The following is a 100,631-nucleotide window of genomic DNA, read 5'->3' on the forward strand; positions in this document are numbered from 1 at the left end:
TAGTTTTAGTTTTAGTTTTAAGAGTATGGTAGATACATAACGCATGAAAATACAAAGGGTAAAAAATCCTGTGGACAAAACATCAATACAAAGTCGGTGTTAAAGTGGTTATTGCTGAATTAGCTAGCCGCTTTGCAGCGGCTATTTGTAAAGTCGTTTACGACTCAAGTCATCCTGCTTATAAAGAGGATTTAAATCCAACCATCAAAATAACACTACTTTTCATCTGGCATTGTTAAATCAAGATCATCAAGAGACGGGACATCTTCCTTCTCGCCTCCCTCTTGCTCTAGTCGCAGCTTAGTCGCAGCTAATGCTTTATTAAGCGCTTGTTTTTTTCTCCAAATGATTAAGCCTAGAATACCAATGACTAATAAAGAGCCATTAACGACAAGGATCCAGAAGATAGCTTCTTCCTTAGCTGCAGCTTCTTCATTTGCAGCTTGTATCGCTGCTCGTCTAGCGAGCTCTTCAGCTGAAGGTGGCGGTGCTGGCGGTTCGATGAGATTAAAAAACTGCTCGGGTAAATCGAGCACTATTTCTCGTCCTTCGACTGTTGTAGATACCGCAGTGCCTTTAATTCGGTAACTACCAAAGTCAGTCACTTGAGGGATCGAAATCAATGTTTCAGTACTCGTCACTTCATTAAAGCTTAGCGGTAATTTAAGCCCTGCGGGACCAACAATATCAAAGTGAAAATGCGTTTGTTCCAGTTTTAATGCTTCTTCATTTACCAGCGCTTGAATCTGCCAAATACCATTGAGCTTATCTTCTGGCTCTATAATTTCGACTTCAATTGGCTTTTCAGACAAATAGAACGGATAACTGACTTCTCGCTGAAAGATATTATTACGAGCTTCTACTGTTAAAGTGTAATTACCCCAAGGCTGATTTAAATTCTTTTTACCAGTGAACACACCATCATCAGGTGCTTCATCTAATCCTTCGCCATTGTCTTTATACGAACCGACAATGATTGTGCCCGTTGTAAAGTTGGCGTCGGTGTTTTTATGATGGCTTGCAAATTTTGTGGTCCACTCCACCATAAAATCTAAGCCAGGTAATCTAACCGTTAACCCGTCACCTAATAATCGTGCAGTGACTTTTAGACGTTCACCTTGATATAACGGCTGCGGAATGGGTTCAACTTCGATTTCCAGTTCTGAAACTTTCTGAATACTTGAGCCTTCAGCAAGGCTACCCAACAATTGCCAAGGGCCAGGCATAGGCTTAGTGATTTTAATCATATCGCCAGTTAAGCCATCAACCCACTTAACTGATTCAGGGTGACGGTCTGAATACCATTTTGAGCCGTCAGGTAAAATGACAATTACAGGCGCAGTGCCGTATTCTCGCTGTACTAACAAGGTTAACTCATCAACCATATGATCAATTCGAAAACGGTTTTTGAGTTCACTCGCTTGAGTGTATGGAACAGCAAAAGCCGATTGAGGAATCAAATTCCCAATCAGCAAAATGAACAATAAACAATACGGCTTTAATGCGGTCATCGGCTACGCTTCACCTCTCCAGAGGCACTTTCCTGACTTTTGAACTAAATCAAGACGTTGATCATGTGATACTAGTTCATCGGCCGTTGCAGAGATCACTTTAAGATTAAACTCATTTTGATCGATAAGCTGAATCCCACCCGCCTCTTGACCAGCTTTTTCATTGGACAAATTAAACTTAATTTGTCCACCCGTCATGATTAAATAAACATCTGCGAGGATTTCAGCATCGAGTAATGCACCGTGATAGGTTCTTCTTGAGTTATCAATGCCATAACGCTTACATAAGGCATCCAAGTTGTTCTTTTGACCAGGATGTAAATGCTTAGCAACGGTTAATGAATCGAGAATGCCACAGATGTCGGCAGTTTTCGGTCCGTTAGGCTGCAAGTTAGCAAATTCATGATCCATAAAGCTGATATCGAAGGGAGCGTTGTGTGCAACAATTTCAGCTCCATCAATAAAGTCGATAAACTCTTGAGCAATTTGATGAAAACGCGGCTCTTTGGCAACCCTTTCGTCAGTGATGCCATGAACTTCAATTGCTTCAGGGTCAATTGCTTGACCTGGGTTGATGTATTGGTGATATGTACGGCCCGTGAGTTTTCTATCTATGACTTCTACACAACCAATTTCAATAATGCGATGTCCAATATATACAGGGCCACCAGCTTGGTTCATACCTGTTGTTTCGGTATCTAAAATAACCTGACGGCTTGCGCTAGAAATAATATTCATAGGTAACTCATTAATAAATGTTTAGGTATAATTGCCAAAAATAAGGTCAAACGTATGGTAACAATTCAATGTCAGAACTAAAACTTATCAAAATCTATACTGACGGCTCATGTTTAGGAAACCCAGGTCCTGGCGGATACGGTATTGTAATGAAATATAAGCGCCAAACCAAAGAAATGTCTGACGGATTTAAGCTTACCACCAATAATAGAATGGAGCTGCTCGCGCCAATCATCGCATTAGAAGCCTTGTATGAGCCCTGCCAAGTCATATTAACCAGTGATAGCCAATATATGCGACAGGGTATCACGCAATGGATCCTCGGTTGGAAAAAAAAGGGCTGGATTACCTCAACGAAGACCCCAGTAAAAAATGTCGATTTATGGAAACGTTTAGATAAGGTCAGCCAAATCCATCAAATGGATTGGCGTTGGGTTAAAGGTCATGCTGGCCATGCAGAAAACGAACGTTGTGATGATTTAGCTCGATGGGCTGCTGAAGCAAAGCCCGAGCAAGAAGATGTCAATTATAATTCAGACTAACCAAATTATTGGTTAGTCTGTTTAGAATGACCCGTTCGCCCCGCTGTTGATGCTTGGGCCCATTGCGGCGCTCGAGCTTTTTTCTTTTCTCGTATAGGTGTTAATGGCGAGTCCATTTTACGTGCAACGATTAAATAGACGCTGCCGATTCCTGGTAGCCATCGCTCTAAGCGGTTTTGCCACCAACTACCTTGATTGATATCGCCTATTAAAGGGTGATAAATAAACCGTTCATCTTGAAGTATTTGATAACCGAGCAATCCTAACCAATCTTTGACTCGAGCAGGCATAAAAAATTGCCCAGACCAAGGAATTTGAGTTTGGTACTTAGGTAACAATTTACCCGCAAACGCCGTGCTTACCGGGTTTAGGCCACAAATGAAAATATAACCACCACAAATCATTACCCTATCGACTTCACGTAGTAGTCGATAAGGATCTTGTTCAAACTCAATTAAGAAACTCATTAAAACCGCATCCATTGAGCCACTTTGTAAAGGTAAGTGATGTGGATCAGCAATAATCGAAGCACCTTCTTCCTCATGAATAGAAAAATGGCGAGAGATATTACAATTTAAGCTGGAGATTTGATGACTTAAAGGACCTAATTTTAATAAATGGTAGCCGAATATTCTTGGCCACCAACTTGCTAAGCGCTGTTCTACAGCCAATTGTATTTCATCACCACAGGGTAATTGATGCCACTGTTGCGGTTTGTGATGAATCGACATAAACGCCCAGCCCCTTATAAAATACATATCGATAATTGAGTATAACGATTTATAACCCAAAGTCGTCAAGGGATAACAAAATATTTATTGTTTTGAGATCAATAAGTAAAATTAATGACATTCTTTATTCTAGTGGCAATAACGTCGCCTTTACTTCTTGTTAAATGACAGTGTTTAATCAAAGTCAAAATATAGAGTGCACTGTTTATTGAGAGAATGTATTAATCCAACAAGGCTCATCATACTGTTGATCAACATTTGGCGAGCTTCCAATAATCCGTTACTCTGTATCGACATATTTTACTAAGGTTAAATCATGCTTTCTGTTAACGCTATTCCCGCATTTAATGATAACTATATCTGGTTAATTCATCAGCAAGGAACCAATAAAGCTTACGTTGTCGATCCTGGATGTAGTCAAAGTGTGTTAGACCATATCAATGACACAGACCTTGAATTAGTCGGTATTCTAATCACACATCACCATGCAGATCATACTGGCGGTATCGCAGGTTTACAGCAAGCATACAACCAACAACTGAGCGTATATGGTCCTCAAAAAGAAAACATCGCAGGATTAACTCATCCTATTGAATGCGAACAAGCCCTAACGTTACCTTTTATCAATTCGTCAGTGCAGGTACTTATGGTACCAGGACATACACTCGGCCATATCGCCTATTGCATTGATGATGCTCTATTTTGCGGAGATACCTTATTTAGTGGCGGCTGTGGTCGATTATTTGAAGGAACACCTGAGCAAATGGCAGCATCATTGGCAAAATTGACCAAACTAAATGGCAACACAAAAGTGTACTGTGCACATGAATACACCCAAGCTAACATCACTTTTGCGGTCGCGGTAGAGCCTAATAACACAGCTTTATTGCAATACGAGCAAAAAGTTGCAGCAGCAAGACAGCACAATATTTCAACAATCCCGTCTACCATTGCAACAGAATTAGCAATTAATCCATTTTTACGAAGTAGTAGTTCAGAAATTAAACAATCTATTTCAAAGCAGTTTAATCAACAAAATTTGACTGAACTACAAACATTTACTCTTCTCAGAGAATGGAAGAATCACTTTTAGTTTAGGGTTGATATCCCACGCAGGTTAACTTAACAAAGACAATTAGCGCATTTTGCTCTACAATGCCGCTTCAATTTTGACCAATACTTTAGGCTGACGTACTAAACATGTCAGTTTTGCAAGACTTAGGAATTTCGTTTTTGATGCATAAATCTTTATATTTTATCGTTGGTGGTGTGGCCTTTTTAAGTGGCTGTCAAACACTAACAACACCTAAGCCGGCTAAAGAGCCTATTACCATTCAAAAGCCAGTAGAGCCTGAAGAAACGGTCGTTAAAGTTGAAAAGCCCGTCGAGATCACAGATGTATGGCAACGCATTAGCCTACAGATGAAAATGCCGATTGATGACCAAAAGCTCGTCAATCAATATCGTGACTGGTATTTGGCGAACCCAAGGCATTTGGAAATCGTTTCACAGCGGGCTGAGCCATACTTACATTACATCGTAGAAGAGCTTGAAAAGCGTGACATGCCAATTGAAATTGCGCTATTGCCCATCGTTGAAAGTTCATTTGACCCATCTGCTTATTCAGCAAGTGCAGCTTCGGGGCTTTGGCAGCTCACGACCCCAATATCGAATCATTTTGGGGTAAAAAGTGATTGGTGGTACGACGGACGCAGAGATGTACCCGCGGCGACAACTGCTGCGTTAGATTTTCTAGAATATCTTTACGACAGAACTGGCGAAAACTGGTTGTATGCCATAGCAGCGTATAACACTGGTGAAGGCAGAGTAAATAATGCCGTTCGCAGAAATAAAGCCGCAGGTAAAAGCACTGAATTTTGGGCATTATCATTACCTCGAGAAACCCGACGTTACGTCCCGCAGCTCATCGCTTTATCCGATGTCATCAAAAATGCCGATAAATACGGCATTACCTTAACACCTATCGCTAATGAGCCTCATATCGCCGTTGTCGATACCCAAAGCCAAATTGATTTAAAACTGGCTGCTGATTTAGCGGACATGAACATAAACCAACTTAAAGCACTTAACCCAGGTCTTGATCGCTGGGCCACGTCACCAGAAGGGCCGCACACTCTAGTGCTGCCTTATGACAAAAGAGATGTATTTGAGCAAAAATTGGCGCAACTTGACCCAAAAGACAAGCTCAATTGGCATCGTTATAAGATTCAATCAGGTGATACTGTCAGTCATATCGCCAAACGCTTCGATACGTCAGCATCATTTATTCGCTCAAGTAACAATCTTAAAAACAACAATATTCGAGCTGGCAGATATTTAATTATCCCAGTGCCACCTGAAGGCGCTGACTTAACAACAGATCAGTTATTAGCGCAAAATCAATTAACACCTAAGAATATCACTTATACAGTGAAGTCTGGCGATTCACTGTGGGTTATCGCAAAGCGTTACAATGTCTCGGTCGATGATTTAATTCGCTGGAACCGTCTGCCTAAAAATGGCGCGTTAAGCATTGGAAAAGAACTGACAATTGGTAGCCGTGCATCAACAAATGCAACTGAGCGAACAGTTAACTACAAAGTTCGCTCAGGTGATTCACTTGCCCGTATTGCCAATAAATTTAACGTATCTGTAGATGACTTAATCAAGTGGAATAAGTTACATAACACCAAATATATTCAGCCTGGACAAATGTTACGTTTAATTGTTGATGTATCAAAAGTGAACGCTTAATTGAGTTTCGCTATTCATTACTGATTACAAAAGTGCTGGTTCGTTAAGCTTAAATCGGTTACTTAAACCAAAAATGATTGGTTTTATTTACCTAATTAAATCCCACCAATAAAAATGGCAAGTGATAATATCACTTGCCATTTTTTTACGCTGATTAGTGCTAATGGAAACGAAATGCTAGTTAACAACCAAAGGTGTTGAACCTGCATTTATCACTGGCATTGCACTTTCTTCAGCTTTACCAGCAAACTTGACACTGAATCGATATCCCGGTCCTGACACTTTTGCCATCACAGCAGCAGGTACACTAAAACGAGTTTCGATTGTTTGTGCTGGTGCTAACGTAACAGTACGCAATGCTTGGGTATACATCATATCCTGAGAAGAAGACCAAATTTGTTGACCTTTAGGATCATAAAGTCCTAAATCAGCGGTCATCCCTGAATTAAACATCAAGCTAACAGGATAACTCTGACTGTTAGTTGCCGTATGTTTTACCGACATTGCTTTAGTAGAGTCTGTATAGGTTTCAGCTTCTAAAAAGCCGACTAATAAGGTTTCTGCCATTGTTGATACTCCAGCACCAAGCGAAATTGATTTTGCTTTTACGACACTTTTAGTCTCTTTCGCAGTATCGACATCCGTGTTTTGTGCAGTGACATCTGTACTTGTTGTACTACAACCCACTAACAGTAAACTTAAGCAACCTATAAAACGTTTCATTAAAACCCTCCTAATTTTTTGAACAAGCTATCTTTAAGCTTATCGGTTTCACCTTTTATTTTGGCATCAAATAACGCACTCGTGTCGATACCAAATTTAGGGTCTTGCATGCTACCTGTAATCGTTAACGGAATATCAACGCCCGCTAATGCATCTTTCTCGCCACCCTGTCCTGCTAAAGAACCCACTAAAGACGTAGTTAATTTATAATCTACTGTTTGTGAGTCTATATTGGCATTACCATTACCGCTTAAACGTATAAGTGGTGATGACATCGCTAAATCAGGGTTGGTCAGTACTGCACTATTTAAGTCAAAGCTGCCTGTCAGACTTGTAAAATCTGTTTTTAACTCTTCAGTATTTTTCGCAGAAAGATCACCTTTGAGCTTATCTTGCGCACTGCGGATCATTTGCGGAATATTAACCCCATAAAGTGAACCATCAGCGATTTCAAAATCCCCTTTCGCTAATAGGTTTTTCTTTATATTGTCAGGGATTAAACTTTTACCAGAGCCTTTAACTTTGAAGTTTGCTGCACCTGAAATTAAATCCACATCAGCAGCGTCTTTTAGTAGCGGTCTGAATTGTACGCCAGTCAATGATTCTTCAAAGTGATAACTTGCGACTTTTTGGCGTGCATCAAGTTTTGCCGTTGCTTGAATACTACCTTCATATAGGTTTGCAGAAAATTCACTCAAATTGGCGATACCATCTTTAACTGTGGCATTCATTTTCCAATTTTGAGTTAGTAAATTAGCAACTTTAATTGACTTAATAGTGACGCCCATAGTCACATCAATGGTTTTCAATGCGGATAAGTCAGGCTCTGTTGCAGGTGCCGTGCTCGCCACCTTTTCTGTTTCTGCTGGAGTTTGTTCATCAGAAGCGGGCATTAACTTATCCACATCGATGTCACCAAAGTCCATTTGCATGTTTATTTTCGGGATTTTTGCACCATAGTTGACACTTAGCTTACCTGTAGCATCAATTTCCATTGCAGATAATTTGCTAATAATGACTTCTACGTTTTGTGAATCAAGTGCAACGGCTATATCTGTCACTAATTGCGTGGATAATTGATTATTAGGAATGCCCTTACCGCTGACATCAGTATTAATCGTGAAGCCGTTAATGACTAATTTAGCCAAGTCTTTACTGACATTTAGCTTGCCTTCACCATTACTGTTAACCGTCATATCAGGAAGCTGTGCTGAAAAGTCATATGCAAAGTCAGCGTCATTACCCAATGAAAACTCACCCAATGTTAAGCTATTAAGCTTGAAGACTTGATTCGTATCTGTCGTTTCATCAATCAGATTAATAGTGGTATTGGTAATTGATACTCCGCCAATTTGTAAACTTTGTAGTTCAACACTTGTTTTAGCTGCTGAATCAGTCGTTTTGTCTTCTGTCACAGCTGCCGAACTGTCACCACTCAAACCATCGATACTCGTGGTACCGTCCTTTTGAGTTATCATATTGACCGTTAAGCCATCTAATGAAAGCATCGCGATTTCAACTTCTTGGCTTAATAGCGGCATTAATTCTACGTTGGCAACAGCTTCATTCACTTCAACAAAGTTGTTCGCAGAAAAATTTTCTGGATTAGACAATGATATCCCACCCAATTTTATGCCAATCGATGGGAATACACTCCAGCTCAAATCATCCTTAATGACAAATGTACGTCCAGTTTGATTTTCAACCGCCTCAACAATTTGCGGTTTAAAACTATTCAAATCAAAAAATACCGTTAAGTACACTGCGAGTATTAATATTACCCCAGCCACGATACCTAACAGCCATTTAAGTGCCTTCATGTTTGCTTCCTTGTCAGTAAATTGGTTCTCAATTTAGCGTTACTATCTTGTTATGTAACAGTTTAGCTCAAAACCGTTAAATCTAAAGGTTTTTCAGCAATGGCAATACCATTGATATCAGCATAGATCATCATCTTTGGTTTAATATCGACACCAGCAATATTGATGGCAACATCAATTAAACCGACATCTTTTTTCTCAGTTTTAATTGGGTTTGTCGCAAGTGCCTGCACACCAATATCTATGGTTGCGATAGTACCTGCATCTCTAATTGCGCCATAAATGATTATCCCTTCCCATTCATTATTAAATGCAGACTCCGCAATCATATCGCCCAATAAGGCCCGTCGACAGACGCCACCACCATCAACCACCAGCACTTTACCTTTTCCCGGTGTGGCTAATACTGACTTAACTTTAGAGTTATCTTCAAAACATTTAACGGTGACCACTTCGCCATAAAAAATAGTTTTACCACCATAAGAGTTCCAATTCGATTGAACTAAAGTCAGTTTATTTTCGTAATGGTCAAATAAGTCGGGTAATAAATCTAACATCTCACACTCCATGTACTAAAATGAATAGGTTACCTCATAATATAAACGTCCATAGCTATTGAAACAATTCATTAATCTGAATAAACTGTCGCCTATACTTTACTTGTTCATGGATGAAAACATTGCAGTATTTGAATTTCTCATTTATTGCGAAATACCAATTAACTTTTAAGTAGTTTTCAATATGACTGATATCAATTTACAAAATGTAATAAATGCGTTCGATGAATTAGATTTTGAAAATAGAACAACTAAAAATCTTGAGAATGCACGTAATAGAATGCAAATGAAGACGTATTTATCTTCTTTGGATTACAGTTTACGACGCTTAAAAATCTTAGAAGAAGTGGTTTCTGAAATTGTCGAAGAAAAACAAACTGAATTGGTAAAGCAAGAACATATTCAAACCTACAAAGCAAAAATCATCCAGTTATCAAGAGAGTATAAAATCTCGTATCAAGACGTTATCAACATAATGAATAAGTTGAAACACCAGTAATGACTGGGCCTACTAATGTATTGGCTTAACACCGATTCATCTTCCTCGATAATTACCCTTTGCTAACTACTATCGGCCATCGTTGATTTATATGTGCTGTATTATATATGCAGCATTAAATCTCCACTCCAGTCTAGCACTCATTTCTAAGCCCATAAGCGGTCTATCAGATAGCTTATGTTATTTTTAATGTGTTTAACGCAAATATCAATTCGTCAGCTATGTAAATTAACCATAAACAGTTAACAAAAATGAAATAAATTTGCATTTACAAGTTCGAATAAAAAAACCTTGTTGAATATTTCCAACAAGGCTTTATTAGTTTATAAATGCGAGGTGTTCATCAATAAGACTATTTATGGTTTACACTTTAAACTGCCCTACTATGTTTTCAAGCTCATTTGAGCCTTTTGCTATATTGTCACTACTATCCAGTAATTTCTCGTTATGATTTTTATTCTCTACCGACATATCATTAATGCGGGTAATATTCATATTTAATTCTGAAATCACTGCACTTTGCTCTTCTGTTGCACCTGCTATTTGAATATTCATTTGAGAAATATCCCCAATCGCTGACTTAATTGAATGAAGTGCTTGTTCTACTTTTTGCGTTTCACCAACGGTTTCATCTGATTGTGTTAAAGCCCGTTCTACTGAATGGTTTACATCTTCAATAGCTTCTCTAATAGCGTCAATAATGCCATTGATTTCACGGGTTGAATCTTGCGTTCTACTAGCAAGCGTTCTAACCTCATCGGCAACTACAGCAAAGCCTCGACCCGCTTCACCTGCACGAGCGGCTTCAATAGCAGCATTCAATGCCAATAGATTGGTTTGCTCAGCAATACCAACAATAACATCTAATATTTGCCCAATCTGGCTGGAGCTAACTTTTAGACCTTTTGCAACAGATTCGGTTTGTTGTAGCTCAGAAGACAAATCACCAATTTTTGACATTGCCTTATCTACAATCATGGCAGTATTGTCGGCTTCAGTGTCGGCAATATTTGCACTCTGTGCAGCAGCTTGTGCATTTGACGCAACTTCTGCGGCTGTCATCGACATTTCATTTATCGCAGTAGCAACATTTTCGGTTTCCATTTGAACATTACTCGACACTTGATTTGCATCAGATGATATAGATGCAAGCTGTTGAGCAAGAGCTTGGCTTTGAGTGACATTTCCCGCAACTGAAGATACTAGATTTTGGATCTTGTCTGTAAAAATATTAAAATTATGGGCAATTTGGTTAAGTTCATCTTGACCATCTTCGGCTAACCTCAGTGTCAAATCCCCTTCACCTTTAGCAATATTCTCAAAAGCTGAAATAGTCTGTTGCATCGGCTTTGAAATACTTTTAGTGATAACAAACAAAATAATCAGGATCGGTAACCAAACCAATAAGAGTAAAAATAAATATTGCATCAAAAATTCATTTTTTTGCGTTTGGATATCGTCGATATAAATCCCCGTACCAACGACCCATCCCCATGGAGTAAAACGTTCTACAACACTCATTTTAGGGCTAGGAGTATCTTGATTGGGTTTATTCCACATGTAGTTAACCGTGGCATTTTTGGCATTATGAGTACGTTCAATCATTAATTGAAATAACGGCACATTATCAGGGTCACGCATTGATAACACATTTGTATTGATGAGCTTTTTCGCAAATGCGTGTTGTACCATGACCCCACTGGTATCAACGGTAAAAAAATATTCATTACCAGAATAACGTAAATTATCTAAGGCATTAATAGCAGCAAGTTTCGCTTCAGCCTCCGACATATCACCTTGCTCAGAAGCCAAATAAAACTGATTGATGACAGAGCTTGCGACCTCAATAATACCAGTAAGTTTGGCCTGCTTTTCTTGCACCAATACATTTTCGATACGGTTAAAAGCGAACAAAAACATGAGCACAGTTGCAAAAGCTGCAACCATAATCATGGCCATCAAGCGGTTAGAAATACTCGTTTTACGAAAAAAATGATCTATAGCATTCATTGTCGTTCACCGTATTATTAGAATAAATATCGAGACAAACTAGACTATGTTTAAAGCTAATGAATAAGTAATGAATTGATTGTTATTTCCCCAAACAATCATCATTCAAATTTAGCTTATAAACATACCTTATTCCTTATAATCGACCGATTAAAGAAATTATTTAGCAAAGCACATGAATAAAAATCAATCAATAAACTCAGCAACTATGGGTAAGCCGCAAATGATTCGTGGTGAATAGAATAATTAAATATAGAATAGTGAGAGGTGTTCGCCATGTAATAACGCTTGTCGAAAAGGTGTTCATCAAAAAAATAATAGCAAGCATTAAGCAAAAGTTAACTAAGGTCATCACTAGATGACGTGCATATAAGATATGTATTACTGCGTTATCAATTTAATCTGATTTTTACCGTTCTGTTTTGCAAGATATAAGGCTTTATCACCATGAGAAATCAACTCGTTCAAATCCCAACGTTGTTTTACATCTATTGACGCCCCAATAGAAATCGTGACCCTGAGGTTGGTATTCGGCCAATACAATTTGGGAACATCATCTAAGATTTTCTCTGCAATCTGACATAACTGTTGCTCATTGAAGCACTGAAAAACAGATAAAAACTCTTCTCCTCCGTATCGTACATTCATTCCAGTATACCGACCGCAATGTTGACGTATAATTTGCGCTACTCCATAAATCACATTGTCGCCGACTTGGTGGCCATAGGTATCATTAATTGATTTGAAGTTATCAATATCTATCATTAACACGCTTAATGGTTTATTAGTGTGTTGTGCGCTTTGTTCAATTTGCGGACCATTTTTAGTTAAATACAAACGGTTTTTAAGCTCGGTTAATGGATCCGTAACTGTTTGCAACGCTAATTTTTTCTGACTTGCTCTAAGCCGTAACTGTTGCCTTCTAATTTGGCTAAACTGCTGGAAGCTTTTACGAGTTTCAGAATCTCGGCGTAAGCTAGCCACTAAACTAATTAGGAACACAGCAAAAAAGATAGATATTCTATCGAGCTCTTCACCATAATCTTGTCCAATTCTATCTGGTGCGATTATCAGTAAATAACTCAACAACATCAGTGATAAACCAAATAGGCTCAGCTTAAATGGCATTCGAGATAATGCCCCGATGTAAACCATGACTAACACGCCACCTGATTGATAATCAAAATTACCTTGGGTCATCGCCAATTTTCCGATAGTAATAATCGACATGTATACCGTTAACACTAAAAACAGCTCGGCGAGCTCTAAATACTTGGATGCATAACGCCGCAAGGTAATTAACACCACTATGCAAAGTATCGATAAGAAGACTCTGCTGAGTGTCGCAACCCAAGCATGCTCAGTTAAGTGCTGGTAATCTAAAAGGCCAAATAAAAGATAAATAGGAATGACAGATAACAAAAATCCGGAATACGGCAACATGACTTGATGGACGTGATAATGCTTAAAACGCAATAACGAAAAACCGGTTAGTTTTTGATGAAAAGGCCGTAAAATAAAGTCGAACATAGACTACCCATTTTTCCTAAATTTTGCTTAAAAGCAGCAAAAACAGGTAAAACATTATTAATATTATGTCTTTATATATAGCAAAGTTTTCAAATACTAGCTACGAAATCATCCTCCATATGATTGAATAAATATGTCATAAATTTACCACACCACTCAATAATGTGAATAACACAAATTCTATCGCCATGTTATTCACATTAAGTCAGAAAGTATGTATGTCCATTCCTATTGATGGCGTTCTTTGTAGTCAAAGTAACTAAACTCTGCAACTGTGTTTTGCCCAGTTAAATCTTGAGCACATAAACCAACAAATGCACCAGTAAAACTGGAACCTTCTCCTTTGCCTGCTTCATCAGAAATTAAACTGTAATCTAAAGACGCAATGTGAAACCAGTCAGATCCATTTAATGAGTATTCAAATTTAAGTGTTTCATAGTGCACATCTGCTCGTAGATAAACCGATGATTGTAACAAGGGAATACGCTGTTCAAATATTGGAAATACAAGATCTAAACTTTGCTCACCTTCACAGCTCATAATATCTAGGTTTAGCCCAATTTTTTCATCATAAGATAAATATAAATAATGAAATTTATGAGCGTTGTAATAACAAATTAATCCTGCGGTTTGCTGAAAGTGGTTAGATTCAAACATGATTTTGGTTTGAGCAACAAATGAAAAATGACGCTGCCTTGTCGCAACCAACGCTTGCTCAAATGTGCTACCTAATGAATGCATTCCTGTCAGCAATAAGCTACCTGGTTTACGGGTTGTGCTTACAAAGTTTTCAGAGGTTGGACTTCTAAGCCATTGAAATTGATCCGCGATAAATCTATCTGTGAATTCATCTCTAAACGAGAAATCTCGCTGCGGTTTAGCTGTTAATCCAATTGGATTTAATTGTGCCTGCGATGAGTTAGTCGCTAACCTAAACCAACCATCATCAGTATAATGAACAGATTCTATTGCTGTTTCTCTGCCCATAGGACTGCGACGCTGTGATGTAGGTTGTTCAATGTCAAGTGGTCTAGAAGTCAGATGAGCTAAATACCATTCCCCTTCTTTACTTTCTACTAAGCTACCATGACCATTACGTTGCAATTTGTGCTGTAAATGAGGAACCGTTGCTACAATAGGACCTTGAGGATCAACGTCATAAGGGCCATCGATATGTTTTGAACGGGCCATAGTACAAACATGTTCGTACCCAGTCCCCCCCTCAGCAGTTAATAAATAATAGTAACCATTTTTTTTATATAAATGAGGCCCTTCAGTTAACCCGAACTCTGTACCCGTAAAAATAATTTTCGACTCGCCAATTAATCTTTCTGTTTTATCGCAATATTGTTGTAAAGCGATACCACCGAAGAAACTTCTATCTGGCCGATAATCCCAAACCATATTCAATAGCCACTTTTTCCCATCGTCATCGTGAAATAAAGATGGATCAAAGCCACTACTATTGAGATAAACCGGACGAGTCCACTCTCCATCGATTGTTTCACAGGTAGTTAAATAATTAGGTGAATCTTTAAAGTTGCCATCAAATCGTTTGACGTTGGTATAAATAAGATAGAACTTACCATTATTGTGTGTAAGACATGGTGCCCATATACCACATGAGTCTGGGACACCAGTCATATCTAATAAATCAGCTCGATTTAACGGTCGATGGACTAAGGTCCAATTAACCAAATCTGTTGAATGATAGATTTGTACCCCTGGATACCACTCAAATGTTGATACAGCGATATAGTAATCATCATTCACACGTACAATACTTGGATCTGGATTAAACCCTGGCAGTATGGGATTAATATCGGGTAAATTCATAGCTCACCTTTTCAGTTTGATAAGTTAAATGCCTTCACACTCTTTTAATCGCCAATATAAAACAACTGGATGTTAACAGTATGATACAACATGCATATGTTAACGATAACATATTACCAAATCAGCTTAGTGTCAATTTGACAAATAAAAGCATTAAAAATGATGAAGCGCGACAATAGACGAGGTGACACAAAAAAGCAGCAAATGATTGCTGCTAATAAAAATTCACTTGGTGTGGTGTGATCAGGCGTTAGGAATGAGCTATGACTTAACCCGGCTCGTTGAAGCACGCTGTTTTAATTCAAAATCAAGCACGTGGCGTAAGTCAGACAATTTATCACTCAAGCCTTGATCAAACTTTCCTGTCGTCAACATTGCTATTGCAGCTTCTGCCATGGCTTCAATTGGTTGCTTAACCGTTGTAATGTTGGGCCAAATCGTCGTCGCTATTGGCGTATCATCATAACCTACGACACTAAGTTGCTGAGGGACTTGTATCCCTAAAGAATTTGCCACAGAGATAACCGCTGCCGCCATATCATCATTACTTGCGAAAATAGCTGTTGGCATATTATTACAAGTTAACAACGCCTTAGCCGCGCTTAATCCAGATTTATAACTGAACAAACCTTGCTCAATGTATTCTGGCGGTATAGTTAACTTATTTGAACGCATTGCATCTAAGAAGCCTTGATAACGTAATCGACTTGCTCCTACATCTGGATGGCCAATAATAAACGCTATATCTCTATGCCCTTGTTCTATCAATAGATTAGTCATTTCAAAAGCGGCTTGATAATCATCCATACAAACAAATGGGGATTGAGTCAGCTCGACATCAGGTGAAACACGAATGTAAGGTACGTTCAATGCTTTAAGCTCATTTAGAATTTCAATATTATTGCAAAATGGCGGCAATAAAATGACGCCATCGACACGGGTTTCTTCAACGAGATCACGAGTAATAGTCAGTTTTTCTACCTGAGTCCCTTCACATTCATCAACGACTAAATGATAACCACGCTGCCGACAGCTTTTTAACGCTGACATCATAAACTGACTGACATAACCACCTTGGCTAGGGTTTTCGTACAGTAATCCAATGAAGTAAGATTTTGCACTGGCTAAGCGACGAGCCGAAATATTTGGTCTGTAATGTAATTTATTGGCCGCCTCTTTAACTTTTAAACGCGTTTTATCACTGACCTTTTCATCATTGTTCAACACTCGAGAAACTGTCATTTTTGATACACCAGCTAATTCAGCAACATCCTGAATCGTGGATTTTGTTTTAGAATTACTCTTACTTATTGGACTCATTACAGACTCGCCAGCAGCTTAAAAATGTTACGAAATTCAAATGTAACAATACGAAGGAAAAAATAACAGGATTACTCAACAAATAACCCAGTTTGAACTTATTAAAATTATCTGTTTATGCTTTATTAAGACAAAACATACCAATATAAAACGAATAGAAACATAGCAATAAGTAACATTAATCTTATAAAGTGCCAAACAAGAATAATTATGATACCGATAACTTACAAAAACGATTAATCATTGCTTGCGTCTTAAGCACTATGTTATTAAAAACGCTTAAGCATCCATATATCACAGCCACCATGAATAGTTCCTGTAAGAGGCTTATCTAAATGTGTAAATCCCATAGATTCATATAAAGAAATAGCAGCTTTCATTGATGCTAAGGTATCTAAATAGCACTGCTCGTATCCTTGAGATTGCGCAAAATCCAAACACACTTTAGTAAGTTTTCTACCAATGCCAAAGCCTCTTGATTCTGGTAACAGGAACAATTTTCGTAATTCACAAGTTTGCTCACTGTCATTAAACTTTGCTATTCCACCGCATCCCACGATTTGGCCATTTAATGTGGCTACATAATATTGGCTTTTATTTTCTAAAGAATAATATCGGCTCATTTGACTTACTTCAGGATCTGAAGGACCAAACCCCTCCCCAATTGCACCAAATTCTGTACCTACTTTTGCAATAATATCTGCAACGGTCTGATCTTGATTTGGTGCGATCGGTTTGATTTCAATATTCATTTTTACTCCACTCCAAATTAACTAGCACTTTGTCAAACTCAAAAGGTATCTTAGAGTCAAAAAACTATTGGTTTATTTGGGATTTGATCCATTCCATCCGTGCTTGAAATGCTAATGAAATTTGCTCAGTCACTATATTAGATGAGAGTTTACCAGCCAAAATATCGTTTGCAGCAGCTTCTATTTCAAAATTAAAACCGATACTTTTACGTTTATCATTAAACTCTGAGATTAACTCATCTCCCTGATATAAAAAGCACTGACTTGCTCGCCAAAAGCCTGGAATAGCAATATAACCTTTGTCACCAATGATGTAAGCCCAATTCTGTAATTTGCATCTAAAAGATGTAGCTAAGGTGGCCGTTACATTTTCATATTCAAATATGAAAGCTGCATCATTTTCGATTCCATTAGGTGCCAGATGTGAGGTAACAAATCCTGATATTGGCGTTTCATTAATGAAAAGTTGAGTAATGGCAATAGGATATACTCCCATATCATATACACAGCCACCAGCAAGCTCTTTGGCATACTCTCTTGAGTTAGGTTCATAAGCCTGCGGATAACCAAAATCAGCTTTAATGTGCATTAAATTGCCAATATGTCCTTCTTTAACCCATTCCTTTGCTTGCTGAATCGCTGGTAAAAAATACGTCCACATTCCTTCTAACAAATAAACTTTTTTTTGCTTTGCTAATTGATAAAGTACCTTTGCTTCTTCAGTAGAAATGGTAATTGGCTTTTCACACAGTACGGCCTTTCCTGCCAGAATTGCAGCCTTTGCTTGCTCGAAATGAAAATTGTGTGGGGTCGCAATATAAATAGCATCGACATTTTCATCATTGAATAAACTGTCATAATCTCCGTAAGATTGACAAATATCATATTGCGTCTTAAAAGCTTCAGCTCTTTTAGAGTCACGTGCTGCAATGGCATATAATCTGCTATTGTCGACATATGACATATCTGCAGCAAATTGATGAGCAATCCTACCTGCCCCAATAATTCCCCAGCTAACTTGCTTCATTTCTAATCCTTGTTTGTTCATTATTTATCCCACTCTGATTGTTCTGAGTCGCATGGATAAAATATAATCAATAATCTTCCGTAACTTTTTAAACCAAAATAATAGTCCAAGCTTATCCATTTAATGAAAGGCATGAGCAAGATTAACTTTTATCATTATCTATTTTTATACTATTGGCGATTAACGGTCACGACAATAAAAATGCCGTTAATTAGTATTAACGGCGGTTTATCAATACGACAACCAAAGTTATCGCAACTCTTATTTAGCAAGCATTGCATTGATAAGAGCCAATAAAAAGTAATCAATATTCACAAGCGACCTTCTTGTAGAATGAGATTACGTGAAAAAGCATGAACATTAAAAAATCATGCGATTAACATAATTTTCTAATAACTCTTGCTGACCACTCTGTGGTTTAGGGTCAAGCTGCTTAGCTTGGGCGAATTCACTTAAGCCTGCTAAATCTAGCTTGCCATTTAAAATGTTTTGACCTAGTTCACCATCCCAACCTGCATAGCGTTGCGCAACCTTTTTCTCTAAGGTTGCATCTGTAAACATGTCAGCCGCTTTAAGCAATGCCACAGCAATCGTATCCATACCACCAATATGGCCGTGGAATAGATCATTTGGATCGATACTTTGACGGCGGATTTTGGTATCAAAGTTAAAGCCGCCTGACTTAAAGCCACCACCTTTCAAAATTTCATGCATGATTAATGTCATTTCTTCGACACTATTTGGGAACTGATCCGTATCCCAACCCAGTTGAGGATCACCACGGTTAGCGTCGATAGAGCCAAACACATCAAGTGCAAAGGCATTAGCAATTTCATGATGGAATGAATGCCCTGCAAGCGTTGCGTGGTTCGCTTCGATGTTCACTTGGAACTCTTTTTCTAAACCGTACTGAGATAAGAAACCATGTACCGTCGCAGTATCGTAATCATACTGATGCTTAGTCGGCTCTTGTGGTTTTGGCTCGATTAATAGAGCACCTTTAAATCCAATTTTATGTTTATGTTCAACTACCATGGTAAGGAATCGAGCAAACTGTTCGCGCTCACGCTTTAAATCGGTATTTAATAGCGTTTCGTAACCTTCACGCCCGCCCCATAAAACGTAGTTCTCACCGCCTAGGCGTTGTGTTGCATTCATTGCAGTACAAACTTGGGTTGCGCCATAAGCGAACACTTCAGGGTCTGGATTCGTCGCGCCACCTGACATATAACGCTTATTACTGAATAAGTTTGCAGTACCCCATAGTAACTTCATGCCGGTTTCTTCTTGATTCTGTGCAAGCACATCCGTCATTTCAGCAAAGTTATTTAGATATTCACGAATGTTGGCACCTTCTGGAGAAACATCTACATCGTGAAAACAGTAATAAGGCACGCCAAGCTTTTGGAAAAACTCAAACGCGACATCGGCTTTTTGTTTTGCCATTACTAAAGGTTCGCCAGATTCTAACCAAGGACGGTCAAATGTATTAGCACCAAAAATATCAAAACCATTCCAACAAAAGTTATGCCAGTAACATGCTGCAAAACGCAGATGTTCTTTCATTGTTTTACCTAATACGACTTTATTTTCATCGTAATAACGAAACGCCAAAGGATTAGTTGATTCTGGGCCTTCATATTTTATTTTGCTGACGCCACTAAAGAATTCACTCATAGTTCTCTCCAAACAGTAAGGTAAATACGCATGTAAAAAGTCACTACTTTTTCAATACGCTTATTATTAATCATTAAAATAATGAATTTAGGTTTTGATAAATTTGGCTGAATTTTTCACGACGCTCTTTGTGATGGTTAAATTCGGCTTGATTGGGTTCATATGACTCAACTAATGTTGGTACAGGACAAATATCTTCAATATTGGCATTGGGTGTTACCGCGAGTTGCGCAAGTCTAGCAGCGCCAAGCGCGGGACCAACATCGCCGCCTTGTCGATAAACGAGATTTTGGCCAAGAATATTTGCCAATAATTTGCGCCAATATTCACTTTTAGCACCACCACCTATCAAGGACACTTCATCAGGCTTTACGCCCGATGCATGCAATGCATCGCAGCTATCAGCAAATGCATAGCCCACTCCTTCTAACACGGCTTTAGTCATGTCAGCTCGTTCAGTTGAATGAGTAAGCCCAAAGAAAACACCTTTAGCGTGTGGATTATTGTGTGGCGTGCGTTCGCCACTTAAATAAGGTAAGAAAATAAGATCTGATTGGTTATCTGATTGTTGTTGTGCTAATTCATTTAATAACTCAGGTACACTGACATTACCGACTAAATTTGCTAACCAACTCAAACAAGAAGCAGCACTCAATACAACAGACATTAAATGCCATGTACCAGGAAGCGCATGACAGAAGCTATGAACGGCACTATCTGGGTTAGATTTGTAACCGTCAGTCACCGCAAAATAAACACCGGAAGTCCCAAGAGACAACATAGCTTGACCAGGCTTAATGATGCCTACACCTACCGCACCAGCAGCATTATCACCGCCACCGGCAACGACTGGCACTTGTTTAATACCCCAGCGTTTGGCTAATTCTGGTTTAATGTAACCAGTGATTTCAGACCCTTCATAAAGAGTTGGCATGTGGTCACGAGAAAGGCCTGTAGCAGCCAGTAAATTGTCATCCCAATCTCGCTTCGCCACATCAGTCCATACAGTGCCTGTTGCATCGGATAAATCAGATGCAAATTCACCAGTTAGAAGGTAACGAACATAATCTTTTGGTAATAATACTTTTGCGACCTTATCGAAAATCGCAGGCTCGTTCTCTTTAACCCACAATAACTTTGGCGCAGTAAAACCTGGCATAATCATGTTACCGGTAAGCTGACGAGCATTAGGCACTGATTCCTCAATACTAGAGCACTGCATTGCACTTCGACCATCATTCCATAACATTGCAGGACGAAGTACGTCACCATGATTATCAAGTAATGTTGCGCCATGCATTTGGCCTGAAAGTCCAATTGCTTTTAAATCTGCGAGTTGACCATTAGCAGCAAGTTTGTCCATTGCTGTCATCGCTGCCTGACCCCAAGACTCAGCAGATTGTTCTGACCATAATGGTTGTGGACGAGAAACGGTGAGCGACACACTCGCTGTATCTACAACAGTGCCGCCTTCAGTTACCAATACTAGCTTTATACAAGATGTTCCTAAATCAATCCCTAAGTACACAGTCTCTTCCTCGAACAGTTCTTAATTAAGGCTCATTGGAGAACAATACTTCGCCAAATGAAAGTAACATAAACATTACATTAAAATGTTACCGCTCACAATTAAAAAGTTACTTTTTCAAATAATTTTTGCAATAGGTCATAAAAACAATGACTTGAAGAACATCCAACATTGATAAGCAGTCATTAAAAACTGAAACGTAGCAAAAGACATGAAATATGAGATTGTAGATCAGCTAGAAATATCAAAAATAATATCAATTCGTCATCCTTGACATATCTCCCCCTGTTTATTCATTTTTAGATTTAAGAACAAATAACTAAAGCTAAACACTGCATAATGGCTAGGTTTAGTTAAGTGTATTTTAAACAGAGAGCTATGCTTTGCATCAAATATGTAAATGGTTCTTTATTCGGGTTTAGATAATAAGAGTGTTTAACAGCATTCAAGGTTAATAGAATTATTTTAAAGGTCAGCGTTAACTGTTAATGAAAGCTTTAGTGAAAGGAAGAGGGAAAGGGATACGCGTAGTAATAATATTAGCGCCGAAATTTACTGTAAGTTTTTAATGATGACAACATATCAGTCAGCTCAAGAGCTACTCACGATTTAACAAGCTTTCAATTAAAAAATAATTCATAAACAAAATAACTATTCGCTATGAGAAATATATCATGAGCTAAAAACCATATTATGAGTAACACTGTCTATAACTATCAACCTCATTAACTGGCAGCCTCATTAACTAACAATGCAAACGAAAACGCATCGAAGTTATAGCTTAACAATTAACTTAACGAACAATTTATCAGCAATATACAGTGACTAATTATCAGGTGATACTGAGCTTTTATTAATCAATATGTCTAGAATTGCAACAGAAACCAAGATTGTGGGATAGGAAATAAAAGCTTAAATAAAGTAGGAGATATCGAAAAATGGAACAAAGAATATGAATTTATAAGTAAAATATAGCTAGCTAAAAAGAAATTAATCTATAGCATCTAGATTTTCAGACATGTAATGCATTCATTGAGAGATAAACTTGAATTAACTACCCTACTCTATAGCAGTTACGCAGCAACAACCTGTGCAATCTTCTTCAGCGGGTTTAATCGATTATGCATCACTTTAATCGTTTCAAATTGCTGTAAAACTTTAGTTTCGGTTAATGGGCACTCTTTAGATAGCACCATAACTAAAGCGGCTTGCAAACTATTTTCTACCACTAATACCAGTACGTTATTACCACTAGCATTTAACAGAAACAGTTTACCAACTTCGCAATAAACACATTCTTGGCTTATTTCAAAAAACCATGATTTCGGCATTTGTGGTTTAAGCAAAAAATGTGAGGCGGTAGCATTTAATGCAGTTTGAACAATCGCCGCATCAGACATATTGACAATTTTAGGTAAGGTTTCAAGCATGTGAATATAGAATTTAGCGTGCTCGACACTAAACTCTGATGTTATTAACGCATCAGGGATGAGAGATTTACTTTTATATGGAGTTAAGAACTCCATATCAGGACCCAATGAAATACTTAATTGCTTATAGCATTCATTAAATTCCCACTGCCAGTCCTTATTTGGCATTAATAACATTTTTAGTACCTAATTATAAGAATACAGTCTGATAATAGATTATATTTCCAACAATATCAAAAGTTATTTCAAATAATTGATATAGAGATCAAAAAGTTATAACGATCGAAAGATCAAAAACGCGATCGCTATAACTCACTAAGATCTATTATTTAGATCTTAGTATGGTTTTTAAGCTATTAAGATCTTATTTCGCTTTATAAGCATTAACAATATCATTAATTAAACCAGGCCCTTGATAAATAAAGCCTGTATATATTTGAACCAATTGCGATCCTGCATCGAATTTAGCTAATGCATCTTCTGCACTATTAATTCCACCGACGCCAATAATTGGGATCTCACCGTTCAAAAATTCAGCTAATTGTTTGATCACTTTAGTTGAAAGATCAGTTAATGGCTTACCGCTTAACCCACCCATCTCATTTGCATTATCTAAACCAACGACTGCATCACGAGTTAATGTGGTGTTTGTGGCAATAGCACCATCAAATTTACTCTTTAATAAAGACTGAGCAATTTTTTCAATCTCTTCTGTTGTTAAATCTGGCGCAATTTTAAGCGCAATTGGAACATACTTATTATGTTTTTCAGCTAATTCCGCTTGCTTTGCTTTTAATGAACTTAATAAGTCATCTAAAAGCTCACCATATTGTAAAGTACGCAAACCTGGTGTGTTTGGTGAAGAAATATTTACTGCAATATAATCTGAATGCTGATAAACCTTCTCCATACAAATTAGGTAATCATTTTTACCTTCATCAACTGGGGTATCTTTATTTTTACCGATATTAACACCAACAATAATGTCAGTTTTCTTAGCCATTAAATTTCTAACTAAGTTATCAACACCTTTATTGTTAAAACCCATTCGATTGATAATCGCTTTAGCAGGTTTAAGTCTAAATAAACGTGGTTGTTCGTTACCAGGTTGAGGACGTGGTGTTACGGTCCCTACTTCAACGTGACCGAAGCCCATTGCATGAAATGCATCAATTGATTCGCCATCTTTGTCTAAGCCCGCAGCAAGCCCTACAGGGTTATTAAATGTAATTCCCATGCATGTGACTGGAGCAGCACTTACATTTTGACTATAAAATAGGTTTAAAGGGTTGTTTCCAGTGTTTTTTAAACTTCCAATAGCGATGTTATGCGCTACTTCTGGATCCATTTGAAACATTACTTTTTGTGCAACTTTGTAAAAAAACATGCTTTCTCCTAAACCTAAAAAAAGCCCCGGCTATTTGCCAGGGCTTGTTCACTTATTATAAATAATTATCTTGGGCCTTCGCAATGAAGGATCAATAAATTAAGTTCACGTAACGCCACCGAGAATTTTGCGAAATCATGGCTTTGAGACACTTTAAAGTCCGCTAGTAGATGGAACCAGCGTTCCAATAGCTTCTCATTATTATCAATCCACTGCTGAATGATTGTGTCTGCATTGCACGTATCAGTACATGCTCTAAGTACTGTAGAGCTCAATGCTCGTTGCTGCCAATCAAGCTCTTCTCTAAAGGCTGCACGTGCTAAAGCTTGCCAATGATTCGATACTGGTTGATTGCTGATTTGTTCTAGGAACCAATGCAATTCAACTTTCGCACCCAATCTGAAGTAAGTTTCAGCCACTAATTGAACAGTCTTTCCTTCGAGTTCAGCAATCTGAGCAATATCTAACGCTGAGAATAATGTACTCATTTTAGCAACAACTTGCGCTAATGACTCAGGTACACCTTGTTCTGTTAATGATTTTATTTCACTTGAAATTGCAATCACTTCTGCAGCAATCATATATTGATCAACATTGGCTTTTAACTCTTCAAATACTGGTTTGAAGAATGCCACTGTTTGCTCAATGTTCTCACCTTTATTGCGGTGACGAATAAACCAACGACAGGCTCTACGCATATTACGACGTAGTTGATGTAGCATCTCACTTTGCACATCAGCCGATACGACGCCATTGAGCTCAGTGATTGACTGAGTTAACTCTGCTAGACCAAAAACTTCGCGGGCCATAGTATAGCAAATAGCAGCCTCTGCGACTGTGGCACCTGTCTCATCTTGCATGCGTTGAACGAAATTAAAGCCCATGTCATTAACCAATTCATTGGCTAGTGACGTTGCGATAATTTCACCACGCAGTGGATGTGCAATCATTTTGTCAGCATATTTAGCTTGTAATTGCTGCGGGAAATAATCCGTAAGTAACTTACTTAAGAAAGTATCTTCGGTAATTTCTTCAGTCACTAACTGCTCTTTCAGCACCATTTTACCGTAAGCCACCAATACTGATAACTCAGGTCTAGTCAGTGGGCGATTATTAGCTAAACGCTCGGCAAGCTCATCATCAGTCGGTAAGAATTCAAGCGCTCTATCTAATTTGCCATCTTTTTCAAGATATTGGATATAGCGTATGTGCTCTTTTAACTGAGAAATGCCATGGGCTTGAGTGACTGAAATAGTACGAGTTTGGTCGTTACAATCTTGAAGTACAATTTCACCAACTTCATCGGTCATGTCTTCAAGTAAACGGTTACGTTGCTTAACAGTCAGTTCGCCGTCAGCAACCAATGTATTAAGTAAAATCTTAATGTTAACTTCGTTATCTGAGCAGTCTACGCCGCCAACGTTATCAACAAAGTCGGTATTGACTCGGCCGCCATTGGCTGCAAATTCAATACGGCCTAATTGTGTCGCACCTAAATTACCGCCTTCACCAATGATTTTAGCTTTCAGTTCATTACCATTTACTCGAATAGCATCATTAGCACGATCACCAACTTCAGCATGTGTTTCTGAAGTTGCTTTAACGTAAGTTCCGATACCACCATTCCAAATTAAATCGACACGCATTTTCAGTAATGCTTGCATCAATTGATTTGGCGTCATGGTGTCTAAATCAGTTTCAAGCATCGCTTTAATTTCTTTAGTCAGCTTCAATGATTTAGCTGAACGTTGGAAAATAGCACTGCCCTTAGACATTAACTTAGTGTTGTAATCTTCCCAGCTTGAACGTGGTAAGTTAAATAAGCGTTCACGCTCAAGATAACTTTTCTCCACATCCGGATTTGGGTCAACGAAGATATGCATATGGTTAAATGCAGCCACTAATTTAGTGTGACGCGATAACAGCATACCGTTACCAAATACGTCGCCCGCCATGTCGCCAACCGCTAAGCAGGTAAAGTCTGTGGTTTGACAGTCAATGCCTTCTTCACGGAAGTGACGTTTAACCGACTCCCATGCCCCTTTTGCAGTAATGCCCATTTTTTTATGGTCATAACCATTACTACCACCCGATGCAAAGGCATCACCAAGCCAGAAATCGTATTCGATAGCAATTTCATTAGCAATGTCAGAGAAAGTCGCTGTGCCTTTATCTGCTGCAACAACAAGGTAAGCATCATCTTCATCGTGACGAACAACATCTTTTGGTGGCACGACATTACCTTCGATAATGTTATCGCTTATATCGAGTAAGCCACGAATAAATAGACGGTAACATGCTTGGCCTTCATTAAAGAACGCTTCACGTCCCCCATCAGTAGGGAGTTGTTTACAAACAAAACCACCTTTAGCACCCACTGGCACAATGACGGTGTTTTTAACTTGTTGCGCTTTTACAAGGCCGAGTACTTCGGTACGGAAATCTTCTCGTCTATCAGACCAACGTAATCCACCACGTGCGACTTTACCTCCACGTAAATGAACACCTTCAACACGCGGCGAATACACAAAGATTTCAAACTTTGGTAATGGGCGTGGCATCTCTGGGATATCTTCTGGCGAAAACTTAAACGAGATATAAGGCTTATTGATACCTGTTTCTAAAGTTTGATAGAAGTTAGTACGCAATGTGGCATTAATTAAATCTAAATAACGACGAATAATACGGTCGTCATCCAAACTTGAAACATCTTCAAGACGTAAATCAACTTGCTCTAGGAACTTGCTCAAGGTACGAGTTTTGAGCTTAGGGTTGAATTTACGAATAAACATTTTAACCAACAAATCAGCAATTTGTGGGTAACGATTAAATGTTTCTTCAATGTAAGACTGACTGAAAGTCGCATCAATTTGGCGCATATATTTTGCATATGCACGTAAAATAGACACTTCGCGACCGGTTAAGCTAGTCGCTAAAATCATGCGGTTAAATCCATCGTCTTCCAGCTCTTTATCCCAAACTTGAGATAATGCATTTTGGAAGCGATCTTGACTGTCCGCTAAATTATCGACTGCAGCACCTTGAACTGTCATTAAGAAATCTAAAATCCAGTATGTATGGCCATCAGCTGTTTTCACTTCATATGGGCGCTCGTTAATCACACGCAAACCGAAGTTTTCAAGCATAGGTAACACATCAGAAAGATGAATTGGCTCATCTTTATGGAAAAGTTTTAACCTAACTTTATTGTCATTTAATGCCGTTTCTTGAGGCTGATAGAACAACATTCCTAACTTATGTTCATCATTTAATGCTTCAAGGTGTTGAATATCAACCACAGCTGAACTTGGTAGAACATCTTCTTTATAGCTTGGTGAAAATGCATTTAAGTAACGCTTGGTTAATCCAGTACCAGACTGTTCACCTAAGGCATTATTTAAAGAACTGTGTAATTTATCTTCCCAAGAGCGAGCAGCTTCAATTAGGTTTTTCTCAATAGCTGCCACATCGACATCCATATTATTATTATCAACTTTGATGATGTAATGCGTACGCGCTAAAGTTGATTCAGAAAAGTAAGTAGTAAATTCAACATCTTCACTACTGTTAAAATGCTGAGCTAAAATACGTTGTGTATCTTGACGTAACTTAGTGTTGTAGCGGTCTTTTGATACATACACTAAACAAGATAAGAAACGACCAAAGCCATCTTTACGGACAAATAATTTTAATTTGTCCCGATCTTGCATTTCTAGAACACCACGAGCTATATCAGCGAGTTGATTTTCTTTAGCTTGTATTAGCTCATCACGTGGTAAGTTCTCAAGGATATTCATCAAGGCTTTATAGTCATGGGAGCGAGGCGCTAAACCTGATTGCTCCATAACACGCTCAACTTTACCCGCAAGCAAAGGTATTTCGCGAGGGCTACGGTTGTATAAGTTAGATGCATATAAACCTAAGAAGCGATCTTCACCAATCACATTTCCGGCTTTATCAAAGCGTTTAATCCCAACATAATCGACATATGCAGGCCGGTGAACACGACTTTTAGTCGAGCTTTTCGTTAATACGAGTAGGCTAGAATCTAATGCTTCTTTACGGGCAGATGCTGAGAACGTTGACAGTAATAAGCCACGGTCACTATGTTGATTGCTTGAACGTCCCATCAAACCAAGGCTTGATTCTAAATCTGGAACAAGCTCAACATCACCTTCTACTCGCTTAAGCTCATAATAACGATAACCTAGCAGTGTGAAATGATGATTATTCAAGTAGGTCAAAAAGTTAGTCGCTTCTTCCATTTCGGCTTTTTCACCAGGAAATGGCTGCTTAGGTAACTTTTTAATGGTTTCTGATAACTTGTCAGACATCTGTTGCCAATCATCAACAGATGACACGACATCGGCAAAAACTGACTCAAGTTCTTTACCAATGGCTTTAATATCTTTTTCACTGCTTTGACGGTCAATTTCAATTAAAAATACCGCAACATTTTCAGTTGCTTCTGGCGCATCTTTAATAAATGACACTTCTTTAACCAATTCCTCATCACGTTGTAAAGCAAGTGGTGTATGTAACACCATATGCGCCGTAATGCCCATGCGGTTTAATGCCATAGTCACTGAATCAACCAAAAATGGCATATCAGGTTGAATAATTTCAATAATACTATGGGTAGACTGCCAGCCATGTTTTGACTGACTTGGGTTAAACACACGGATGTGGCTGTTGGTTTCAGCAGATTTATTGAGGGCATTCCAAAGGCTTAATACTGCACCATAAAGGTCGCTGTCATTACGAGCATTTAAGTCGTCTTTAGACATATGTGCATATATACAATTGGCAAATTGCTCAACTTGTTTAGCTTGAGAATTAGGGATTTTTTTATGAATTAAATTGACTACATTTTCTAGTAGTACTGAAGGCATTGCATCTTTAAAGGCCATGTTGCAGTTTCCTTAAGCGTTTATGGCAGCGCTTTTATCATTATATTGGATGCTTCGGCTTGTTGATTCAGTTTTAGAACTGAGATCTGGAGCAAAGTTTATTACTAATTTAATGCTATTTCGAGCACTATTTTAGTGGTAGATCCTCTAAAATCCTTGTTAACACAGCAATTATAGTCACTATTTGAACAATCAAGCGTTTAGATAGAGTAAGTATGCAAAAAAAAAGAGGAGCTAAGCTCCTCTTTATAATTCTAAACCGTTTACCTACTTGGGTTTGCGCCAAAATACTGCTGATAATGCAGGTAAAATAATTATCGCCCCCAACATATTCACTAAAAACATGAAAGTTAACAAAATACCCATGTCCATTTGGAACTTAAGTGCCGAGAAGAACCAAGTACTTACACCGATGGCTAATGTTAAGCCAGTAAAGATAACCGCACTACCTCGTTCAACAAGTGCTTCGAAGTACGCTTGTTGAACTGCCATTCCTTGGGTTAATTTGCCGGACATGGTCGATAAAATATAAATACCGTAATCAACACCAATCCCGACGCCTAACGCAATAACAGGTAACGTACTCACTGCAAGACCAATATCTAACCAAGTCATTAATGCTTGAGCTAAAGTCGACACGACATACAAAGGCACGATGACTGCTATGGTGGCTTTAATTGAACGGAAACTTATCAAACAAAGAACAAATACAGCGCCATACACATAAATCATCATAGGCAATTGCGCTTCACTGACAGCTTCATTAGTGGCAGCCATTACTCCTACAGGTCCTGATGCCAGTTTAAATTGCAAGGTATCAGTGTTTAGTTGTGCTGCAACTTGTTTAACTTTTGCTGTAACAACTTCAATCGTTTCTGCTTTATGATCTTTTAAGAAAAGAAACACTGGCATGACCGAACAGTTACCATTAAGCAAACCAGATGTAGTAGGCACCCGCCCTACAGCTTGAACCAAACTTGCTGTAGTACGTGGAAGCACTTGCCATTTAGGATTACCTTCATTAAAGCCAGCATTCACCTGCTTAGACACCGACGCAAGACTTGCTGTTGACTCAACACCTGGCGTATTACCTACCATCCATTCAAATTGGTCTATCTCATTAAGAATCGAATGATAAGTACACGCTTCAGGTGTCGCCTCAACAATTACCGTCATGTAATCGGTAGTAATTGAGTAATTATCGGTAATATGAAAAGTATCTTGGTTATAACGCGAATCAAGGTGCAATGCTGGCGCTCCGCCTTGTAAGTCACCAATTTTCATATTGCTAGCTTGCTGAAAACCAAAGGCATAAAGCAGTGCCGTACAGACTAATACTACACTGGCATATTTTGGCGTTGCAAAACGTGATAACGACTTCCACAAACCTTCAATTTTTGCTTTTTTAACTGGGTCTTCTTTTTCTGGCTTTATCGTGGTGTATGAAATAACCAGAGGCAATAAAATGAGATTGGTTAAAATAATAACCGCAACACCTAACGATGCTGAAATAGCTAGCTCACGGATAATGCCGATATCAATAGCTAATAAGGTCAAAAAGCCCACAGTGTCAGACAGTAATGCGACGCCACCTGGAACTAATAAACTACGAAAAGCTGACGCTGAAGCGGCTTTTGTATTTTGACCATCAATAACACGACGTCTAACAGCATTAATCATTTGTACGCCATGACTTACACCAATAGCAAATACCAAGAAAGGTACAAGAATTGACATAGGGTCAAGACCGAAACCCACTACCGTTAATAATCCCAATTGCCAGCAAACCGCAACCAAGCTACAAATCAAAGGCAATAAAGTTAAAATTAATGACTTAGAAAAAAGGTAAACCATGACGGCAGTGATTAAAATCGCAATCAAGAAGAAAAGTAAAACGCCTTTTGCACCTTCAGCTACATCACCTGCCATTTTAGCAAAACCAATAATATGAATTTTTATCGTATCAGTTTCATATTTACCCCGAAGTTCTTCTTCAAGTTGCTTAGCAAATTGAATGGTATTCAATGGTTTGGTGGTAATATCTTTTTCTGCGCCTTCAGACTCTGCCATTTCTTCGTCAGTTTTGGCCACAAAATCCATTAACTGAGCCGTTAACATGGCTGATGAGTAGTCATTTGATACTAAACGTCCAACAATCCCTGCCTTTTCAACGTTATCGCGGACTACATTTAAGCCGTATTCATCATTACGAAAGTCTGCTGGAATGACGGGGCCGCCAGCAAAACCGTCTTCAACGACTTCAGTAAAGCGAGTTGATGGCGAATAAAGTGATTTAACTTGAGAACGTTCAACTCCAGGAATGAAAAATAATTGATCGTGAACGTTTTTAAGTGTTTCGAAGTATTCAGGGTTAAAAATATTGCCACTGGTATCTTCAACAGACACCATAATCCTATTCGCCCCACCAAAATCTTTTTGATGTTTGGTATACGTTTTCATGTACTCATGATTCAGCGGAATATTTTTGCTGAACGCCGCATCCATTTTTAATTGGCTAGCTTGGTAACCCAAAAAAATTGTAATGAGTATGAATGACAAAATCACCCACATACGGTTTCTGAAAAGATGGGTTTCAAATCCATTGACCAGTTTTTCTAACATCTTATCGGCCCTATTATTGTTGTTTTATTTTTATGTTTATCTAACGTAAATCAAATATCAGTCTAAAATGAATTTCAATGTCAAAGCCTAGAACTTATCTTGAATAACTCGATTAAACTTAGCCTAAATTATCTATTTAAGCTGAAATAACCCTTTAGAACCTGCAAACCAAAGTTCGCCTTTAGCGTCACTTTCAATTGCTACAATGTTTTCGCCTTGTCTTCGAGTGACAATGTTAGCGGCATCGTTAGAATCAAGCTCAATCACCACCCCAGCGTTACCCACTAAATAGACTAAGTTATCTTTAATATAGGCATTATTAATGGATGACTTAACAGGCAGTGCGATTTCATTCCACTGAGTAAATTGTTTATCAGTTTTAAACACGTGACCACGAAGCCCCATGACATAAATAGCATCGTTTGTTTCAATAGCATTAAACATAGACCCCTCATAATAAAAATCTTTGGTCTCAAATGTTTGGCCATTATTATTTGAAGTTGCTACTAACCCAAGTTCACCAACCATGAGCAGTTGAGTATCACTTAATTGAATAACACGGTTAAAATGCGGTAATAATGCAGCTCTCTCTGATAAATACAATGCTTCATCTTCTGCTTTTAAATCTGCTAAATAGGAAACATCTTCCGGAAATAGTAGCTCTTCATGAAACTCTTCCTGCCATTGCTTACCACCATCGGTTGTGCGATAAAACAAACCATAAGCACCCACTGCGATGCCTTCATTTTCATTGAAGAATAAAATATCAAGTAATGGCTTTTCTACTTCGATAGACTGAAACTGTACTTGCCAAGTCAACCCGCCATCTTCGGTGTGAATAATGGTGGCATCATGGCCAACTGCCCATCCCTTTTTATCATCAAGGAAAAACACTTTAGTTAATTGTGAGATGACTGGCGTAGCAACTTGTTGCCATTGATTATCTTGCTTAACAAGCACATGCCCTCTTTCTCCCACGGCAACAAGGCTGTTACCTGCTTTGGCTAAATCAAGAACAAGAGAAGATTGCGCTAAAGGTTGGATCTGAACAGAAAGTGGATCGAATTGAGCATGGACTGGCGCTTGAGCTAAAAAACAACTGGCACTAAAAGCGACAACATTGCGAAGTGTGCGGAACGACATACAAACTTCCTTAGAAATTGTAGGGGCGCATTGCGCCCCTATTTGGTCTTAACGAATACCTGCACGGCGAAGCGCATCAGGCGTGAAGTTAGCTTCAGAAAGGTTTGCATCAAAATCGTACATGCGCCCTTCGTTGTCTAACCCCATCGCTAAGTAACGACGAGATTGTAAATCATGGAAGATTTCTAACGTGCTCCAATGGGTCGGAACTTCATAGTAGTTAATCGAGTGCGCAGTACCTACACGGTATAACTCATCACGGTTATCGTACATATCCGTTAGTGAAACCTGCCAAGAATCTTCATCGATGTAGAAAACACGTGTTTTATAGATATGGCGCATACCATCTTTAAGGGTTGCTTTAACTTCCCATACACGGTGTTTTTCCCAGCGAGCAAACTCTGGATTAATATGGCCAGGTGTTAAGATTTGATCGTATTCAAGTGCGTCAGAGTGAAGCTTGTAATCATTATATGGGATATAAAGCTCTTTCTTGCCGACTAATTCCCAGTTATAGCGCACTGGAGAACCGTTAAACATATCAAAGTCATCAGTGGTTCTTAAACCATCTGAAACAGTACCTGGAGTATCAAAGGCAACGTTTGGTGCTTTACGTACACGACGTTGTCCTGTGTTATAGGTCCAAGCCTGACGTGGAAGCGCTTCTTGATCCATCGTTTCTTTTACAAGTAGTGCCGTACCCGCTAGACGCGCAGGTTGACGTACAACTTGCTTGAAGAAGAACAAGGTGTTCGACTCTTTTAATTGATCTAACGTCACTTCTGGACGGCTATAACTGAAACGAATTTCTTCAGCAGTTTCAATCAATGTGTACGAACCACTTGCTGTTGGAGCCGCTTGGCTACGTGCAGTTTTAATATCGACACCACGATAGCGAAGAATATGGTTCCAAATGACCTCTAACCCGTTATTTGGAATTGGAAACGGTACACTGATCGACGCACCACTTACACCATTACCATTTGCTACAAGTTCAGCATTTAATGCATTAGCCTTAGTTGCATCATAAACATACTGAGGCAGCGAGGCTGTACGGCGAGTCTCGTAAACATTCATTTTGTATGTATCTGGATACAGTTCAAAAAGCTTGTTTTGGCCCGGCGTTAAAAATTCAGCATATTGCGCTTTATTTGCATTAGTAATGGTGAATAAAATTTTATCTGAAGGAAAAGGATCTGGATGATGCATTCCTTTTTCATATCCAGCAACTGGAGAAGTAATGCCGTTATCCCAAGCAGGGATAGAACCATCAGCATTACCTGCTTTAACAGCACCCACTGGAGTAAGCTCATTACCCAATTTCGCTGCTTCAGCTTCAGATACTTTCGCCATCGCTGCAGGAGCGCTAAACGCCATGATTACTGCAGCCGATAATATCGTCAGTTTCTTCATTATTATTGTCCTTCTAGATAGAATACTTGACGTTAAACGAGACATAATCTCGGTCAGTCATTGCATTAGTTGTTCCTACACCACCAAAGAAGCTGTTGTAAGAAATATCAGCGCCCCAACGACTGCGGTAATCAAAGTTAACACCGACAGCGACAGACTTACGACCTTCAGTAAATAAGAACATTGGATCTGGTGTAATACCGTCAACATCATGTGAGAAAATCACACGTGGTGACATATTTACACCTGCGAAGATATTATTGTAGTCGGCTTTAGCCACTAAGCGATAACCCCAAGCAAAATCAGTTGGGAATGGATTGGTTTCAGGACCATCATGCAGAGCTTCGATAATACCCGGCATATCAGGATTACCACCAGAACGAGCGGTACCAGGACCATTTAGGCGAAGCTCATCAAAGCCAGGCATGTCATGGATCCACACACCACCAATTTCAGCAAGCATCGTCAGGTTATCCGTACCTAATGTCGGTCCGAATAAATGAGTAAATGTTGCTTGAGCTTGAGTTGTATCAGATAAAATGAAGCCATCAATTGACTCACCAGGTTTAACACCTTCAATTTGTGAGATACCATCTAAGTCAGGACGAAGACCCGCTTCAGCCAATTGTTGAGGCATACCAGCAAACAATAACTCTACGTCATCAATTTGTAATGGCTCATCAACACGGTGAGCAATTTCACCCGCAACCGAAGTATCACCCACTAAAGTGTTAAAGCTGAAACCATAAAGTTGAATATCTTCAGGATAAACAATTTGCGCTTTAGTGAAGGTTTCCATACTTAACAGCAATTCACGGTCAATTTCACCGCCACTTGCAGCTAAACGTCCATAATCACGAGCAACCGCTTCAGAAGTAAAATTAGAAGCAGTACCACTAATTAAAGGACGACGGCTATGGTAATTCATGTAATACAGACCAAATTCAGTTTCACCTAAACTTGGCGCGTAATAACCTAACTTGATACCATATTGACCATCATCACTTGGCTTGGCTTCATCTTGTACTAATGCAACCTTAGTCGCATATGGCACCATATAAGCGGCATAAGCTGGGTCGAAGTTAGCAGCAGCTGCAGCGCCGTATAAAGCAGAATACTCAGACATTAAAAATTCCATATTAATGTCTGGGTTAGCATTAAAACCTAATTGAGCATTTTGGGCATAACCACCAAAACCGGCAAAATCATTGGTTGCGAAGTTAGAACCAGGTGTAGGTACCCAAATTGGCTCCCAGTCATATTGGTAATAAGCTTCAACCGATAAATTATCTGTAATACCCAAAGAAGCCCACACCATACCTTGTGGACGGAACGCTTCTTTAAGCTCTGCACCTGGTGCATTCAAAATGTTTAAATCCACAGCATTAATAACACCAATGCCATGAGGAATTAGGGTACTTTCGCCCCAAGAAACCACTTGGTTACCAACACGAACAGATAATGGGTTTTGGCCATCATTAAAGTCCCAGTTAGCGTAAACAAAGGCATCTAATAAGCGAACATCTTTACACTGAACTTCTGATGCGCGGTCATCTTCACACGGATCAAATTCGTTACCAGTAAGAGGATCGTTAAAATCATAATCACCATCGTTTAATTTACGATCGTAAAAATACATTCCACGAACGAATAAACCATAATTTTTGTATTCCAACGATAACTCGTGTAAGCCTTTAAAAATTTCTGAGGTGGTATCACCTTGAGAATAAAGTAGGTTACTTAAGTCATTGTTACTTGAATATGAGCCTGGTTGGCTCCAGATTTGAGAAGTGGTGTACTTTGGTGTTTGGCCAAAAGGCGCACCAAAAGCAGAATAACCAGACCAATCAAATTGTGGCTGGTTAACTTTACCGATTTGCCCTTCCCAATCACGCTCAGACACACGCCAGCTAGCCCCGACTGTCCAAGTAGAATCGAAAGTGCCTCGTACTTCACCCCAATCAAATGAAACAGCACTAGCGCTACTGCTCATCCCTAAAGTCAATGCCGACATCACCCCCAAAGCGAGTGCCGACTTGTTAAAGCGTCTTTTAACAATATTCATTTTTGCTTCTCTCCGTAACCTGCCGGATTCGTTGTTATAGGATTTGAACCAACATTTTGTTAGCCTGCAGGCAACACCATTGTTACAGCAATTAACATCATTGAGCAAGTTCAAAAAACAGAAAATTTGTTAACGAATTGGTGTAGTTAGGAGATTTTTTGAGAGATTAAACTGAACTTTATTTGAATTAGATCACACGAATTGACTACTAGATGATATTAGTTAATAAATAACAAATAAAATCATAAAGTTAATTGAAACAAGACTTAGCTAATTTACTTTTTTAAAATCAATTGAACGTTTGAAGTATTTACTCTAAATTTTATTTAGAGAAATAAATTTTCCAGAGGTATCCAGTTGCAAAACGAACTGACCTTGAATACCAGAAGTGGTAACAAATGGTCTGAAATATTTACCATTAATGTGTAATAGTTTGCCTCTTACATCCCTCACCTCAACATTTTTTACATAGCCTCGGTAATAAGGAAGGAAGTCTTCAAAACTAATATACATGGTAAAAGTAAATTGCATGGTGAGAAACAAACTCTAGGCGCTGTGATATGAAAGGTAATGCTAATTAATTTGGCAGGTATTGTCACTCGGTAATTGAAGTAATTAATATGAAGATTACCACTGATAACATCACATTATCAGTGGTAATTTATTAAGGGTTAAGCGAGGGCTTTTTCAACTTTTTCAAATAAATCTTTTGATAAATTAGGTAAGCCTTTTAAGCGAAGTAAGCACTGTTTCATTTTTTGCTGACGTTCGAGATCAAACTTACTGAATTGAATCAGTGGCGTTATCATTCTGGCTGCCGTTTGTGGATTCAGCTCATTTAACTTAATTAAAATATCAGTCAAATACTCATACCCAGAGCCATTTGCCTCATGGAATTGGTAAGTGTTAGCCGCCACAAAGAAACCAATCAAAGAACGAACACGATTTGGGTTATTAAAACTAAAGCTTTCATGCTTGGTCAGTGATTTGATAACTTCGAGTACATCTGGTGTATTTTGAGATGCTTGTAAGCTAAACCACTTATCCATCACTAACGCAGTCGATAACCATTTTTTTTCGAAATCTTGCATTAATGCATCTTTACAGCTTAATTGACCAGAAACAGCGGCTTTAAGTGCTGCTAAGCTATCGGTCATATTGGTTGCAGCTTTATATTGTTCAGTCACTAACAGTTCATATTCAGAAGACACTCGAGACAACAAGACTAAACAGATGTTTTTAAATGCACGTGCTGCAGGGTTATCTTCAGTAATTAATGAACGATAGCGCGTGACTAACTCATCTAAACAAGCTTCAGCAAGCTCATCTACAACAAATTCTCTAGCCGCTTGTAAAGCATCTAAGTTTACCGTATCAACTTGTTCAATAAGCGCCGCAGCTGTTGGGAAAGCAAGTATTTCAGCAACTAGCGCTTTATCGATATTCTCATCTAAAATTACGCCTCGAATCGCTTCAATAACTCTTGGGTCAAGATGCATTGATTCTTTTGCTGAAAGGCTTTCCACATTTTGCCAAACCGCTTGGCTGAATAAACCAACAGATGCTTCCCAACGAGCGACTTCACTGGTTGCAAATCGAGTTAAGTGCACTAATTGATCGACATTAAATTCATAATCTAGACGCACTGGCGCTGAAAAATCTTGCAGTAATGAAGGCACTGGCATTGACTCAATACCATCAAAGGTGAAGGTTTGCTCAGCTTGCTTGACTGCCAACACTTGATTATTTATCGACTGACCTTCGGCATCTAATAATTCTACGCTGAAAGGTATATGCAACAATTTGCCTTTCTCGCCTTGTGATTGCACTGATTGTTTAACTGTTAACTGATATTGCTTTTTATCGGCATCAAAGCTGTCTGTCACGCTAACAACAGGGGTACCTGCTTGGCTGTACCAATTTCTAAATAAACCTAAATCGATACCACTCGCTGATTCCATTGCGTTAACAAAGTCATCGCAAGTCACAGCTTGTCCATCGTGACGTTCGAAATAGCACTTCATGCCTAATTGGAAATTTTTCTCACCTAAAATGGTGTGCATCATGCGAATGACTTCAGCACCTTTGTTGTAAACAGTCACGGTGTAAAAGTTATTCATCTCAATGACTGATTCTGGACGAATTGGATGCGACATTGGGCCTGCATCTTCAGCAAACTGCTGATTTTTCATAACGCGGATTGCTTGAATACGATTAACAGCACGGGAACCTAAATCAGAGCTGAACTCTTGATCTCTAAATACAGTTAAGCCTTCTTTCAAGCTTAATTGGAACCAATCACGACACGTGACACGGTTACCCGTCCAGTTATGGAAATACTCATGACCCACGACAGACTCAATACCATGATAATCTTCATCGGTAGCGCTTGCAGTGTCAGCTAATACGTATTTGGTGTTAAAGACATTCAAGCCTTTATTTTCCATGGCGCCCATGTTGAAAAAGTCAACAGCAACAATCATGTAGATGTCTAAGTCATATTCTAAATCAAAACGGCTTTCATCCCATGCCATCGACTTTTGTAGAGATACCATTGCATGATTAGCTTTGTGTAAATTACCTTTATCGACAAACACCTGTAACTTGACTTCACGGCCGCTACGAGTAACAAACTTATCTTCTAATAAGTCAAAATCACCCGCGACTAGCGCAAAAAGGTAGCTTGGTTTTGGAAATGGATCTTCCCAGCGGACATAATGACGGCCTGCAGTTGTATCCCCCTTCTCGACAAGGTTGCCGTTACTTAATAAGAAAGGAAATGCAGTTTTGTCCGCTTCAACTCTCACAGTATAAATAGCAAGGACATCTGGACGATCTAAGAAATAAGTAATTCTTCTGAAGCCTTCGGCTTCACACTGGGTACAGTATGCGCCATCAGACATATACAAGCCCTCTAGGCTAGAATTAGCCTCAGGATCTTGTAAGGTCACTAGGGTTAATTCAAAGTCATCAAGGCTCGTTTGAATCACTAATTCATTATTTGCTTCTTGATATTGAGCTTTGTCACCGTTTATCAAAACAGACTGTAAATTTATTTGCTCACCAACCAAGACTAAATTTTCGGTATGTTGACCAACACGTTGCACCTTACTGGTGGCTACAACTGTAGTTTCATTGCCCTTTAAATCGAAATTCAAATCAATATGGCTAATAGTATAAGTGGGTGCTTGGTAATCTTTCAGGTGTTTTGCTTGAGCTTGAGTCATAAATAATCCTTGAATAACACTTAGCAAATTATGCGATAAATTTTACTTAATAAAAAACGCGCTTAAAGCGCGTTTTTTTCTGGCGAAATAATGATTACTTCGCAGCTAGTTTTTTAGCATCAACCATATCTAAAGTGATTAATGCTGTTTCTTCTAAGAACGCATCTGGCACTTCTAATTCATCTTCATCTGATGCGTCTGTTTCACTTTCAGCGGCTTCGCTTTCTGCAACTTCAGTTGTTTCAGTCTCAGTTGACTCTTCATCTTCATCATCTAAAGATGCAAGAGGCTCTAGTCCATTCTTAACACGACGCTCATTGGTACGATCTAGAATACGTTTTTCGTCTTCTTCACGTGATGCAATACGCTCACTTTCAACTAATGAAATCGTCTTATCGTTATGATGCTTTTTAAATTCTGCTATATCATCAAAAATATAACCGAATTCGACATCCGTTTTAATACGTTGCTGATGCTTAGTATCAAGCTTGGTAATCAGCTCAGGATAGATATTGCCAAGTGTTCCGTATTGCGCAACTGGCACTTTATCCCAAGGTAAGGCGTTTTTCTCTTCAGATTCACCATATTCACCCGGCTCTAAGGCACTTGGGAATTTAATGTCAGGAGTTACACCTTTAAGCTGAGTACTGCCACCATTAATACGATAGAACTTTGCGATAGTGTATTGAACATGACCAATTGGTTTTTCATACATATCGTAAATGCGGCCAAGGCTCTTGTGTTGTTGCACAGTACCTTTACCAAAACTTGCTTCTCCAACAATGAGTGCACGGTCGTAATCTTGCAGTGCTGCAGCAAAAATTTCTGAAGCTGAAGCGCTATAGCGATCGACCATTACTGTTAGTGGACCGTTGTAAGCACTCTTACCGTCGTTATCACGATTTTGAGTTACGCGGCCATTGGCATCACGAATTTGAACCACTGGGCCCATATCGATGAATAATCCGGTAAGCAAAGTAGCCTCGGTTAACGCACCGCCGCCATTGCCACGTAAATCGATAATAATGCCTTCGACGTTATCTTCTTTCAGTTTGGCAATTTCTTTTTCAACATCTACAGATAAGTTCATGTAGAAACCTGGAATTTGAATAACCCCGACCTTACGGTTGGCATACTCACCTTCTGTTGGCTCAACAACTTTAGATGTTGCAGCTCGGTCTTCTAAGCGAATTTTATCTCGAATGATAGTTACTTCGAAAGTTTTCGCATTAGCGCCACCTTTTTTAGGTAGTATTTGTAAATTAACCTCACTGCCTTTTGGCCCTTTGATTAATTCAACAACATCATCTAATCGCCAGCCGATAACATCAACAATTTCACCGTCTTTTTGGCCTACACCAATGATTTTATCTTCAGGTGATAGTTTTTCACTACTGGCCGCAGGGCCACCAGCAACAAGACTTTTAATGACAGTGTAATCATCATCCATCTGTAACACAGCACCAATGCCTTCAAGGCTTAGGTTCATTTCCATTTGGAAACGTTCAGCATTACGAGGAGATAAATAACTTGTATGAGGTTCTACTGTACGCGCAAAGGCGTTCATCACACCTTGGAATACATCTTCACTGTGAGTTTGGCTCAGACGCTTGATAGCATTGTTATAACGCTTACCGAGCACTTCGACTGTTTCTTCCCAGTCTTTACCAGCAAGTTTAAGATTCAATGCATCGTATTTAACACGCTGACGCCAAAGCTCATTAAGTTCAGCTTCATCTTTTGGCCAAGCAGCTTCTTCACGATCGAACTCATAAGCATCACCAGCTTCGGTAAAATCGAATTCTTTATCAAGTAAAGTTAACGCATAGGCAAAACGTTCATAGCGACGTTTTTGCAATAAAGAGAACATATCAAAGGCAGGAGCGATATTGCCCGTTTTGACCATATCGTCAAACTGAGTTTGATATTGCTTGAAGCTATCTACATCAGCTTGGGTAAGCACATTACGTCTGAAATCTAACTGTTGCAGATAACGGTCATAAATGAGCTTAGAAAAAGCATCATCAAGTTCAAAGCGATGGTAATGAGAACGGGTAAATAAATTCGTTACTCTTTTACTCGCAACCTTATGTTGAGGCTCTTGCTCAAGTTTGGGTAACTCGTTGATTTGAATAGTGGGTGAAATTGCCCAAGCCGAAAAACCGACAAATAAAGTGGCAATCGACGCAGCCAAAGTGAGTTTTCGCATCAACAAGTTACTCCTTAAATGATCACGATAATAAAATATGCTCGGCACGTACTTTAACGACTAAACCAGAATCAAGTTGTACATGGACATCTTCTTTCTTGATATCAGTGATAACGCCGGCAACTGGATTTTGCCCTAACTTCACACTAACACGTTGTTTTTGTTTAAGCTCGTCAAATTTTGCTGGCACATAATTAACTTTTGGTTCAGCAGGCTTTTTCGCTTTTGCTGGACGGTCTTTCTTAACTGGAGCAGTTTTTGCTGAAGGTGCTTTTCTAGCAGGCTTCTTTGGATTTGCTTTTGCAGCTTGTGCTTGGCGCTTCGCCTTTGCTTTCTCTTGGCCTTCTTTTAGAGTTTGCTGAGCGTGATCAATATGCTCTTGCTCAAGCTCACCACAATCTTGGCCATCTAAGTCGATACGCTGTACGCCTGCTTTAACGCCTTTAAGGTAGCGCCAGCTACTTGTATAACGTCTAAGTGCAACACGTAATTGTGTCTTACTTACTTTAGAATCATCAGCCAACCTTTCAGCTAAATCTTGAAACAAACCAATTTTTAATGGCTTAGTTTCACCTTCTGCAATAAAGCATAAAGGAAAAGTTTCATATAAATACGCTAAAACTGCGTTGGTGTCGGTCAACTTGTCTGTTGATTCCATTTTTACTTCCACGTTATATAAGGGGACTGGTTAATAGCTTTCTTGGCTAGTACAGTCGTTTGTCTTTCGTTAAACAGAGTCTTGCTTAACGTTCAAATTAGCACTTCCTACATGATTGCTAAAGCAATTGAAACATGCCTTAACAAATTAACTTAGTTAGCTGCAATTTTACAGTAAATAAATTTTCCAGTAGTTAATGCGTGCAGCTCAGTATTATAAAGCGCATCACAGCGATTGCGACCTGCAATTTAGATTATTTGTTCGCAAATTAAGCAAATAAGCAAGATTCGAAGCTTTTTACTAAAATTTCGAGACCTTTTTGATCGTCTGTATCAAAACGATTCAACAATGGACTGTCAATATCGAGCACGGCAACCACATCATTTCCGTTACGAACCGGCACAACAATTTCTGAATTACTGGCTGCATCACAAGCAATATGCCCTTCAAATTGGTGTACATCTTCAACAAGTTGAGTCTGATCTAGTGCCGCAGCTGTCCCACAAACTCCTTTGCCTATCACAATACGAGTACAGGCAACTTTACCTTGAAACGGGCCTAAGACTAATTGGTCTGCTTTTTTAATGTAAAAGCCAACCCAATTTATATTGTCTAAATTATCATTTAACAACGCCGAAAAGTTTGCCATGCCAGCAATCAGATCATCTTCGCCTTCCATTAATGCTAATACTTGACGGTTCAATGTGTCATAAAACTCAGCTTTCATTCTACTTCCTAAAATATTTTATTCTGTTGGCGCTTTTTTATTAGTTTTTTTCGTGGCTGCTTTATTGGCAACTGGCTTAGGTTTTACTACGCCTTTTAATAAATTAGCTAGCTCATCTTTATTAGAAGCTAAGTAAAAAGCAAGCTTCTCTACACTATTCTCGTCAATTTCGAGTTCAGCGCTAGTAATAAAAGGAACTAAGTTATCAGCAATGTCGAGCATTTTGTCATAGGCATCGGCTTCCTTTTTAGATGTAAATGTCATCTTTTCCACCCCTTCTCTTACCACGACAAACTTTGTAATTACCGCCATGATTAACCTCTTACTGTTTTTATATACAGTGCATAGAGTGTCATAGAACTAACTTCTGATGCAAGTATTCTGATTATTCTGGTATTATCTGATTTTATTGTATCTTGAATAATTGACGTTTTGACTATTTAAAGCCATATTTTGTGCACTTTAGTCAGATATTGTTCAGTAATTTAGAGCTCTTAATTATATAGATGGATGGTTTGCGCTTTATATGCCAAAAAATGTAGATCAAGAGAGCATCGTTTTATGTCGCTCTTGTGACTTAGCAGTTCAGCGCCGTGCGCTACCTTCGAATGTCAGGGCCCTATGTCCTCGCTGCCATACGGCACTCTATGATGTGCCATATTGCTCTATTAACGGCATGCTAGCTTTGTGTATTACCGCGCTACTTTTTTTTATTCCAGCTAATTTTTTACCCGTTTTAGAAATCCATTTTTTGGGTAGCATCCGTGCAACGACTGTCTACGAGACAGCCATCGCAGTTTGGGCACAAGGTTATTGGATTGTCGCTGTTGCAGTTATTGCCTCAGCAGTGATTGCTCCTGGCTTATTAATACTGTCGATATTGCTACAAATCATTATCGTAAAAAGCAACTTACACAGCTATTTTTGGCAACGAACCTATCGGCGTTTGCTGAAAAACCAAGCCTTACTCACCCAATTATCAATGTTAGAAATTTATGTCATTTCTTTCTTGGTGGCCGCATTCAATTTATCTGACTTTGCGGATATCTATTTAGGCATGGGAACTTTTTGTTTCGGAATGTTATTTTTGGTTATTTTGTTTTTGCAACGTGAGTATAATCTGGAACATATGTGGAAGCTGACTCATGACGAATAAAATAGAACAAGCTAAAAGCAATGATTACCAGCAAGGTAAAGATATCGGAATGACCTTGTGTGGGGTATGTCGCAACATTAACCCTATTGAGCAAGGGTATTGCAGCCGCTGCGAATCAAAAATACAACCTCGTAATGAACAGAGCTTGCAACAAAGCTGGGCGTTATTAATTACTGCAGCGATTTTATTAATACCAGCCAATATTTATCCAATCACTATGCTCACAAACCAAGGCAAAGTGACTTACGATACTATTTTTACTGGGATAGTACATTTAGTGCATTCGGATATGATCCCTATTGCCATTATCGTATTCACCGCCAGTATTTTAGTACCATGGCTAAAAATTGCTGGACTAGCGATATATTTAACTGCGATTAGTTTTAACTTACCAGTTTCAAAAAAGAAGCTCATGGTGGGGTTTCATATTATTGAATGGATTGGCCGTTGGTCTATGTTGGATTTATTCGTTATTGCACTGACAGTTGCGGTAGTCAATATGGGTCAACTTTTAGATGCTAAACCCGCTCCGGCAGCAACCGCATTTGCACTCGTTATCTTACTGACTCAATTGGCAGCTAAGGTGCTTGATACACGTTTACTTTGGGATCGCTTGGACAAAAAAAATGACACGAATTGAATCACCAAAAGTCGTTAAAAAGAAACTTTTCTCTCCGATTTGGTTACTTCCTATTGTTGCCCTGGTATTAGGGGCTTGGCTAGGTGTTAAAAGTATCAAAGAGTCGGGAATTGAAGTTCAAGTGCACTTCCCTAGTGCTATCGGTATCGATATCGGTAAAACCCTAGTTAAATATCAGGGATTAACGGTCGGTAAAGTCACCGATATCAGCATTGATAAAGACCTTTCTGGCGTCAATGTTAAAATCATTATGGATTATCGCTCTGATCCATTTTTAAACAAAAATACCCAGTTTTGGCTTGTGACTCCAAAAGCAAGTATCACAGGGATAGAAGGATTAGATACCTTATTTTCAGGTAACTATATTGCTATTCAGCCAGGAGATGGCAGTTCTGCTTCAGAGTTTGTTGCTTTAACAGAAGCCCCTACGATGATCCCCAATGATGAAGAAGGCATAGTTGTGAACCTTACCACTTCAACACTAGGCTCCCTTGATGTCGGCTCAATGGTATTTTACCGCCAAGTGCCAGTCGGCAAGGTGGTTAACTACCGGTTAATCGATAGTGATACCATTACTATCAGTACCTTTATCGAGCAGCAATACGCACACTTGGTCAATCAAGAGTCACAATTTTGGAATGTCTCAGGGCTCAAAATCGATGCCTCTATGTCAGGAATTAAGGTGAATACCGAAAGTTTGGCATCATTACTCGCTGGCGGGATCAGTTTCAACTCAGATACAAAAGCGGACAAAGCAGTTAGTGGCGATACCTACGTACTTTACCCTGATGAAGAAAGTGCAGTTAAAGGGATTGAATTTGTACTTACCGCCGAAAATGCAGATGAGATAAACCAAGGTTCAGCGCTGGTTTATCGTGGCGTTGAGGTGGGTAAAGTTCATCAAACTCAATTGACTGAATCCGGCGTTAAATTTTTAGCCAAGTTTGATGTGCAATATCAGCACTTATTAAATGCCGATAGCCAATTCTGGATTGCTGGTGCCGACATTTCGCTTGAAGGTGTGAAACATGCAGCACGTTTATTAACTGGGAGTGTCGTCAATGTGCTCCCAGGCACCAGTGACCAAGCGTTACCAGAGCTATTTACTTTACAACCTGAAGCGCCAGATTTGCTTCAAGCCCAAAAGCTCACCATACAACTGACTTCTGATGAGCACAGTGGCTTAACTGCAGGCGCAGAAGTTAGATTTAAACAGATGCCTATTGGTACTATCACTGAAGTGACATTAACCGAAGACTTTACCGGTGTTCTGTACCAAGTCGAAATTTTACCTGAGTTCGCCTCACTATTAACAACTGATAGTTATTTTGTCACAGAGTCAGCGTTAAGTATTGACGCCTCTTTAGACGGTGTATCTGTAACAACTAGAGATTTAAACACTGTTATTGAAGGTGCGGTTTCCTTGGTTAAAGGAAAAAATAAAGCATTAGTTACCCCGCAGGAAAAATTTGCCTTGTATCGTTCTAATGACGATGCACTTATCGCCCTTAATAAAAATAACATCACCACATTAACACTCGACAGTATCGATGGCGCGGGGTTATCTGCAGGTTCTCCTATTTATTACAAAAAAATGCAAATCGGTAGCGTTAAAGAAGTTTATTGGAACAGCAATACAGACCAATTCTCGATTCGTATCGCAATACAAAATAAGTTTAAACAGTTGATTAAAGACTCAAGTGTATTTTGGCGTAACGATGCAGCAAATATCAATGCAAGCTTGTCTGGTATCGAAGTCGATGTGGCACCTTTAGAAGGTGCACTCAAAGGCAGTATTAGCCTGGGTTTACTTGATAATGACCAACCAGGCAATGTATCTCGCTTGTATGACTCTAAAGCCTTAGCGCTTAAACAGGCTAAAGCCATTACCTTAATCTTGCCTGCTGAAGCAAAAGTTTCTGAAAAAGCAGCGATTCGCTATCAAGGCCATCAAATTGGTGTAGTGCAGCAGGTGAAGTTAAATCAAAACCTCGATACGTTAACAGCAAGTGCCTATTTATACGGTGAATATGCTGATCACTTTACTAAAGCGGACAGTGAATATTTTGTGGTTGATGCGCAAATATCTTTAACGGGTATAACAGCCCCAGAAACCCTAATCACCGGCCCTTATATCGGTGTTTTACCGGGCAATCAAACTGATATTAGCGATAACTTTACCGCACATTTGTCAGCCCGATATGATGCAAATATAGATGCTGATGCAGTCACGTTAGTCCTTGAAGATAGTCAACTGGGTTCTATCAAAGTGGGTACCCCTATTTTCTTCAGAGGTATTTCTATTGGCCAAGTTGATGGTTATTCATTATCAGAAAACGGCAACAAGGTATTGATGTACTCCCATATCGAAAAGCAATACACGCACTTAGTTAATCAAAGCAGCCGCTTCTGGGACGCATCCGGTATCAAACTTGAGGTTGGGATTTTCTCTGGTGCACAAATCGAAACCGGATCACTAGAAACACTGCTGTCAGGGGGAATTTCTGTTGTTACCGAAGACATCACTACCCCAACAAATCAAATCGCTTCAGGTGCGAGATTTAACCTTTACAACAAGATGAAAGAAGAATGGCGTAGATGGCAGCCAGAACAAGTGAAGCCGTAATCATTAAAATGACACTATGTAAACAGAACTGGGTCAGTTTTCTAGTTACATTAGATTAAGTGACGTTAGCTTCAAGGAACATTTAAAAAGTCGGCATTTGCCGACTTTTTTCTAATCAAACATCAATAAGCTCATTAAAACCTGAATTCACAGTAAACGCTTAAATAAATTGGTAAATGTCTGACGTTCACTTAACCATAGAACCAATAGCACACTGCAATAGCAGCAATTATTCCGCCGACATCGGCAGCCAAACCACAGCCCAGTGCATGGCGGCTATTTCGGATCCCTACAGAACCAAAGTAAACAGCTAACACATAAAAAGTGGTTTCTGTGCTACCTTGGAAAATTGCTGATAATCGGCCAGCAAAAGAGTCAACACCATGATGCTCCATCGTTTCTAACATCATGGCCCGTGCGCCGGAACCACTAAAAGGCTTCATTAACGCAGTAGGCATGGCATCAACAAAACGATTATCAAACCCCATCATGGACACAAGACCTGCAAGCCCCTGTAATGCATAATCTAGCGCACCGGATGCCCTTAACATTCCAATCGCTAACAGCATCGCTAACAAATAAGGGATTAACGTTATAGCTTGAGAAAAACCTCCTTTGGCACCTTCTACAAACTCATCGTATATTGCGACTTTCCGGTAGCCTGCAATTAAGATAAAACTCAAAATTAATAATAATAAAATCCCGTTACCGAGTGCTGTAGAAATGGTGCCAATGGCTGATGCTGATAAGGTTAGCAGATAGAATACACTTGCGGTTAATCCACTAAATAGAACTGCGCCATACCCCAGCACCACGGTATTTAGCAATGATAAACGCTGTACTATCGCCACCACAGTCAAGCCGACAACGGTTGATGCAACCGTTGCTAATAATATCGGTAAGAAAACGTCAGCCGGCGCTGCCGCGCCCTGCTGCGCTCGATATAGAAAAACGGTTACAGGTACTAAAGTCACAGATGAAGTATTTAATACCAAGAAAAGAATTTGTGCATTGGTAGCGACAGCTTTATCCGGGTTCAAGCTTTGTAAGTCGTGCATGGCTTTTAAGCCAAGTGGAGTTGCTGCGTTATCTAGACCAAGCATATTAGCTGTCAGGTTCATCGTCATACTGCCATAAGCGGGATGACCTCGAGGTACCTCTGGCATTAATTTAGATAATAACGGTTCAAATAATTTGGCGAAAACACCAACTACACCAGCTTTCTCTCCTACTTGCATTAGCCCCATCCACAGAGCAAGCACACCGATTAAGCCAATTGATATCTCAGCGGCGAGTTTCGCACTACTAAATATGCCATTTACAGCATCACTCAATACTCCGACATGACCATTGAATAGTTGAATAACAATCGCAATAGCAGCCGTTACAAAAAAGAACAACCAAACTCGATTCAGCACTTAATACTCCATCATTATTGCCCGAGGAACTCACGGTGATAAATGCATGATATAATCTAATCCATAATTACACAGTTGTTTTATCGAATTTTTTTACTATGGCGCAAATTAACCCAAATTACCTCACTCACATTTCTTCAGAACTACCTGAACATCTTGATCTAGATGAGTTTATTGCAGCGTGTCAGCGCCCACTTAGAAAGTCCATTAGAGTCAACACTCTCAAAATTTCTGTGGCTGCTTTTATCGACATAATGAAGCAAAAAAACTGGAGTTATGAACCTATCCCTTGGTGTAGTGAAGGTTTTTGGATTACTCACTCTGAAGATCAGCAACCAGGTAACATGGTAGAACATATACAAGGGCTATTTTATATTCAAGAAGCTAGCTCTATGTTGCCGCCCGTAGCACTATTTGATAGCACAGATAGCAACATACTGGAGACGGTACTCGACGTTGCCTCTGCACCCGGTTCTAAAACCACACAACTCGCTGCCCTAATGAATAACCATGGCTTACTCATAGCAAATGAATACTCATCAAGCCGAGTTAAAATATTACATGCTAATGTGCAGCGTATGGGAGTGAATCAATGTGCCCTTACCCATTTTGACGGTAAAGTGTTCGGTGAATACTTATATGAAAAGTTTGATGCTATTTTACTTGATGCCCCGTGCGGCGGTGAAGGCACAGTACGTAAGGACCCGAACGCCCTAAAGCATTGGCAATTAGATGACGTTACTGACATAGCAGAAACACAGAAAGTGCTTATAGAATCAGCATTATTAGCGCTCAAGCCTGGTGGAACTTTAGTGTATTCCACTTGTACACTCAGCCAAATCGAAAATCAGCAGATTTGTCACTATATTCAGCAACAGTATCCAGATGCGGTTGAGTTTATGCCACTTAATGGTTTATTTCCTGGTGCTGAAAAAGCATGTACTGAAGAAGGCTTTTTACATGTTTGGCCACAGATTTACGACAGTGAAGGTTTTTTTGTCGCTAAAATAAAAAAAATAACCTCAGTACCAAGATTGAAAAAATGCCCCAAACCGCAACGCAACTTCCCGTTTGTATCGGCTAATAGCAAACAAGTAGTGGCTATCAAAGCCTACTTCAGCCAACAATTCAATATCCAGCTTCCTGAAAATTATACTGTGATGCTGCGTGATGATGAGTACTGGCTATTCCCTACTAAGTTCAACGAGTTTATTGGTTTGATGCGCTTCCAACGTATCGGGTTTAAGCTCGCAGATGTGATGAAGAAAGGCTTTAAGGTTAAGCACGAAGCCATCATGGCGTTAAGTCATTATATCCAAAATACAGAGCGAGTCATTGAACTGAGCCGCGCTCAAGCCATTGAGTTTTTGATGGGCAGAGACATTTCAACTCAAGAGATTAATGGGATTGAACAGTCGGCAATGGGAGAAATGTTGGTTAGTTTTAATCAAACACCATTAGGTGTCGTCAAGCATTTAGGCCATAGATTAAAAAACAATCTACCACGTAACTTGGTTAAAGATAAAATAGATAAAGTTTAATAAAATCAAACAAATAGAAGCCATATTCGAATTGAGCTGTGGCTCATTTTATACACTAGCGTCATCCCAAAGTAGGTTATTCGCATAATTATCGTTCAATAAATGTGCAATATGACAAATGATAACTATAATTTGTGAATCAAGTTGTGCTAGCGAAACATTCCTTAATGTAGACCACAATGCAACTTAACTGAATGCAACTTAACTGAATGCAACTTAACTGAATACAACTTAACTGAATACGACTTAACTGATTTACTGAGAATAGCCTCTCAACAGTAGCGCAAGGCTCTTTTATGAAGAGCCATTCCCCTAGACCCAGAACAATTGGATAGTTTTGGGTCTTTTTTTGTCTGAAACTAGCGACCAATGAGTTTCGCTGCATCTGTGAAAAGGTTAAAGAAGTTCTCAGAGGTATAACGAGCTAACTCTTCATATTTCTCACCACGAAGTTCAGCGACAAATTCAGCGACATCACGCACATAAGCTGGTTGATTCTCCTGACCTCTGTGCGGTACGGGCGCTAAATACGGTGAGTCAGTTTCAACAAGTAATCTATCTTGCGGCACTTGTCGAATAACACTGCGTAATTCACCAGCATTTTTAAACGTCACAATACCAGACACAGAAATATAAAAACCTAAGTCAATCGCCGCCTTCGCCATCTCCCAGTTTTCAGTAAAGCAATGTAATACACCACCAACTTTATCAGCACCGCCAGCTTTTAACATTGAAATAGTGTCTTCACGGGCATCACGAGTATGGACAATCAGCGGTTTATTCACTTCAACAGCCAAGGCAATTTGCTGCTCGAAACATTGTTGTTGCAGCGTTTTCGTTTCTGGTGCGTAAAAATAATCTAAACCTGTTTCACCAATTGCAACCACCTTTTTATCAGTCGCAAATTGTTTGATTTCAGCTACATTTAGCCCTTCTTGAACATCTAATGGGTGCACACCAGAAGAAAGGAATACGTTATCGAATTGCGCCATTTTCTCACGCATTGATTCGAAACCTTGTTGGCGGACATTAACGCATAACAGGTAATCTACACCGCGAGATTTAGCAGCGTCGATGATAGCTTGTAAACTAGGTTGATCTGGCGCCGCTTTTAAACGGTCCAAGTGGCAATGAGAGTCAATTAACATGGGTATTTTATCTAAAACGAAAATAAGCCAGCAAGAATACCTAGCTACATAGTGCAGGTCAAATCACTTGAAGAAAGTTCACTTGAAAGCAATTTTTCAATATGGTGTTTATGGCTTTCAGGATCGGTTTTAATTTTGACACCAATACCTGCTGGCCTGCCACCTGATGCGCCTAAAGGGTTAATCCAAACCACAACACCTTTAAAGTCGGTCATTTGAGATGTACCAGGTAATTTATATGAAATAGACAACTCTTGCCCTAAAAAATGGCTTTCAGTCGTTGAAATAAATAAACCCGCAGGTTTAATAAAAGGCATATAAGCTCTGTACAATTGGTGCAGAGTATCAAAATTTACCACAAGATCGGTCATAGTCTCAGTCTATTATTTAAGATGAATAAGTTGTCTAAATTCGAGTATATAGTCTTGGCATAATGCTGGGGCATTAATACTCGCCATTGTCGTTAATCGCTGACACATTTGTGCCACTTTCGAAGACAAACCAATAATGTTACTTGTCGCTAATGGATCTATCTTTTTACTTTTTAACACATATTGTCGCAAGTACAAATATAAAACATTAAGTGCGTCAACAATTTGCTGTTCAGAAACCTTGATTAAACTGCCACTAAGATGACCTGACTGAATACTTTTAGCCCAATCTTGTCGGAAAGTTAATAGTTTATGATAATGCTCATTTTCTAAACTCTCAGCCAATTTTAACGGTCCACCCATCATACCTAAACACCAAGTGACATCATGTGTTTTTTGGCCTACTGGTGCAGGAGGCAGTAGTTGGAATTGATTAAACCAATCAAGCACTTGTTGCTTGTTAGGTTTAAGGTAAGCCACCTGTTGGCAACGACTTTTAATTGTAGCAAGTAATCGAGACGGCACATCAGTTTGTAAAATAATTAAAATATTATTCCCAGGTTCTTCCAATGTTTTTAATAGTGCATTTGCTGAAGCAAGGTTGAATTGCTCACTATTTTGAATAATTGCAACCCGTTGACCACCTTGCTGCGCTGTCACCGTGAGTTTTTGGCACAAGTCGCGTATTTGATCCACTTTAATCTGTGTACCATCAGCTTTAATAACATGACAATCTGGGTGTGTTCCTGCTTTAAACAATAAACAACTTTTGCATTGCCCACATGCGCCAACAGGTGTTAGTTGAGTGCACATTGCAGCTTCAGCCATTTCCCTAGCAAGAATATGCCCGCCATACCCTTGTTCAATGCTTACCAGTTGCGCATGAGCACTATGACCACTAAGTCGCTCGTTAACAAAGCGCGTAAATGGCGCATCTAACCACGGAAGTTGGTTCAAATAAAATGCCTGCATTATTGGCTCACTGTTTGTCGTGAAGTGTTGCTGTTCAAGATAATCTTGCCGTTAATTCTGTCGTAATTTGTTGATGCACTTCTTCAAGGGTTTTACTGGCATCAATAACAATAATAGAGTCATCTTTTGCCGCAAAATCTAAAAATGTTGCTCGTGCGCGTTCAAAAAATTCGATTTTTTGAACTTCAATTCTATCCAGTGCACCACGATTCGCTGCTCGCTCCAGCCCAAGTTTTGGCTCAATATCCAAGTATAAGGTCAAATCCGGTTTAAACCCTTTTAAGGTAATATCGCTGATTGATTTTACAAGCGGCATTAACCCTCTTCCACCGCCTTGATAGGCTAAAGATGACAAGTTATGGCGATCGCCTAATACCCATGTATTGTCAGCAAGTGCAGGCTTAATTACATTGGCAATAAGCTGAGCCCTTGCAGCATAAAAAAGTAAGCATTCTGCTTCATCACATAAAGGATCGGTTTCATCAGCAATTTTTACTAAATCGCGCATTTTCTCAGCTAATGGTGTTCCACCAGGCTCACGAGTACACACCGGCTCTTTTCCGGTATGGGAGGTAATGAGTGTTTTTACAAGTTCAATCGCACTTGATTTCCCTGCGCCTTCGAGGCCTTCAATTACGACAAACTTCGCTTTTTGTTCAATCATTTTCTGTTTCTCTGATACTCGTTAACGGCACGATTATGTTGTGCTAATGTCTCTGAAAATACATGACTACCGTCATTTCTTGATACAAAGTATAAATACTTCACGTCAGCTGGTTTCGCAGCGGCAAAAATAGCAGCCTTACTTGGGGCAGCGATTGGTGTAGGCGGTAGCCCATTTATTCGATAGGTATTAAATGCTGTTTTCTCGCGTAAATCAGCGCGAGTGATATTTCCGTTATAGCGCTCACCCATGCCATAAATCACTGTTGGATCGGTTTGCAAGCGCATCCCAAGTTTCAATCTGTTATTAAACACTGCGGCAACCCAATCACGCTCTGATGGCTTACCTGTTTCTTTCTCAATAATAGATGCAATTGTTAGTAATTCATAAGGCGTCTTGAGTTTAAGTTCCTTATCTCGCTCTTCCCAAGCTTGCTCTAAGGTCTTTTGCATCATCTGATAGCTGCGATTTAAAATTGACTCAAGTGATTCGTTGGCTTGATATTGATAAGTTTCGGGAAAAAACTTTCCTTCAGGTAATCCTGAATCATCACCATTTTTTAGCAGCACTCGATTAAATACGTCCTCATCAAACGTTAAATGCGGCAAATCAGTTAATGCTTCATGCCATTCTTTAATGGTTTTACCTTCAATTAAGGTCAACGAAAAAGTCATTTCGTCGCCTCGGTTTAGTTTTGTTAATAATGTCTCGATATTGTCTCCAGGATTAATTTGATATAACCCTGTTCTTATATGCGCATATTCAGGCTTAATTTTTAATAAATATTTAAATTTCCAACTATCAGAAAGCGTTCCGTTTGTTTCAAGTTCTTTTCCTAGCTTAGTAATATTCATACCTTGGGCAATCACTAACTCGGTCGGCTCTTTAAGCTTGAGTGCTTGTTTGGGGTAGGCCAAAATCTGTTGGTAGGCCCAAAACCCTACCACACACGCAACCGTAGTCAGTGTCATCAAAGATGTAAGAAGTATCGTGAGTGTTTTTTTCATATTATTTTATAGTGACAATGTTAGCTGGGTTAATAATGGTGTGGTGTACTGCCAAGGTTTATAGTGAGTGGTCGAGCTTAAGCTGGCATTAACTTGGCGATCAATAATTGAATTAATATTTACCATACCCAATAAACTATTGGTGATAAAGACATGGTCAGCGTTTTTAATATCATCCATTGTCACTTTTGTCGCCATGACAGCAAAATGATTATCTAGCAATGTGTTGATGACTTGCTCTCGCATTACACCCGCCACACCGCTATCAGAAAGTTTTGGGGTAATCACTTGGTTACCTTTGACCAAAAATATATTAGCCATTGAAGTTTCAACAACATGATTATCAGTATCCAAAATAAGCCAATCATCTGATTTAGCTGTTAATTCATACTGTTTAATCAACACTTGTTCAAGGCGATTTAAATGCTTCATTCCCGCTAATAATGGCTGTTTAGCCAACTGTACGGATGAAACTGACAAACTAATGCCTTGCTGCTGCCAACCTTGGTAATGCTTTGGTATCTCATGCAGAGATATCACTTCAGTTATGGTCGGATTCGATGGGGCGGTATAACCGCGTCCACCAACACCACGACTAATTAAGAGCTTTATACATCCCTCACCGAGTGATTGTGCATGCTTTTGCAAACGGGACTGTAAATCAGATAATACTGGAGGTTGGAAACCTAACCTAAGGCAAGCTTGGTTTAACCGAGACAAGTGCGCTTCAATAAACATCACCTGACTATTGGAAACTCGCATAGTTGCAAATACGCCATCGCCATACGCAAGCCCCCTGTCGAGCGCTTGAATAGTATTATCAGATTGTCCGTTCACAAATACTAAAGCCATGTTTTATCCTGAATCTATCCCTGCGGGTGAAAACTACTTTCTTACTTAATCTGTTATCAATTTACATCAATGAGTTATTGCAAGCCATTTGTAACACCCCGCCGCAACGCCCTATTTACGTATTTTGTAGGTGATAGTTAAAATAACAAGCGGTGTAATACTATTTAAAAAAGAATCATTAAAAAATAGGCTCTGGATTAGAGCCTATAATTTATCACTTAAACAAGCATCTGTATAAAAGCGAGGATATTATCTTGCTAATAGATGCTGAATACGAGCTTTTAAAATATCCGTCGCAATTCTGTTTTTACCACCACGAGGTACAATGATATCAGCATGCTGTTTTGAAGGTTCAATAAACTGCAAGAACATTGGGCGCACTGTTGCTTTATATTGCGCAATAACCGATTCCATTGTACGGCCACGCTCTGCAACGTCACGAGTTAAACGACGTAAGAAACAAATATCCAGCGGTGTGTCCATGAATACACTCGCATCCATAAGTTCACGTAATTTAGGATCAGTTAACAATAAAATACCTTCTAAGATAATGACCTTTTTAGGCTGCATATCCAGCGTTTTACTCATGCGAGTATGTTCTTTGTAGCTATAACAAGGAATATTTACCTGCTCACCCTTCTTCAATTGCTTAAGGTGTTCAGCTAATAGTTGATGATCCAGTGCTTTAGGATGATCATAATTGGTTTTAACACGGTCTTCCATTGTCATATGACTTTGGTCACGGTAATACGCATCTTCATTAATCACACCGATTTGATCGGTGCCCAGGTCGCGCTTTAGTTCTTCAAAAATCGTTTGGGCAATTAAACTTTTGCCTGATGCTGAAGCACCTGCGATACCAATAATGACACATTGCTGAGAATTCATTACTTAACCTTACTCGTCGTCTGAAATACTGATTGAAACTGTGTTTTTGTTTTGCTGCTTGGCAAGTTGCGCACCCACTTTACGGGCAATTTCACGATAAATAGCAGCAACTTCTGAGTCTGGCTTACTGGCAACCGCAGGGTTACCTTCATCCATTGACTCACGAATATTAATATTAAGCGGCAATGCGCCCAATAATGGCACTTCATAACGTTCAGCAATCTTGCTGCCGCCATGGGTACCAAAAGGATGTTCTTTATGACCACATTCAGGACATAAATGAAAACTCATGTTTTCGATTATACCTAAAACTGGAATATCCACTTTTTGGAACATGGTGATGCCTTTTTTAGCATCTTCAAGTGCGATATCTTGTGGTGTTGTAACAACAACCGTGCCACTGACTGGAAACTTTTGTGACAGTGTTAATTGTATGTCACCAGTTCCTGGTGGCAAATCAATCACTAAATAATCTAATTCTGGCCACTGAGTTTCAGTTAATAACTGGTTCAATGCACCTGCTGCCATTGGACCGCGCCAAACAGCGGCTTCTCCATCACCTAGCATAAAGCCAATTGATTGAGCAGAAATGCCATGTGCAGAAGCTGCTGTCATCATTTTGCCATCTGGTGATGTAGGCTTAAAACCTTGAAGCCCCAACATCATTGGGATTGATGGACCATAAATATCAGCATCTAAAATACCGACTTCAGCGCCTTCTGCTTTTAATGCCAACGCAAGGTTGACTGCAGTTGTAGATTTACCGACACCACCTTTACCAGAAGCCACTGCAATCACTTGCTTGATATTTGGAATAGGCTCTACTGAAGCAATGGCTGAAAATACGCGAGGCTGGAAATCAATTTCGCATTCGACTTCGTCGATGGCGTCTAACACGGCGAGCTTTTTTGTCACATCCATAACCGTATCGCGATATTGCGTCATACAAGGGTAAGGATATACCAAGCCAAGAAGCAGTCGTTTGCCTTCTATCGCAAGCTTATTAACACAACCTGCAGACACTAACCCTTCGGCTAAATATGGATCTTGATATGCATCTAAAATACTCAATACTGGACCAAGAAGGTCATCACTTAATTGATAATCTGTATGCGAAGTAGACAAAAGCAGAACTCCCAGCGAAAAATTTGCCCAAGTGTACCAGAATTAGAGAAAAATGAGCGCTAATTTAGCCGTTTTTGTTGTTGTTTGATGAAATAATCACTTTGATCGGTTAGTATCTTGACCATATATTTAGTGTAATCGATTGTTGAGACAAAATGACAAATTCACAACGTAAAATCCTGGTGACAAGTGCCCTCCCATATGCCAATGGTCCTATCCATTTAGGTCATATGCTTGAGTATATTCAAACTGATATTTGGTCTCGTTACCAAAAGCTTCGTGGACATGAATGTCACTATATTTGTGCTGATGATGCCCATGGCACCCCAATCATGCTCAAAGCTCAACAAATGGGAATTACCCCAGAAGAAATGATTGCTCAAGTACAAAAAGAGCATGAACAAGATTTCGCGGACTTTAATATTCAATTTGATAACTTTCACAGTACTCACAGTGATGAGAACCGTGAATTAGCCAGTGATATTTACTTAAAATTACGCGATGGCGGTTACATCAAAACCAAAACCATCTCGCAATTATATGATCCTGAAAAAGAAATGTTTTTACCGGATCGTTTCGTTAAAGGTACCTGTCCTAAATGTAAAAGCGAAGATCAATACGGTGATAACTGTGACAACTGCGGTGCAACTTACAGCACAACAGATTTAATCAATCCTTACTCTGTTGTATCAGGTGCAACTCCAGTCATGAAAGACAGTGAACACTTCTTTTTTGACTTACCTGCATTTGAAACCATGCTCGGTGAGTGGCTTTCATCAGGTTCTTTACAACCTGAAATTGCTAACAAATTAAGAGAATGGTTCGACCAAGGATTACAACAGTGGGATATCTCACGTGATGCGCCGTATTTTGGGTTCGAAATTCCAGAGCAACCAGGCAAGTTTTTCTATGTGTGGCTAGATGCCCCAATTGGTTACATGGGTTCATTCAAAAACTTATGTGATAAACGTGATGATCTGAACTTTGACGAATACTGGAATAAAGATTCAAGCACCGAGCTTTATCACTTTATCGGTAAAGATATCGTAAACTTCCACGGTTTATTCTGGCCTGCAATGCTTGATGGCGCAGGTGTGCGTAAACCTACTAGTGTTTTTGCTCATGGTTACGTCACAGTGAACGGTGCAAAGATGTCTAAATCGAAAGGCACCTTCATCAAAGCCCGTACCTACTTAGATAACTTAAACCCTGAGTACCTTCGTTATTACTATGCCGCTAAATTAAATAGCCGTGTTGATGACTTAGATTTAAACCTTGAAGACTTCGCTCAACGCGTAAACTCAGATCTAGTCGGTAAATTGGTAAACTTAGCATCTCGCACGGCTGGTTTTATCAGTAAACGATTTGAAGGTAAGTTAGCTAAAATTAACGATATGTCGTTAACAGAGGCTTTCTTAGCTAAACAAGATCTTATTGCTGATTTGTATGAAACCCGTGAATTCGGTAAAGCGATGCGAGAAATCATGGCACTTGCCGATATGGCGAACGCTTATGTTGCCGATGCTGCACCTTGGCAGTTAATCAAAGACGAAGCAAAACAAGAAGAAGCGCATCAAGTTTGTAGTAATGCACTTAACTTGTTCCGTATTTTGGTGACTTACCTAAAACCAGTGTTGCCTCAGTTAGCTGAAAAAGTTGAAAGCTTCCTACAGTTAACCTTAACTTGGGACAATTTAAACCAGGATTTAGCAGGCCACGAAATTGCTAAGTTTAAAGCGTTAATGCAACGTATTGAAATGAAGAGTATTGAGGCGATTATTGAAGCGTCAACTGAAAATCTTCAAGTTGCAGAAACCAAAGCCCCTAAAGCTGAGCAAGTGCAAACAGAACTTGAAAAAGAGCCGTTAGCACCTGAAATCACTTTTGATGATTTTGCTAAGGTCGATTTACGTATTGCACTCATTGCTAAAGCTGAGCACATTGAAAAAGCGAATAAACTCCTTCGTTTAGAGCTTGATTTAGGCGGTGAAACTAAACAAGTATTTGCTGGCATTAAATCGGCTTATGCGCCAGAAGATTTAATTGGTAAACACACTGTCATGGTCGCTAACCTTGCGCCGCGTAAGATGAAGTTTGGCGAGTCTGAAGGCATGGTGTTAGCAGCAGGCCCTGGTGGAAAAGATATCTGGATTTTAGAACCACATGCTGGCGCTAAACCAGGCATGCGAGTCATGTAGTCTCTGTGAGTTAATACAAAAAAGGCCGTCAATTGACGGCCTTTTTATTTATCAGTCAGCTTCTAGCTAGCCAGAAAACATATTATGACATCACCTTTGGATTAGCATCTTCGCAAGCGTTCGCATTTTCAGGATCACATGGCGCTTCTTGAGCAAAACGCTGACTTTTATAAGCCTCAGTATCAGCTTCAATTGCTTCTTTTAAACGCTCTTCATATTCAATAAATAGATTAATGAAATCTCCGCCAAACTTCTCACCGTCAGTGCGACCAGCCCATTCGTTATACAGTACTTCAGAAGCTTCTTTTTCCACTCTCATATACGTTTGTTTTTGTCGCTCAACCAACTCTGAGGAGAACCCCATTGCTTTCATTGATTCAGCGCCTACTTTCAATGCCGACCTGAATGTTTCAGATTCAACATAATCGGCTCCAGCTTGACGTAACAAATGACTATGTCCCCGATCAAATGCACGGCTGATCACTTTTAAGTGAGGATACTTGTGCTTAAGGTGCTTGACGAGCTCAACGCTACTTTGTGGGTTATCAATCGCTACAACAAATGCCGACGCTGAAGCAACGCCAGCCGTCTCAAGTAAATCAGGACGAGTTGCATCACCATAGTAAGCTTTCGTATTGATTTTACGTAAGTTGTCTACTTGGGTCGCTTGGTGATCCAGCACGACCGTTTTAACGCCATTAGACAGCAGTAAACGATTCACAATTTGTCCGAAACGACCAATACCTGCAATGATGACTGTTCCCTGCTCATCGACTTCATCTTGCTCTCGATCATTCGAGGTTTTCTCGTATTTAGGTAAGATGACTTTTTCGTAAAAAATGAATAATCCAGGGGTAAGGAACATAGATAACGCAACGACTATTGATAACGGCTGCGCAATTTCTTGCGAAATTACATGGTTTTGCTGACTAAAACTTAACAATACAAAACCAAACTCACCTGCTTGCGCCAAGCTCAGAGTATATAACCATCTATCACTTCCTTTGATACGAAATATAAAGCTCAGCACTAATAATACCAACGCTTTCAATATCATCACAGCAGCTGTGACGCCTAATATCACTCCGAGATAATTCCAAAGGATTTCAAAGTCGATACCTGCGCCGACCGTAATGAAAAACAAGCCTAGCAATAACCCTTTAAATGGACCAATATGTGTTTCAAGCTCATGTTTAAATTCACTGTTTGCAAGTACGACACCCGCTAAGAATGTACCAAGTGCAGGTGATACCCCCACTAAGCTCATTAGCGTTGCAATCCCAATCACCAAAAGTAAAGCCGCCGCAGTTGAGATCTCACGCACCCCTGAATCTGCGATAAACCTGAATACAGGCCGACTCAAGTAATGCCCCCCAAATACAACCAAGCCGATTGAAAGCACTAATACCAGCGCATATAAACCACCATGTAAATCTGCAACCAAAGAAAGTTCTTCATGGTGCTCAGCAGCAGCTGTCACTGAGGACTGCGCAGCTTCAACTAATTCAGGTAGCGCTAGGAGCGGAATAAGCGCAAGCATAGGGATTACCGCGATGTCTTGAAATAACAACACGCCAAATGCATTCTTACCAGCCGTTGTTTTGGTTAAGCCTTTTTCATTTAATGTTTGTAAAACAATCGCTGTGGAAGATAAGGAGAAAATTAAGCCAATAGTTAACGCGACCGTCCATGACATTTCAAACATCATAGCAATAGCCATCACAATACCCGCCGATAAGCCGACTTGCAGCCCACCCATGCCCACTAATCGATGTCTCATCGACCAGAGCATTTTAGGTTCAAGCTCCAGACCGACTAAAAATAGCATCATAACGACGCCAAATTCTGCAAAATGCTGAATGGTGTTGGTTTCACTTCCGACTAACCCAACAATCGGTCCAATGACAACCCCTGCGATCAAATAGCCAAGTACGGAACCTAAGCCCATGCGTTGAGCAATAGGCACTGCGATAACCGCTGCTGATAAATAAATAAATGCTTGAATAAAATATTCAGTCATGGCGTTAACCTTTGGTTTTTCTATTGATTAAACAGGATTAACAATATCTATAAACTGATGTGTCAAACCAAACTTTTCAGCTAAATGTTCACCTAATGCTTGAATACCAAATTGCTCAGTTGCATGGTGACCAGCAGCAAAATAATGGATCCCCTGCTCCATTGCACAGTGATACGTGCGCTCAGAAACTTCACCACTAATAAATGCATCAACTCCCAAAGCCGCAGCATGATCAATATAATCTTGTGCTCCACCAGTACACCAAGCCAACGATGAAATTAATTGCTCATCATCGCCTATATGAAGTGGTTGGCGATATAATTTTTGATTCAATAACTCACTTAATTGTAGAGGCGAAAGTGGCGTTGCAAGTTTTCCTTTCCAGAGTAAATTTTGTGGAATATCTGCACACACTTCAACATCGACTAATCCTAACTTTTTAGCAAGTTCTGCATTATTCCCAATAGTTTCATGGGCATCTAGTGGTAAATGATAGCCGAATAAATTCATATCGTGACTCATAAGCGTTTTAATTCGCTTATATTTCATCCCTGTAAGCACTTCTGGTTCATTTTTCCAAAAAAATCCATGATGAACCAATATGGCATCAGAATTCACTGCAGCCGCTTGGTCAATGAGCGCTTGGCAAGCTGTTACCCCAGTGACTATGGTACTAATCGTATCTGTGCCCTGAACCTGCAGTCCATTAGGTGCATAATCTTTAAATTGGCTAACGCTAAGAAAATCATTTAGATAGTTGGATAATTGCTCGCGAGATACAGACGTTAATGACATAAAACTAACCCTAAAATTTTTGATATTAATAGTGTAACGCAGACCAATACTTATTGAAAAACCCTTGTTAACATTGCTTATTTGCTAAGCGATTTTGGCTTAAATTGGACTTTTGGGTACTTTAAACACTAAAATTAGCGCTAAGGGATGTTGAAAACATTAAATAAAACTATTCATTACAGAAAAATAGGTCTCAATATGTCAAACTTGACTAAAGAAGCGCTTATCGCCGAACTTAAAGCTGCTCTTGAAAAACAAACTTCAAAAACTGTTGAAATCGAGCAGAAAGGCAGCTGGTATAAAATTGATGGCGGCAAGTCTTTACGCTTTAGCGATCTTGAGAAAATGCACCTTGAAGTGACTCAAGGTCAAACAGAAGCACCTGTTGCAGAAAAAGTTGTCGCTAAAAAGCCGGCAGCCAAAAAAGCTGTTGCAGCCAAAACTGAAGCGAAAAAGCCTACTGCTAAAAAAGCCAACACTTCAGGCGGTAAAACACCTAAAGAACTATGGCGTGAAAAATTAGCAAATGCAGGTAAAAATACCTTACCTCGCGGTTTCTAATACAAGCTTACTGTTACTGATCTAGCGACCAATCACAAAAGGAGCCACTGAGGCTCCTTTTTTATTGCGCGAATCACACAAAAAATGTGATTTTACTATCCGTTCATTACATGGCTAAATCCACACGAACATAACCGGTTAAATACACAACACGCACTTCGTCACCTGCAACAAATGACATTCCAGGATCTAAGTCTTGTATCACCATGACTTGTGTTCCATCGTCTAAATTAATCATCATTTCAATTAGTTTATATTCAAGTGTACGAGTTGAGTTGCCGTATTGGTTGGCTGCAGCACCACCAAGTAATGCACCTAATACGGTTGCGACATCCTGTCCTGAGCCACCACCAAACTGATGCCCAATAACGCCACCTATTAATGCACCGCCAAAGGTTTTCCAGCCAAGGTTACGATCTTCGACTAATTGCGTTTGAGTAACGTGTTTAATTGATTCGACTTGGCCATAGATTACCTTTTCAACTGGCACTGCCTGATTACGCTCATATGCCGCTAGTGCTGTGCTACTCATTACCCCTGATAATATGACCAAAAGTGCACTAAAAACCATCACTGAGCTGTTTGTGAGTTTCAACATAAGCAAAATTCCGCTAACGTATAGATAAGACCTATTTAATAATATACTTAATTGTGAACTCACTGTCTTATTTAAATCACCTTCCCCAATTTCCTGATCCCATGCAAGCACTTGACGAACCAAATGGTTTACTGGCGGTTGGCGGTGATTTATCACCAACTCGATTAGTCGAAGCCTATTATCAAGGCATTTTCCCCTGGTTTAACGATGATGATCCCATCCTATGGTGGTCACCTCACCCAAGAGCGGTATTTACTCCACAAACTCAGCCGCTAAACAAAACAATGCGAAAATGCCTGAAAAAATCAACGTGGCGATTTACCATTAATCATGCCTTTGCAGAGGTAATCAAAGCATGTTCAGAACCAAGAGCCAGTGAGCAAGGCACTTGGATTTCATCCGATATTCAAAATGCCTATATTAAATTACACTCTTTGGGTAAAGCTCACTCAATTGAAGTGTGGGATGATAAAACACTTGTTGGCGGTTTATATGGAATAGCCGTAGGCAGTGTATTTTGTGGAGAATCAATGTTTCATCGCCAAACCAATGCATCAAAAGCTGCATTTGCAATGCTTAATCAGCATATTGCCAAACATGGTTTTAAGCTGATTGATGCACAAATTATGAACCCACATTTAGAAAACTTAGGTGCGAAACCTGTACCTAGAAATGAGTTTTTACAAACCTTAAAACAATTACGTAATCAAGTTATTGATAATCAAGCTTGGGTTACTCAAGAGGTATATTTTGACATCTAGAAGCATCAGTGTCGGCATTAGTCACCCTTTTGATTGTAGCTATATTGATGGGCTTCAAGAGCAGCTATTAATTATTCAAGAGCCACAGTTGGACGGCGCGCTATTTGAACAATTACTTGGCATGGGCTTTAGGCGAAATGGCAACTCTATTTATAAACCACGCTGTCCGAGTTGCTCAGCATGTCAATCTATTCGCGTTGTGGTGCCTGAATTTAAACTTTCTAAACGACAAAAACGCACCATCAAAAACAATCAGGACTTAACATGGCAAGTCACAGATGAGTGTTCAGCTGAACACTACGCATTATACGAACGTTATATCAGTGGCCGCCATTCTGATGGGCCAATGTATCCTCCGAGTGAAGATCAATATAATGACTTCCTGCTGTGCAGCTGGCTTAAACCCACTTACATTGAAGTTTTTGACCAAGATAAACTCATTGGAGTAGCAGTAACGGATCAACTCAATAATAGTTTGTCAGCCATTTATAGTTATTTTGATCCTGACTATGCTAAACGCTCACTCGGCAGCTTCATGATCTTGTTGCAGTGTGATTTAGCCCTGCAACTAGGTAAGCAATTTGTATATCTGGGCTATCAAATTGATGAAAATAGAAAAATGAATTACAAACGTTTATATCGTCCATATCAAATATTAACAGCGAATGGATGGCAACATATTGAAAAAGAACCCACGCTTTAGTGTTTCAATCCTTTACAGCAAGCGCTTTTTGGGGCATGATACTGCGAATTTTTTTTATATTTGAAGGCATAAAGGTAACCAATTAATGGCGAAAGAAGACAACATTGAAATGCAGGGCACAATCCTTGAGACCTTGCCAAATACAATGTTCCGCGTAGAACTTGAAAATGGTCATGTCGTGATTGCACACATTTCTGGCAAGATGCGCAAAAACTACATCCGTATTTTAACGGGTGATAAAGTCACGGTTCAATTGACTCCTTACGATTTAAGTAAAGGTCGTATCGTCTTCCGCGCACGTTAATTCTGCCTCATCTATTTAAAAACCCGGCTTGATTGTCGGGTTTTTTGTTGGCTAATGATTAACGTTGATGCAAACAAAAATGGCTATCTGTTTTCAGATAGCCATTTTTATTACCAGAATTAACACGATTAAGTTATGACACTTTTTCTTCGCATTCACAGCTAATAACAATTTCATTATCTTTCGCGTCGACTTTGGCAATACCGCCAGCCTCTAACTTACCGAAGAGTATTTCATCAGCTAATGGTCGCTTGATTAGCTCAGTGACAACACGACCCATTGGTCTTGCGCCCATGTTCTTATCGTAGCCTTTTTCAGCCAGTAAAGTACGAGCTTCATCAGTGACCTCTAGAGTAACGCGTTTTTCATCCAATTGAGCTTGTAACTCAATTAAGAACTTATCAACGACCTTGGCAATTATCGTCATGTCTAAATGATTAAACCAAATAATTGAATCTAAACGGTTACGGAACTCCGGTGAGAAGACTTTATTGATTTCTGACATCGCATTTAAGCTATTGTCTTGCTGTTTAAAGCCAATCGAAGTACGAATAGACTCTTGGACACCAGCATTGGTGGTCATCACTAAGGTGACATTTCTAAAGTCTGCTTTACGGCCATTATTGTCAGTTAACGTACCATGATCCATCACTTGCAATAGCAAGTTATAAACATCAGGGTGCGCCTTTTCAATTTCATCCAACAATACAACGCAATGCGGGTTTTTAATGACGGCGTCAGTTAATAGACCACCTTGCTCGTAACCAACATAACCAGGAGGCGAGCCGATTAAACGAGATACAGTATGACGCTCCATATATTCAGACATATCAAATCGAATCAGCTTCATATTTAAACATGCGGCTAATTGATTGGTAACCTCGGTTTTACCAACACCAGTAGGACCTGCAAATAAGAAACTACCAACCGGCTTTTTCTCCGCACCTAAACCACTTCGAGATAATCGAATAGCAGAACTCAGCCCCTCAATGGCTTTGTCTTGACCAAACACTAACATCTTAAGGTTACGCTCTAGGTTTTTGAGTAAATCCTTGTCAGTTGATGATACGGACTTCTCAGGTATGCGCGCAATTTTAGCGATGATCGCTTCAATTTCAGGTTGACCGATGGTTTTCTTACGTTTGCTTTGCGGTAACATCACCATTCTCGCACCCGCTTCATCAATCACATCAATGGCTTTGTCTGGTAAGTGACGATCATTAATGTGCTTCGCTGATAAACTCGCTGCAGAACTGATTGCCGCTTGAGTATAACGAACACCATGGTGCTCTTCATACTTAGATTTAAGCCCCAATAAGATTTTAGTGGTTTCAGCCACTGACGGCTCATTGATGTCGATTTTTTGGAAACGTCTTGCTAACGCTCGGTCTTTTTCAAAAATGCTTTGATATTCTTGGAAAGTCGTTGAGCCCATACAACGTAATGTCCCGTTAGATAATAACGGTTTAAGCAAGTTAGACGCATCCATCACGCCACCTGAAGCGGCACCAGCTCCAATGATAGTATGGATTTCATCAATAAACAGAATCGCATGTTCATTTTTACCCAGTTCTTTAAGCAAGCCTTTAAAGCGTTTCTCAAAATCACCACGGTATTTTGTGCCGGCAAGTAATGAACCTAAATCTAACGAATATACGGTTGCATCTTTAATCACATCGGGGACTTGCTCATTAACGATTCGATAAGCTAACCCTTCAGCAATAGCCGTTTTACCCACACCTGCTTCACCAACAAGTAGTGGATTGTTTTTACGTCGACGACATAAGGTTTGAATTGCACGTTCAACTTCATCATCACGGCCAATGAGTGGATCAATCACACCATCCTTAGACATTTGATTTAAGTCGGTTGCAAACTGCGATAATAAACTTCTATCTTCAGCTTGTTCAGTTCCTTCTTCTGATGCTTCAGGGTTATTCATTTCCTGATTATCATCATCTTTAGGCAAACCATGTGAGATAAAATTGACCACATCTAAGCGGGTAATTTCACAGCGACGTAATAAGTAAACAGCTTGTGATTCTTGCTCGCTAAAAATTGCCACCAGCACATTTGCGCCAGTGACTTCATTGCGACCTGAAGACTGCACATGAAACACTGCGCGTTGCAGAACACGTTGGAATCCTAATGTTGGTTGAGTTTCTCGCTCTTCAGTGCTTTCAGCGATTAACGGGGTTGTTTGTTGAATGAAGTTAGATACTTCCTCGTGAAGACGAGTAATATCAGCGCCACAAGCCAGTAGTGCTTCTTTGGCCGATGGATTATTGATTAGTGCTAATAATAAATGTTCTACCGTCATATATTCATGACGTGAATCTCTAGCTTGTTGAAACGCTAGGTTCAAGGTGACTTCAAGATCTTTGTTTAGCATAAGCACCCCCTAAAAATACTCATAAACTGCAGAGTTACCGATGGAGAAACAACTATTCACTATGCGGCTTCTAATGTACACAGTAACGGATGTTGGTTTTCTCTGGCAAATTGATTTACTTGTAACACTTTCGTTTCAGCAATGCCAAACGAATAAACACCACATATTCCCTTACCTTGGTGATGGATAGCCAACATAATGTCCGTGGCCTGTTGTTCATCCTTATTAAAAAAACGTTGTAGCACTTCAATCACGAAATCCATCGGAGTGTAATCATCGTTATTTAACACGACTTTATACATTGAAGGTGGTTGTAGCTCCGATTCAACACGCTCTTCTGTGTGCTCTACGCTGCCTAATCTACCCATGTGTTAATACTAGCCTCTAGTTTGGTACAAGACCAATTGATATTATTAAATTAATTAAATGTTGTCATTTTGTTAATTTTTACTTGACATCTTTTCGTACAAATTTCATTCTGTTCTGAGGCGGCAATAAAAGACCGCTGATTAAAATAAGTTTTACTATCTTACTGGTAAGTAGACAACAGAAGGAAGTGGAAGTATGGCAAGCGGAACTGTTAAATGGTTCAACAACGCCAAAGGATTCGGGTTTATTTGCCCAGATCAGGGTGGCGAAGATGTATTTGCACATTATTCAACAATCGAAATGGAAGGTTATAGAACGCTTAAAGCGGGCCAACCTGTAGATTTCGAAACTGAGCAGGGCCCTAAAGGGATGCATGCTTCAGCCATTTCACCGACTAAATAGTCGTTGAAACTATAAAACAAAAAGGCAGAGATTTTAATCTCTGCCTTTTTTATTTCACATAAATAATGTAAATAATTTATCGTTTGCTTATAAATCAAACAAAAACGACCCCATCACCTTCAATTTAGCCCCAACATTTACTTTGTCCATCTTAGATTTTAGCTCAGGTATAAAGCTGTAGAGATAAAAAAAGCAGAGACGTTCATCTCTGCTTTTTAATTAATCGCTCTTTTAAACCGATTATCGCTTAGCCTGTAATAAATGAATTAAGCAATTGGCTAGGACGCATCGCTTTCTCAGCTTTAACAGCGTCTAAACGGAAATAACCGCCTAAATCAACCGCTGGGCCTTGCGAGTCATTTAATTCAGCAACAATTGCAGCTTCATTAGTCGTTAATGATTCAGCAAGTTCGCTAAATTCAGCGGCTAAATCAGCATCTTTCGCTTGAGCCGCTAATGCTTGAGCCCAGTACATCGCTAAATAGAAATGACTACCACGGTTATCAAGCTCACCGACACGGCGTGAAGGTGACTTGTTGCTATCTAAGAACTGACCAATTGCAGCATCAAGCGTATCGGCTAATACTTGTGCTTTAGGGTTATTTTGCGTTTGGCTTAAATGCTCAAGCGATGCCGCTAACGCAAGGAACTCACCTAATGAATCCCAACGTAAGTGACCTTCTTTCTCAACTTGTTGAACATGCTTAGGCGCACTACCACCCGCACCTGTCTCGAATAAACCACCGCCATTCATTAGTGGCACGATAGATAGCATTTTCGCACTGGTACCCAGCTCAAGAATTGGGAACAAGTCAGTTAAGTAATCTCGTAAAACGTTACCCGTTACTGAAATGGTATCTAAACCTTCATGCACACGTGCGAGTGTCGCACGGGTTGCAGCTACAGGCGCTAGAATTTGTAAATCTAATCCGTCTGTATCGTGATCTTTTAAGTAAAGCTCAACCTTAGCGATTAACTGCGCATCGTGCGCACGGTTACTGTCTAACCAGAAAATCGCAGGTGTATTACTTAAACGTGAACGATTTACAGCAAGTTTTACCCAATCACGGATTGGTGCATCTTTAACTTGGCACATTCTGAAAATATCGCCAGTTTCAACGTTATGGCTCATTAATACATTGCCATTACTGTCGATAACTTTCACTAAACCAGCAGTCTCAATTTCAAATGTTTTATCATGGCTGCCGTATTCTTCAGCTTTTTGCGCCATCAAACCAACATTTGGCACACTGCCCATTGTTGTTGGATTGAACGCACCATTGGCTTTACAGAATGCAATTGTTTCTTGGTAAACACCGGCATAACAACGATCTGGGATCATAGCCTTAGTGTCTTTCAATTGGCCATCAGGGCCCCACATTTTTCCTGATGAACGAATAGCAGCTGGCATTGATGCATCAATAATGATGTCACTAGGAACATGTAAGTTGGTGATTCCTTTATCAGAATCAACCATCGCAAGTGCAGGACGCTTTGCGTAAACAGCTGCAATATCAGCTTCTACTTCAGCGCGTTTTGCTTCTGGTAATGTTGCAATTTTTGCGTAGACATCACCAAAGCCATTGTTAACATCAACGCCGAGTTCATCAAACAATGCTTGGTGTTTAGTGAACACATCTTTAAAGAACACTTTAACTGCATGACCAAATAGAATTGGGTCTGAGACTTTCATCATGGTTGCTTTTAAATGCAGTGATAATAAAACATCTTCAGACTTTGCAGCTTCAATTTCACGTTCGTAGAAAGCAACAAGCGCTTTGTTACTCATCACGGCAGTGTCGATGACTTCACCGGCTTGTAAAGGCAAGTCCTGCTTAAGCACAACATCTTGACCATCAGCTTTAGTTAATACAATGCTAACTTTATCAGCTTCGGCAACAGTGACAGATTGTTCACTGCCATAAAAGTCACCCTCTTGCATGTGAGCAACGTGAGAAGCTGAGTTACTTTCCCATTTACCCATTGAATGCGGGTTTTTCTTAGCATAATTTTTTACTGAGCCTGGCGCACGACGATCAGAGTTACCTTCACGTAAAACAGGGTTTACTGCACTGCCCTTAATTTTGTCATAACGGCTTTGAACTTCACGTTCGGCATCTGTGGTAGGTTCGTCAGGATAATTCGGAATATCATAACCTTTGGCTTGTAGTTCAGCGATACAGGCTTTTAGTTGTGGAATTGAGGCACTGATATTCGGTAATTTGATAATATTTGCTTCAGGCGTCCCCGCCATCACACCAAGTTCTGTTAACGCATCTGAAATTTTCTGTTCTGCTGTTAACTTTTCAGGAAAGTTGGCGATAACACGGCCTGATAAAGATATATCTCGGGTTTCTACTTTAACACCAGCAGCATTGGTAAATGTACGGATGATTGGGAGTAATGAAAGCGTCGCTAATGCGGGTGCTTCATCAGTTTCAGTATAAATGATCGTTGGAGAATTATCTTTCATGCTTTTTCCTACATTATTGAAATAAAAAGTTTTTATAATTTTATTATTGTAATAACTATCTACCTTTCAACTGCATCAATCTATAAGCCGATGTCAGTTGTATATGGCACAAATCCCTATGAAATTAGAAAAATAATGTGTGGCTGCTTGTGTAAAAACGGGCACAGATCACATTTTTTAGGCCAACATCATAGACCATTATCTGTAAGATTCAAATTCCACTAAGGCCCAATGCCAAGTAAACTATACAAAATGAATCAATTTCATCCTAAATAGGCTTATGTATGTCAGCAAATGACAAACCCAAACGTTTTAGCACTAAACCTGCATTTTCCAAAGTAAATAAAAAACACCGTAAGCCGACTAAGCGCACGGTAAGTAAACCTGTTGAAAATCCGATAATAGTGTTATTTAACAAACCTTTTGATGTTCTATGTCAATTTACTGATGAATCAGGAAGACAAACTTTAAAAGATTTTATTCCGGTAAAAGATGTCTATGCCGCTGGCAGATTGGATAGAGACAGCGAAGGATTATTATTGCTGACCAATGACGGCAAATTACAGGCAAAATTAACCCAACCGAATAAAAAAACTTTCAAGACATATTGGGTGCAAGTTGAGGGTGAACCTAGCGAATACTCAATTACTGCATTACAGCAAGGTGTTGAATTAAAAGATGGAATGACATTACCAGCGAACGTTAAGGTGATTGAAGAGCCCACAGTTTGGGAACGAGTTCCGCCTGTTAGGGAAAGAAAGTCGATCCCCACTACATGGTTAGAAATACAAATTTGTGAAGGCCGCAATCGTCAAGTTAGAAGAATGACCGCTCATGTTGGTCACCCCACTCTAAGATTAATTCGCTATAAAATAGGTCAATGGAGTTTAGATGACTTGCCTAATGGTGCTTATAAAACCATTAAGCAGTAACACATTAATAATAAAAATGATGAGAGGACGACACCATGTCAACACTTCGCTATAAGCCTAATACGACTGTCGCCTGCGTCATCCATAGTCAGGGAAAATTTTTATTCGTTGAAGAACTCATTGATAACCAACTACGTCTAAATCAACCCGCTGGCCATATTGAAGCCCATGAAACACTCGAGCAGGCCTGTAGAAGAGAAGTTAGAGAAGAAACTGGGCTGGATGTTACATTAACTGGCCTTATAAGCATTTATCAATATAGTGCCAGTGAAGAATTGGCTTTTGTGCGTTTTACTTTTGCAGCTGAATGGCAAAATAACGACCAATGCATACCATTAGACAACGACATTATCGCTTGTCACTGGTTAACTTTAGATGAAATTAAACAACGTAAAGCGGTCCTTCGCAGCCCGTTAGTCATTAAATCCATAGAAGACTTTTTACATAAAGCTCACAGCCCATTATCACTGATTAATAGTGACTTACAGGTGATAGCCGACAACAATAATGCATGATAGAATATGCGCCGCACAATTTAGAGATTTTCGTAAGGTATTTATCTACGAATAAAGACTGGGTTTGTTGACTTGAAAAGCACTCGACTCGACCACATGTTCATCTCTTGTATCCGTAATTTCACTGGTTTTTAGGTTTTATGACATCAATCAATCCCGATTCAAATGGTAAAAAAGTCATCGTAGGCATGTCCGGCGGTGTAGATTCTTCAGTTTCTGCATACTTGCTCCAACAGCAAGGATACCAGGTTGAGGGATTATTTATGAAGAACTGGGAAGAAGATGACACGGATGAATATTGTCTCGCAGCTGAAGATTTAAAAGATGCGCAGGCAGTATGTGACAAGCTAGGCATTAAGCTTCACACAGTTAACTTCGCCTCTGAATACTGGGACAATGTATTTGAGCACTTCCTTGCTGAATATAAAGCTGGTCGTACTCCTAACCCAGATATTATGTGCAACAAAGAAATCAAATTTAAAGCATTTTTAGAATTTGCAGATGAAATTTTAGATGCTGACTTTATTGCGATGGGGCATTACGTTCGCCGCCGTGATAACGAAGACGGTACCACTCAAATGCTACGTGGTATTGATAACAACAAAGATCAAAGCTACTTCTTGTATACCTTAAGTGACAAACAAGTCGCTAAAAGCTTATTTCCCGTCGGCGAACTAGAAAAATTTCAAGTTCGTGATATCGCCAAAGAAATGGGCTTAATTACCCATGATAAAAAAGACAGTACAGGTATCTGTTTTATCGGTGAAAGAAAGTTCACTGACTTTTTAGGTACATATTTACCAGCGCAACCTGGTGATATTGAAACCGCTGAAGGCGAAGTCATAGGAACCCACCAAGGTTTGATGTATCACACGCTAGGTCAACGTAAAGGGCTTGGCATTGGTGGCATGAAAAACAGTAATGACGATCCTTGGTACGTAGTTGAAAAAGACTTATTGCGTAATGTTTTAATTGTCGGCCAAGGTGGAAACCACCCTCGCCTGATGTCAAATGGCATGACAGTAAGTCAACTTCATTGGGTTGACCGCAAAGGCCCAAGTTCACCAGCTAAGATAACCGTGAAAACACGTTACCGTCAGCAAGATGTTAACTGCACCGTGACGACTGAAGGTGATGACAAAATTAGCGTGATATTTGATGAGCCAGTAGCTGCTGTAACTCCTGGTCAGTCTGCTGTTTTTTATGATGGTGAAGTCTGCTTAGGCGGCGGTATTATCGATACACTAATTAGAGGATAGAGCGTGAGCCAAGTATTATTTGAACGCACTATGGCGTTTGCAGGTATTTTACAAGCGATTGCTCAAGTTCAACATCTCGCGCGTCATGGCGATTCAGACGAAACAGCTCTTGCTGCGAGTCTGAACACCATTATGGTGACTGACCCAGATTCTGTTTCAGAAATTTATCAAGATAAACAAGCACTCAATAAAGGGTACCAACTGATTGAGAATCAGTTAGGTGATGGCAACAGCAAAGATGTTGAAACCACTCGCTACCTGGTTGGGATGCTCGCATTAGAACGTAAGCTCGCTCGCTCAGCAAATGGGTTAGGTATGCTAGCCGAACGTATCAACCAAGTGCACCGTCAATTACATCACTTCGCCATTACCGATGAACAAATCATTGCGAGTTTAGCGAGCATATACAGCGATGTGATCAGTGAGCTTGGCCCCAAATTACAAATTTCTGGTAATCCAGCTTGCTTGCAACAACCGCAAGTACAACAAAAAATCCGTGCTTTACTTTTATCAGCTATGCGTAGTGCAGTTTTATGGCGCCAACTCGGAGGCAAACGTCGCCACCTCGTTTTTGCTCGTAAAGCCATTGTGGATACTGCTATTAGTAGCCGTAAAAATAATTAATCGTATCACCCTACAACAAAAGTTCATCAAGGAGCTTCAAATGGATCTTTCTGCACTGACTGCTATCTCTCCGATAGACGGTCGTTATGGTAGCAAAACCACCTCTTTACGAGGCATTTTCAGCGAATTCGGTTTAACTAAATACCGTGTTCAAGTTGAAATTAACTGGTTAAAACTACTTTCTAGTTGCCCAGAGATTGAAGAAGTTCCGCCATTCAGCGAAGAAGCATTAACTTTACTGGATAGCATCAAGGATAACTTCAGCGAAGAAGACGCGTTACGCGTTAAAACAATTGAAAGAACCACCAACCACGACGTTAAAGCGGTTGAATATTTCATTAAAGAAAAAATTGCAGACAACGCTGAGTTAGTTGCAATTGACGAATTTGTTCACTTCGCTTGTACTTCTGAAGACATTAACAATCTATCTCATGCGTTAATGCTTAAAGAAGCACGTGATTTAGTATTAGCACCTCAGTGTCTTGAAATTGTTGATGCAATCAAAAAATTAGCGGCAGAAAACAAATCTGTACCGTTAATGTCACGTACACACGGTCAACCAGCATCACCTTCTACATTAGGTAAAGAAATGGCAAACGTGGCAGTTCGTTTAGAACGCCAACTTAACCAAATCAACGCTGTTGAAATCATGGGTAAAATCAATGGTGCAGTTGGTAACTACAACGCACACATCTCTGCTTACCCTGAAGTTAACTGGCATGAATTGTCACAACGCTTTGTAACAAGCCTTGGTATTAACTGGAACCCATACACCACTCAAATCGAACCGCATGATTACATTGCAGAACTATTTGATGCAGTTGCTCGTTTCAATACTATTCTTATCGATTTCGATCGTGATATCTGGGGCTACATTGCATTAGGTCACTTTAAGCAACGTACTATTGCTGGCGAAATTGGTTCTTCTACGATGCCACATAAAGTTAACCCTATCGATTTTGAAAACTCAGAGGGTAACCTTGGTATTGCTAACGCGCTTATGCAACATCTTGCTGCTAAGTTACCCGTTTCAAGATGGCAGCGTGACTTAACGGACTCAACCGTATTGCGTAATCTTGGTGTGGGTATGGCTCATTCATTAATTGCTTATCAAGCAACAATGAAAGGGATCAGTAAGCTTGAAGTGAATGAAGAAAACTTACGTGCCGAATTAGACAAGAACTGGGAAGTACTGGCTGAACCAGTACAAACTGTGATGCGTCGTTACGGTATCGAAAAGCCATATGAAAAATTAAAAGAGTTAACACGTGGTAAGCGTATTGATGGCGAACAACTTGCTACATTCATTGATGGTTTAGCGCTGCCTGACAGTGTTAAAGCTGAACTTAAAACAATGACACCAGCTAACTACATCGGCCGCGCTGAAGCGTTTGTTGATGAGTTAAAGTAATTTATAAACAGCAATCTGTTTAAATTAAGGAATGGCGACATCTCAGCAGAGCTGTCGCCTTTTTATTGACTATGTATACATTAAATTTTGATACTGCGGCGTTTGTCAAAGACACTTGGCAAAAAAAGCCTATTGTCATTAAAAATGCTTTTAATGCCTTTGAAGATCCAATTTCTGCCGATGAATTAGCAGGCTTGGCAATGGAAGAAGATATTTCTTCTCGTATTGTCCAAACGAAATCGGATGGTTGGAATGTCATACAAGGTCCCTTTGAGGATTATGACGAATACGGCGAAGACGGATGGCAATTATTAGTACAAGCAGTTAACCATTGGTATCCTGAGTCACAAGCTTTTGTTGAAGCATTCCGGTTTTTACCAGATTGGCGCTTTGATGATTTGATGGTGTCTTTTGCAACACCTAAAGGCGGTGTAGGACCTCATATCGATAATTATGATGTATTCATTATTCAAGGCGAAGGCGAACGTCGCTGGAAAGTTGGCGATAGAGGCGACCATAAACAACGTGGCGGCGATATAAATAGCCCATTAGTTGATGACTTTGAGCCAATTATCGATGTGGTATTAACTAAAGGTGACATCCTTTACATTCCACCAGGTTTTCCCCACTGCGGCGAAACATTGTCACTGGCATTGAGCTACTCCATCGGTTTTAGAGCACCAAGCCAACAAGAACTATTAACAGAATTAGCTGATGCATTGATTGACAATAATTGTGGCCAACACCGTTTTACTTCGAATGAAGAAGTCGCAAATAAAGGCCAAGTAAGCCAAGTACAACAACAAGGGATTATGGATTTATTAGCCCAACTGGCAAACGATCCAAACCAATATCAAACAATGCTTGGGAAAATGTTAAGCCAAAACCGTTTTGAGCTAGACATTAACCCATTTGAACAAGCGATTAGTTCAGTAGATGTGATTGAAGCCATTGAAGACGGAGCAAGCTTACAACGCGTCGGTGGGCTCAAAATTCTGTCACTAGAAAACGATAAACAAGCACAAATCTATATCAATGGTGAAGCCATAAACGTTGACAATATAGAGAGTGAGATTATCGATATCATCAGTAACGAGCATCACATCTGTCAGTCAGTTTTACTGAACTGGAAAGATTTACCCGCAGTCATCACATTACTCACATTATGTGTCAATCAAGGTTGGTTATACTTCGCTGAATAGCGTGTAAAAGTCTTGAAGTATTAATACAAAAAAGGCGCTTACCCATTGGGTTAAGCGCCTTTTGTATAATAGCGATTGTTACTGCTAATACAATTCAGACTGACCATTTGGCCTTGTTTTTAAAAACTTCAAAAACCACATGTATTGCTCAGGGTAAGCAATAATGACTTGCTCCACCATCTTATTAAGCGCGATGGCCTCATTATCCTTGCCCACCATATCTTGCTCATCAACTGCAGGCATTAATGTTAAGTTGAATTGATATTTCTCGGTGTCATAGCCAATCTTTACAGGAATAACCCTCGCCTTACCTGCCTGTGCAAGACGGCCAACCACTGGCAAAGTAGCTTTTTCAGTTCCAAGTAAAGGCGCAAAAACACTTTGTTCGGGCCCTAAGTCTTCATCTGGTAAGTAAAAGAAACTGTTATCTTGACGTAATTCACTTATTAACGCGCGTATACCCGCTTCTCGCATGTAAACCCGCCCTTTTTGACTACTACGTAGGCGATTACTAAACCAGTTAAACAAACCGTTTCTGTGGGCTTTCGCCATTGTTACCATTGGCAATGCTAAATTTAATCTAATCCCGGCATAATCAATCGGCCAAACATGAGGCATAATAAAGATAATGGGTTGGCCCGCGTCCCTCGCAGCTTGTACATGTTCATAACCAGCTATCGTCACTCGACGTTTAATATGCTCATTCGACCTAATCAAAAGCTCAGCTTGTGACAACAAGGCTAAAACAAACATATCTACGTTTGCTTTAATTAGCGACTCAACTTCATCAGCAGACTTTTCAGGAAAACACGTTTGAATATTAATCCGTGCCACTTGAATAGGTTTTTTAGCAATTCGCATCACTAACTTGGCCAGTAAACGAGAAATGGGATCACGTACTCTGGCAGGTAAGATGCCAAAAATAAATAAAACAGCAATTGCTAACCATGAGCCCCAATATCGTGGGTGAAGTAAGGAAAGAGTGAACCGACGATCGAAATGTTTTGCTTGTCTAGCCAAAAGAAACCTCAGAGATTACAACAACACGAACAAAAAACGATATAAACAAAAGGAATGTTTCAACGTCATATAATACCAATTATATGATTCCAACGGCACACATTTTAACGCCATTCACGACAATCGTTGACGTTTTGCTAAATATACAAACAAAAAAGCCACTCTTCAGAGTGGCTTTTACAACGAAAGCGAAATTATTTCTTAGCCGAGTTAGATTCTTCTACTCGAGTTTTCAGCTTTTGTCCTGGACGGAAAGTCACAACACGACGGGCTGAAATCGGAATATCTTCACCAGTTTTTGGGTTCCTTCCCGGTCTTTGATTCTTATCGCGCAGATCAAAGTTTCCAAAGCCAGATAACTTGACCTGCTCACCACTTTCAAGAGCTTCTCTAATTTCTTCAAAGAAAGACTCAACCATCTCTTTGGCAACACGTTTGTTAATGCCCAGCGTTTCAAAAAGATGTTCTGCCATTTCGGCTTTGGTAAGTGCCATACTTTTAATCCCTCAACGATGCGTTGAACTCGGTCTTAAGTGCAGAGACAACTGAATCAACTGTTTCAGTAATGTCTTTTTCTTCAAGTGTACGAGTAATGTCTTGTAATGTAAGTGCGATTGCTAAGCTCTTTTTGCCAGCCTCTACACCTTTACCTCGGTATACGTCGAACAAGTTTAAGCCAACCAACTGATTTTCGCCAACTTTTCTTATCAAATTCATAACATTAGTTGCAGAAACTTCTTCATCAACAACAACAGCAATATCACGTCGATTTGCAGGAAACTTAGATACAGTCTGGGCTAGCGGCAAACTGGCATGCAGTAAAGCGTCCAGTTCTAACTCAAAAATAATTGTTTTGCCATTGAGTCCAAAAGGCTTTTCCAAACTAGGATGGACAGCACCAATGATACCAATAACTTGATTATTTCGTAGTATTTCAGCACATTGCCCTGGGTGAAGAGCAGAATGTGTTGCACTTCTAAAAGTAAATTCAGAAGTTGAAACTGTCAAGCCGATAATTGATTCTAAATCACCTTTTAAATCAAAGAAGTCGACAGTTTTTGAGTCCATAGACCAATGTTCGTCATTTTGAACACCAGAAATTACCGCACCAATCATTGGTTCTTGTCTAACACCAGAATCTGCTTTGGCATCAGGTACAAAGCGTAAACCCGTCTCGAATAAACGCACTCGACCTTGTTGACGACTTTGGTTATAGCCTACTGACGTTAATAGTCCAGTGAACATAGATAAACGCATTGCTGACATTTCTACTGAAATAGGGTTCGGTAGAATCATCGCTGGCGCGTCAGGATGAACAAGGTTTTGCTGTTTAGGATCAACAAAGCTATACGTCACTGCCTCTTGGAAACCACGAGCGACTAGCACATTACGTACTTTACGTAATGAAATATCAGCTTCTTTGTGATCAGACATGGTTAACGAAGCAACAGGCGCAATATTCGGGATATTGTTGTATCCATAAATCCGCGCAACTTCTTCAATCAAATCTTCTTCAATCGCCATATCGAAACGGTAAGTTGCAGTAACAACGTCCCATGTGTCTGCTTTGGCAGTCACGGTGAAGCCTAAACGTTCAAGGATTTCAGTCACATCAGTATCAGGGATATGATGACCTAAAATCTTATCTAGTTTGCTACGACGAAGCGTTAAGTTAACCGGCTTAGGTAAATTTGCTTCTGTAACAGCTTCTTCCACAGGGCCAGCTTCGCCGCCACAAATATCTAATACAAGGCGAGTAGCACGATCCATTACTTTGTGTTGTAGTTCTGGGTCAACACCACGCTCAAAACGATGTGAAGCATCGGTATGTAGACCTAAGCGGCGTGATTTACCCATGATCGCAAGCGGAGCAAAGAATGCACACTCTAATAGGATATCTTGAGTCTTCTCAGTCACACCTGTTTTTTCGCCGCCAAACACACCAGCCAACGCTATAGAACCACTGTCATCAGCAATAACTAAAGTGTCATCAGGTACAGTCACTTCATTGCCATCAAGCAATGTCAGCTTTTCTACACCATCACTTAAACGTACTTGAATCGCACCAGTTAGCGTTGCTAAATCAAAAGCATGCATTGGCTGACCGTACTCAATCAAGACGTAGTTGGTGATATCAACGATTGGATCAATTGAGCGAATACCACTACGGCGTAATTTTTCTTGCATCCATAATGGGGTTGCTGCAGCAAGGTTAACATTCTTAACCACACGACCTAAGTATCGAGGACACGCTTCATCAGCAATAACATTAATAGCCACTTTATCGTCGATTGTTGCTGTCACAGCTTCCCATGTAGGCTCTGTTACAGTCTCACGATTTAATACACCAACTTCACGAGCAAGACCTGCCATACCAAGACAATCAGCACGGTTAGCCGTTAAATCTACATCAATAACCGCATCGTTAAGATCTAGGTATTCACGCACATCTTTGCCAATAGGTGCATCTGTTGGTAATTCGATAATGCCATCACTTTCGATGTCGATACCTAATTCACCGTACGAACACAACATACCAAATGATGGTTGGCCACGTAATTTAGCTTTTTTGATTTTGAAATCGCCAGGAAGCACTGCGCCTACCATAGCAACCGCAACTTTTAATCCTAAGCGGCAATTAGGTGCGCCACAGACGATGTCGATAAGTTCTTCATCACCTACGTTAATTTTTGTTACACGTAATTTGTCTGCATCTGGGTGTTGGCCACATTCAAGCACTTCACCCACAACGACACCACTAAACTCACCCGCTACTGCATCTACGCCATCTACTTCAAGACCTGCCATAGTGATTTGGTGAGATAAGTCTTCACGGCTTACTGTTGGGTTAACCCATTCACGAAGCCAAGATTCACTGAATTTCATCTGTTTATTGCTCCGTTATTTGAATTGCTTAAGAAAACGTAAATCGTTTTCGAAGAAGGCACGTAAGTCGTTAACGCCGTAACGCAGCATCGTTAAACGCTCAACACCCATACCAAAAGCAAAACCAGAGTATTTTTCAGGGTCGATACCGACACTGCGAAGCACATTAGGATGTACCATGCCACAACCTAATACTTCTAACCATTTACCGTTTTTACCCATTACATCAACTTCAGCTGATGGCTCAGTGAACGGGAAGTAAGATGGGCGGAAACGCACTTGCAAATCTTCCTCGAAAAAGTTGCGTAAAAAGTCATGTAAAATGCCTTTAAGTTCCGCAAAATTAACTTTTTCATCCACTAACAAGCCTTCAACTTGGTGGAACATTGGCGTATGAGTCTGATCGTAGTCATTACGATAAACACGGCCTGGAGAAATAATACGTAATGGTGGTTTTTCATGTTCCATCGTGCGGATTTGAACACCTGAAGTCTGCGTGCGTAGCATGACTTTAGGGTTAAAATAAAAGGTATCGTGATCGGCACGTGCAGGATGATGTTCTGAAATATTTAGTGCATCGAAGTTATGGAAGTCATCTTCAATTTCAGGACCATTCTTAACTGAGAAACCAAGTTCACCAAAGAAAGTTTCGATACGTTCGATAGTACGTGTGACAGGATGAAGTCCACCCATCTCAATTGTACGACCGGGTAACGTCACATCGATTTTTTCAGCGATAAGTTGTGCTTCTAATTCCGCAGATTTTAAGCCTTCAATGCGTGCAGAAAGTTCTTTCTGTACAGCTTGTTTAGCTTGGTTGACTGCTTGTCCAAAAGCAGGCTTTTCTGCTGGGCTTAAGCTGCCCATTAATTTCATCATGTCAGTGATTTTACCTTTCTTACCAAGGTAATCGACACGGATATCATCCAATGCCTTTAGATCACTGGCCTTACCTATCACTTCTAAGGCTTGTTCTACGATCTCAGTTAACTGCTGCATTATATCTTCCACTGCATTCTTGCATATCAAATGCGTTAGGGCGCCTAAGGTTCAGGCGACATTATTAGTCTTAGTGTTAAAGCACGCTTTACACTTAGAGCATGGGGTTAAAACAAAAGATGGAATTTTACGTGAGCTAGGTTAATTTTACTAGCATTTATTACAATTTAAGCCAGTAAAATTGAGTATTTATACGCTTTTAGCTCATCAAGTCATGTATATGTTTAATGGATTGTATTGACACATAAATCTCACATCAAACTTAAGCAATTCACAACAGCCTCTATCTTGACTTCACCATAAAACATGAGCAAAAAGCCAGCAATTTATAATCCAACTAAAGTTTACCGAACAAGATCCGATATACATTAGTAGCGAGTCATATTATGTAGAGGCGTACATGAAAGAAGTAAAATTTAGATGGATTGACCAATTTTTAATAAAACTAACAATAAAGGCAAAATTCACCATTTTGGCTATGGTGCCAATTTTACTGATTTTGTTACTTACGATAGCGTTAACCACTAGTTTTAAAACGACGTTAGCAGAAGCAGAAATAGATGAAGCTATCGCGCTCAATAACACTTATAACCACGCTGTAGAAGTCGCACTAGACTTGCTTAATGAAGAACAAAAACAAACCTTTTTATCAAATATCAACGGCAATAGTAGCGCTGTCAATGTTTCATCATTAGGCCACCAAGCTCAACAAATGGCGCGTCAAGGTGGTGGCTCTATTGAAACAGCAGCTGGATTTGAAGTGCTGAGTAACATTAATAATCACGATATTGTCATCACCACATTAATCCCTCATAGCAATATAGAAGAAAAAGCAGGTAAAAATAATAGCTTAGCCTATACTTTAACCGCTGTAATCATCATCATCATTTTGCTTTTTTCTTACTATATTTCAACCTTCATTGGTGGTGCATTGTATACCACAGTAATGGCATTGAGACGCGCAGCAGACGGTGACTTGAGTAGTCGATTAAACTTTTTTGAAGTACCTGATGAGTTTAGTTTATTAGCAATTAGTGTCGATACGTTAGTAGACAGACAACATAAACTTGTCCTACAAATGTCGCAGGCAACAGAGCAAATAAGGCAAGTTGTACAATCGTTTAGAGCAACTGCTGAGGACGGTCAAACAGTTGCAGTGAATCAGCGTCAACATTTAGATTCATTAGCGACTGCGATGGAAGAAATGACAGCAGCAGTAAAAGAAGTTGCCCGTAACGCAGAGCAATCGTCATCAGAGACACAAGAAGCAAATAATCAAGTTACCGCAGGCTCTGAAGACATTGCCACAACGGTGCAAGCCATTGATTTATTGTCAACAGAAATTGCTGACGCATCTGATGCTGTTAATGTATTAAATGATAACGCCAGTAAGATTGATGCTGTTGTTACAACAATTAATGCTATTTCTGAGCAAACCAACCTACTCGCTCTGAATGCCGCAATTGAAGCAGCAAGAGCCGGAGAGCAAGGAAGAGGCTTTGCTGTCGTTGCTGATGAAGTCAGAACACTTGCAGGTCGCACGCAATCTGCAACAGTTGAAATCAAAACCATGATTGAAGCATTACAGTCTGGCTCACAAAACCTGACTCAAGTGATGTCTCGCACCGTCGACCAGGCTGAAGAAGGCAAGAAACATGTACTTCAAACAGGTGAGGATTTAGCAAGTATTGCTCATCACAGTGGTAAGGTATTTGAAATGAGTGTGTTAATAGCCACTTCTGCAGAGGAACAATCAGCAGTAGCAAACGAAATTGCATCAAACTTGATGGAAATCAGGAACCAGTCTCATAACGTTGAAGAAGCGGCCAATATGTCCGTGTCTGGTTGTGATGAACTTAATCGCACCGCTGAAGCGTTAGATAAGTTGATGATAGGTTTGAAAGTTTAACACCTCATAATTTGATAAAACGTCTTTAACAAAGCCTTCAATTAAAAAGAACTTTATAAAAAGCACCATAAACGAACAAGCGCGTTAACAATTCAGTTAACGCGCTTTTTATGTCGAACGTAAATAATGACCGTTAACGGTTTTTTTCAAGTCTTGCTAACAAACTTGAGGTATCCCAACGGTTACCTTTCATTGCTTGTACTTCTGAGTAGAATTGATCAACTAATGCAGTCACTGGTAAATGGCTGCCATTTTTACGCCCTTCAGCAAGTGCAATGCCTAAATCTTTACGCATCCAATCAATAGCAAAGCCAAAATCATATTCACCCTGCCACATGGTTTGGTAACGATTTTCCATTTGCCAGCTTTGCGCAGCGCCTTTGCTGATCACCTCTACAACTTTTAATCCATCAAGCCCTGCACTTTTAGCAAAATGTAATCCTTCGGCTAAGCCCTGAACCACACCCGCAATACAAATTTGATTAACCATTTTTGTTAATTGACCGGCCCCGACTTCACCTAAAAGCTCAGCACAACGACTGTAGGCATCAATAACAGGTTTGACTTGTTCGAATACGTTTTGTTTTCCACCCATCATCACAGTCAACACGCCATTCTCAGCGCCAGCTTGACCGCCAGATACAGGTGCATCCATAAACTCGATATTTTTACTTGCTAATATGGCCGAAATATCTCGAGCAACATCAGCTGAAGCTGTCGTGTGATCAACTAAAATAGCGCCATCAGCAATACCATGAATAACACCATTTTCGCCAAGAATAACTTGTTTTAAGTCTTCGTCATTGCCAACACAAGTAAATACGATGTCTTGATCTTCTGCGGCTAACTTGGGTGTCAACGCTAATTGGCCAGTGTAATCTTTAGTCCATTGCTCTGCTTTGGCCGTAGTACGATTATAAACCGTCACTTGATGCCCCTGTTTTACCAGATGCCCCGCCATTGGATAACCCATTACACCTAAACCAATAAAAGCGACCTTTGCCATACCTTTCCCTTATCATTGTTATTTATGAGATGAAAACGTATTGATTGTAACCTTTAAAGCGCTGGTTTTACATGGGCTTCCATTTCTGCGCCAATGCGTTTACGCATGTCCATCAATCTTAGTGCAGAATCTCGTAACCGAATGTCATCCTCAGTTTCCGGGATCCATTCAGGTACGGAAGTCGGTTTACCGTCATCGTCTACTGCAACCATAATCACAATACAATGAGTCGTTAAGTGACGTTCAGGTTCTTTAGGATCGCCAGCTTTTACATCAATACCTAAATGCATAGAAGATGTGCCGGTATAAATAACTTTGGCGCTGACTTCAACAATATTACCCACATGAATCGGTTTTACGAACCTGATACCGCCTGCATAAACAGTAATACAGTATTTACCGCTCCAACCTGCTGCGCCTGCATAGGCTGCCAAATCAATCCATTTCATCACGGCGCCACCATGGACTTTGCCGCCAAAATTGACATCTGCTGGCTCTGCTAAAAATCGTAATGTAATTTCTCTGTCTACTCCGGCCATTATGCCTCCTAATTTTATGCACTGTCGCCAGTTTACGATATTTCTAATCAGAAGTGGTTAAAAACGCCTAAGTTTAAATAAATATCTCGATTGAATGAATAATTATAATTTAAACCGCAATAAATCAAACATTCTTCATTTTAATTCTGAAAGTGAGGCCTATGAGTAAAATAAACTTAAAAACGGTCGTTATAGAAAAAAGCAGGCCAAAAAAAAGCAGTAACCAGAGTTACTGCTTATTCACACTTTTAATTAAAGTAACACACTCACTTTGCACGCTTTACGCATCGCCTTTTTTAAATAAAAGCGAACCGTTGGTGCCGCCAAAGCCAAATGAATTACATAATGCATAGTCAAAACGATGCGCTTTAGCAGTGTGAGGCACAAAATCTAAATCACAATCTTCATCCGGATTATCAAGATTAATGGTTGGCGGTACGATTTGATCTCGTAAAGCAAGAATGGTCACAATGGCTTCTACAGAACCCGCAGCACCGAGCAAGTGGCCTGTCATAGATTTAGTGGAGCTGACTAATAAATTATAAGCATGTTCACCAAATACTGACTTAACTGCTGCAGCTTCTGCTTTATCTCCAGCAGGAGTTGAAGTGCCATGGGCATTGATGTAACCCACTTTTTCATTGTCAATTTGCGCATCATTGATGGCATTTTCCATTGCTGCTGCAGCGCCTGCACCATCAGCTGGAGGTGATGTCATGTGGAATGCATCACCACTCATGCCAAAACCAACTAACTCAGCATAGATTTTTGCACCACGTGCTTTGGCATGTTCGTATTCTTCCATAACCATTACACCAGCGCCGTCACCAATAACAAAACCGTCACGGTCTTTATCCCATGGGCGACTTGCTGCCGTTGGGTCATCATTGCGTGTTGATAATGCTTTTGCTGAACCAAACCCGGCAACAGCTAATGGACAAGTCACATCCTCTGCGCCGCCAGCAACCATGACATCTGCATCACCGTAGGCGATTGTACGTGCAGCAAAACCGATATTGTGGACACCTGTCGTACAAGCTGTTGTTACAGCAAAGTTCGGGCCTGTCATACCATATTTTATTGATAAGTGACCTGAGATCATATTGATAATGGTACTCGGCACAAAAAATGGAGACACTTTACGAGGACCAGACTTTAATAATGCGGCATGGTTTTGTTCGATTAATGGCATTCCGCCCATTCCCGCACCAATCGCGGTACCCACTCTTGCAGGGTTTTCTTGTGACATATCCAAACCGGCATCGTTCATGGCTTGAATACCAGCAGCCATACCATATTGGATAAATAAATCCATTTTGCGTGCATCTTTGCGTGATAAGTACTGTTCGACGTCAAAGTCTTTTACTGAACCGCTGAAACGAGTTCCGTATTCAGATGCATCAAATTTAGTTATGGGTGCAATACCACTTTTACCCGCTAATAAAGACTGCCAAGAAGTATCAACATCGTTACCCACTGGAGTAACTAGTCCTAGGCCTGTAATCACGACACGACGTTTAGACACAGTATTCACCTTTGAAATAAATAGGCATAAGCCAAATAAAGATAATTGGTTAATCCATCACCAACAAACAAGGTTAATTGGGCAGATAAGAATCGAGCAGAAGGATTAACGCGTTGAAAATAAGTCTAGTCGAAAAAAATCGACTTCAGAAACAAAAACAGGCGGCATAAATGCCACCTGTTTTTGTAAATCTGGGATTACTGATTCTTTGAAACGTAATCGATCGCTGCTTGAACAGTAGTGATCTTTTCAGCTTCTTCATCAGGGATCTCGGTGTCAAACTCTTCTTCTAGAGCCATAACCAATTCAACAGTGTCCAGAGAATCTGCACCTAAATCGTCTACGAATGATGCAGCTGATTTAACGTCTTCTTCTTTAACGCCAAGTTGCTCAATGATGATTTTCTTTACACGTTCTTCGATGTTGCTCATTAGTTTTCTTTCCTATTCAAATTACACACTTGCGTAAGATTGCGAGTAGTTTATTCGATCCAGCTGACAATGCAAGCTTAGTTTTCGTGGTCTAACCACGAAAATTATCATACTTTGATATCAAACGAGATTCAATAAAGTCGTTGCCATAAAAGGCGATTAAACCATGTACATTCCGCCATTTACATGCAGGGTTTCACCTGTTATGTAAGCAGCTGAGTCAGATGCCAAGAATAAAACAGCATTAGCAATTTCTTGTGCTTGTCCTAAACGTTCCATTGGAACTTGAGACATAATGGCTTGTTGTTGCTCTTCATTTAGCTCATCAGTCATATCAGTTTGAATGAAACCTGGTGCAATAGCATTAACTGTTATTTGACGAGATGCAACCTCTCTAGCAAGAGATTTTGTAAATCCGATCAATCCAGCTTTTGCCGCAGAGTAATTTACTTGCCCTGCATTGCCCATTGTACCTACAACTGAGCCAATATTAATAATGCGGCCATTACGTTTTTTCATCATAGAACGCATAACAGGTTTAGATAATCTAAACAGTGAAGTCAAATTGGTGTCAACGATATCTTGCCACTCATCATCTTTCATTCTCATCAATAAATTATCACGAGTAATACCCGCATTGTTAATCAGAATATCAACATCACCGGCTTTTTCTTTGATCTGGGCGAATAATTGCGCAACTGACTCACTATCGGTGACGTTTAAAACTAAACCATGACCTTTATCACCAAGGTAATCTTGAATTGCTGCAGCACCTTTCTCACTTGTTGCTGTACCAATAACTACAGCGCCAGCTTCAACCAGAGTTTCTGATATAGCGCGGCCGATACCACGGCTTGCACCTGTAACTAAAGCTACTTTGCCTGTTAAATTCATGCTAATGCTCATGTCTTTTCCTTATTGGATTAAAGCAGATAAAGACGCAGCATTATTCACAGCTTGCCCCTTTAACGATTTATTTATTCTTTTTGTTAACCCTGTTAGTACCTTTCCAGGTCCCATTTCAACAAGTTCAGTAACACCTTGAGAAGCAATAAACTCAATTGTTTCGCTCCAGCGCACTGGGCAATATAATTGGCGTACCAACGCATCTTTTATATCTGACTCTGACGTAGGAGCAGCAACATCAACGTTATTGATAACATTTATCGTTGGCTCATTAAACGTAATAGCTTCAAGTGCAGCAGCAAGCTTTTCTGCCGCAGGTTTCATAAGCGCACAATGTGAAGGCACACTCACAGGTAGTGCAACAGCCATTTTAGCACCAGCAGCTTTACATGCTGCTGCAGCTCTTTCAGTTGCTTCTTTTTCACCAGCAATAACCACTTGGCCTGGGCTGTTAAAGTTTACCGGACTGACGACTGCACCATTGGCAGACTCTTCACAGGCTTTTGCAATTGAATCGTTATCAAGCCCAATTACAGCAAACATTGCCCCTGTTCCCGCAGGAACCGCTTGTTGCATTAATTGGCCACGCAGCTCAACTAATTTCACTGCATCTTCAAATGCTATTACGCCACCGCAAACTAGCGCTGAGTACTCACCCAAACTGTGACCTGCTAGTAATGCAGGCTTAGCTGCACCACTTGCTTCATACGCACGCCAAATAGCAACACTTGCTGTTAATAAAGCAGGTTGAGTTTTATCTGTTTCATTAAGTTTTTCAGCAGGGCCATCTTGTGTTAACGCCCATAAGTCGTAACCTAAAACCGCACTTGCTTGAGAAAAAGTTTCTGTGACAATGGGAAATTCAACCGCAAGATCAGCTAACATGCCAACAGCTTGTGAACCTTGTCCAGGAAAAACGAAAGCCATATTTTCCATTATAATTATTACCTTTTTTCGTTCATGAAAAATGAAATAGAACTTCACCAATACTATAAATAAAAAGACACAGAAATCTATGTCTTTAGGTGTCTAGTAGCTTACTGGTGATATTACAAAAAATCTAGAATCTTACTAATGCACTACCCCAAGCAAATCCGCCACCGAATGCTTCAAGCAATATAAGCTGACCACGTTGAATTCGACCATCTCTTACTGCTTCATCCAATGCAATAGGCACTGATGCAGCAGAAGTATTGCCATGCTTTGCTAAGGTCAATACGACTTTGTCTAAACTCATATCCAACTTTTTAGCTGTTGCTTTGATAATTCTGAAGTTAGCTTGATGAGGTACTAACCAATCAATCTCAGATTTATCGATATTGTTAATTCGCAAGGTTTCAGTTACAACATGTGATAGCTGAGTGACAGCAAATTTGAATACATCATTCCCTTTCATTGTCATGAAGCTAACGGCTTCTGACGACTCTGCTGCTCTTGGTGGGAATGAACACTTTAATAAATCGCCCTGACGGCCATCTGCATATATGTGCGTTGAAATAATACCGGGTTGTTCACTTGCACCAATCACGGCAGCACCAGCGCCGTCACCAAATAAAATCACTGTGGTCCTATCTTCAGGATCACACAGACGTGATAACACATCAGCACCTATGACCAATACTTTCTTTGCTGCACCGGTTTTAACAAACTGATCAGCTACAGATAATGCATAAACAAAGCCTGAACACGCAGCGGCAATATCAAAAGCAGGAATGGTGTGAATGCCTAATAATTTTTGTATTTCACATGCGGCAGCAGGAAAAGCATTACTTGCGCTCGTAGTACCACAAACAATCATATCAAGCTCACTGGCCTCAACACCGGCCATTTCTAATGCCTGTAATGCTGCTTGATACCCCATCGTGGTCACAGTTTCATCTTCAGCAGCAATGCGGCGTTCAGATATTCCTGTACGCTCCACAATCCATTGATCTGAAGTTTCAACCATTTTTTCTAGATCGTGATTACTACGAACTTGCACCGGTAGATAACTACCAGTTCCGAGAATTTTTGTATGCATATAATGAGATCAGTTATTGATGTCTAAAAGAATCGTCTCCAAACGATCTTTAATCATTTCTGGAAGACGACGTTTCGCTTCTGTAGCAGCTAAATTAATTGCTTGTAAATATGCTGCTTCATCTGCATTTCCGTGACTCTTTACTACTATTCCGCGCAATCCTATCAGACTTGCACCATTATAGTGGTCGGGGTTCATCTTACTAAGCACAGATTGTATACGTGGAGCGAGGAGTTTAGACAACATCCGAACGAATAAACCTTGCGTTAAGCCTCGTTTTAACTGATGTACGAGTAACTTCGCTATTCCTTCAGAAGTTTTTAAAGTGATATTGCCGACAAATCCATCACAAACAATGACATCAACATTTCCAGTGAATATTTCATCACCTTCAATAAATCCAGTGTAATTGACTTGCTCGGTATCAATTAAGTATTGAGCGGCTTGTTGAACTTGATCATTTCCCTTAACGTCTTCTATTCCGACATTAAGTAATGCAATTTTGGGTTTGGCACGTTTATGGACAGCTTCACATAAAACAGAGCCCATGACAGCAAACTGAAAAAGGGTTTCAGAATCACAGGACACATTAGCGCCAAGATCTAATAGATATACAGGCTTACCTGTAACAGCAGGCAAACAACTCACTAAAGCGGGTCTATCAACACCCGGTAAGGTTTTGAGTAATATTTTAGCGAGTGCCATTAAAGCACCTGTATTACCCGCACTCACACACGCTTGTGCCTTGCCGTCTTTAACAAGTTCTAATGCAAGACGCATAGAACTTTGTTTACGAGAACGAATGGCATGAATAGGCCTATCACCCATGGTGATAACTTCAGTGGTATGAACAATTTGAATGCGTGCACGAATGGCACTGTCAATCTCAACTAAAAAGGGATCAATCTCGGCTTGATTGCCTACAAGAATTAATGATAGTTGGGAATTGAATTTAAGTGCCTGCAAGGCTGCAGGCACTGTGACGGAAGGGCCATTATCGCCCCCCATCACATCCAACGCGAGCGTCAGATCCGTCATAAGATTAGCAACAAATTACTTGTTGATAACCTTTTTACCGCGGTAGAAACCATCAGCAGTCACGTTGTGACGTAGATGTAATTCACCGCTAGTAGCGTCTACAGATAATTGAGCAGTGCTCAATGCATCGTGTGAACGGCGCATGCCGCGCTTTGAACGTGATTTTTTATTCTGTTGTACAGCCATTTGACTTGTCTCCTAGATTACTTGCTCTTCAGTTTTTCTAACACTGCAAACGGATTTGGACGCTCCTCTTGAGAGGGCTCGATTTCGCCTACAGCTATGTCACTTGTTCCTAGATTGCAATCAGCATTCTGATGCATAGGAATAATTGGCATAGCGATTATCAATTCATCTTCAATCAACTGATGCAGACGAACTTCACCAATTTCATTGCACTCAATCGGCTCATACGCATCCGGGAGCTCATCGATTTCTTCTTGAGTCTTACAAGGACTAAAGGAGAAGTCGACCGTAACCTCTGTGGTATATGGTGTCATGCAACGTTGACATAGCAGAGTGAGCTCCGTCACAGCCTTCCCGCTAAGGTAGACTATCCCCTGAATATCGACGCCACATTCTAACGACACTGTCACATCGGAACAATCGCCAGCACATAACTCGTTTAATCGCTTATTCTGTCTGCCTGGCACAATGCCTTCATAACGAAGACCACTGGCAGCAGTTCGAATAGGATCAATTGATACTGGTATCTTTACTGTTTGCATAAGGCGCGCATATTATAGTTTGAAAACGCTAGAGTCAAAGGAAATTTATCCAAATTGCGGTTAAATACATAACCAAACAAAATGAACGATTAACTAAAACGCCAACATTAAAATTGATCGAAGCGAAATATTACCTGTGACCGCGAGCGATCACAAGCGTGATCCGACTAAATTTACTGCATTTGAACGCAATTTTGACTTAATATAGTCGCAATTGGACAAATAGACGAATCGCACCCCATGAATACAAAAATCATCTTAGCTTCAACATCCATTTATCGCAAAGAAATCCTCAGTAAATTGCAGCTTCCATTTGACTGTATTTCACCTGAAACAGACGAGACAGCACTAGAGAATGAAACCGCTGAAGAGTTGGTATTAAGACTAGCAAAAGCCAAGGCTCTCGCAGGGGCTAAACTATATCAGCAAACAAGTCAGACAAACGATGAGGCACTGGTCATTGGTTCAGATCAAGTAGCCGTTATTAATGGCAATATTATCGGTAAACCACTGACACGAGACAATGCAATCAAACAATTACAACAAGCTTCAGGTCAAGCTATCACCTTTTATACTGGCCTTAGTGTCATTAATAGCGATAGTTTACAAGCCCATTCCATCGTAGAACCCTTTACTGTTCACTTTAGGCAGTTAACCCTTGAAGAAATCACTCGTTACGTAGAGCTTGAGCAACCGTTATATTGTGCAGGAAGTTTTAAGTCTGAAGGCTTAGGAATTGCACTATTTGACAAATTAGCTGGTGATGACCCAAATACATTAATTGGTTTGCCGTTGATTAAGCTTATCGGTTTGTTAAAACGCCATGGATTAGACGTTCTGACATCTCAATAAAATACACAAATGATTTTTTACTAGGAAACCCAACCCCTTCTAGAAGATTACAAGGCCGGTATAAAAGCTTAATTAACCAAGAAATAGATAATAAAAAGCCGCAGATTGAGCTGCGGCTGATAGAAGTATGTTTTGCAACCGTCGACGAATTTTTGTGAAAGAGTCGACTTATATATGCAACAGAATATCTTGCGGCGAATTAACTGTATTTGTCGGTGACTGGGTTAGTAAATCTTCTAGGCTATGGGCGCCATAAGTCACTCCGATACTATTCACGCCAGCATTATTAGCCATCGCAATATCTAATTTTGAATCACCTATCATTACCGTTTTACTTGGACAGATGTCCAATTCTTCAAGCAATGAAGTAATCATAGATGGATGCGGTTTAGATTCCGCCTCATCAGCCGAACGTGTTGCAATAAAATAATGACCTAAGCCTGTCTCAGTACGCATACGGTCAAGGCCTGCTCGGCGTTTACCTGTCGCGATAGCAAGCGTCTGCCCATTGGCTTTAATCTGTGAAAGCACTGACTCAATACCATCAAATAAAGGCGAAGGCGTCGCGTTAATATTCATATAATAGTTTTTATAAGCTTCAAGCAATGCATCATATTGTTCAGGATTGTCAGGAAATAATTTTTCCATCGCTGGTAATATAGACAATCCAATGATGTCTCGAACTTGTTGCTCTGACGGCACAAGTAAATTCAATTCTTTAGCAACACATTGCATGCAATCAACAATCTTACCAATTGAATCCATTAATGTGCCATCCCAATCAAAAATCACTAACTCATACTGCTTAATTGTGTCTTGATTCATGCGCGTTTCAGCTTTTCTAATGTTGATTGTAATACGTCATCTAATGGCGCTTTCACTATTTTGACTTCATCATTCTCTGGATGAATGAATTTAAGTTCTGCCGCATGCAAAAATAGACGATTTAACCCTTTTTCGCGCATTGCATCATCAAATTTTTGTTCGCTATATTTATCATCACAAGCGATAGCATGGCCCGCAAATTGACAATGAACACGGATTTGATGAGTACGGCCAGTGACAGGGCTTGCCTTTACAAGGGTACAACCTTGATAACGCTGCATGATTTTGTAACGAGTTTCAGAAGGCTTCCCCTCTTGATTCACACGAACAATGCGTTCACCAGACTTAAGAGTAATTTTTAACAGCGGCGCTTTAACGACTTTATCTTTCGCTTGCCAATCACCACGCACCAACGCCAAATAATCTTTTTGCATGGTTTTTTTACGTAACTGATCATGCAAATGCTTTAATGCACTTCGCTTTTTAGCGATGAGGAGAACCCCTGAGGTATCTTTATCCAGACGATGTACTAGTTCTAAAAACTTTTGCTGTGGACGCAAAGAGCGTAAGCCCTCAATCACACCAAAATCCACACCACTGCCACCGTGAACTGCAATCCCAGCCGGCTTATTTAATACGATTAAGTGATTATCTTCATGAATAATGCGTTGTTCTAGCTGAGTCACTTTAGATAATTTAGGTGACGGCGCTGTTCGGTAATCTTTCTCAGCCATTCTGACTGGTGGAATACGAACCACATCATCAATTTGTAATTTGTACTCAGGTTTAATGCGTTTTTTGTTAACTCTAACCTCGCCCTTTCGCACAATACGATAAATCATGCTTTTAGGGACACCTTTAAGTTTGGTTAGTAAAAAATTATCAATGCGTTGCTCAAAATGATCTTCATCAATGGTGACCAACTGAACTTTCGTGGGAGTTTCTGTATTCATGATGCGCCTATAGTAATTACGAGGCACATTGTACCCTAAGTTTTGCTTGGATGGGACAATAAGAATGTATGGTTTTTATTGCTGTATAAATTGTTTATTGCTATATTTGCGCTGTGATTGAGGATAAACAGTGAATAAATTGTTCACAAGCTCAAATCATTACGGTGTTTTTTCAGTAGAATTCATGAGCACGACAGGTAGCAAGTCATTGATTTGCAAATTGTAAACATCACAATTCGATTAGTATCGTTTTTACAGTTAAACCGTCTGCTTAATCATTATTTACTAAGTTTTCCTGAAAACCTACGCCCCCCTATTCGAACAAATTTTAGCTTGTTATCAAACAGACAGATTCGTCTTGGGCATTACCGGAAAAGAAATTTAAATTTATGGGGTTTGTTGGCGATTAACAACGAATTCCTTGTTTTTGTAATTATTAAAAAATAAGCCATAAATAGGTCGCGACACGCAGCGAATGCGTCTTACAGCAATGCGCCCCTAACTTGCCTAAAAACCAGCCGTGAGGCTTAGTGAACAACAATTTTAGGCCCGTAATGCAACGAAATCTCGACGTTTGATGACCTTATTAGAAGAATTAAGTCATCATGAAACGTATGTTAATTAATGCAACTCAATCGGAAGAGTTGCGTGTTGCCCTAGTAGATGGGCAACAATTGTATGATCTGGATATCGAAAGCCCAGGCCATGAACAAAAAAAATCAAATATCTATAAAGGCACCATTACTCGCGTAGAACCTTCATTAGAAGCTGCGTTTGTTGATTACGGCGCTGACCGTCACGGTTTCCTTCCATTAAAAGAAATCGCTCGCGAATACTTCCCTAAAGGATACTCTTTCCAAGGCCGCCCAAATATCAAAGAAGTGGTATCTGAAGGCCAAGAAGTTATCGTTCAAATCGATAAAGAAGAACGTGGCAATAAAGGCGCTGCCTTAACAACGTTTATCTCTCTTGCTGGCTCTTATTTAGTTCTGATGCCAAATAATCCTCGTGCTGGCGGCATTTCGCGTCGTATCGAAGGTGATGAGCGTACTGAGCTTAAAGCGGCTATGTCAGAGTTAACTGTACCAAATGGTATGGGTCTGATTGTACGTACTGCTGGTGTTGGTAAAGATGCTGCTGAATTAAAGTGGGACTTAAAAGTTTTACAACACCACTGGGAAGCAATTCAAGAAGCAGCTCAGAGTAAACCTGCGCCATTTTTAATTCATCAAGAAAGTAACGTGATTGTTCGTGCAATCCGTGATTACTTACGTCGTGACGTGGGCGAAATACTAATTGACCATCCACGTATCTATGAAGAAGCAAAACAGCATATTGGTTTAGTACGCCCTGATTTCGTTGAACGTGTTAAGCGTTACGAGTCTGAAGTACCATTGTTCACACACTTCCAAATCGAATCTCAAATTGAGTCCGCATTCCAACGTGAAGTGCGCTTGCCTTCTGGTGGTTCAATCGTAATTGACCCAACGGAAGCACTAACTTCAATCGATATCAACTCAGCCCGTGCAACAAAAGGCGGCGATATCGAAGAAACAGCGTTAAACACCAACTTAGAAGCGGCAGACGAAATTGCACGTCAATTACGTTTACGTGATTTAGGCGGTTTAGTCGTCATCGATTTCATTGATATGACGCCAGTTAGACACCAACGTGAAGTTGAGAATAGAATGCGTGATGCGGTTCATTTAGACCGCGCTCGTGTCCAGCTTGGCCGTATTTCACGTTTTGGCTTAATGGAAATGTCTCGTCAACGCCTACGCCCTTCTCTTGGCGAATCAGCAGCGCATTTATGTCCCCGCTGTCATGGCCAAGGTACAATTCGTAGTACTGAGTCATTAGCGCTTTCTATTCTTCGTTTAATGGAAGAAGAAGCCATTAAAGAGAACACGTCTCAAATTGAAGCTGTTGTTCCTGTTGATGTTGCTGCGTTCTTATTAAATGAAAAACGTAAAGCAATTCGCATTACAGAAGAACGTCACAATGTTGAAGTATATGTCATTCCTGATTCTCACATGACAACACCTGACTACCGTGTATCTCGTTTAAGAAGCGACGATGAAGTCGTTGAATCAAGCTACAAGCGTGTAGAAAAGCCTGAAGCTAAATTATACGAGCCTCGCAAACTTGAACGTGCTGAAGCGCCTCAACCAGCGATTAAAGGTTTCGGTACGCCGAAAGCAGCAGCAAAACCTGCTGTAGAAGCAAAACCAAAAGCAACGGAATCAGCGCCGTCAGAGCCTGGTTTCTTCGCTAAAATGGTTTCTGCTATCAGCAAGCTATTCTCATCAGATGAACCTGCTAAGAAAGAATCGAAGCAGTCTGATAAGAATCGCAAAGAAGGTCAAAATAATCGCCGTAACCGTCGTAATGACTCTCGCCGAAATGACAACCGTCGCAACCGTAACGATAACCGCAGTGATAATCGTAATGATGCTGACAACAAAGGCAGAGACAACAAAGGCCGTAATAAGAAGGCTGACAGAGATGTTGCAAATAAAGAGCAACAAGAAAAACGTCAGTCTAAAAACGACCAACGTAACAAGGCTAACAAGCCTGCAGATAAGTCTCGCCCAGAAGGAGAGAAGTCTCCTAAGCAAGAAGCTGCAAGAGAGCGTCGTCAACGTCGTAATATGCGTCGTAAAGTTCGTATCGAGAACGAACAAAGTGAAGCAAAACTAAATGAAGTTGAAGTAGCTGAAAATGCTAAATCTGCTGACGTAACTGCAAAGCCAAATGCGGAGCAATCAGCTAAACCAACACGCACTCGTCGCCCAAGGAAAGACAACAAGGCGAAAGTTGAAACTGAAGCGAATGCTGAATCTGTAGCTGCTAAACCCTCATTAGATGCCACGGTATCTAAAGTTGAAGCCAGCGCAGAAGTTCCAACTGAAACCACTGTTGAAACTAAGGTTGAGCCAAAAGCTGAAACTGTTGTTGAAACAACTGACGTTGTAGCTGCAACAAATAATGCAGCCTCTGAAGCAACTGCTCCTGCTAAAGTTGAATCATCAGACGCTTCAGATGAAGCAACCTCAGAAGACAACGAAGAGAAACAAGGTCAACGTCGCAGCCGTCGTAGCCCACGCCATCTTCGTGCAGCTGGACAACGTCGTCGCCGTGATGAAGATGAAACAGCACCTTCTGCAGCCGTATTTACGCCTGTAGATGAACTAGAAAAGCAACTTGATGCTGAACAAGCTGCAGTAGAAGTCACTACAGAGCCAGCTCCTGCTGTTGAAGCTCCTACTTCTCAAACTGTAGAAACTGAAACACCAGCTGTGACTGACGATAAAGTTGAAGTTACGCAAGAAGAAACGTCAACTGACACTCAAAAAGTTGTCGAGGCTTCAGAAAAGGTTGAGACGCCTGTTGAATCAGCTAGTGAAGTTGAATCAACTAGTGAAGTTGAAGTGCCAGTCGAAGCACCTGTAGCTGAAACTGCAGACGTTATCGAAACAGCACCGCAAGCTGAAACATCAAACAATGCAGTTAAACCTACCGAAGTTGAAGCTAAGGTTGAAGTTGAAGCTAAGGTTGAAGTTAAGGCTGAGCCTGCAAAAGCTGAGGCTGTAAAAACTGAACCAGTAAAAGCTGAAACAGTAACTAAAGATAATTCAATTGCATCAGCACCAATGGCTAAGCCTGCTGCAATCGAACGTAAAGTGGTTACCGCACCAGTTGCTACCGAAACTAAAACAGAAGCGAAAACTGATGCACCAGCTAAAAAACCTGCTGCTAGTCGCTTTGGTTCAATGGTAATGTCAGAAACAACTAAACCTGTATCTGAAGTGCGTCAGCAGCAAGCTGTACCAAAAGGTCGTGAATACCAAAAATCACAACCTGATGCTGAAACGGTAAAATCAAAAGTAGCTAACAGTGCATCTTCTGATACCACTAAAGCATAAACTCAAATACTGAGCCTAATATAGGCTCCTTAAAAACCACGCTAAATAGCGTGGTTTTTTTTTGAGTCTACGTTGGTCAAATATAGTAATTAAACTGAATTAAGCTTAAATTCAGGTTTAGTGAAGCATTAAATTTTGTTAACATACGCACACTTTAATTTTCAAACACTTCAATTGTTTTCAGAGGCTAAATGTTCGATCTACTACGTCATAAAACCAGCAGTAGCAAAGCAGATATTCTATCTGGTTTAACTGTTGCTCTTGCGCTTATTCCAGAAGCTGTTGCTTTTGCATTCGTCGCACAAGTTGAACCTATGGTAGGTTTATACGCAGCCTTTATTATGGGGTTAATCACTGCTGTAATTGGTGGTCGTCCAGGAATGATTTCTGGTGCAACCGGTGCAATGGCTGTTGTCATGGTATCACTAGTTGTTGAACATGGCGTTCAATACCTATTTGCGGCGGTCGTGCTGGCGGGGATAATTCAAATATCTGCAGGTATATTTAAACTCGGTAAATTTATCCGTATTGTACCGTACCCAGTGATGATCGGATTTGTTAATGGTCTCGCTATTGTGATTTTCTTAGCACAACTTGGTCAATTCCAAGTTAAAGATGCTGCAGGCAACATGGTATGGCTAGGTCAAGAGCCGTTAATGATAATGCTTGGCTTAGTTGCTTTGACCATGGCAATTATTCATTTTTTACCAAAAATAACCACAGCTATCCCCTCTTCATTGGTGGCAATTTTAACAGTAACCGCATTAGTTGTTGGACTAGACTTAGATACACGCAATGTACTCGACTTCTTGAAAACAATGAGTGGTGATGAGCAAGCCACTATTGCTGGCAGCTTACCAAGCTTCTCAATTCCGAGTGTGCCGTTTACCTTAGAAACCCTTTATATCATTTTACCTTATGCCTGTATTTTAGCGGCAGTTGGCTTAATCGAATCGTTACTAACCTTAACGGTAATCGATGAAATGACAAACAGCCGTGGTCGTGGTAACAAAGAATGTGTTGGTCAAGGTGTGGGTAACATTACCAGTGGCTTCTTTGGCGCAATGGGCGGTTGTGCGATGATTGGTCAATCAATGATTAACATCAACTCTGGTGGTCGTGGCCGTTTATCTGGTATCACAGCTGCACTAGCTTTACTTGCGTTTATTCTGTTTGGTGCTGCGTTCATCGAAATCATTCCACTTGCCGCATTGGTCGGTGTAATGTTCATCGTGGTATTAGGCACGTTTGAGTGGGCAAGTTTTAAAGTCATGCGTAAAGTACCTAAGCATGATGCTTTTGTTATTGTGTTAGTGACAACGGTAACCGTATTTACTGACTTAGCCTTTGCTGTGTTTGTTGGTGTTATTGTGTCTGCACTTGTATTTGCATGGGAGCACGCTAAACACATCAACGTTGAAACCAGTACCGATGCTAACGATTGGAAAGTCTATAAACTGAATGGCCCGCTGTTTTTCGGCTCAGTTTCAAACTTCTTAGAGTTATTTGATGCTGCTGGCGATCCTGAAGATGTGATTGTGGATTTCCAAAACTCACGTGTTGCTGACCACTCAGCATTAGATGCTATTGATACCTTGGCTGAGCGTTATGTTGCTGCGGGTAAACGACTGCATTTAAGACATTTAAGCCCTGACTGTAAAGAGTTACTACATAAAGCGCGTGACTTAGTTGAGATTAATGTTATCGAAGATCCACACTACAAAGTCGCAGATGATGCACTTGACTCATAAAATACGTTAGCCATTTAAAGCTAATTGTCTAGTCCTAAAATAGG

The 100,631-nt window shown here is 40.0% G+C and carries 82 protein-coding genes and 1 pseudogene; 25 read left to right on the plus strand and 58 right to left on the minus strand.

Annotated features, from left to right (window positions below; all coding sequences use genetic code 11):
* Window positions 1-215: 215 nt before the first annotated feature.
* Window positions 216-1,511 (minus strand): TIGR03503 family protein, encoded by a 1,296-nt coding sequence (locus AB4128_RS02145; protein ID WP_282166850.1) that lies wholly within the window; start codon window positions 1,509-1,511, stop codon window positions 216-218.
* Window positions 1,512-1,514: 3 nt separating this feature from the next.
* Complete coding sequence (gene dnaQ, locus AB4128_RS02150; RefSeq protein ID WP_055024489.1) at window positions 1,515-2,249, minus strand: DNA polymerase III subunit epsilon; 735 nt, start codon at window positions 2,247-2,249, stop codon at window positions 1,515-1,517.
* 68 nt (window positions 2,250-2,317) lie between these two features.
* On the opposite strand from dnaQ, the gene rnhA reads away from it, so the two are divergent.
* Window positions 2,318-2,791: a ribonuclease HI gene (gene rnhA / locus AB4128_RS02155; protein WP_372036617.1), complete on the plus strand. Its 474-nt coding sequence runs from the start codon at window positions 2,318-2,320 to the stop codon at window positions 2,789-2,791.
* A gap of 5 nt (window positions 2,792-2,796) precedes the next feature.
* Here the strand turns inward: rnhA and AB4128_RS02160 are convergent, their stop codons facing one another.
* Window positions 2,797-3,522, minus strand: a complete 726-nt coding sequence (locus AB4128_RS02160; RefSeq protein ID WP_055024487.1) for a class I SAM-dependent methyltransferase — start codon at window positions 3,520-3,522, stop codon at window positions 2,797-2,799.
* A 316-nt stretch (window positions 3,523-3,838) separates the two neighbouring features.
* Here AB4128_RS02160 and gloB point away from each other — a divergent pair, with 316 nt between their 5' ends.
* Window positions 3,839-4,615, plus strand: coding sequence for a hydroxyacylglutathione hydrolase (gloB, locus tag AB4128_RS02165; protein WP_055024486.1), 777 nt, complete (start codon window positions 3,839-3,841; stop codon window positions 4,613-4,615).
* A gap of 143 nt (window positions 4,616-4,758) precedes the next feature.
* On the plus strand, window positions 4,759-6,276 hold the full coding sequence (locus AB4128_RS02170) for a LysM peptidoglycan-binding domain-containing protein (protein ID WP_055024485.1): 1,518 nt from the start codon (window positions 4,759-4,761) through the stop codon (window positions 6,274-6,276).
* A 177-nt stretch (window positions 6,277-6,453) separates the two neighbouring features.
* On the opposite strand, the gene AB4128_RS02175 is transcribed toward AB4128_RS02170, so the two are convergent.
* The 3 genes from AB4128_RS02175 to AB4128_RS02185 all read right to left on the minus strand — a co-directional run bounded on the left by AB4128_RS02175 (window position 6,454) and on the right by AB4128_RS02185 (window position 9,376).
* Window positions 6,454-6,999, minus strand: coding sequence for a BsuPI-related putative proteinase inhibitor (locus AB4128_RS02175; protein ID WP_055024484.1), 546 nt, complete (start codon window positions 6,997-6,999; stop codon window positions 6,454-6,456).
* A complete protein-coding gene (locus AB4128_RS02180; RefSeq protein WP_372036620.1) occupies window positions 6,999-8,819 on the minus strand; it encodes an AsmA family protein in 1,821 nt (606 codons plus the stop codon). Before AB4128_RS02180 ends, AB4128_RS02175 begins: the two co-directional genes overlap by 1 nt.
* Window positions 8,820-8,881: 62 nt before the next feature.
* The gene (locus AB4128_RS02185) at window positions 8,882-9,376 is read right to left on the minus strand and encodes a putative 4-hydroxy-4-methyl-2-oxoglutarate aldolase (RefSeq protein ID WP_055024482.1); all 495 of its coding nucleotides are present in this window, start codon (window positions 9,374-9,376) and stop codon (window positions 8,882-8,884) included.
* A gap of 184 nt (window positions 9,377-9,560) precedes the next feature.
* On the opposite strand from AB4128_RS02185, the gene AB4128_RS02190 reads away from it, so the two are divergent.
* Window positions 9,561-9,875: a hypothetical protein gene (locus AB4128_RS02190; protein ID WP_055024481.1), complete on the plus strand. Its 315-nt coding sequence runs from the start codon at window positions 9,561-9,563 to the stop codon at window positions 9,873-9,875.
* Between the two features lie 363 nt (window positions 9,876-10,238).
* Here AB4128_RS02190 and AB4128_RS02195 read toward each other — a convergent pair whose 3' ends face one another.
* The 21 genes from AB4128_RS02195 to AB4128_RS02295 form a co-directional block, all read right to left on the minus strand.
* Window positions 10,239-11,885 carry a methyl-accepting chemotaxis protein gene (locus AB4128_RS02195; RefSeq protein WP_372036623.1) on the minus strand — a complete coding sequence of 549 codons (1,647 nt, stop codon included), beginning with the start codon at window positions 11,883-11,885 and terminating at the stop codon, window positions 10,239-10,241.
* Between the two features lie 381 nt (window positions 11,886-12,266).
* Window positions 12,267-13,415: a diguanylate cyclase gene (locus tag AB4128_RS02200; RefSeq protein WP_372036625.1), complete on the minus strand. Its 1,149-nt coding sequence runs from the start codon at window positions 13,413-13,415 to the stop codon at window positions 12,267-12,269.
* 228 nt (window positions 13,416-13,643) lie between these two features.
* Entirely contained in the window at window positions 13,644-15,251 is a 1,608-nt protein-coding gene (locus AB4128_RS02205; RefSeq protein ID WP_372036627.1) for a glycoside hydrolase family 43 protein, read from the minus strand.
* A gap of 261 nt (window positions 15,252-15,512) precedes the next feature.
* On the minus strand, window positions 15,513-16,571 hold the full coding sequence (locus AB4128_RS02210; RefSeq protein ID WP_372036628.1) for a LacI family DNA-binding transcriptional regulator: 1,059 nt from the start codon (window positions 16,569-16,571) through the stop codon (window positions 15,513-15,515).
* Between the two features lie 269 nt (window positions 16,572-16,840).
* On the minus strand, window positions 16,841-17,323 hold the full coding sequence (locus tag AB4128_RS02215; protein WP_372036629.1) for a GNAT family N-acetyltransferase: 483 nt from the start codon (window positions 17,321-17,323) through the stop codon (window positions 16,841-16,843).
* Window positions 17,324-17,387: 64 nt separating this feature from the next.
* The gene (locus tag AB4128_RS02220; RefSeq protein ID WP_372036631.1) at window positions 17,388-18,371 is read right to left on the minus strand and encodes a Gfo/Idh/MocA family protein; all 984 of its coding nucleotides are present in this window, start codon (window positions 18,369-18,371) and stop codon (window positions 17,388-17,390) included.
* Window positions 18,372-18,710: 339 nt separating this feature from the next.
* Entirely contained in the window at window positions 18,711-20,027 is a 1,317-nt protein-coding gene (xylA, locus tag AB4128_RS02225) for a xylose isomerase (protein ID WP_372036633.1), read from the minus strand.
* A 73-nt stretch (window positions 20,028-20,100) separates the two neighbouring features.
* Complete coding sequence (gene xylB, locus AB4128_RS02230) at window positions 20,101-21,555, minus strand: xylulokinase (protein WP_372036635.1); 1,455 nt, start codon at window positions 21,553-21,555, stop codon at window positions 20,101-20,103.
* A gap of 1,073 nt (window positions 21,556-22,628) precedes the next feature.
* Window positions 22,629-23,162, minus strand: coding sequence for a cell division protein ZapC (locus AB4128_RS02235; RefSeq protein WP_065108241.1), 534 nt, complete (start codon window positions 23,160-23,162; stop codon window positions 22,629-22,631).
* Window positions 23,163-23,349: 187 nt separating this feature from the next.
* Window positions 23,350-24,372: a quinone-dependent dihydroorotate dehydrogenase gene (gene pyrD, locus AB4128_RS02240; RefSeq protein WP_055024472.1), complete on the minus strand. Its 1,023-nt coding sequence runs from the start codon at window positions 24,370-24,372 to the stop codon at window positions 23,350-23,352.
* A gap of 65 nt (window positions 24,373-24,437) precedes the next feature.
* The gene (locus AB4128_RS02245; protein ID WP_055024471.1) at window positions 24,438-29,282 is read right to left on the minus strand and encodes an NAD-glutamate dehydrogenase; all 4,845 of its coding nucleotides are present in this window, start codon (window positions 29,280-29,282) and stop codon (window positions 24,438-24,440) included.
* 267 nt (window positions 29,283-29,549) lie between these two features.
* Complete coding sequence (locus tag AB4128_RS02250) at window positions 29,550-31,904, minus strand: RND family transporter (RefSeq protein WP_372036638.1); 2,355 nt, start codon at window positions 31,902-31,904, stop codon at window positions 29,550-29,552.
* Window positions 31,905-32,036: 132 nt separating this feature from the next.
* The gene (locus tag AB4128_RS02255) at window positions 32,037-33,047 is read right to left on the minus strand and encodes a YCF48-related protein (protein WP_192022586.1); all 1,011 of its coding nucleotides are present in this window, start codon (window positions 33,045-33,047) and stop codon (window positions 32,037-32,039) included.
* 48 nt (window positions 33,048-33,095) lie between these two features.
* Window positions 33,096-34,460: a DUF1329 domain-containing protein gene (locus tag AB4128_RS02260; protein ID WP_055024468.1), complete on the minus strand. Its 1,365-nt coding sequence runs from the start codon at window positions 34,458-34,460 to the stop codon at window positions 33,096-33,098.
* 13 nt (window positions 34,461-34,473) lie between these two features.
* Window positions 34,474-36,525, minus strand: coding sequence for a DUF1302 domain-containing protein (locus tag AB4128_RS02265; protein WP_080915557.1), 2,052 nt, complete (start codon window positions 36,523-36,525; stop codon window positions 34,474-34,476).
* 315 nt (window positions 36,526-36,840) lie between these two features.
* Window positions 36,841-37,056 carry a DUF2835 family protein gene (locus tag AB4128_RS02270; RefSeq protein ID WP_372036641.1) on the minus strand — a complete coding sequence of 72 codons (216 nt, stop codon included), beginning with the start codon at window positions 37,054-37,056 and terminating at the stop codon, window positions 36,841-36,843.
* 140 nt (window positions 37,057-37,196) lie between these two features.
* Window positions 37,197-39,752 (minus strand): aminopeptidase N, encoded by a 2,556-nt coding sequence (gene pepN / locus AB4128_RS02275; RefSeq protein WP_372036643.1) that lies wholly within the window; start codon window positions 39,750-39,752, stop codon window positions 37,197-37,199.
* A gap of 94 nt (window positions 39,753-39,846) precedes the next feature.
* Window positions 39,847-41,961 carry a carboxy terminal-processing peptidase gene (prc, locus tag AB4128_RS02280; RefSeq protein WP_192022583.1) on the minus strand — a complete coding sequence of 705 codons (2,115 nt, stop codon included), beginning with the start codon at window positions 41,959-41,961 and terminating at the stop codon, window positions 39,847-39,849.
* Window positions 41,962-41,983: 22 nt separating this feature from the next.
* Window positions 41,984-42,619 (minus strand): RNA chaperone ProQ, encoded by a 636-nt coding sequence (gene proQ / locus AB4128_RS02285; protein WP_055024463.1) that lies wholly within the window; start codon window positions 42,617-42,619, stop codon window positions 41,984-41,986.
* A gap of 268 nt (window positions 42,620-42,887) precedes the next feature.
* Window positions 42,888-43,346, minus strand: coding sequence for a GAF domain-containing protein (locus AB4128_RS02290; protein ID WP_055024462.1), 459 nt, complete (start codon window positions 43,344-43,346; stop codon window positions 42,888-42,890).
* Window positions 43,347-43,364: 18 nt separating this feature from the next.
* Entirely contained in the window at window positions 43,365-43,658 is a 294-nt protein-coding gene (locus tag AB4128_RS02295) for a YebG family protein (RefSeq protein ID WP_055024461.1), read from the minus strand.
* Window positions 43,659-43,872: 214 nt separating this feature from the next.
* Here AB4128_RS02295 and AB4128_RS02300 point away from each other — a divergent pair, with 214 nt between their 5' ends.
* From AB4128_RS02300 to AB4128_RS02310, 3 genes are read left to right on the plus strand one after another with little or no spacing between them, the layout of a single operon-like run.
* Entirely contained in the window at window positions 43,873-44,502 is a 630-nt protein-coding gene (locus tag AB4128_RS02300) for a paraquat-inducible protein A (protein ID WP_055024460.1), read from the plus strand.
* Entirely contained in the window at window positions 44,492-45,142 is a 651-nt protein-coding gene (locus AB4128_RS02305) for a paraquat-inducible protein A (protein WP_055024459.1), read from the plus strand. The genes AB4128_RS02300 and AB4128_RS02305 overlap by 11 nt, the downstream gene beginning before the upstream one ends.
* The gene (locus AB4128_RS02310; protein WP_372036646.1) at window positions 45,129-47,768 is read left to right on the plus strand and encodes an MlaD family protein; all 2,640 of its coding nucleotides are present in this window, start codon (window positions 45,129-45,131) and stop codon (window positions 47,766-47,768) included. The genes AB4128_RS02305 and AB4128_RS02310 overlap by 14 nt, the downstream gene beginning before the upstream one ends.
* A gap of 191 nt (window positions 47,769-47,959) precedes the next feature.
* Here AB4128_RS02310 and AB4128_RS02315 read toward each other — a convergent pair whose 3' ends face one another.
* Window positions 47,960-49,186, minus strand: a complete 1,227-nt coding sequence (locus AB4128_RS02315) for a nucleoside recognition domain-containing protein (RefSeq protein WP_055024457.1) — start codon at window positions 49,184-49,186, stop codon at window positions 47,960-47,962.
* Window positions 49,187-49,284: 98 nt separating this feature from the next.
* Between AB4128_RS02315 and rsmF the strand changes: the two genes are divergently transcribed.
* Both rsmF and AB4128_RS02325 read left to right on the plus strand, forming a co-directional pair.
* Entirely contained in the window at window positions 49,285-50,727 is a 1,443-nt protein-coding gene (gene rsmF / locus AB4128_RS02320; RefSeq protein WP_372036648.1) for a 16S rRNA (cytosine(1407)-C(5))-methyltransferase RsmF, read from the plus strand.
* Window positions 50,728-50,916: 189 nt separating this feature from the next.
* A pseudogene (locus tag AB4128_RS02325) lies at window positions 50,917-51,009 on the plus strand (hypothetical protein); the annotation flags it as partial.
* Between the two features lie 77 nt (window positions 51,010-51,086).
* Here AB4128_RS02325 and AB4128_RS02330 read toward each other — a convergent pair.
* The 8 genes from AB4128_RS02330 to apbC all read right to left on the minus strand — a co-directional run bounded on the left by AB4128_RS02330 (window position 51,087) and on the right by apbC (window position 57,754).
* Complete coding sequence (locus tag AB4128_RS02330; RefSeq protein WP_055024455.1) at window positions 51,087-51,875, minus strand: TatD family hydrolase; 789 nt, start codon at window positions 51,873-51,875, stop codon at window positions 51,087-51,089.
* 44 nt (window positions 51,876-51,919) lie between these two features.
* A complete protein-coding gene (locus tag AB4128_RS02335) occupies window positions 51,920-52,246 on the minus strand; it encodes a PilZ domain-containing protein (protein ID WP_055024454.1) in 327 nt (108 codons plus the stop codon).
* Window positions 52,247-52,258: 12 nt separating this feature from the next.
* Window positions 52,259-53,218: a DNA polymerase III subunit gene (locus AB4128_RS02340; protein WP_372036651.1), complete on the minus strand. Its 960-nt coding sequence runs from the start codon at window positions 53,216-53,218 to the stop codon at window positions 52,259-52,261.
* 34 nt (window positions 53,219-53,252) lie between these two features.
* A complete protein-coding gene (gene tmk / locus AB4128_RS02345; RefSeq protein ID WP_372036653.1) occupies window positions 53,253-53,882 on the minus strand; it encodes a dTMP kinase in 630 nt (209 codons plus the stop codon).
* Window positions 53,879-54,889, minus strand: a complete 1,011-nt coding sequence (mltG, locus tag AB4128_RS02350; protein ID WP_055024451.1) for an endolytic transglycosylase MltG — start codon at window positions 54,887-54,889, stop codon at window positions 53,879-53,881. Before mltG ends, tmk begins: the two co-directional genes overlap by 4 nt.
* Before the next feature lie 6 nt (window positions 54,890-54,895).
* Entirely contained in the window at window positions 54,896-55,741 is an 846-nt protein-coding gene (gene pabC, locus AB4128_RS02355) for an aminodeoxychorismate lyase (RefSeq protein WP_372036655.1), read from the minus strand.
* Window positions 55,742-55,990: 249 nt separating this feature from the next.
* Entirely contained in the window at window positions 55,991-56,629 is a 639-nt protein-coding gene (gene udk, locus AB4128_RS02360) for a uridine kinase (protein WP_055024449.1), read from the minus strand.
* Between the two features lie 9 nt (window positions 56,630-56,638).
* Window positions 56,639-57,754 (minus strand): iron-sulfur cluster carrier protein ApbC, encoded by a 1,116-nt coding sequence (gene apbC / locus AB4128_RS02365; protein ID WP_055024448.1) that lies wholly within the window; start codon window positions 57,752-57,754, stop codon window positions 56,639-56,641.
* A gap of 155 nt (window positions 57,755-57,909) precedes the next feature.
* On the opposite strand from apbC, the gene metG reads away from it, so the two are divergent.
* A complete protein-coding gene (gene metG / locus AB4128_RS02370) occupies window positions 57,910-59,952 on the plus strand; it encodes a methionine--tRNA ligase (RefSeq protein WP_065108260.1) in 2,043 nt (680 codons plus the stop codon).
* Between the two features lie 82 nt (window positions 59,953-60,034).
* On the opposite strand, the gene AB4128_RS02375 is transcribed toward metG, so the two are convergent.
* Window positions 60,035-61,972 (minus strand): monovalent cation:proton antiporter-2 (CPA2) family protein, encoded by a 1,938-nt coding sequence (locus AB4128_RS02375; protein ID WP_372036658.1) that lies wholly within the window; start codon window positions 61,970-61,972, stop codon window positions 60,035-60,037.
* A 27-nt stretch (window positions 61,973-61,999) separates the two neighbouring features.
* Window positions 62,000-62,767: a Nif3-like dinuclear metal center hexameric protein gene (locus AB4128_RS02380; RefSeq protein WP_372036660.1), complete on the minus strand. Its 768-nt coding sequence runs from the start codon at window positions 62,765-62,767 to the stop codon at window positions 62,000-62,002.
* 198 nt (window positions 62,768-62,965) lie between these two features.
* Between AB4128_RS02380 and AB4128_RS02385 the strand changes: the two genes are divergently transcribed.
* On the plus strand, window positions 62,966-63,328 hold the full coding sequence (locus AB4128_RS02385) for a hypothetical protein (RefSeq protein WP_055024445.1): 363 nt from the start codon (window positions 62,966-62,968) through the stop codon (window positions 63,326-63,328).
* A 106-nt stretch (window positions 63,329-63,434) separates the two neighbouring features.
* On the opposite strand, the gene AB4128_RS02390 is transcribed toward AB4128_RS02385, so the two are convergent.
* A complete protein-coding gene (locus AB4128_RS02390; RefSeq protein WP_055024444.1) occupies window positions 63,435-63,926 on the minus strand; it encodes a glycine zipper 2TM domain-containing protein in 492 nt (163 codons plus the stop codon).
* Between the two features lie 53 nt (window positions 63,927-63,979).
* Here AB4128_RS02390 and aat point away from each other — a divergent pair, with 53 nt between their 5' ends.
* The 3 genes from aat (at window position 63,980) to infA (ending at window position 65,694) form a co-directional block, all read left to right on the plus strand.
* Window positions 63,980-64,687: a leucyl/phenylalanyl-tRNA--protein transferase gene (gene aat, locus AB4128_RS02395; protein ID WP_055024443.1), complete on the plus strand. Its 708-nt coding sequence runs from the start codon at window positions 63,980-63,982 to the stop codon at window positions 64,685-64,687.
* Window positions 64,677-65,390 carry an arginyltransferase gene (locus AB4128_RS02400; protein WP_282166827.1) on the plus strand — a complete coding sequence of 238 codons (714 nt, stop codon included), beginning with the start codon at window positions 64,677-64,679 and terminating at the stop codon, window positions 65,388-65,390. The genes aat and AB4128_RS02400 overlap by 11 nt, the downstream gene beginning before the upstream one ends.
* An 85-nt stretch (window positions 65,391-65,475) precedes the next feature.
* A complete protein-coding gene (infA, locus tag AB4128_RS02405; protein ID WP_011496276.1) occupies window positions 65,476-65,694 on the plus strand; it encodes a translation initiation factor IF-1 in 219 nt (72 codons plus the stop codon).
* Between the two features lie 133 nt (window positions 65,695-65,827).
* Here infA and clpA read toward each other — a convergent pair whose 3' ends face one another.
* Window positions 65,828-68,086: an ATP-dependent Clp protease ATP-binding subunit ClpA gene (gene clpA / locus AB4128_RS02410; RefSeq protein ID WP_055024441.1), complete on the minus strand. Its 2,259-nt coding sequence runs from the start codon at window positions 68,084-68,086 to the stop codon at window positions 65,828-65,830.
* Window positions 68,087-68,145: 59 nt separating this feature from the next.
* The gene (gene clpS, locus AB4128_RS02415; protein ID WP_055024440.1) at window positions 68,146-68,454 is read right to left on the minus strand and encodes an ATP-dependent Clp protease adapter ClpS; all 309 of its coding nucleotides are present in this window, start codon (window positions 68,452-68,454) and stop codon (window positions 68,146-68,148) included.
* Window positions 68,455-68,650: 196 nt separating this feature from the next.
* Between clpS and cspD the strand changes: the two genes are divergently transcribed.
* A complete protein-coding gene (cspD, locus tag AB4128_RS02420) occupies window positions 68,651-68,857 on the plus strand; it encodes a cold shock domain-containing protein CspD (RefSeq protein ID WP_055024439.1) in 207 nt (68 codons plus the stop codon).
* 247 nt (window positions 68,858-69,104) lie between these two features.
* On the opposite strand, the gene AB4128_RS02425 is transcribed toward cspD, so the two are convergent.
* Entirely contained in the window at window positions 69,105-71,330 is a 2,226-nt protein-coding gene (locus tag AB4128_RS02425; protein ID WP_372036661.1) for an NADP-dependent isocitrate dehydrogenase, read from the minus strand.
* A gap of 284 nt (window positions 71,331-71,614) precedes the next feature.
* Between AB4128_RS02425 and AB4128_RS02430 the strand changes: the two genes are divergently transcribed.
* The 6 genes from AB4128_RS02430 to AB4128_RS02455 all read left to right on the plus strand — a co-directional run bounded on the left by AB4128_RS02430 (window position 71,615) and on the right by AB4128_RS02455 (window position 77,273).
* On the plus strand, window positions 71,615-72,262 hold the full coding sequence (locus AB4128_RS02430; RefSeq protein WP_055024437.1) for an rRNA large subunit pseudouridine synthase E: 648 nt from the start codon (window positions 71,615-71,617) through the stop codon (window positions 72,260-72,262).
* A gap of 35 nt (window positions 72,263-72,297) precedes the next feature.
* Entirely contained in the window at window positions 72,298-72,777 is a 480-nt protein-coding gene (locus AB4128_RS02435) for an NUDIX hydrolase (protein ID WP_372036662.1), read from the plus strand.
* A gap of 140 nt (window positions 72,778-72,917) precedes the next feature.
* Complete coding sequence (gene mnmA, locus AB4128_RS02440; protein ID WP_080915539.1) at window positions 72,918-74,036, plus strand: tRNA 2-thiouridine(34) synthase MnmA; 1,119 nt, start codon at window positions 72,918-72,920, stop codon at window positions 74,034-74,036.
* 3 nt (window positions 74,037-74,039) lie between these two features.
* Window positions 74,040-74,660 (plus strand): high frequency lysogenization protein HflD, encoded by a 621-nt coding sequence (gene hflD / locus AB4128_RS02445; protein WP_055024434.1) that lies wholly within the window; start codon window positions 74,040-74,042, stop codon window positions 74,658-74,660.
* A gap of 40 nt (window positions 74,661-74,700) precedes the next feature.
* Window positions 74,701-76,071, plus strand: a complete 1,371-nt coding sequence (gene purB, locus AB4128_RS02450; RefSeq protein ID WP_065108269.1) for an adenylosuccinate lyase — start codon at window positions 74,701-74,703, stop codon at window positions 76,069-76,071.
* A gap of 71 nt (window positions 76,072-76,142) precedes the next feature.
* The gene (locus AB4128_RS02455; protein ID WP_282166823.1) at window positions 76,143-77,273 is read left to right on the plus strand and encodes a cupin domain-containing protein; all 1,131 of its coding nucleotides are present in this window, start codon (window positions 76,143-76,145) and stop codon (window positions 77,271-77,273) included.
* An 84-nt stretch (window positions 77,274-77,357) separates the two neighbouring features.
* Here AB4128_RS02455 and lpxM read toward each other — a convergent pair whose 3' ends face one another.
* The 4 genes from lpxM to pheS all read right to left on the minus strand — a co-directional run bounded on the left by lpxM (window position 77,358) and on the right by pheS (window position 82,178).
* Window positions 77,358-78,293 (minus strand): lauroyl-Kdo(2)-lipid IV(A) myristoyltransferase, encoded by a 936-nt coding sequence (gene lpxM / locus AB4128_RS02460; RefSeq protein WP_080915538.1) that lies wholly within the window; start codon window positions 78,291-78,293, stop codon window positions 77,358-77,360.
* Between the two features lie 194 nt (window positions 78,294-78,487).
* Window positions 78,488-78,787: an integration host factor subunit alpha gene (gene ihfA / locus AB4128_RS02465; RefSeq protein WP_055024430.1), complete on the minus strand. Its 300-nt coding sequence runs from the start codon at window positions 78,785-78,787 to the stop codon at window positions 78,488-78,490.
* A 4-nt stretch (window positions 78,788-78,791) separates the two neighbouring features.
* Entirely contained in the window at window positions 78,792-81,179 is a 2,388-nt protein-coding gene (gene pheT, locus AB4128_RS02470) for a phenylalanine--tRNA ligase subunit beta (protein WP_372036663.1), read from the minus strand.
* 15 nt (window positions 81,180-81,194) lie between these two features.
* Entirely contained in the window at window positions 81,195-82,178 is a 984-nt protein-coding gene (gene pheS, locus AB4128_RS02475) for a phenylalanine--tRNA ligase subunit alpha (protein WP_055024428.1), read from the minus strand.
* Window positions 82,179-82,578: 400 nt separating this feature from the next.
* Between pheS and AB4128_RS02480 the strand changes: the two genes are divergently transcribed.
* Complete coding sequence (locus AB4128_RS02480; protein ID WP_372036664.1) at window positions 82,579-84,087, plus strand: methyl-accepting chemotaxis protein; 1,509 nt, start codon at window positions 82,579-82,581, stop codon at window positions 84,085-84,087.
* Between the two features lie 133 nt (window positions 84,088-84,220).
* Here the strand turns inward: AB4128_RS02480 and AB4128_RS02485 are convergent, their stop codons facing one another.
* The 10 genes from AB4128_RS02485 to yceD all read right to left on the minus strand — a co-directional run bounded on the left by AB4128_RS02485 (window position 84,221) and on the right by yceD (window position 92,280).
* The gene (locus AB4128_RS02485) at window positions 84,221-85,093 is read right to left on the minus strand and encodes an NAD(P)-dependent oxidoreductase (RefSeq protein ID WP_282166820.1); all 873 of its coding nucleotides are present in this window, start codon (window positions 85,091-85,093) and stop codon (window positions 84,221-84,223) included.
* A gap of 53 nt (window positions 85,094-85,146) precedes the next feature.
* Entirely contained in the window at window positions 85,147-85,632 is a 486-nt protein-coding gene (locus AB4128_RS02490) for an acyl-CoA thioesterase (RefSeq protein WP_055024425.1), read from the minus strand.
* A 280-nt stretch (window positions 85,633-85,912) separates the two neighbouring features.
* Window positions 85,913-87,157, minus strand: a complete 1,245-nt coding sequence (gene fabF / locus AB4128_RS02495) for a beta-ketoacyl-ACP synthase II (protein ID WP_372036666.1) — start codon at window positions 87,155-87,157, stop codon at window positions 85,913-85,915.
* A gap of 197 nt (window positions 87,158-87,354) precedes the next feature.
* Complete coding sequence (gene acpP, locus AB4128_RS02500) at window positions 87,355-87,588, minus strand: acyl carrier protein (RefSeq protein ID WP_011496723.1); 234 nt, start codon at window positions 87,586-87,588, stop codon at window positions 87,355-87,357.
* A gap of 159 nt (window positions 87,589-87,747) precedes the next feature.
* Window positions 87,748-88,482: a 3-oxoacyl-ACP reductase FabG gene (fabG, locus tag AB4128_RS02505; RefSeq protein ID WP_200913369.1), complete on the minus strand. Its 735-nt coding sequence runs from the start codon at window positions 88,480-88,482 to the stop codon at window positions 87,748-87,750.
* Window positions 88,483-88,503: 21 nt separating this feature from the next.
* Window positions 88,504-89,430 carry an ACP S-malonyltransferase gene (gene fabD / locus AB4128_RS02510; RefSeq protein ID WP_372036668.1) on the minus strand — a complete coding sequence of 309 codons (927 nt, stop codon included), beginning with the start codon at window positions 89,428-89,430 and terminating at the stop codon, window positions 88,504-88,506.
* A gap of 124 nt (window positions 89,431-89,554) precedes the next feature.
* The gene (locus tag AB4128_RS02515) at window positions 89,555-90,514 is read right to left on the minus strand and encodes a beta-ketoacyl-ACP synthase III (RefSeq protein ID WP_055024421.1); all 960 of its coding nucleotides are present in this window, start codon (window positions 90,512-90,514) and stop codon (window positions 89,555-89,557) included.
* Window positions 90,515-90,523: 9 nt separating this feature from the next.
* Window positions 90,524-91,552 (minus strand): phosphate acyltransferase PlsX, encoded by a 1,029-nt coding sequence (gene plsX / locus AB4128_RS02520; RefSeq protein WP_055024420.1) that lies wholly within the window; start codon window positions 91,550-91,552, stop codon window positions 90,524-90,526.
* Window positions 91,553-91,567: 15 nt separating this feature from the next.
* Window positions 91,568-91,738: a 50S ribosomal protein L32 gene (gene rpmF, locus AB4128_RS02525; protein ID WP_011496728.1), complete on the minus strand. Its 171-nt coding sequence runs from the start codon at window positions 91,736-91,738 to the stop codon at window positions 91,568-91,570.
* A gap of 17 nt (window positions 91,739-91,755) precedes the next feature.
* Complete coding sequence (gene yceD / locus AB4128_RS02530; RefSeq protein ID WP_055024419.1) at window positions 91,756-92,280, minus strand: 23S rRNA accumulation protein YceD; 525 nt, start codon at window positions 92,278-92,280, stop codon at window positions 91,756-91,758.
* A gap of 240 nt (window positions 92,281-92,520) precedes the next feature.
* Here yceD and AB4128_RS02535 point away from each other — a divergent pair, with 240 nt between their 5' ends.
* Complete coding sequence (locus AB4128_RS02535; RefSeq protein WP_372036671.1) at window positions 92,521-93,132, plus strand: nucleoside triphosphate pyrophosphatase; 612 nt, start codon at window positions 92,521-92,523, stop codon at window positions 93,130-93,132.
* A 168-nt stretch (window positions 93,133-93,300) separates the two neighbouring features.
* On the opposite strand, the gene AB4128_RS02540 is transcribed toward AB4128_RS02535, so the two are convergent.
* Together AB4128_RS02540 and rluC are read right to left on the minus strand one after the other, a co-directional pair.
* Entirely contained in the window at window positions 93,301-93,957 is a 657-nt protein-coding gene (locus AB4128_RS02540) for an HAD-IA family hydrolase (protein WP_372036673.1), read from the minus strand.
* Complete coding sequence (rluC, locus tag AB4128_RS02545; RefSeq protein ID WP_055024417.1) at window positions 93,954-94,910, minus strand: 23S rRNA pseudouridine(955/2504/2580) synthase RluC; 957 nt, start codon at window positions 94,908-94,910, stop codon at window positions 93,954-93,956. The genes AB4128_RS02540 and rluC overlap by 4 nt, the downstream gene beginning before the upstream one ends.
* A 605-nt stretch (window positions 94,911-95,515) precedes the next feature.
* Here rluC and rne point away from each other — a divergent pair.
* Window positions 95,516-98,836 carry a ribonuclease E gene (rne, locus tag AB4128_RS02550; RefSeq protein ID WP_372036675.1) on the plus strand — a complete coding sequence of 1,107 codons (3,321 nt, stop codon included), beginning with the start codon at window positions 95,516-95,518 and terminating at the stop codon, window positions 98,834-98,836.
* A gap of 191 nt (window positions 98,837-99,027) precedes the next feature.
* On the plus strand, window positions 99,028-100,587 hold the full coding sequence (locus AB4128_RS02555) for a SulP family inorganic anion transporter (protein WP_055024415.1): 1,560 nt from the start codon (window positions 99,028-99,030) through the stop codon (window positions 100,585-100,587).
* Window positions 100,588-100,631 lie beyond the last annotated feature (44 nt).

It is taken from the genome of Shewanella sp. 10N.286.52.A9 (assembly GCF_041468985.1).
GTDB lineage: Bacteria > Pseudomonadota > Gammaproteobacteria > Enterobacterales > Shewanellaceae > Shewanella > Shewanella japonica.

Excerpts from the sequence above, each read along its gene's own strand:
- AB4128_RS02145 (WP_282166850.1), bottom strand. The coding sequence starts at position 1,511 with ATGACCGCATTAAAGCCGTATTGTTTATTGTTCATTTTGCTGATTGGG.
- dnaQ (WP_055024489.1), bottom strand. The coding sequence starts at position 2,249 with ATGAATATTATTTCTAGCGCAAGCCGTCAGGTTATTTTAGATACCGAA.
- rnhA (WP_372036617.1), top strand. The coding sequence starts at position 2,318 with ATGTCAGAACTAAAACTTATCAAAATCTATACTGACGGCTCATGTTTA.
- AB4128_RS02160 (WP_055024487.1), bottom strand. The coding sequence starts at position 3,522 with ATGTCGATTCATCACAAACCGCAACAGTGGCATCAATTACCCTGTGGT.
- gloB (WP_055024486.1), top strand. The coding sequence starts at position 3,839 with ATGCTTTCTGTTAACGCTATTCCCGCATTTAATGATAACTATATCTGG.
- AB4128_RS02170 (WP_055024485.1), top strand. The coding sequence starts at position 4,759 with ATGCATAAATCTTTATATTTTATCGTTGGTGGTGTGGCCTTTTTAAGT.
- AB4128_RS02175 (WP_055024484.1), bottom strand. The coding sequence starts at position 6,999 with ATGAAACGTTTTATAGGTTGCTTAAGTTTACTGTTAGTGGGTTGTAGT.
- AB4128_RS02180 (WP_372036620.1), bottom strand. The coding sequence starts at position 8,819 with ATGAAGGCACTTAAATGGCTGTTAGGTATCGTGGCTGGGGTAATATTA.
- AB4128_RS02185 (WP_055024482.1), bottom strand. The coding sequence starts at position 9,376 with ATGTTAGATTTATTACCCGACTTATTTGACCATTACGAAAATAAACTG.
- AB4128_RS02190 (WP_055024481.1), top strand. The coding sequence starts at position 9,561 with ATGACTGATATCAATTTACAAAATGTAATAAATGCGTTCGATGAATTA.
- AB4128_RS02195 (WP_372036623.1), bottom strand. The coding sequence starts at position 11,885 with ATGAATGCTATAGATCATTTTTTTCGTAAAACGAGTATTTCTAACCGC.
- AB4128_RS02200 (WP_372036625.1), bottom strand. The coding sequence starts at position 13,415 with ATGTTCGACTTTATTTTACGGCCTTTTCATCAAAAACTAACCGGTTTT.
- AB4128_RS02205 (WP_372036627.1), bottom strand. The coding sequence starts at position 15,251 with ATGAATTTACCCGATATTAATCCCATACTGCCAGGGTTTAATCCAGAT.
- AB4128_RS02210 (WP_372036628.1), bottom strand. The coding sequence starts at position 16,571 with ATGAGTCCAATAAGTAAGAGTAATTCTAAAACAAAATCCACGATTCAG.
- AB4128_RS02215 (WP_372036629.1), bottom strand. The coding sequence starts at position 17,323 with ATGAATATTGAAATCAAACCGATCGCACCAAATCAAGATCAGACCGTT.
- AB4128_RS02220 (WP_372036631.1), bottom strand. The coding sequence starts at position 18,371 with ATGAACAAACAAGGATTAGAAATGAAGCAAGTTAGCTGGGGAATTATT.
- xylA (WP_372036633.1), bottom strand. The coding sequence starts at position 20,027 with ATGAGTGAATTCTTTAGTGGCGTCAGCAAAATAAAATATGAAGGCCCA.
- AB4128_RS02235 (WP_065108241.1), bottom strand. The coding sequence starts at position 23,162 with ATGTTATTAATGCCAAATAAGGACTGGCAGTGGGAATTTAATGAATGC.
- pyrD (WP_055024472.1), bottom strand. The coding sequence starts at position 24,372 with ATGTTTTTTTACAAAGTTGCACAAAAAGTAATGTTTCAAATGGATCCA.
- AB4128_RS02245 (WP_055024471.1), bottom strand. The coding sequence starts at position 29,282 with ATGGCCTTTAAAGATGCAATGCCTTCAGTACTACTAGAAAATGTAGTC.
- AB4128_RS02250 (WP_372036638.1), bottom strand. The coding sequence starts at position 31,904 with ATGTTAGAAAAACTGGTCAATGGATTTGAAACCCATCTTTTCAGAAAC.
- AB4128_RS02255 (WP_192022586.1), bottom strand. The coding sequence starts at position 33,047 with ATGTCGTTCCGCACACTTCGCAATGTTGTCGCTTTTAGTGCCAGTTGT.
- AB4128_RS02260 (WP_055024468.1), bottom strand. The coding sequence starts at position 34,460 with ATGAAGAAACTGACGATATTATCGGCTGCAGTAATCATGGCGTTTAGC.
- AB4128_RS02265 (WP_080915557.1), bottom strand. The coding sequence starts at position 36,525 with ATGAATATTGTTAAAAGACGCTTTAACAAGTCGGCACTCGCTTTGGGG.
- AB4128_RS02270 (WP_372036641.1), bottom strand. The coding sequence starts at position 37,056 with ATGCAATTTACTTTTACCATGTATATTAGTTTTGAAGACTTCCTTCCT.
- pepN (WP_372036643.1), bottom strand. The coding sequence starts at position 39,752 with ATGACTCAAGCTCAAGCAAAACACCTGAAAGATTACCAAGCACCCACT.
- prc (WP_192022583.1), bottom strand. The coding sequence starts at position 41,961 with ATGCGAAAACTCACTTTGGCTGCGTCGATTGCCACTTTATTTGTCGGT.
- proQ (WP_055024463.1), bottom strand. The coding sequence starts at position 42,619 with ATGGAATCAACAGACAAGTTGACCGACACCAACGCAGTTTTAGCGTAT.
- AB4128_RS02290 (WP_055024462.1), bottom strand. The coding sequence starts at position 43,346 with ATGAAAGCTGAGTTTTATGACACATTGAACCGTCAAGTATTAGCATTA.
- AB4128_RS02295 (WP_055024461.1), bottom strand. The coding sequence starts at position 43,658 with ATGGCGGTAATTACAAAGTTTGTCGTGGTAAGAGAAGGGGTGGAAAAG.
- AB4128_RS02300 (WP_055024460.1), top strand. The coding sequence starts at position 43,873 with ATGCCAAAAAATGTAGATCAAGAGAGCATCGTTTTATGTCGCTCTTGT.
- AB4128_RS02305 (WP_055024459.1), top strand. The coding sequence starts at position 44,492 with ATGACGAATAAAATAGAACAAGCTAAAAGCAATGATTACCAGCAAGGT.
- AB4128_RS02310 (WP_372036646.1), top strand. The coding sequence starts at position 45,129 with ATGACACGAATTGAATCACCAAAAGTCGTTAAAAAGAAACTTTTCTCT.
- rsmF (WP_372036648.1), top strand. The coding sequence starts at position 49,285 with ATGGCGCAAATTAACCCAAATTACCTCACTCACATTTCTTCAGAACTA.
- AB4128_RS02330 (WP_055024455.1), bottom strand. The coding sequence starts at position 51,875 with ATGTTAATTGACTCTCATTGCCACTTGGACCGTTTAAAAGCGGCGCCA.
- AB4128_RS02335 (WP_055024454.1), bottom strand. The coding sequence starts at position 52,246 with ATGACCGATCTTGTGGTAAATTTTGATACTCTGCACCAATTGTACAGA.
- AB4128_RS02340 (WP_372036651.1), bottom strand. The coding sequence starts at position 53,218 with ATGCAGGCATTTTATTTGAACCAACTTCCGTGGTTAGATGCGCCATTT.
- tmk (WP_372036653.1), bottom strand. The coding sequence starts at position 53,882 with ATGATTGAACAAAAAGCGAAGTTTGTCGTAATTGAAGGCCTCGAAGGC.
- mltG (WP_055024451.1), bottom strand. The coding sequence starts at position 54,889 with ATGAAAAAAACACTCACGATACTTCTTACATCTTTGATGACACTGACT.
- pabC (WP_372036655.1), bottom strand. The coding sequence starts at position 55,741 with ATGGCTTTAGTATTTGTGAACGGACAATCTGATAATACTATTCAAGCG.
- udk (WP_055024449.1), bottom strand. The coding sequence starts at position 56,629 with ATGAATTCTCAGCAATGTGTCATTATTGGTATCGCAGGTGCTTCAGCA.
- metG (WP_065108260.1), top strand. The coding sequence starts at position 57,910 with ATGACAAATTCACAACGTAAAATCCTGGTGACAAGTGCCCTCCCATAT.
- AB4128_RS02375 (WP_372036658.1), bottom strand. The coding sequence starts at position 61,972 with ATGACTGAATATTTTATTCAAGCATTTATTTATTTATCAGCAGCGGTT.
- AB4128_RS02380 (WP_372036660.1), bottom strand. The coding sequence starts at position 62,767 with ATGTCATTAACGTCTGTATCTCGCGAGCAATTATCCAACTATCTAAAT.
- AB4128_RS02385 (WP_055024445.1), top strand. The coding sequence starts at position 62,966 with ATGTCAAACTTGACTAAAGAAGCGCTTATCGCCGAACTTAAAGCTGCT.
- AB4128_RS02390 (WP_055024444.1), bottom strand. The coding sequence starts at position 63,926 with ATGTTGAAACTCACAAACAGCTCAGTGATGGTTTTTAGTGCACTTTTG.
- infA (WP_011496276.1), top strand. The coding sequence starts at position 65,476 with ATGGCGAAAGAAGACAACATTGAAATGCAGGGCACAATCCTTGAGACC.
- clpA (WP_055024441.1), bottom strand. The coding sequence starts at position 68,086 with ATGCTAAACAAAGATCTTGAAGTCACCTTGAACCTAGCGTTTCAACAA.
- clpS (WP_055024440.1), bottom strand. The coding sequence starts at position 68,454 with ATGGGTAGATTAGGCAGCGTAGAGCACACAGAAGAGCGTGTTGAATCG.
- cspD (WP_055024439.1), top strand. The coding sequence starts at position 68,651 with ATGGCAAGCGGAACTGTTAAATGGTTCAACAACGCCAAAGGATTCGGG.
- AB4128_RS02425 (WP_372036661.1), bottom strand. The coding sequence starts at position 71,330 with ATGAAAGATAATTCTCCAACGATCATTTATACTGAAACTGATGAAGCA.
- AB4128_RS02430 (WP_055024437.1), top strand. The coding sequence starts at position 71,615 with ATGTCAGCAAATGACAAACCCAAACGTTTTAGCACTAAACCTGCATTT.
- AB4128_RS02435 (WP_372036662.1), top strand. The coding sequence starts at position 72,298 with ATGTCAACACTTCGCTATAAGCCTAATACGACTGTCGCCTGCGTCATC.
- mnmA (WP_080915539.1), top strand. The coding sequence starts at position 72,918 with ATGACATCAATCAATCCCGATTCAAATGGTAAAAAAGTCATCGTAGGC.
- purB (WP_065108269.1), top strand. The coding sequence starts at position 74,701 with ATGGATCTTTCTGCACTGACTGCTATCTCTCCGATAGACGGTCGTTAT.
- AB4128_RS02455 (WP_282166823.1), top strand. The coding sequence starts at position 76,143 with ATGTATACATTAAATTTTGATACTGCGGCGTTTGTCAAAGACACTTGG.
- ihfA (WP_055024430.1), bottom strand. The coding sequence starts at position 78,787 with ATGGCACTTACCAAAGCCGAAATGGCAGAACATCTTTTTGAAACGCTG.
- pheT (WP_372036663.1), bottom strand. The coding sequence starts at position 81,179 with ATGAAATTCAGTGAATCTTGGCTTCGTGAATGGGTTAACCCAACAGTA.
- pheS (WP_055024428.1), bottom strand. The coding sequence starts at position 82,178 with ATGCAGCAGTTAACTGAGATCGTAGAACAAGCCTTAGAAGTGATAGGT.
- AB4128_RS02480 (WP_372036664.1), top strand. The coding sequence starts at position 82,579 with ATGAAAGAAGTAAAATTTAGATGGATTGACCAATTTTTAATAAAACTA.
- AB4128_RS02485 (WP_282166820.1), bottom strand. The coding sequence starts at position 85,093 with ATGGCAAAGGTCGCTTTTATTGGTTTAGGTGTAATGGGTTATCCAATG.
- AB4128_RS02490 (WP_055024425.1), bottom strand. The coding sequence starts at position 85,632 with ATGGCCGGAGTAGACAGAGAAATTACATTACGATTTTTAGCAGAGCCA.
- acpP (WP_011496723.1), bottom strand. The coding sequence starts at position 87,588 with ATGAGCAACATCGAAGAACGTGTAAAGAAAATCATCATTGAGCAACTT.
- fabG (WP_200913369.1), bottom strand. The coding sequence starts at position 88,482 with ATGAATTTAACAGGCAAAGTAGCTTTAGTTACAGGTGCAAGCCGTGGT.
- fabD (WP_372036668.1), bottom strand. The coding sequence starts at position 89,430 with ATGGAAAATATGGCTTTCGTTTTTCCTGGACAAGGTTCACAAGCTGTT.
- AB4128_RS02515 (WP_055024421.1), bottom strand. The coding sequence starts at position 90,514 with ATGCATACAAAAATTCTCGGAACTGGTAGTTATCTACCGGTGCAAGTT.
- plsX (WP_055024420.1), bottom strand. The coding sequence starts at position 91,552 with ATGACGGATCTGACGCTCGCGTTGGATGTGATGGGGGGCGATAATGGC.
- rpmF (WP_011496728.1), bottom strand. The coding sequence starts at position 91,738 with ATGGCTGTACAACAGAATAAAAAATCACGTTCAAAGCGCGGCATGCGC.
- yceD (WP_055024419.1), bottom strand. The coding sequence starts at position 92,280 with ATGCAAACAGTAAAGATACCAGTATCAATTGATCCTATTCGAACTGCT.
- AB4128_RS02535 (WP_372036671.1), top strand. The coding sequence starts at position 92,521 with ATGAATACAAAAATCATCTTAGCTTCAACATCCATTTATCGCAAAGAA.
- AB4128_RS02540 (WP_372036673.1), bottom strand. The coding sequence starts at position 93,957 with ATGAATCAAGACACAATTAAGCAGTATGAGTTAGTGATTTTTGATTGG.
- rluC (WP_055024417.1), bottom strand. The coding sequence starts at position 94,910 with ATGAATACAGAAACTCCCACGAAAGTTCAGTTGGTCACCATTGATGAA.
- rne (WP_372036675.1), top strand. The coding sequence starts at position 95,516 with ATGAAACGTATGTTAATTAATGCAACTCAATCGGAAGAGTTGCGTGTT.
- AB4128_RS02555 (WP_055024415.1), top strand. The coding sequence starts at position 99,028 with ATGTTCGATCTACTACGTCATAAAACCAGCAGTAGCAAAGCAGATATT.